This is a genomic window from Cyclobacteriaceae bacterium (assembly GCA_013141055.1).
Lineage (GTDB): Bacteria > Bacteroidota > Bacteroidia > Cytophagales > Cyclobacteriaceae > ELB16-189.
In genome coordinates this window covers 230686-346028 of record JABFRS010000001.1, presented here as the reverse complement: position 1 = coordinate 346028, position 115343 = coordinate 230686, and the positions used below count along the sequence as shown (strand labels likewise).

The following is a 115343-nucleotide window of genomic DNA, read 5'->3' as shown; positions in this document are numbered from 1 at the left end:
CTTTATGCATGTAGATTACTTTCAGCACCAAAGGCGTGATCTACAACAATTTTCCAGCTGCCGTCTGACTGCTTTTTCATGAGCTCTATTCCTTTGGCGCTTATTTTTACGTCTTCACCATCGGTGATGTTCCATTCCGATCTGCCGACTGCCACATCTCCGGCTTCAAGACAATACACTGTTTTGATCGTCATCTTTCCCTTGATGGAAAGAATCCCTTTGATGGCTTCTTCCCACTTTTCTTTTCCGGTCACGGGTTTTCCTGGTTCCGGAACCATGATGCCAGTCGTGTCATACATGCTCATGACCGTTGCCACGTCGCCTGAGTTGAATGCTGCCGCTAATGTTGCGTGTGCTTCATCTGCTTTCTTTGGTAGTTTCATTTTCGATTGGATTTAGTTTCTGTTGTTTGATGATGGAACAAAACTATCCTGATCATACGGTGGTTAATTGTATGAATCGGAACTGAAAAAACTTTTTTTGACTACTCTGAAGAGGTGTTCAGGTGCGGTTTTTGGCGCGGCCGAACTCTTCGTCGATCATGGCCGCTTCAAATAGGAGAGCTTTAACGACGTCTTCCCTGATCTCACTCAGATTCTGAAAATACATCACGTAATTCTGCTTTCGTCCCTCACTTTGCAGCAGCCCTTTGTCGTTGGACATTTTATTGCCATGACAAAATCCTAATGTCAGGCCTTTTTGCTTTTGATTCTTAAGACCAGGTTTCATTCCGTAGAAAACTGACGGTGGCCAGATATAGCAGATCATCCGGTGATGGGAATAAACAATGCCCATATCATAGTATGATTTCTCTGCCGCTGCGGGGATGCACTCTTCAATGAGTGAGCAAAGACGTCGCACCATAACTTGCTCATCGCGCGGGATGCCCAGGATAAACTCTTCGGTTTTGCTATTCAATGTTATGGCTTGCCGGTAAATTTATCACTGTAAATGATTCTTTTTGACTGATTTTGCCAAGATTTGCGCCGCTGGCACACTTTTTACTCCCTTAATATATATGCAGGTTCTATATGCCGAAGATGATCTGGAAGATCTGGAGACCTTTTGCGAGGTGCTTAGTAAAATAGATGCTTCTGCCAGATGTGTTCACGCACGCAACGGTCTGGACGTCCTTGAAATTCTGGAGACGACTTCGGAGTTGCCGGATTACATTTTCCTTGACATCAACATGCCCGTCATGGATGGCAGGGCGTGTTTGCGGGAGATAAAAAAGGATCAACGCTTTACATCTATTCCGGTTGTGATTTATACAACCAGCAATAATCCTCAGGATAAAGCATTATGTATGGAACTGGGTGCAACGGCTTATATCATTAAGCCTAACGGAATAAACGAGGCGATAAAGAACCTTTCAGTTTTCTTCAAGAAAGATCTCTCGGTTTAGCAAGCTTCATAACAGGCCCGCCCTTTTTTGTGATCCATTCGTCATCGTCCTTGAAATCAAAATCGTAGATACGGCCGCTCGTTTTACATTCTACTGAAATATTCTCCGGCAACCACCCTGATCCAAGTCCATCGGAAAGAGCTTCGACTGTAAGACTTTCAATCTCTCCGATATCAAGCCCTTCCAATGTTAAATAGGTAGTGCTTCCTCTTTCAAAGATGTCTTTCGCATTCGCATGAAAGGGGAGACGATGCAGTAATTTTCCCGAAGTTCCTTTCAAAGTAAAGGAGAGCCATGCATCCGTCCCTGCAAAGGGCTCGTCTTTGGTCTTTATGTTCAATAAGTAGATTGGAATAGTAGAAACCAGGAAAGGGTTGTGTCCTGACTGTGCAAGTTGAAAAGCATGGGTGTATGGAGATTGATATATAATGGACTTTAAGTGATCGACAGCTTCCAGATCCACGATGATTCCATCGACATAGCTGTTAAGATATTTCTGCATGGCAACGGGACGAGCGAGTACCCAGGGATAAACGATTTTGAAACCTCCTTCTTTATTGGCGTCGCGTTGATGAAGTGCCTCGCGGGCATTTTTAAAGATCTGAGGTTTGTTTAATAGCGTGATGATACCGTCTCCGTAGATAAAATTATTTTGCCGGTTGGAGATAAATATTTTTGCAAGCTCATCCGGTGTTATGTTCGATTCATCGACTCCGATACCCACATTGTCATAGCTTCCATTATAACGACATACAAACCCACAATCATTGGCATGTGTGAATACCATTGCGATATTCTCATGGCCTGAGAAAGTTGTCTTAACAGTATTGATGAGCAGATTGATATCGAAGTTTGTGACTTTAATGTCCCAGATCAACAGAGCAAGATTGTATTGTTGAGTCGCCAGCAATTCCCTGAGGGCCTGTAAATACACTTCAACCGTCGGTATATCTTTATAGGATGACTGTGTTGAATGCGTGACATAGAATTTGCCCTGATCGTAGACAATATCCGGTGCCAGTGCATTGGCGCCTTTCTCTAAAAAGTCTTTGGCTTGTTCGCCTGTGTTGGGATTATGCCCAATGATGTAAAACTGTCTTCTCTGACGCTCCATTCAATACGTTATAGGTGTTCCGGGTAGGTTGACAAAAAATACAAATTGTTTGTATGATTCTTTACTCTGATATCAATTTTTATGCCTTAGGAGGATGATCAACTCAGTTTGTGGCATTCCTGACCGTGGAAATAAGTCAACGGAGAAATTATGAATACAGATTTTGGATAGTATTTGTTATTGCAGTAACCGTAAAAACCCTGAGTTTATCCGGTTGATTCCACTGGCATAGAAATCGTTTCGTGTTGTGAAAACCAATCAACTAATATTATGGCAACAACAACAATGACTAAAAAGTCTGCAGCAAAGCCTGCGGCAAAAACTCAGGGCAAAGGTGAATCTGCACTTCTGGAGTTTTTAAAGGATGAGATCAAGGATATCTATTGGGCAGAGAATCATCTTACCAAAGCTATTCCCAAGATGCAGAAGGCTGCTACTTCTCCGGAGCTTAAAGACGCTTTCGGCGCTCATCTTGTGCAGACAAAAGAGCATGTAGCGCGACTTGAAAAAGTGTTCAAGCTTCTGGGTGAAAAAGTTCAGGCGAAGAAGTGTGATGCAATGGCGGGTATCCTGGAAGAAGGAAACGGAATCATTGAAGACACTGATGCCGGCACTGCGACCCGCGATGTAGGTCTCATCATTGCCGCACAAAAGGTAGAGCACTATGAGATCGCAACGTATGGTGGACTTGCCCAACTGGCAGAGACACTGGGCCTGACAGATGTCAAGAACTTACTGGGTCAGACATTGGATGAAGAAAAAGAGACGGATCAGCTTTTGTCGGACATCGCGAAGGAGAGTGTTAATTATGAGGCGGAGAAGGAAGAGGCGTGATCATGTAACCTTATGCTACATGGCACGGATTCACGGATGAGAAATAAATACTTTGTTTCCGTTGTTGCGTACGGCACGCTGGTGGAACTAAACATAATCTTTCTACAAAGATTGGGTCCCGCTGGGACAGGATCTACCTACATGTCACATTGGGTTATTAATGGTCGTGTATCAAAATCACCTATGGCATCTCTTGCCTTTAGTTGACGGTCCAGGAGGGACCAAATATTTGTAGTTAATGCAATCCGATTACACCGGCGTGCCGTAGGTACGCAACATTTTTTTTATGAAGACATTGCAACTGATGATTTGGATAGCCCACGGTTTTAACCGTGGGTTATAAATTGATATCAACGCTGGTAACCATTTCAATGGTTTCTAAACGCAGACTAATTTTGAAACCATTAAAATGGTTGGGGTGAAAATATCTTATCATCATCCCACGGTTAAAACCGTGGGCTTATAGAACCCATCAGCGAAGCTAATAATCTATGGATCTGTAGCACTTTAAGGTACAGGGGACGCCATATAGCCTTTTAGTGCTAAATGGTTTCATTTTTAGCCTTTTTTGCTTGTTTTTAAACCTGGAATAAATCTGGATTATACCAAACTCCAATCAAAAACCTCCAAATCACCCCAAAATCGCCACTTTTAACACTCACCTCCAGATTTACACTCCATTTTCTTCGTTTTTAGCCCAATTTGAGGGTTTTTAGGGGTATTTCAGCTACGTTCCTCGTACTTTCCTCGTATTTTCAGCTACCATTGCATGGTTTCTCTGATGTTTCTCGGATCGAACACGGATAATTCTCGGATAAAAACGCTCCTTTCTCTGATGTTTCTCTGATTCGTCTCTGATGTTTCCCCTATAAAAACGCTGCTTTCTCTGATAAACCTCTGATTCGCCTCTGATCAATCCCCTATAAAACACTGTTTTTCCCAATCTCTTCCCCGATTCTTCTCTGATTCGCCTCTGATCACTCTCTGATGTTTCTCTGATTCATCCCTGATTCATCTCTGATTCCTCTCTGATTCAGCCCCTTTGGCTCTCTGATCCTTTCCGGACTCTACCCAGAGTCTACCCAGAGTCTACCCAGAGTCTACCCAGAGTCTACCCAGAGTCTACCCGGACTCTACCCGGACTCTACCCAGTCTCAACCCGGACTCTACTCAGACCTTACCCGGTCTCTGCCCAATGCCATGGCATGATAATGGTCATCGTGAATTCAAACAAACATGAAATCATATGGCAACTAAAAATGCTTCCAAAACGATAAAGAGAACTGCTAAAAAGAGAGTTGCTCCCAAAAAGAGAATGGCTCCAAAGAAGGTGGCACGTGCGCCGCGCAAGCTGACGGCTAAGAAAAAACTAACGCCTCAGGAGAAGAAGCCATCATGGGCTCCGTCGATCCGTCCTGAGATGCAGTCGGTGATGGAGAAGCTTGCAAGTTATAATGCACCACCTCTTGAGACGTTAAGTCCTGAGAGAGCGCGTCAGAATCCAACACCTGCTGATGCGGTAAGGGATCTGATCGCAGAGAACAATATTAAAGTACCGGTTCCCAAAGTGGTTGTTACCAACCAGCACATTGCTGTATCGGAAGGGGAGATCGAAGTGAGAATTTATACACCTGCCAAAAAGAAGAAAGAGTATCCTGGCATCTTATACATTCATGGTGGTGGCTGGGTGATTGCAACCATTGATACCTATGATGCTTCTGCTTCTGCGATGGCGGAGCAAAATGAAGCGGTGGTAGTTTCTGTGGAGTATCGCAAAGGACCGGAGCATAAATTTCCTGCAGCGCATACGGATTCATTTGATGCCTACCGCTGGATGCTGAAGCACAGTGAATCTCTGAAGATCAATCCAAAGAGAGTTGCACTGGTAGGAGAGAGTGCGGGAGGTAATCTTGCGATCAATGTTGCGATCATGGCGAGAGATCATAAGAAAGTTGAGTTGCCGGTTGCCCAGGTATTGGTGTATCCGATCTCTCAATCCAACATGAACACTGAATCATACAAGAAGAATGAAAATGCAAAGCCATTGAATAAGGCTATGATGTCGTGGTTTGTAAAGTATGCATTGCCATCAGAGAGTGCTGCGAGTGATCCGCGTGTGGATCTGACAAAGGCAGACCTCAATGGATTGCCGCCGACCACGATCATCACGGCGGAGTATGATCCTTTGCTGACTGATGGAGAAATTCTTCGTGATTTTCTTGCGGACGCAGGAGTGAACGTGAAGTATAAAATGTATAAGGGTGTTACGCATGAGTTCTTTGGAATGGCGGCCGTGGTTCCGGAAGCAAAAGAAGCCCAGGAGCTGGCGACGAAGAATCTGAGCAAGTATCTTAAAAAGTAGTTAACAGAGAAGTATTGAATACAACAACACCGGGCTTTGGTCTGGTGTTGTTTTTTTTGGGGGGGGAGATGTTGTGGCGTGTTATTTATGTTATAAATGATACCTATGAAAATATTTAAGCAGACTGTGCATATCCTCAACACTTTTAAAATGGATTGATATGCGATATATTCAGGATCTTTTAGGCCATGACAATTCGAAGACGACTGGATAGTGCATTCATGTCACAAAAAAGCGATTTGGGAAGCTTTTTGAGCTCTTTGGATAGTATGATGAGCAAGATTAACTTACTTCCTAATACGGATGTATAAGCCACTGGTGGCTTATAGCCAGACGTTGGCTGCAATTTTCATGAACACACGACACAACAACATAATACTCATCCTGTCATGTTGGACAATGACTTTCCATCTGACCAGTTGTGATAATTTGCGGACGGGCCGACAACTTTATGAAAGCGGACTTGAGCACTACAGACATGCGGACCATGGTGACTATCATGATGGAGAAGGTCTCAGTGAAGCGATCGAAGACTTTGAAAAGTCAATTCGAAAAGGGTACAAGGACAGGGACCTCTTTGAGAAGTTAGCTTTGAGCTACAATTTTCTGAACCAAGATCTGGCAAATGAAGAAAGAGTTTATTCATTGGGTTTACTTGCCCATCCAAAAGATATCGAATTCTATTATAGACGAGGTGATTGTAGAAAAGAACTAAGAAAGCACAGGGACGCATTTGAGGACTACAATAAAGCGGTAGTACTAGACACAGCAAGAATGAGCGAATATTTCAGTAGTGCACTTTATCAGCGCGGGGCAATGCGGTATATATTGGGTGACACAGTAAATGCCGAAATGGACAAGCAAATTGCGCAAAGTATAACTGACCACGACCTAAGGGACTATTCGGATTACTGTAGACTGTGGAGATAGAAAACTGCAGCCAACACAAGCTATAAGTCATGGCGGCACGGTTGATATTTAATTTTTATATTTCGGTGTGCCGCCACGCCTTATAGCAAGACGTTGGCTGCAATAGCATTTGATGAAAGACTCGATTAAATTAATTGGAGCATTCGCAATACTTCTCGGCAGGAAACCCAAATTTTAGAAAACGAATCTTGGACACTGTTTCGACAGCAAGAGAACTTCGACAACAACGTCAGAATCAAAGAAACGAACTGACAAACAAAATTGACAACTTTGAGACACTTTATCCCAACCGGGACAAAGTGATAACTAAATACAGAATTTTAGACGGACTAAGTGATTTATTGGACGTTGTCTTTGTGTGCATGGCAATACCGATTATCTATTTATTTAAGAGACGGTAAAGGCTACTGTGCACAACAAAGTGTATAAAACATAGCGCTAGTTTGGTATTACATTGTAGTTTTAGTTTTTTAATTTCGTTCGGTGTCGGGGACAAAACGCAGCAGGTCGCTAAAGCCATTCCTTCGTCATTTGGCTTTAGCTCCTAAACCGCGCTACGTTTTATACACTGACGTTGTAGCGCATTATTTTTAATCAATATGGAGACAGAGAAAATATTTAAGACTAAGACAGGATATTGCCACGTTACACCTGACAAAATAATCTTGACGCGAGACGGAGTAATTGGAAATATTTCAAAAGTGGCGGTGGGTAACAACATATCAAGAATTCTGATTATCTACGGAGCTCTTTCTATTGGTCTACTTTACTTTGCTTATAACAGCTATCTTAACGGTGACACAACCACGACCATTTTCTTCGGACTCATTGGACTTTACTTAATATATGGAATAGTTAAAAGCAGAAACAACTCTGCGACACCGATAATTGAAAGAAAGGACATTGTAAATGTGACATACAATGCTGGTGCAGCAGGATTGACAAGACCAAGATTTGAAATTGAATTTAATGAGGGCGGACAAATCAAAAAGAGGTTGATCATGTTACCCGGGACAATAGCCGGTGGACAAAATGAAGGAGAAAAAGCCGTACAGATAATGAGAGACGAGAAATTAATGGGGTGAAAACAACGCGCTACAACAAAAGATATAAGTCATTTTGCTTCGTTGTTTATTTTTAAATTAAGGTAAGGCAAAACGCCTTATATCAAAACGTTGTAGGTAACCAGCCAGGACAACCATGAGACTTTTAGTATCAACAATAATTATTTTGCTCTGTTTTAGTTGTAGTCGAGACAGGACAACTGCTGACAATCAAGCTCACCACACTTATGACTCGACACTTGCGAATAATTTAATCATGGCCGACTTCCTTACGTATGCAGACAGCCTTAAAATTGATTCCCTAACAGACCAAGTGAAAAAGTCTTTTGACATTTATGACGATAGAAACAATAAGATACTTCATGTGGACGCAGAAGAATTGGCGGAATTTCAATTCGATTTTTTCTTGCCTCGACTAAATGTTATTTTAAACAAACGGAATTTTAATTTAGAAGTAAAAACGGCTGACAATTATGAAACTTCCAATGAAGTGTTTTTGAATGGAGAAAAAATACAGCTCTACACAAAACCCGAACTTGAAAATAGTGATTTCTGGGACAAGGCTTCAAGGACATTTTTCAAGAAGCTTAATGAGTTAATGAAGAAGAAAAGTATAAATGAATCTTTCTTTTTGCTGTACAATGGTAATGACTTACATGCACTTTTACTCACGGACATACAATTTAATATCATTGCGGACAAACTTAAAAATGAACCCAAAGAAATACCGTATAGACCCTAATGAAGGAGACCGACAGAAGAACTGTGCGTGGCTGGCTACCTATAACAAAAGCTATAAAACATATGCTGTATTGTAGGTTCTTAAAGTGTGTGCAGTTAAATTTTCGTTAGCAACGTGGGACAAAGATGCAGGTATTTACACGCATACGTCTTATAGCTAGGCGTTGGCAGTAATGCACAAATGAAGAGACGACTACTAATAATCGGGACACTTGCGACATTTTACGTGTTGAGTTACCTGGTTTTCAGAAATAAAAATGTCGAGACTTGGGACAAAGACGGTAAGCAATATGTAATCTTTCCAAAGGGACAGACTTGGATTTATTATTTATACAGACCATTGACTTACATCGATAGTAAAGTAACAACAATAAATTTTCACATTGGACTGCATGAGTAAATCGACAACTTGGCTGTATGTTATACTTCTGTGCCTCCTGACAGGTTGCTACTCCTTTGACAAAGGAGTAGCTCTTAAAGAGTTTAAAGAATTAAAACCAAATTGCGAGATAGTTAAAATGACAGACTACGAATGTGACGGGACACTTGGAGCATGTTGGTACATGGAATTTAATTACAAAGACAAAGACACGGGGACAACTTCAGACACGACTCTACAATATTGGAACGTTGACGACAAATGGATAACGAGAGCTGAGAACCAAAAGAAATACCCTTGACTGTGCACTACTGCCAACAAAGTGTTTATGCCATTGTATTATCGGTCTGACGTTTATTATTTTTTAGCAACACAACGTCATAAACACAAACGTTGTGTGCAATTTGCCTCGACAGACAATTGACTAAATGACAATGGAGATACCAAGAATTAAACTTGTAACACAACCAGAGACTCAGGAGGCTAAGGATATAGTTGGATACAAGTGGAATGACGTTGCCGGTACTAGACATTTTCTTGGAGGACAACCAGACGGACTTGAAAAAAGTGAATTCCCGACTTGTGACGACTGTAAAAAAGCAATGACGTTCTACGCTCAAGTGGACTCAATAGGTGAAAAATTTGACCTTGCGGACTGTATGGTCATTCACAACTTTGTATGCTTTGACTGTTTTACGGTAAAAGCTATTTTGACTCAAACAATAGCGTGACGGCAACTGCACACAACAAAAGCTATAAGGCGTGGCGGCAATCAATACATGGACAAAGAACTAATTGATACTTTGGAGGCTTCTGTTTCGCCATACCTGAATTAGGGATAATGCTATCTAAAAGCTTCCTACCCCGGGGCTGGCACAATATTTACACTCCTGATTACTTAACCTAACAACCCCTCAGGCTACGTAAATTCGGCGCCCCCAAATGAAAATCCCTAAAATCAGAAAAGGCCTTTTATATACCGCAGGAGCCATTGTGCTCTTATTTATAGTGATATTGATTATCCTTTCGCCCCTTGCAAAGTACTATGTCGAGAAGCACGACGTGGATCTCATCGGAAGGGAGGCAACCGTGGGATGGGCCTATGTCAATCCACTTACCGGTTATGTTCACCTGCATGATGTGAAGATCTATGAACTGCAGGGCGATAGCATTTTCGTGTCCGCAACAGGAGCCAGTGCCAACTTTGCCATTCACAAGCTTCTGTCAAAGCAGGTAGTGATCGAACAACTTACCGTGGATCATCCATGGGGAAAGATCGTTCAGAAGAAAGATACACTGAGCTTTGACGACGTCATAGATAAATTATCAGGAGATAAATCAGACACTACACACTCCGATGCCTGGCACGTCACGCTGCTCGATACCGAGATCATAGGAGGAGAATTTCACTACTATGAAAAGATCATTCCCATCAATTATTATATCAAAAATCTCAACGTCCTGGGTCCCGGTAAGACGAAGGATGTAGATACGCTCTCTGCAAAGTTCTCTTTTGAGGATGGAAAGGGAAAAGGCGGCATGCAGGGAGATTTTACCATCAATGTGAAGAACCTCGACTATAAGTTCGGTGTGGCTGTGAAAGCCTTCGATCTTGAAATCATCCGCCAGTACATCTGGGAGCTCATCAACTATGGAATGTTTCATTCCACACTTGATGCACAGATCGTGGCAACGGGAAATTTTAACTCTTCTGACAGTATCAGTGCCACCGGCCGATTATTCCTGACTGACTTTCATCTCGGTAAAACGAATGAGGATGCTTACATAGCTTTCAAGAAACTTGCACTCGTGATTGAAGAGCTTAGTCCCGCCCGTAACAAGTATCTCTTTGATTCTATCACTCTCAATGCCCCCTTTATCAAGTATGAGGTCTTCGATTCGCTCGACAATGTTCAGGCTTTGTTTGGTAAGGAGGGTATGAATATTTCTGACGTAACGAGCCAGTCAGGACGGTTCAACCTCGTTATTGAAATTGCACGCTACCTGAAAGAGATCTCACGTAACTTCTTTGTCAGCGACTTTCAGATCGGCACGCTGGGGATCTTTGACGGAAACTTTACCTTCAATGATTATTCGATCAGTGAAAAATTCTCCATGCAGGCGGGCCCGCTTACCGTTCGCGCAGACTCTGTAAACAAGAGAAACAAGCGTGTGGGGATTACTTTAAAGTCGGACATACAGCCCTATGGTCATGCAGACTTCTTTATAAGCATCAATCCGAAAGACAGCGGCGACTTTGATCTAAAGTATAAAGTAGAAAAGATACCAGCTGCAGCATTCAATCCCTATCTTATCTCCGTCACTTCTTTTCCATTGGACAGAGGCACGCTGGAAGTGAATGGACTTTGGAATGTAAGGAACGGTATGATCAATGGAAGCAATCACGTACTTGTGATGGATCCCCGGGTCACCAAGCGTGTGAGGAACAAAGACACGAAATGGATACCGATGCCATTGATCATGTCCCTGGTGCGCGATCATGGAAATGTGATCGACTATGAAATCCCGATCACGGGCAATCTGAAGCATCCGAAGTTTCACCTGAGTGATGTGATCACCGATGCCATCAAGAATATATTCGTCAAGCCTGCCACGACTCCATACAGAATGGAGGTAAAGGAAGTGGAAGCAGAGATCGAAAAATCGCTGACGGTGAAATGGGAGATGAAGCAACGTTCACTATCGGATCATCAGCTTAAGTTTGTAAAAGATATTGCTGAATTTCTGAAGAGTAACCCGAATGCCTCACTTGTCGTGCATCCTGTTGAGTATGAGATCAAGGAGAAAGAGCACATTCTGTTCTATGAGACCAAGAAGAAGTATTTTCTGATCACACATAATAAAAAGGCGAAGGACTTTACCGAAGATGATTCATTGGAGGTTAATAAGATGTCTGCCAAGGATAAAGCGCTTGTGAAGTACATCAGCAGGAACCTGAGTGATACAGTGATGTTTACGTTGCAGGAGAAGTGTTTCAATTTTGTCGGTCATGAGGCAGTGAACAGGTCATTTGTCAATCTCGTCAAAGATCGGAAAGCATCGTTTCTCAATTCGTTTAAAGAGAATGGCACCGTCAGTCAGGTGAAGATGAAGGCCGATGAGAGTGCTATTCCTTATAATGGCTTCTCCTTTTTCAAGTTTGATTATCCGAATGGTATGGATGATGACTTACGGGAAGCCTATGAAAAAATGAGAGAGCTGAATAATGAAGCACCAAGGAAGAAATATCTGAAAGAGAGAAAGAAAATTGCAGCAAAATAATTTGCTATAAGATTAGTCGTCGTAAATTTAACTTACACCATAATCCCATTTGTATGCCTCAGTTCAAAGCGATCGCTATCTTCGTTATTGCCGGTCTCTTGGAAATAGGAGGCGGCTATCTGATCTGGATGTGGCTGCGTAAAGGTTATGGCATCGGATATGGTCTGATGGGTGCAGTGATCCTGACGGCCTGCGCCATTGCTACCACGTTTCAGTCTTCGTCTTTTGGAAGAGTGAGTGCCACCTACGGTGCATTCTTTATCGTGATGTCCCTGGTCTGGGCGTACTTCTTTGACGACTTCACACCTGATAAGTATGATGTGATTGGATCTGTCGTTTGCGTGACGGGAGCGATGATTATTTACTACGCGCCACGAGCATAACCTAAAGCACCCCTGAAGTAAAAAAGCCTGAAGGCTTTATACTTCAGGGAAGTAGTTTCTCTTTCCTGATATAACTCAATGATGAATCAACGGCAGCGTACACATCACCGTCATACTTATCCATTTCGAGGATATACCATTTGACACCGATCTCTTTTCCCTTCTGGAAAACAGATTTGTAATCGATCTGTCCTTTTCCAAGCGGAACCCAGTTTTGGGCAGGCATGTCGGGAGGCATGAAGTCAGAGCCATCAAACGTTCCGGTGGATACATTGCTTGCCATGTTCTTCACATGTAGCAGTTCAACGCCACCCTTGTATTGTTCCATGAATTGCACCGGGTCTTTCCCCGCATACGTTACCCAGAACACATCCATCTCCAGTCGTACACAGCTATAGTCGATACGACTGACAAAGCTGTCGAAGAATGTCTTCCCGGTTTCCAGGGGTTGCAATTCATATCCGTGAATATGGTAGTACAATTGAAGTCCGGCTTCTTTCGCCAGCGGGCAGGCTTTGGTCAGCATGTCAGCAGCTTCGTTGACGATGGCGAGTGTTACGGTATCGGCTTTTGATTCTTTCAGCCAGGCAATACCAGTGTATTGTGCGCCAAGTTTTTTGGCCGTGTTGATGATGATGGATGGATCTTTTCTCCAGTCGGCAAGAGTGTTCCAGTGAAGAGCAAACATTTTCAATCCTGCTGAGTCGAGCTTTGCTTTGAAGTCGTCCGGATTGCCTACGATGTAAGGAGCGTCAAATCCTTCGACATAGGTGAAGCCGAGCGCTTTGATCTTTTTCAAAGTCCCGGGTACATCCTTTTCAAGGTCGTAACGGAAGGTCCAGAGCTGAGCGGCGATGCGATTGTCCAAGGGAGGATTTTCAGCAGTGCTTTTTTCGCGAGTGCCACAGGAAGCTATAACAGTCACGATGAGGATCAGAAGAATGTTTTTCATGTACCAAATGCATTTGGGTGGATGACATTTTGTTTTACTAAATCTAATTCATTTCTTTCTAACAACAAACAACGATAGAGTTGCACGGATCATACGCATGACTACCAAAGTTACAGTTACCACCATTTTTCATTGCTCGCTGGAGAGGGCATTTAAGACGCCCATCCTCTGTGATGTTTCCAAAGTGCATACGGGATATGGTCCCATGCCTAAGGTCACACATTGTACCGATGATGAGAACTGGGGTAAGCCAGGTTATTCCAAAAAGGTCTTTGTTGCCAAATCACTTTCGCAAAAAGGAGGGTGGGCATCCAATGATAAGGTGCTGGAGCGAATTGAGAATCAGTACTGGAAAATTGAAGTCAGTAACTTTCAATGGGATTCTCCAAATTCATTGGTGAATGGAAAACCACAGAACAGGCACGGGAAAGAATTTTAATTGAATACACCTACACGCTTCATTCTGATATTACATTACTGTATCCGCTGAACTGGTTATTTACCAAGCTATTCTGGAAAAGGTATATGAAGAGGGCACTGGAAAATATCCGTCGGTTGACCACCGCCAAAGAACCTTACCAGTACCCTTGATCTAAGATAAAGCAGCGTATGCTAAGGCTTAGCCTCTGATACTTTGTTGATCGACGCAATGAGGCTCTTATCAATTTCTTCCGTCGCACCGATGTGAACCGAGCGGATGATTCCACTTTTGTCAACAATAAGGTGAGTAGGATAGATTCCCAGCTTCAGCTGATCATTCAGTTCTTTTGATTCTGCAAGGATCTGATAATTGAATGCATGTTTTTCTAGAAACCTTGTGAGGGCATCGGGCTTGTCGAGGGCGGGAGCAAGGAATACAACGTCGTTGCGGTCCTTGTAATGTTCAACAACCTTGTTGAGCGATGGCATTTCTATCCTGCATGGGACACAGCCTGTGAACCAGAAATTGAGCACTACTATTTTCCCGGCAAGGGAAGAAGACTTGAACTCTTTTCCTGCTGCGGTGACCAGCTTGAATTCCGGAAGCCTGACATTTAACAGGTTGTCTTTAGCCTCTTGATGGCTGGTCGCCTGATTACGCTCGGCTTCTTCTTTTGGTACCAAATAATAAGTGACATCGGATCCTTCGGGTGACATATTGTCGATGGAATAGCGTGATGCGTATTTCCCGGACTTCACTTTCTCTTTGAATTCTGCCGGAGGCATGTCTTTGCCTGCTTCATCTTTATAACTCTTTTGTCTTATCAGGGGTTTTGTCATCGCTGTACCGGTGCTATCACCGGTCCTGGGAGCTGATGAGGTTCTTGTGAATGTCTGATTACCTGCAGCGGCAGCATCATTGCCTTTCATAAGCTCTACTTCTACAACCTGAACACCATCTTCTTTTGTGAAATTGTAAGTGACCTTGTTATCGTTGGCTTTCGCAATGCTGTCCACCTGGGCTTTGGTGATATATTTTTTACTGTTCTTCATTCTGAACAGGGGAGATGTCTGTGCAAACATCTCGATGGTAAAAATCAAAAGGAAAATGAGGAAGTAAATAGACTTGCTTTTCATAACTGGGTTTAGTTTGCCGGCAAGTAAGGCAGAAGCATAAGCGACATGAAGCAATTCATGTTAATTATGGTTAACGAATGTTAAACGGAATGAAAAATACTGCCAGAGGAGGGAGGCCGGGCAATAGAGATTTAATGCCTGTTGATTTTAAATGCAAAATGCGCAAAGATCGATGAGATCCTTTGCGCACTTCGCGTGATGATGTGAGATATTCTTAGCTTCTTGAATTTTCTGTGCGGTTTGTGTGCTCCAGAGCAACATAACGAAACAGTAATCCAGCGACAGCGAATAAACCGGCAAAGAAACTATTGACGGCAATGACTTCTGTAACAGAGCTGTCGGTACGCTGATAAATATTGGTGACCAGCAGGATAGCAGCAATTACGATGAGTGAGCCTGCCATTAAATACATGGCACGTTCCATTCCACCAGCAGTAAAGCGGGAGAGGATCGTTCCGACAATTCCAACAGCGATCACTCCGATATACATGAGATTGGCAGCATTAGGACCTGAACCAATAAGACCTACTGCGAGGTTTGCCCAGATCAGTAAGAATGTGGATCCGAGTGCCATGGCAACGGCAATACGGTATACCAGATTAGTTACATAGCGGGTGATCAGTACATAAGAGAATCCGATTCCAAATATGAGTGCACCCATAACAATAAAGTCGGCAGCACTCCAGTCAACTTCATTGGAGAATTGCATTGCAATTAAGGGAATGGATAACAGGACGCCTGTTACAATGGCAACGATGAGTACGGATTGTGAGAATGTTGTTTTCATTTTTACTGGATATTTTCTGTTAGTTGAATACTTATTTAATGCGTGCTTTTTTGACACCCTGAATACGAGCGACCAGATACCATCCTGCGCCAGCAATGATCAGTAGCAATGGAATCGCGCCCGGTTCGCTATCAGCATATATTTTGAATGCCATTAACAAAACTCCAATGATCATGATCAGTAAGGGGAGAAGAGTCTTCATTTTAATGTTTTTAGAACTGTTTACCTGCAACTCTCAATTGCTGCAGGGCATGGCAAAGATAGATAAAAGTACTTTTAATTTGAAAGTGAAATGATAAAAATATTATCAGATCACGATCTGGAGCCTGATTTAGGCCATAAAGGAAGCGTTGATGGTCCAGGGATGGACACTTTTATAATAGTCTTATAATATGTGCCCTGCAAAATGTCAGGATGAAAGAGCCTACCTTTCGCGGCGCTATGAAACACTTTCTGTTTATCGTTCTGGCACTAGTCTTGTCGCCTTTCGTAGGAAAGGCAGGGGATAGGTATTCAAAGGGCGCAGATGTTTCATCTGTCGGATCACTACAGGCACCTTCTGAAAAGGTATTACACCTTACATTTATAAGTCAATCATCTTCCGACTCACAAAAAGCAAAGGGAGATGATGCAATATTAATTTGCGCCTCAGACGACCTGATTCAGGCATCGGTTTTTGGGTTTCACAACAGATGTCAGGCGTTGAACAATGCGTTTGACTTTGATGATAGATTTCGCTATTCCTACACAATCAGTTTTCCACCAAAACAGTATTCACTCCTTAGAATATTGTTCCGGGCAATAATTGCCGCTAACGCACCTTAGTAACGGGCAGGATTCTATTCTTTCTTTTTGATTCCATTCAGAGAGAACTTCTTGTCACTTGTTCAATTGAAAAATCACTGACCATTGGAAATTTATATCATCATCATTTTTGTATTTGGCTATCTTGCCATTGCACTGGAACATTCTCTGAAAATAAATAAGACAGCCACCGCACTCGTGACCGGCGTTCTTTGCTGGACATTGTTCGCGTTGAAAGTTCCCAATAGTTCTTTTTTGGAAAGTCATCATTTCATCGAGTTCTCGCGCAACATAAAATTTGAAGGTCTTCCGATATCAGACATCTATCATTCATTCATCAATAGTGAGCTGTCCCACAACCTGAGCCAGATTGCGTCAATCATTTTCTTTCTCATTGGAGCAATGACGATTGTCGAGCTCATTGATGCACATCAGGGATTTCGCTTTATCACTGAAAGGATCAGGACCAAAGACATCAGGCAAATGCTCTGGATCATCTGCTGGGTAACTTTTTTTCTCTCTGCTATCCTCGATAATCTTACAACAGCCATTGTAATGGTGTCGCTGGTGCGAAAACTAATCCAGGATCGGGAGCGGCGATTGCTCTTTGCGGGGATGATCATTATCGCTGCAAATGCCGGCGGTGCGTGGTCACCCATCGGTGATATTACAACTACAATGTTATGGATTGGCGGACAAATCTCACCCGTGGCAATTATTAAGTCCCTGCTGATTCCCAGCATTGTAAGCCTTCTTGTTCCTGTCATCTTCCTAAGCTTTACACTGAAAGGCACAATCAGTAATAGCGAGGTCACGGAGAAGAACGATTCAGATTCCAGGGGAGGAAAGATCATGTTGCTGGTGGGTGTTGGTGCTTTGGTATTTGTTCCTGTGTTTAAAACATTAACTCACCTGCCACCTTACGTAGGCATTCTTCTTGGGTTAGGAGTTCTCTGGATTGTTTCTGAAATGATCAACCCTCATCTCGATGAAGACGAAAGAAAAAAATACTCGGCCGGGAATGCTCTATCCAGAATAGATACATGCAGCGTCTTGTTTTTCTTTGGTATTCTCCTGGCAGTAGGAGCACTCGAATCAATGCAGACACTCCATCATTTTGCGGAGTACTTGGAGCACATGATAGGCGACAAAAAAGTGATCATTACTCTCATCGGCGTGTTCTCTTCCATCATCGACAATGTACCGCTGGTGGCAGCATGTATGGGCATGTATTCCGTTGAAGCATATCCGATGGATCATATGATATGGGAATACCTTGCTTATTGCGCGGGTACTGGGGGAAGCTTGTTAGTAATAGGCTCCGCGGCGGGTGTTGCGGTAATGGGAATGGAGAAGATGGACTTCATCTGGTACTTCCGGAAGATCACCTTTCTCGCATTGCTAGGGTATGCTGCAGGTGCCGCAATGTTTTTGATTATGAATTAATGCCTGAAATCAATGGATCATTTAGACAGTTGAATTGATAACTTTGTCTAAATTTTAAAAATTGACCTCTGTTTTAATCATTGATGACGAACAATCCTTGCGCGGACTGTTAGCACGGATCATCCAGCTGGAAGGGTACTCTGTCTTTCAGGCAGGATCAATCAAAGAGGGGATGTCATTCCTGCATAAGGAAATCGTCCAGGTGGTTATCACGGATGTGAAACTTCCCGATGGAAATGGAGTTGATCTCACGGCCAGAATCAAGCAGGAGTTTCCGGCGGTGGAGATCATTGTTCTGACTGCCTATGGTACCATTGAAGATGGAGTTAAAGCAATCAAGAATGGTGCCTTCGATTATCTTACGAAAGGAGATCACCAGGAAAAAATTCTTCCGATCCTAAGCAGGGCTTCAGAAAAATCTTTGCTACAGCAAAAAGTTATCAATCTTGAAACCAGGCTTCATGAGAAGTTTGGCTTTGACAATATCCTTGGAAATAATAAGGCGATCAAGAGTAGTATTGAACTTGCAAGACGCGTAACGGTTACCGACACTACTGTCCTTTTACTGGGTGAGACAGGTACAGGCAAAGAGATATTTGCTCAGGCAATTCACTATGAGAGTCCAAGAAGTGGAAAGGCATTTATCGCGCTGAACTGCAGTGCTTTTCCAAAAGATTTATTGGAGAATGAGTTGTTTGGTCACAGCGAAGGTGCCTTCACGGGCGCTCTGAAATCAAAGCGAGGTTATCTTGAGGAAGCTCACGAAGGAACATTATTCCTTGATGAGATTGGAGAGTTGAATATTGATCTGCAAGCCAAGTTGCTTAGGGTGCTGGAGACAGGAGAATTTTACCGAGTTGGAGAAAGCAAGCCGCGTAAAGTAAACGTACGGTTTATTGCGGCCACCAACAGAAATCTGGAGGAAGAATCGGGGAATGGAAATTTCAGAAAGGACCTGTATTACCGGCTCTCCGTTTTTATAATCTCATTGCCTTCTTTGCGTGATAGAAGAGATGATGTGCCACTGTTTGCCAATCATTTCATTACCCAGTTTTCATTGAAGACAAACAAACGGGAGCCATCCGTCGCTGCTGATTTTTTAAAGGCCCTTCAGCAACACAACTGGAAGGGGAATATTCGGGAACTTAAGAATGTCATCGAACGATGTGTCATTCTCTCAGATGGAATGCTTACATCTTCCTTGCTTCCCGCTGACTTTTCAGGTGAAGAATCAGTGAATTCTTTTGAGCTATCACAGGTCGAGAAGAACCATATAATTAAAGTATTAAGACATACCGGAGGAAATAAGACAGAAGCTGCCAGGCTTTTGAATATTGGTCTTACTACCCTCTATCGTAAGATCGAAGAATACAAGATTTAAATTCTATCCGTAAGAGATAAAACTCTTCTCTGTAGTGGCTTAGTTTAGGCCTCATCCCACACCATTCCATTTTGAAAATGTACCCTTTCATTTCGGTAGGGTGTATTACCCCGCATTTCTGGTTCTGGTTTGTAACTGCCTGTTATCCTTATTGATACATCATACCTCTGTTATCGGTACAAGGTTTGACTATTGACGCCTGACCAAGTAATCGATAGTACTTAATATGATAACCTCACTGATGATCCTGTTGGCGTTTGTTGCATTTGCAATCCTTTATAAGTCCATAGATTTTTTCGATAAAATTTAACGCTATGATCTTCCTGTTAATGATATGTATTGCTGTGTTTGGATACTTAGTGTATGCACTCATCAAACCTGAAAAATTTTAATGCATCGCAATTATGAATACTGAGATTGCTGGCGTTATCGCCGTTTTTATATTGACCGTTGTAATTGCCATCCCGTTAGGTAATTATTGTTCAAAGGTGTTTAAAGGTGAAAAGACCTGGACGGATTTTCTGTCTCCTCTTGAGAATTTGATACTTCGGATGAGCGGAGTAAATGGATCACAACCCATGGACTGGAAGCAAAGTATGAGGGCGATGCTTGTGCTTAACCTGGTATTCTTCCTCTGGGCCATGCTCATATTGATGACACAGTCCATTCACCCATTCTGGAATCCTGATGGTATATCTTCTATGGAAGCTACTACCGCTTTCAATACAGCGATTAGTTTTATGACCAACACCAATCTTCAACATTACTCCGGAGAAACCGGTGCGACCTATCTGTCACAGATGGTGGTGTTTTGCTTTTTGCAGTTTGTCAGTGCCGGAACGGGCATAGCGGCAATGGTGATTTTATTCAAAGGTATCGTTTCAAGACAGACACGTGATCTTGGAAATTTTTACAGACTGTTTCTTCAAAGTTGTACCCGTATCCTTCTGCCGCTCTCTTTGATAATTGCATTGATACTATCATTTAAAGGAGTACCGGCGACATTCAAGGGAGCCGAAAAGGTTATTACTCTTCAGTCGGATACAGTATCCGTCGCGCGCGGTCCGGTAGCGCCAATGGTAGCGATCAAGCAGATTGGTACCAATGGGGGAGGATACTTCGGTACTAACTCAGCTCATCCATTTGAAAATCCGGATTACATCACAAATACTGTGGAAAACATTTCGATTCTGTTAATTCCTATTGCTTTGATTTTCGCTTTTGGATTTTATATCGGAAAACCAAAAGTAGGCTATGCTTTTTTTGGAGCCATGACAATCATTTTTCTAGCATTCGTATCGGTGTCGGTGTATTTCGAAATGAATGGAAATCCGCAGCTGACAGAAATCGGTGTTAATAATTCTCCTGGAAATATGGAGGGAAAGGAGGTGCGCTTCGGCGTTGCTGCAAGTTCGCTTTGGGGTGTATCGACTACATCAACTTCCAACGGTTCTGTTAACTCCATGCACGACAGTCATACTGCATTATCAGGTGGTGTATTTCTGCTCGATATGATGATCAATGCTATTTACGGGGGAGTAGGCGTGGGATTCATTAATTTCTTTGTGTTCGTTGTGATTGCCGTATTTATATCAGGGCTTATGGTAGGGCGTACTCCGGAATTATTTGGAAAGAAGATTGAGTCGAAGGAAGTGAAGATTGCTGCTATTGTGGCCTTGGCACATCCTTTCCTGATCCTTGTCAGCACAGCTATTGCCACGCACCTCGCATCAAACAATTCAAACATAGGCTGGTTGAACAATCCATCCTATCATGGATTCAGTGAGATGTTGTATGAATTCACATCATCATCCGCTAATAACGGATCAGGGTTTGAAGGACTTGCTGACGCAACTCCCTTTTGGAACATTGGCTGTGGCGTGATCATGTTGTTGGGACGATTCATTCCTATAATAGGACCTTTGGCAATTGCCGGATCACTGGCAGCAAAGAAATATAATCCTGAAAGCGCAGGTACATTGAAAGTAGAAAGTTTCGCTTTCATCGCTGTCCTGCTTTCCGTCATTTTAATTATTGCTGCCCTTTCATTTTTTCCCGCACTGACGATTGGACCAATCGCAGAATTTTTCTCAAAGTAGTTTAAATGTAATCTGTATGAAGAACTCAGTATCCGCCAGACTTTTTGAGCCCAGCCTTGTGCTTGATGCAGCAAAGCAATCTTTTGTAAAGCTTAATCCGGCACAAATGATCAGAAATCCTGTGATGTTCTGTGTTGAGATAGGCACTTTAATTATGGCGGGTGTTACCGTGTACTCGTTTTACAATAGCGATCAGGGAAGACCTGGTTATAACCTGGTACTTTTTATTGTCTTATTGAAGACATTGCTCTTTGCCAATTTTGCCGAAGCAATTGCAGAGGCAAGGGGCAAGGCACAAGCTGATAGTCTTCGAAAGACAAGAGAAGAAACTCCTGCGAATGTTTTGGTGGATGGAAAGATCATGGTAAAGAGCTCATCTGCACTCAGGAAAGGAGATGTCTTTGTATGCGAAGCCGGCCAATTGATCCCAACCGATGGAGAGATCATTGACGGTATTGCCACTATCGATGAAAGTGCTATTACAGGTGAGAGTGCTCCGGTTATCAGAGAATCTGGCGGTGATAAGTCCAGTGTTACGGGCGGTACAAAAGTTCTTTCAGATAGAATCAGGGTTCTTGTTACAACGCAACCAGGAGAAAGCTTTCTCGATAAGATGATTGCCCTCGTTGAAGGTGCCAGTCGTCAGAAGACTCCCAATGAAATTGCATTGACGATCCTTCTATCAGGTTTCACCATTGTGTTTTTATTAGTCACTGTAACACTTAAACCCTTTGGTGATTATGCTCAAACACCGATTACGATAGGAGCCCTTATCTCACTTTTTGTTTGCCTGATCCCTACGACTATTGGTGGATTACTGTCTGCTATTGGCATTGCAGGAATGGATCGGGCATTACGTGCCAATGTCATTGCAAAGTCGGGCAAAGCTGTTGAGACAGCAGGTGATATTGATGTCTTATTGCTGGATAAAACCGGAACGATTACGATCGGAAACAGGAAGGCAACAAATTTTTATCCGGTACATGGATATGATCAGGAGATGTTCCTGGAGTTGGCAACACTTTCCTCACTTGCGGATGAAACGCCGGAGGGAAAATCCATTGTCGAGTTCGCGGCCAGCAAAGGCTACAGGCACCCGTCTGCAATAGGTCAGAAGTTCGATCTTCAGATAAGTTTACCCGGAGCGACCATCATCAAATTTTCTGCGGAGACAAGAAGTTCCGGCATTACAACAGCAGATGGAAAACGTATCCGAAAGGGAGCATTTGATGCAATCAAAGCGATCACGGAAAAGGCAAATCACTTTGTACCACACTATGCTGAGGAAATGGTCAGGCAAATTTCTTCCAATGGAGGAACTCCGCTGGTTGTTTCTGAAAATGAAAAGGTCATTGGAGTGATTGAGCTGCAAGACATTATTAAACCTGGTATCACTGAACGGTTTGAACGTCTGAGAAAGATGGGTGTGAAAACCGTAATGGTTACCGGTGATAATCCTTTGACAGCAAAATACATCGCTGGTAAAGCTGGAGTGGACGACTATATCGCGGAAGCAAAGCCTGAGGATAAGCTGGAATATATCCGTAAGGAGCAGGCTGAAGGGAAGCTGGTAGCCATGATGGGTGATGGTACGAACGATGCACCCGCTCTCGCACAGGCAGATGTTGGCGTTTCCATGAACAGTGGAACGCAAGCAGCCAAAGAAGCCGGTAATATGGTCGATCTCGACAATGATCCAACAAAACTTATTGAGATTGTTGAAATTGGTAAGCAACTATTGATTACAAGAGGCACACTCACAACATTTTCAATTGCAAACGATGTAGCTAAATATTTCGCTATTGTCCCGGCTCTGTTCATTGCCTCCATCCCAGGATTGCAAGCCATGAACATCATGAGACTTACAAGCCCGGAAAGTGCGATCCTTTCTGCTGTGATCTTTAATGCAATTATTATCCCGCTGCTGATTCCACTGGCATTGCGTGGAGTAGAGTATAAGCCTATTGGAGCTTCTGCGTTGCTTACCCGTAACCTCTTGATTTATGGAGTAGGGGGTATTATCGTCCCATTCATCGGGATCAAATTAATAGATATGTTGATCACACCATTATTATAATAGTAAAAATGAAAACTTACTTGTTTCCTGCTATCAGACTTACGTTTCTGACCATGATCCTGTTCGGCATTTTCTATCCTTTCTTCATCGTTGGCGTCAGTAAGTTGATAGCGCCTGAAAACGGAAACGGTGAAATCATTGTAGTGAATAGTAAGACGGTGGGATTCGATCTGATCGGTCAGTTATTCACAGATGATAAATATTTTAATTCAAGACCATCAGCCGTTAATTATAATGCCGCCTCCTCGGGAGGATCCAATAAGGGTCCATCCAATCGCGAATATTTAAACCTTGTTCAGGAACGCCTTGATGATTTTCTAGAAAAGAATCCAGGTCTTACAAAGGATGAAGTTCCGATGGATCTGATCACAGCTTCGGCAAGTGGTCTGGACCCACACATTTCAAGGAACGCCGCCCTTGTGCAGGTTTCGCGAATTGCGAATGCAAGAGGACTCTCAAAGGAGGTTGTCCACAGTCTTGTGGATCAATACACTCAACCACCATTATTTGGCTTGTTCGGACCATCCACTGTTCATGTCCTTAGAATTAACATCGCACTTGACAATATTAAATAGTATGAAAAAAATAATTCTTGTCGCTCTTTTAATTTCTGTAGCCTTTGGTGCTCAATCACAGGATTCAACAGTTGTTCATGCGCCCTTTGAAGGAATGGACTTCACCTGGCTGAACGGTAATAACCGTCAGAGCGTAAATCTTCTTACTTATAAATATTTTACGGGTACGATGATTATGGATACGTATTGGAATTATTCATTCAATAATCCAATGGATAATACGATCAATAGTTCTTCCATCATCGGACGGCACAATGAGGTAACCTTGAACATGGCCAGCATCGGTGGGGAGGTTATGTACAATAATGTGATTGCCCGTATCCATCTTCAGGCCGGATCAATGCTAAGTGTGATCCAGGAAACTGATCCAACGGTTACGCACGGAAGAAACCTGAGAACGACTGACTTGAAATTTATCAGGGAAGCGGTAGTGGGATACCAATGGAATAAGTGGAACACCATTCGGTTTGAAACGGGAATTTTTATGTCATTTATTGGCCTTGAAAGTTATATCGCGCAGGAGAACTGGAGCTATCAGCGTTCAATGGTTTGTGACTTTACACCCTTTTATTTCACAGGAGCCCGCTTTCAGATTCATCCTGACAAGCGATGGAAGATTGAGCCCTGGATCATGAATGGCTGGTATTCGTATGGTAAATTTAATAAGGCTGCCTCTGTGGGTTTGGCAACATACTTCAGGCCTAATGAAAACACAGCGTTTGTTGCGAATTTCTATTACGGTACGGACACTAAGAATATTGATGGGAGGGTTAGATTTCATCATGATAATTCTGTGATGATACGTTATAAAAACAGACCGGCGTCCCATGGTATAAGTCGAATGGCTTTCAGTCTGAACTCTCACTATGGATTTGAAAATGGAGGATCATTAAATGGCATTGTTTATCCGTCATTGAATGAAACCTACTTTGTAGGAACGTCTCTTGCCAACAGGATATGGTTTAAAGAGAATAAATTTGCCATCACGATCAGGGGTGGATACCTGACCAACCCCGGAAGGTACCTTCCTGTAAATCCTGCTCCTCTGTATAATGATCCTGTTTCAGGAGCTGCGGGATACACGGATATTAAACCTGGTGATCTGGCGCCGAAGTTCGAAGCATGGGAACTAACGGGTACTTTTGATTACATGCCTAATGAATTTATAACCCTTAGAATGGAAATGTTAAACAGGCATTCTTCCGTACCTTATTTTGCTGGTCCGGGAGGTACTACTTCGGTTGATGGATGGCAAGGCACAACAGACCCAAACCTTGGTACCCCACAAGCCTGGAAACCAGATCTTCGTACGCTTGAAAACAGAATGATCATCGCCATAGTTGCACGATTCTAATATAATGATGTCTGACAAAGAGCAATCGGTACAGCATTTCCTTGATCTGATAAAAAAGTCAAGACGGGGAAAATTTAAAGTCTACATCGGGATGAGTGCTGGTGTGGGTAAATCTTACCGTATGTTGCAGGAAGCCAATAGTCTCCTCAAAAGTGGTGTGAATGTCAAAGTAGGTTATATTGAAACTCACGGGCGAAAGGAAACAGAGGAGCTATTAGTTGGAATCCCAGTGATTGAACGAAAGAGAATTTTTTACAAAGGAAAGGAACTTGAAGAGATGGATGTTCAGGCCATCATTAACAATCGCCCGGAGATTGTGCTGGTGGATGAACTGGCGCATACAAATGTCATGGGCAGTAAGAATGAAAAGCGATGGCAGGATGTAATGGAGTTACTGGAGGCGGGAATTAACGTTATCAGCGCACTGAATATTCAGCATATTGAAAGTCTTAACAAGGAAGTTCAGCAAATCACAGGCATTGAGATTAAAGAACGTGTTCCTGACCGGGTTTTGCAGCTTGCCGATGAGGTAGTCAATATTGATCTGACGGCAGATGAACTTATTGGCCGATTGAAAGACGGTAAGATCTACCAGGCAGACAAGATTGAGGTTGCCTTGCGTAATTTCTTTCAGGCTGAGAAGATTCTGCAATTACGTGAACTGGCATTAAAAGAGGTGGCATCGCAAGTCGAGCGAAAGGTTGATGCAGAAGTGACACTTGATCATCGGCTACGACATGAACGATTTCTGGCTTGTATTGGTAGTAATCACGAAACCTCTAAAATGATCATAAGAAAGACTGCCAGGCTCGCAGGGTATTATAATTCGAAATGGTATGTGCTTTATGTTCAGGCGGACAAAGAGGGGCCTGATCGTATTAAGCTCTCGCTACAGCGGCATCTTATTAACAATTTCAAAAATGCAACTGAGTTAGGAGCGGAAGTGATTCAGGTGAAGCACAATAATATACCTGCGTCTATTGCAAGAGTGGCGGAAGAAAAACACATTACAACAGTTTGTATTGGAAAGCCCCATTTGAACCTGCTTCAAGTAATAATGAGAACGAATGTTTTTAACCAGCTTTTAAAGCGGCTTGCTAAATCTGACACTGACCTGATTATTCTCTCCTGATATGAAAATAAAAACCAAAATAGCACTGGCGCTGGTGGTCCTGTTTGTGGCCATATTGAGTGTTATCGCTCTTAGTATTTTCTATCTGAAAGAACTGTCAGTTGATGCCGAAAACATTTTAAAGGATAATTATGAATCCCTGGAGTACACCAAGCGTATTATTGAAAGTTCTGACAGTATCGCTATCGATTCCTCAAGGAGCTTTGCAATAATTGAGAAGAACCTTCTGCTTCAGGAAATGAATATCACAGAAGTGAGTGAGCAGGAACTGACACTTCAGCTAAGAAGGACGTATGAAAAAATCAGAAATAAAGGAATTACTGAACATGAGATTGCTGAAATGCGAAGGCTATGCCTTTCGCTTCAGGATATTAATATGCGTGCTATTATTTATAAGAACGAAATAACCACCGAAACGGCAGATCATGCATCAACATACCTGATCATTTTAGGATCTGTAATTTCTCTTGTTGCTTTTACTTTCATTATAAATTTCCCGGGGTATGTGGCTGGTCCTATTGTATTATTAACCAATAGCATTAAATCAATTGCCAACAAGGATTATGAAGAGCGACTGCGCCTGAACAGAACAGATGAGTTTGGGGAGTTGGCAGAAGCTTTTAACCTGATGGCTGAGAAGCTGGATGAGTATGATCATAGTAATCTGGCACAGATCTTATTTGAGAAGAAGAGAATTGAGACGATTATCAATCGGATGTCAGACCCTGTCATTGGTCTGGATGAAAACAGAAAGGTAGTATTCGTCAATGATACAGCACTCACGCTATTGAATCTTGACTCAATCCAAACAATTGGCAGATACGCTCCTGATATCGCGGTAGAAAACGACTTGTTCAGAAATCTGGTGAGACTGAATGGAGAAGAGAGCAAAACAGATTCTCAATTGATCAAAGTGGTAATCAATGGCAAGGAGAATTACTTCTCAAAAGAAAATATCACTATCATACTTAAGTCTACAGGCGAGAAGGATGCTCTTCCCATTGGGCGTGTGATTATGCTTAAGAATGTAACCCCCTATAAAGAACTGGATCTTGCAAAGACAAATTTCATTGCTACCATTTCTCACGAATTGAAGACTCCTATTGCTTCACTAATGATGGGTATAAAATTGCTTCAGGATAACCGTATCGGTGAATTAAACAAAGAGCAGGTAGATATAGTGATTACACTCAATAACGAGACGTCACGATTATCCAAAATTTCAAATGAATTGCTTGATCTGGCACAGGTGGAGACCGGCAATATCAAGTTGAATATTCAGCCAGTAGTTCCGGATGACATCATTCGGTATGCCGTTGAGGCCGTGAAATTTCATGCGGAACGAAAGAAAGTTGTTATTTCCATGGAAGCGTCATCAGGATTACCAAGTATTAAAACTGATCTCGATAAAACAACCTGGGTGCTTGTCAATCTTCTCACCAACGCCATTCGATATAGTCCTGAGAATGGAGAAGTAAAACTTACCTGTCATCAATTGGTTGATACTGTGGTTTTTTCGGTAAAGGATTTCGGGCCGGGCATTGAAAAGAGATACGTCACCCGACTATTTGAGAAGTTCTTTCAGGTGCCTGGGTCTCCATCAGGATCTGGTCTCGGTCTCGCTATTTCAAAAGAGTTTATTGAAGCGCAGGGCGGAAGGATAGAAGTAGAGAGTGAGCCCGGAAAGGGTAGTATTTTCAGTTTCTCATTGCCGGTCGATAAGTAATGATACTTCAACTGACTTAATCTACCTGGCTGGCGACTTTACTCGGCTCAATATGTATCAGAATATTACCCAGCGAAGGAATTTGTTCATGCAAAGCATCTTGCAATCTGTGGGCCAGACTGTGTCCCTCTTTCACAGTCAGTGAGCCATTGACGATGGCATGAAGATCAACATGGTATTTCATCCCTGCTTTGCGGACAAAACACTTTTCAGTTTCAATGATTCCAGGAACTGTTACTGATACCTTCCGGATCTCTTTGATCAGATCGCCATAAACATTCTCGTCCATGATCTCTCCCAGTGCGGGACGCAATATCTTATAGCTATTGAATAGAATAATTCCTGAAGCAAACAGTGCAGCCCAGTCATCGGCAGATTCATATCCCTGTCCAAAGTATAGCGCAATTGATATTCCAATAAAAGCTGCTACCGACGTGATAGCATCACTTCGATGGTGCCAGGCATCTGCCTTTAAGGAAGAGCTGTTTGTTTCTTTACTTTTTCTGATAACAACCCGGAAAGAGATTTCTTTCCATACAATAATACCAGCGAGGATGTACAGAGTGAACGGTTTGGGAAGGTCGTGTGGCGTTCCAATGTTTTGAATGCTTTCATAAGCAATGATGGTAGCAGAGATGATCAGAAATCCAACCACCAGAAAAGTTATCAATGTTTCGGCGCGGCCGTGTCCATACGGATGATCCTCGTCTGCGGGTTTGCTGGAATATTTTATACCGATCAGAACGAGAATAGAGGAGAAGATATCGGAAGTTGATTCAATGGCATCTGCAAGAAGGGCATAGGAATTTCCAAAGAATCCAGCGAGTCCTTTTATTAAGGCAAGCAGCGCATTTCCAATGATGCTGAAGTAAGTTGTTTTAACGGCAGTTTGTTCGTTATTCATCAGCGAACTTTACCGTATAATCTTATACCCGAACCCAATCTGAAAGTTTTGATTATAGAACGACATGGTTTCAGCAGAACCGGGATTGGGTCCTGAATTGTAGCTTATTCGATCTACTGCCGTGAAGCCACGATAATATCGCGCAATGATCAGGAACTTGTCTGCGATGGTAACGTGTACACCTCCGTTAATACCCAAATCAAATTTCGCATCATATATGGATGAGACGTTGGATGCTATCTGATAGGATGCGCTGGGCCCAATGTCTATGCTGATGATTTTTGCCACCTTATAGGAAGCCAGCACCGGAATCTCCAGGTAACCAAATGTTATATCGTTCCCTACGTTGGTTCCTCTCTGTGTGTACAGTAGTTCTGATAGCAATGAAAATTTCTTGGCCAGAGGAAGCTCTCCGAAAACACCCACATGAAAACCAGTGGTGTTTTTATAGACATCTGAAATCAATGACTGATTGTTTGAATTGGCAAAGTTACTGACGTTCACGCCTGCCTTTATTCCCGCGCTGAATTGGGCAAGTGCCGGAATACAAAGGCTAATTAAAATCAAGACAAGTAGATTCCTTTTCATTCTAAGTTTAATGGCTGGAGGTTTTAATTTCCGACTTAAACTTACAATAATTCTTATCTATGTCATTCTTATTGCAGGCTTTTGCGCACTGACCAGAAGTAAAAGATTGGGAAAATCAGCAGCGTAAAGATCGTCGCTGAAACAAGTCCCCCGATAATAACAATAGCTAATGGCTTCTGGGATTCAGATCCGATTCCGGTAGACATCGCCGCAGGCATAAGACCAATGGCAGCCATTAATGCAGTCATCACCACGGGACGGGTCCTGACTTTTACTGCCTCCGTGATCGCTCTCGTTAATTCGAACTTCTGTTTCAGGTTGCTTTGAAATTCGGAAATTAAGATAACTCCATTCTGAATACAGATTCCAAACAAAGCAATAAATCCGACGCCGGCGGAAATGCCGAAGTTAATACCCGTCAGGTGCAAGGCGAAGATTCCTCCAATCAATGCAAAGGGAACATTCGCTAACACAAGTGATGCTTCCTTAACATTGCCAAACATGATCAGCAGCAGTACAAAAATCAGGATAAGGCTGATTGGAACAACCTGTCCCAACCGCTTGGTTGCCCGTACCTGGTTTTCGAATTCTCCGGTCCAACCAATGGAATAACCTTTTGGGAGTTCAATGTGTTTCATAACACTTTGCTGGGCTTCCCGGATCGTGCTTCCAAGATCTCTTTCCCTTACAGAAAACTTTACGCCGATGAATCGTTTGGTATTATCACGATAAATGAAAGCCGGGCCAGTGACAATATTTACAGTTGCAATTTCCTTTAATGGTATTTTTTCTCCACGGAGTGTTGGAACCATTAAAAGCATGATCTCACTTTCATCCTTTCTGTACTCATACAGGTAACGGATGCGGATATCGAACTTGCGGTCCTCTTCATATTTAATGGTAGCAGTTTTTCCACCGATGGCCATTTCAATAATGCTTTGTGCATCCGATTTGAGTACACCGTAGATCGCCATCTTCTCTTCATCAAGCAAGACGCTTATTTCCGGTTGACCAATATTCCGGAGAACACCGACATCTTTTATTCCTGGAACGTCTTTGATCTTGGTGACAACCTGCTCCGCCAGATCATTGAGTACAGTCAGATCATTGCCATAGATCTTTACAGCATTGGATGCGTTGATCCCGGCAACGGATTCTGCAACATTGTCAATGATAGGCTGTGAATAATTATATACAATACCCTGATACTTTTTCAGCTTGCGATCCATCTGCTCTACAAGCTGATCAGTTGTGAGCTTGCTTTTCCACTCTTCCCGGGGTTTAAGATTTACCTGCATCTGAACATAGTAGAATCCACTGGGGTCTGTGCCATCGTTGCTACGCCCGGTTTGTGAAAGAACACCATTTACTTCCGGGAATTCTGCAAGTTCCTTTCTAAGGGTTGCAACCATCTTGACAGTCTCTTTCAGTGATGAACTCATGGGTAATTTTGCTTCGACCCACAATGCTCCTTCATTGAGCTGCGGTAAGAATTCAGTCCCCAGCCATTGAGCAGAAAAAAGTGAAACCCCAAGGATCGCAAGGGATGCAATAAAACTAATCATGCGATGTCTGAATGTGATCGCAAATCCTTTTTCCACTATCCGGTTAAAGAAATTAACAAACGGATTATTTTTCTCCCGCACATTCTTATTCAACAGGAGAGAGGATAGTACAGGTACCAGGGTCAGCGTGAAAATCAAAGCTCCGATGAGTGCAAATCCAAGGGTGTACGCCAACGGTGAGAACATCTTGCCTTCCACCTTTTGAAAAGCAAAAATGGGAAGCAGGGCAGAAATGATAATAAGTTTAGAGAAGAAGATTGCTTTTCCCAATCCGACACCTGTTTTCCTGATCAGACCAAGCTTGGAGAGTTTATTGAATCGTTCAGGGCCAACACGATGGGCAAGGTGATCCAGTGTAACAAATAGTCCCTCTACCATGACTACCGCACCGTCGATGATGATTCCAAAATCCACGGCCCCCAATGAGAGTAAGTTGGCGCTCATTCCCTTTAGTGACAAACAGAAAAAAGCAAAGAGCAGTGACAGTGGAATAACAATAGAGACAATCAACGTTGTGCGCCAGTCGGCCATAAACAGGAAGACAATGGCGGTAACGAACAATATTCCTTCTGCCAGATTGTTTAAAACGGTCCGTGTGCAATACCTCATCAGATTATCGCGGTCGTAGAATACTTCCATCTTCACGTCCTGAGGAAGGACGACGGTATTCAGTTCGTCGATTTTTGATTTTAATCTCTCCAGTACTTCACTTGGATTTTCTCCTTTGCGCATCACAACGATTCCTTCCACCACATCATCGTTGGTTCCTAATCCCACCTGGCCTACACGCGGCGCACTTAATTCCAGTACCGAAGCAATGTTCTTTACCAGTACAGGGTTGTCATTGTAATCAGCGACAATAGTATTTTCAATATCTTTTACGGAAGTCAAAAGTCCCAGGCCTCTTACGACATACGCCTGTCCATTCTTTTCAATAACATCTCCACCGACATTCAGATTGGCTTTTGTGACAGCTTCAAACACCAGCAGTGGTGTCAGGTCATATTTCTGCAGCTTGACAGGATCAACGGATATTTCATAGATCTTCTCTTGTCCGCCGAACGCAACAACATCTGCGATACCAGGCACTGCCCGTAGTTGCCGGTCGATGACCCAGTTTTGAATGGTCAGTAATTCCCGGGTGTCTCGGGTGTCGCTCTTTAAAACATAGCGATAGATCTCACCAGTAGGACCATATGGAGGCTGAACATCGGGCTCCACTTCATCCGGAAGTTTTACATTCCGGAGTTGGTTGTTCACCTGCTGTCGCGCAAAGAAATCTTCAATATTATCTTCAAAGATGATTTTGATCACTGAAAGACCGAACATTGTAATGCTTCTGACATTGGTTTTGCGCTGAACAGAGTTCATTGCAATTTCAATGGGAGTGGTGACAAAGCGTTCTACCTCTTCAGCACTTCGTCCATTCCATTCAGTAACGATGATGATCTGTGTGTTCGTTACATCCGGAAAAGCTTCGATGGGAATATTGATATAGCTGATCGTTCCAGCCATCGTTAACAAGCCAACCCAGAAAAAAGTAAAGATCCTGTTCTTTAATGAAAATGAAATAATGCTTCTGATGAATCTGTTCATGGAGAGTTGTCGTCCGTTAATCGTTAAGGGCGTCGTAAATCATCAGGCCGTTTTTTGAGATGACGGTTTCTCCATCTTTCAAACCTGAAGTGAGATAGGTGATCTCTCCGAGGTTATTATAAACTTCTACCTGCCGTGTTTCGATATGACTGCGATCAGTGTATACCATCACCCAGTTCTTACTCTTGTCAAAGATCACAGCGGAAGAAGGGATGGCAATGAGCTTTTTGTTTTCTGAATAGCTTACAATAATCGTAGCGTTCATCTCAGGCTTCAGTTCAAGGTTCTGATTCGGGATTCTTACCAGCACTTTCATCGCCTTTGTACCCGGGTCGATTGCGTTGAAGATCCTGTCGATCTTGCCTTTGAATAACTTGTTAGGATAGCTGATGGTCTTTACAGAGGCATCGTATCCGACAGCAACTTTTGATATGTCAGACTCATTAACATTTGCCAGAGCCCATACTTCGTCTATCTGGGCAATGGAGAAAATGACATCTGATTTGTCGCTCCGCAGTTGCTCATTCCTGTTGATGTCCTTCGATACAATAAATCCACTGATGGGAGCAGTGATATTGAAGATTGAGCCTTCCTTGAGATTATAAATTGAGTATACCTGTGTGATGCGTTCAAGTTCTGCTTTTGCTTTCTCAAGCTCTTTGGTTGCGGCAGTTACATCGCGCTCGGAGTTAAGTTTTCCTGAATACAACTCTTTGGCGACCTGCAGATTCTTCTCTGCTACCGCAGCATCGGAGCGAGCGTCCAGCAGTTGGCGCTGAAAGTCTGCGACCTCACTGCTCCGGACGGAAGCAAGCACCTGTCCCTGCTTTACAAGATCACCAAGCTCCACGCTGATCTGTAGAACGTTTCCGCTCACAACAGGATATACCTGTGCCTGACGTGCGTTATCTGCCGCTATTTTTCCGAAAAGCCTGAGTTCATTCTTTGCCTCTTCGACATGAGCAACGGTGAACTCGCTTCTTTGCATCATAGCCTCGCTCAAAATGAATGGCGGTTCTTTCGCTTCATCATTCTTTTGTGTACAGCCCATGAGAATAATACCTGTAGCCAGGACTGGGAAGATTTTCATTTTCATCATTAATAGATTTTGGTGCCGGTCACATAATTGATCTCTCCTGTGGCAATGGCCAGCTGCGTCTTTACCCTTGCATACTCGGTTAGGGATTCGTTGTAAGCTTCAAAGAAGTCTACAAATTCAAGTATGGTAATGTTTCGGCGTTTGAAATTGATATTGATTCCCTGGAATACCTGATCGAAATCATCCGTGTAAATTGCTTTTATCTTTTCGTATTCATTCATACTGCGCAGGAGATTTTGCCACGCACCTCTCACATCTGTCTCAACAATCATTCTTGCCTGCTGCTGATACGCAACCGATGATTTGAGATAAAAATCTGCCGCCCGTCTGTTTCCACGGTTACGGTTCCAGAGGGGCAGGGGTATCGTGAGTCCGGCATTGATCTGATTCTGAAAAGCTCCTCCTCGCTGATCATAAGAAGTTGTGGCGATAATATCGGGAATGGCAAGCTTGTGCTGCAACCTGCTGTTGAGCCCTGAAAGGGTAACCTGTTCTTCAGCGATCTTCAGGTCGGGCCGGTTTTTTATTGCTGTTTCCAGCAGCTCATCAAAAGAGCTTGTCACCTTTAGCTTATCGAAGAAGAGATTGTCAATGCCGGGAAGGATATAGTAAGGAGATTGAAGCAACAATTGCATTTTTTTTGTCTCCTCAACATGCAGTGATGCAAGCGCGGCTTTCTCGTTGTTGATCTTGAGATAAACAGATTTGAGACGTATGGCATCCTTCATGGGAACGTTTCCACGTCGTGCCTGAATATCGTAGGATCCAATAAGGGTGTCGAGCAGTTGAAGCTGGCGATGATATTTCTCCAGAACAGAACGTTGTTGGTAGAGATTGAAAAAGCTGTTTCGTAATTCCTTTTGAAGATTCCGGAGAAGATCGGAGAACTCAGATTCGGCAACAGATTTATTCTGCTTCGCGATTTCAATTTCCGTTTTTCTTTTCCCTCCAAGGATAATCAGCTGTTCAAGTCCAAATGCCTTCTGACCTGTATTATCTACATGAAAGATCTTGTTGTTCTCGTTATCGATGGCATTTACGTCGGCCGTGAAAATAGGATTAGGATATGAACGAGCCTGGAGTATCAATGCTTCACTTGCGGCAATATTAAATTGCTGAGAAAGCAGTGAAAGGTTTTTTATAAGAAAGATACTGTCCGCCTGTAGAAGGTTGAGACGCAAAGTATCCTGACACATTCCATCCATGCTGACAAAACAAGTCAGCATGATAACCAGCTTTAATTTTCGTAGCGTTTTGATAGGGGGCATTGCGAGGGTTAACTAATGAGTAGGGCACAAGAAGATCCTTATGATTAAGCTCATTATCTAATGGTGTGAAAGTACACTATGTTAGTTCACGAACCATCTCATTAATATATTTCTAACCTTGTTTTAATCTTTCTTTATGCATGGCAGGCTATCGGTATGTGTAATGCGTAATAAAATAGGTGAAACGCCTATCATATGATTGAGTAGTTATTGAAGAGATATCCAATCGAAGTTGCTCTTTCTAATTCCTTACTAAAAGACTGGATTGATCTTTCCCTCTGTGCGCTACTAAAATTCCTTATCTTGAACAGCAGTGAATTTTTGTAGGAATTGCTATCATAGAGACTTCCAGAAGCGACGGATTCTTGAAGCTCCCAAACCAATAGAGGGGCAGCAAAGGGCGTCCGATAGTGTCTTTACCTGCCGCGCCGGTATCATACTTTGCTATGAGTGAATGAGCATTCCGGCATTCAAGACCGCGATTTCAAATCCTGTTGATCCATTAAGACAAGAGTAGGGCAATTTTAAGGATCAGTGGATATTATTTGATTAATACTTAAATGAAGAACGTCTTGCAGATAGAATCAATTTTTTGTCGGGTCAGTGGTTTGGTAGTGTAGGATTTGACAAAAGGGAACTCGCTGGCTCTGGTGCGGTCGTCAATATTGTCGGAGGTAGTGAGCATGATAATAACTGCATACTCCCGTAATTTGATATCAAGCTCGCCATATTTTTTCAGGAATTCCCAACCATTCATTCCTGGCATATTGATGTCAAGCAAGATCAGGTTTGACAGTGGGAGAGTGCCCGCGCTGATATATTCCAATGCCAGTTCGCCGGAGTCTTTAACAACGACAAGCTGATTTGAATCTGATTTATTGATTTCCCGTTCATGAAAAAAATTATCATTGGCATTATCATCAATCAACATGATGCAACTTAGTTTCTTTGTCATTGTTTTATTTTTAAATTTCCTATAGTAAAATGAAAGGTCGTTCCCTCATTGATAACTGATTCTACGCTCAACTCACCTTCATGCAGCTGAACGATCTTTTTGCAATTCGCCAGGCCAATACCATTTCCGTCATATGTTTCCTGGGTGGGAAGACGCTGGAAGATATCGAAGATCCTTTCAAAGTGAGTGGAATCAATTCCTATCCCATTATCACTTATTGAAAAACTGTACAGCTCATCCATCTTTCTTGATGAGATCTTTATTTTAGGACGGGTTTTCTTCTTCTGAAATTTTATCGCATTGATGATAATGTTCTGGAATAGCTGCCTGGCCTCAATTTCAAATAAGTTTAATACCGGCATCTCTGAAACACTGATATCAGCACCGGATTCTGTGATCATCGTTTGAAGGTCTGCAATGACCTCGCTGATGAGTACATTGCAATCCACTGATTTTAATACAGAGTTTTTACCGAGCCTGGAGAATGCGAGTAAGGATTTGACGAGGTTGCTCATTCTCTCTGTTGAACTATTGACAGCTGCCAGATAGCCCAATGCCTTTTTATCCAGCAGAGGCATGTAATCTTCTTCAAACACCTGCATGTAATTTGATACTGTCCTCAATGGCTCCTGTAGATCATGGGACGCCACATAGGCGAATTGTTCAAGTTCCTTGTTATGCTTTTTAAGTTTTATCTCTTGTAAAGCCAGTTCGCTGTTGATAATGATTAGTTCGGCAGCGCGTTTCTCTTTTTCTTCATTTTGAAAAGCAAGTTCACGGTTTGCAAGGATCAACTCGGCGGCCCGTTTCTCTTTTTCATTATTTTGAAATGCCAGCTCTTCATTGGCGATCGCTAACTCAGCAGCTCTTTTCTTTCTCTCTTCATTCTGGTAGAGGAGCTCTTTATTTGCGATCACTAATTCAGCTGCCCGTTTCTCCTTTTCTTCATTCTGAAATGCAAGCTCCCGGTTTGCCAGGATCAATTCTGCAGCACGGGTTTCTTTTTCCTTATTCTGAAAGATCAACTCTTTGTTTGCAATGAGAAGTTCTGCTGCTCTCTTTTCTTTTTCCTGGTTCTGGAAAACCAGCTCTTCATTTGCCTTCACAAGCTCTGCCGCGCGCAATTCTTTTTCTACATTCTGAAATAACTCTGTCTTGATGCTTACTCTCTCTGCTAATTTTCTCTCGGTTATATCTCTGACGATTTTTGAGAGGCCGATGATCTTTCCCTCTTCGTTTTTCAGCGGTGAGATGGTGAGGGAGACAAAGATCTTTTCTCCGTTCTTCCTTAAGCGTACGGTCTCAAAGTGATCAACCGTTTCGTTGTTATTTATTCTGGAGAGAAGTTTAACTTCCTCATCCAGATATTCCGGCGGAATTAGAACAGAGACATGTTTGCCAATGGCTTCGAGCGCTGTGAAACCAAACATCTTTTCACCGCCCTTGTTCCAGCTGCTCATAATGCCTTCCAGGGTTTGCGAAATGATGGCATCATCAGAGGATTCCACAATCGATAACATGTGGTTAATGTATTCCGGTGAGATCTGCTGATCGCCGGTCTTTTTTGGAACACTCATTTCATTCGGCCCTGTATTATGATGATTACCCAATTGTCAGTCCTGGTTGAATAGCAGAAAATGTCAAACAGCTTATATTTTAAGCCTTATATAAATTAACAAAAGCAACATTTGACGGGATTAGCCGAGATCGTTCGCTAGTGAATGTCCAGTAGGGTTGTGATGGACGGGTGAAAAACGGTAAGCGATTCTATAGATGTCGAGGGCCCTGAATCGATACTGGTAAGATACACATAATCCATGTATCTGGCCTTAATTATAAATTGAACTACCCTTTACCTCGGTAGCGGTACGAACTCTCTGACTATAAGAAATCAAAAATATTGTGTTTGCCTCAAGTTGTCGTATTACCAACCTCACCATTATCGGCTCATGAAGTATAGGCGAAACTGAACCAAGTAGGGGCGACATGTTTATAAAAAGAGGCAGTTAGTAATTGTCATAGCTCCTTAGGAGCGGCCTGTTTGTATTACTCTTATAAAATATATTTGCTCATAGAATAGGGGTGCAAGCGTAATTGGTTGTCTTTAGGGCTGAATCAAACACAATTAGATTGAAAGCATCTGTTTATTTATGTATGGGATTGACAATACTATCCCTTTCTCTTCATGCAACCCCACCTGGAAAAATCTGGAAAATCCGTAAATATTTGGATGATGCCACTGCACAGGGCCTGACAGGTGTCTCCGTCTATGTGCGTACAAAGGACGGGAGGGAGTGGACCGCTACTTCCGGATACTCCAACATCCGGACAAAAACGCCTATGAAAAAGGATGATATTTTTTCACTGGCCAGCATCGGTAAGATGTATAATGCTGTAGCAGTTCTAAAGCTGATGGAAGAAGGAAGGATCAAACTGGATGATAAGATGTCTCAATATCTTTCTGACGAGATTGTCACGAATCTTCCCAATGGAAACGATATTACAATAAAGCATCTGCTGGCACAAACAACGGGATATGTAAACTATGAACACGATCCCCAACTCTTGAAATTATACTTTTCAGATGCGCTCAATCTTGACACCTTAAGCAGGACAAATGCACTCAGGCGTTATGTCTTTGGAAAGCCTGCCTTGTTTACTCCCGGAGAACGTTATGACTACAGCAGCACCAATTATCTTCTGCTTGCTTTGATCGTCGATAAGATTGTTCCGGAAGGACATTCCGAATACCTGAGAAAACTTCTCAAGCAACATGGATATCTGAATACCTCATACCGACAGGAACCTGAATCCAATGCGATATCCTACTATGGCGATATGGATCAGAATGGTGTGGTGGATGACCTCACGCGTGAGACCATCGAAACTACCAACTGGCTGGAGGGAGATGATGGTGTTTATGCACCGGTTGAAGAAGTCGCTCACTTTCTGGAGGACCTTATGCATGGGAAAATACTTAATGAAGCTTCATTAAAACTGATGCAGACCTGGAACAATGATAAGTCGCCTGACTACGGACTGGGGTTGATGGCAGATAAAAGTTTCCCGTATAGTTTTTTAATGGGACATTCCGGCAGGGGAGTTGCTGTTACCACCGATGCATATTATTTTCCGAAGCAGGACATGACGGTTGTGATTCTTTGTAATACCGGATTGCGTGAAGCCGCACCGAAATTCAAAAAGGCCTATCTTAAAATGAGAACACGCATTGTTAAGAAGTTGTTTTTGTTTTAGTTCAATCTCTATGGTTGGTGTTTTCACCAATCATGTTATAGAGGCTTAGGTCGGTGAAAATACCGGCCTAAGGCAAACCCATCATTTGGTAAGCAAAAATTAAATGAAGGATAAGCTTCACTACGGAATCTTTCTAAGCTCCATAGGAGCGACCTGTTTGTAGAAAAAATATATTAGTAATTGACCAAGCTCCATAGGAGCGGCCTGTTTATTTTATTGCTTGCTAACCCATCATTTGGTAAGCAAAAATTAAATGAAGGATAAGCTTCACTACGGAATCTTTGTCTCGGGTTGGTGTTTTCACCGACCCATGTCTTGTCTATGATTGACGTTTTTCACCAACCCTGTGATAAAACTAAAGCTCATGCTTTTTTAAACTCCATACCATAATCGAAATTCCGAATATGACCAATGGTATGCTTAATATCTGTCCCATATTTAGCACCATGCTCTCTTCAAAAGCTACCTGATTCTCTTTTACAAATTCAACCAGAAATCTCTGCACGAAGATCAATGAAAAACCAAGTCCAAATAAAAAACCTTTATAACGCTCCACCTTCCCTGATTTCCATAAGAGAAACAAGATTGAAGCCAGCGCCAGGTAGAACAAGGCTTCATAGAGTTGTGCGGGGTGTCTCGGAACCTCATCGATCCTGGTAAATACAAATGCCCAGGGTCCCTGCGTGGGTATTCCAATGATCTCTGAATTCATCAGATTGCCGAATCTTATAAAACTTCCTAATAATGTTCCTGCAATGGTTAGCTTGTCCAGCGTCCATAAGAAATCTTTCGTATGCCTCTTGCAATAGAGATACAAAGCAAACAAAGCACCCAAGATTCCTCCGTGACTAGCCAATCCTGCAAATCCTGTAAACTGAAATGTCGGATCCATCCGGATGGGAAGAATCTCAATCGGATGATTCAGATAATAGATCGGATCATAAAAAAGAATGTGACCGAAGCGGGCTCCAAGAATAGCGCCAACGGCTACATATGCGGTAAGCTTATCCAGATCGGCTTGCGAAAGACCTTCATGCTTATAAATTCTTAGCATGACCTGATATCCTGCCAGCATTCCAACGGCCCAACAGAATCCATACCATCGTAAAAATTCTAAACCAGCGAAAACCCGTGGATCTATATCCCAGATGATGTAAGCAATCATCCTCCCTGACAACAAACCGTTAGGATGATAAACATCAATGTGTTGATCAGTAATCCTGGCAATCTTCTTGCTGACCGGATATCGGCCTGTTCAATAATAGACAGGATATCTTTTTGATCCATGGATTGCATGGAATTAAAAAGTACGAGCTGTCTCCACGCGGGTTTGAGATTATTTAAATTCATGGAGATGATTTTTGAATCTTGCTTTTAGTTCTGCCTTCACTCTATTGATTCTGGTACTCACGTTAGTGGGTGTCAGGTTTAGTATCTGTGAGATTTCTTTGTTTTTGTATCCTTCCAGATACAAAATGACAATTGCCTTGTCGAAGTCTTTTAAGGACTGGAGTATCATGGTCAGAAGTTCTTTATCATCATCCGCCATGGGAGTCGACCTGATGATAAGATCCGACGCCACTAATGATTCCGTGATAATCTTGTTTCTGTCTTTCCTCACCTTGGCGAGCAGGGTGTTAAGACTTACCCTGTAGATCCAGGTACTGATTTCCGACTCTCCGCGGAATGTATCAAAGGATTTCCAGAGTTGTAGGATTATATCCTGATAGGCGTCTTTTTGATCCTGATAGCTGATGTAGTAAGCCTTACAAAGACTCCTGACAATCCCCTGATTGTCATTGATGATCTTAATAAAGTTCTGCTTTTGCAATTCCACTTGAGCTATGTTCTTTATTCTATTAGTAGCACAATTTTAAGAATTGTCACAGGCAGGAGATAATATTTCTGACCAATTTACGATTTTGATGAGAATGGAATGTCTAAGGTGGGTGTTTTCACCAACCTTATCTAAAAAAAGTCTGAGGTGGCGTTGAGGTTGGTGAAAACACCAACCAAAGGCAATTCAAGTAATAAGTTCGTCGTTGAGGTTCTGTCTAAGGTTGGTGTTTTCACCAACCTAATTTTGTCTACATGTTTTCACCAACAAAAGGTAGTAAGCTATTTCACTGCCTCTTCATCGCAGTACTCAACTCCGTCACGTAAGCCTCACTCACAGGGATCGTGACTTTCCCAACAGTAACCTGATGCTTTTCAATCTTGTCGATTTTGTCTATGCTTACAATATAAGAGCGATGCACCCTGATAAATCTTCCTGCAGGCAATAGATTGACCGCTTCTGCGAATGTGGAACGGGAAAGAATTTTCCTCTCTTTCAGTACAAAGGTTACATAATTACCGGTGGCCTCAAGGTAATAGATGTCGTCATACATAACTTTTACCTGCTCATAGCCTGTTTTAAGAAAAAGATGATCACTGCTTTCCACCTTCTGCCTGAAGTTGTGAAGCTCATTCGCTTTGTTGCAGGCTTTGATGAAGCGCGAAAGAGAGAATGGTTTAAGGAGATAGTCGACTGCATCCAATTCGAAGCTGGTAACCGCGTGTTCCGGGTAAGCCGTAGTGAAGATCAATAATGGTTTCTTACTAAGACTATTAAAAAACTCGATGCCGGAAATGTCGGGCATCTTGATGTCGAGGAAGAGAAGATCAATGCTTTCCCTTTGCAAATACTCCAGAGCTTTGAAGGCGTCAGTAAAACATCCCTTCAATTCCAGAAAGGGAACTTTAGAAGCATGTGAACTAACGATCTCAAGAGCAATGGGCTCGTCATCAACGGCAATGGCCTTCATAGTGAGCGTAAAGATAGAGACAATGACAGGTAGACCAAAAACGATGTAGGTGTTTCCATGATCTCAAGCTTGTGCATACCCGGATAAAAAAGTTCCAATCGCTGTCTTACATTATTAAGACCTACACCGCTTTTCCTGGCTTCCGGGTCGTTAGCTATTTGCGGGTGCCGGCTATTCTGGATCTCAAAATCCAGATTTTCTCCACGGACAGCAAGTCGGATCCTGATGAAGGAAACTTCTCTGAAACTGATTCCATACTTAAAGGCATTCTCAACAAAAGGAATCAGAAGCATCGGTGGTAAGAAACCAGCAGCCTGCTCTCCATCAATACTGGTTTCGATAACAATGTCAGGATTCACATCCGTCCTGAGACGCTGCATCGCGATATAATTTTTCAGATATTCCACTTCCCGCGCAAGCGGAATCTTCTCCTGCATATTTTCATGCAACATAAATCTCATCATGTCACCAAGCCGTTGGATCGCCTCGCCTGTGCGGGATGCATTTTCCTGTATGGACATTCCATATAAGGTGTTCAGCGAATTAAAAAGAAAATGTGGGTTGATCTGCGCACGCAGAAAATCAAAGTTCGCTACCCACTGTCCAAGCTCCTGTTTAAGGGTGGTTATTTCTTGTTTGTTACGGTTGTATCGTTTAAATACGATCCATGAAAAGGGAACCGTTACTCCAATCTGAAAAAAGAAATTGATCAAGCTGATGGATGACGGCAATTCTCCGTCGCGTGTTATAACAAACGCGAACACACCGGCAGGAATAGTAAGTATCAGCAATGCCAAAATCGCTGTCCAGCAATAGCGAAGAAATGGCCTGCGATGTTTCAGTGATTTCGGAATGAGGGTATAGAATGAATAGGAGTAGAGAGCGATTCCAACTGGAATCAGCGTGACCCATGTGGCGATGATATCAGCCTCCGTGTCGTCAATAAAAAAGAAGAATAAGCTAACCAGCCAAAGCACGACAGCCAAAATCACCCCTGGTGAAATGTACAGGTACTTATCTTGAATAGAGTCCCCGTGTCGCCAGATATAAAGTCCAGTATACTTAATGCAGGTATAGATCAGAAAAATAAATGGAGGTATTATAAGAATATCTTCTTCACCAATTGCGATGGCGGGAGTGATGATAGCAATGACTACGATAGCAATATTTCGAAGTACAAACTTTCTTGCAATCAATTCCGGAATACAAATGAAATTAAGTATGAGGAACCCGATGAGGAACAGAACCAGGCCTGCCATATGGCGGAAGAAAAGAAAGTTGTATCCGTCAACGGCTTCTTCTGCTACAGTAATCATACCGATCAGGAATAAGCATGTGGGGAACAGGACTTCAAACCTGCTGAGGATGGTTGGCTCGCGATGCCAGATTCTTTGCAATAGATTTTTCACACTGTAATGCTAATACAAAGTATGATGCACGTGATTCAAATGTGATGAAACACATTAAAAGTGTGATGGAATTCTGATCAGATAGCTGCATTTCACACTGTACCCTTCTGACCATCACCTCTGATCAGACCAGCACATCTTCCTGTGATTTGGTCACAATTCGCGCACGCGCACTCAACATCAGACTAATCTTGCATCATGAAAACGCAAACAAATTCATGACACACGCATCTTTAGCTATCAAAACTGTTGGTCTTAGCTATCAATTCTCGACCGGTGTCACCACGCTAAACAACCTTGACATGGAGGTGAAGCGCGGTGAGATCTATGGTTTCCTTGGACCCAATGGATCGGGTAAGACAACAACGTTGAGTCTTCTTCTTGGGCTCATCCGTCAACAGCAAGGAAGCATTGAACTGTTCGGACAATTACTTTCAAACGACCGGATGAAAATCCTGAAACGCGTTGGCTCCCTCATCGAAGCCCCTTCGTTGTATGGACACCTTACCGCCCGTGAAAACATTGAGGTCTATCGCGGTATTTATGGAATGCCTCCAACGAGAACCAGTGAGATTCTCAATATTGTTGGTCTTGCCGATACAGGAAGTAAGAGGGTGAAGAAGTTTTCGTTAGGAATGAAGCAGCGACTGTCCATTGCACTCGCCCTATTACCTAACCCCGAATTACTGATCCTCGATGAGCCCACAAATGGTCTTGATCCCAATGGAATGATTGAACTCCGTGAGCTGATTAAAACTTTGAATAAGGAACATGGGGTGACGGTTCTGATTTCAAGCCATATTCTTGCTGAGGTTGAGAAAATTGTAAGCCATGTAGGAATCATAGCGAATGGTCGCCTGGTATTCCAGGGATCGCTTGACGAACTTCAGCAGCAGGCCAAATGCAAATTGTTGATCCGCACATCTGATAATGAAAAAGCGGCTGCAGTCCTTGAACATTATAAACCGGAAAAGGTTGATAGCATGCTTTCGATTGATCTGATGGACGACTTTCGTACCGGACACATCAACAGGATGCTCATCGACAACCAACTGCAGGTATTCTCCATGTACCCACAGAACAACAACCTTGAACAATTATTTCTGGATTTAACCACAAAGTCATGAATCTCCTGATAACCCTTCGCGCTGAATTTCTTAAAATAAAAAGAACGTCGCTGATCTACTTTACGATACTGGCATCTGCATTTGTTCCGGTTGTCATGCTCCTTGAAAATCTGGATGGAACGCCCAATGGAAACCTTGAACGAATAGATCCGTTTCGGACCTATTACGCAGAAGGGTGGATGTTCATTGCCTTCCTGATTCTTCCGATGTTTATTGTACTCATGAGCACACTGCTTCTGCAGATTGAACATAGGAATAACACCTGGAAGCAGGTGATGGCATCTCCGCAACAAGTGCACACGCTTCTTGCTTCAAAGTTCCTCGTGTTGCAAGCTTTCATTATTATGATGCTGATCATGCACAACGTCCTGATGTTGATCGCTGCCGTGCCGATCAACATAATGTATCCGGACTTTAAGATTTTCGACTACCTCAATAGCTGGGATATGATACTATCGGTCAACGCGCGAACGTATTTTGCAGCATTAGGCATCAGTGGCCTTCAGTTCTGGCTGGCATTAAGATATCGGAATTTTATCATATCCCTTGGCATCGGCATCATACTTTGTACGGTTGGCCCGCTTCTGGTGTTCGAGTTTAACACTGAATCTATCCTTACCAGGTTTCCTTTCGCTCTCTCAATCCTTGTGAATATTAAAAAGTTCAAAACTATTAGCGTAGGGATTCAGTGGCTGTCGGTTGGTTACATGATTGCTTTTCTTACGATAGCTTTTATGGAATTCAAAGGAAAGAGGGTAAGGTCTTAGGTCAAATACTTAAATATGAACAAGGAGCAATCGCCAGATCTCATGATAAGAATTTTTAAGTATCAGCTAAGTCCGCTGAGCGAGCTGCTTGTAGAAAAAAATATTGTCTTAGGTTGGTGTTTTCACCAACCTATTAGATAGAAGTGACCTATTTGATATTATTTACCCGTGGTCGGTGAAAAACACCGACCTAAGGCATTCGAGTAATAGGAAAGGGCTTGTCTTGAGTTGGTATTTTTACTTTGTCTTAGGTTTGTGAAAACACCAACCTATATATAATCTTTAAACAATAACCTCTCTCTTCCCGACATTCCACGGCCGGTCGTATGCTACTGCTATGATCCTCGTACTTTTCAACGTTGGGTTTACTGCAACAGTTTTATATTTCCATCGGTTGACACGCATCTTGCTGTCATTCACAGCTTCACCTTCTTCAACAACCACTCCGTCAGCATCAATGATCGTAATGGTAACTTTTATTACCTGGAAGTCGTCGGAAGCATGTACATAGATAATGTTACCAATGGCTCCACGATATTTAGCAGCTTCAATAGCACTTACAGCAGGAGGGTTGAGGAAGTCTCCGATCGCTACCGATTGAGCTGACTCATGTTTTCCTTTGACACGAGCGGCGTATAATGCCCGCAACTCGTCATCTTGTGCAACGCTCTTTGCGTACTGCGCTGCTTCACTCAGTCTTTCACGATGAGCGATCTCTTTTGGCGTTGGTGCCCCTCTCTTTTTCTTAGGGCGATTGGTAAAGACAAGTCTGCCATTCACTTTCCGGACGCTTATGCTTTCTCCGAAAACGCCGCTAAGCTCTGTTTGATCCTTCAATTTTCTCATAACAATGGGATTTTAAGCTATGAAATGGATTTGGAGCGGGCCTTTTAAGCCGCTCACTCTGATATGAATTTAATCGTTCTCTGAAAAAGATCCATCACGGAGCTAAGAAAAAATTAGATGGAATATCATTAAGATATATTAAGTACTTATGTCTAACCTAAGTAGAACCTAATTGGAACCTAATTAGAACCTAGTTAGAACCTAATTAGAACCTAATTAAACTTCGATAAATCTCAGATAACTCATTGATAATCTTCGAATTAGTATTCCTACAGAGAACAGGGACCTTGAAAAACTGCAAATTCAGGCGATTTGGAGGGTTTTTGAAACGGATATGATCTGTTCAGGGAGGCCTTTTTTGAGAGGATGTGATATGAAAAGTCCTTAATAATTGAGAGGAAGATGATTGGAAGGCGTTACGATCATCGGCACATTTCACCTTTCTTTTGTCGTGTTTGCACCCCACAGATGTTGCTTTCTACTTTGATCTTTGAGTCATGATTTCAGACAAAGACAAGCAACAACTTCGGACAGCATTGGTAGCTGCGTTTGATAAATTCATTTCACAGTTTTCGTCATTTCAGAACGACGAAGTAAATAAGCACTTTCCGTCTTCCGAATGGACGCCTGCTCAGGTGGCCACTCATATTATACTCGCAACGGATGGAGTGCCGGATCAAAGTACGCGTGAATCAGATCGTGCGTATGATGAGATGTTTCCCAGAATCCGTCCATGGTGGGAGGATCTCAATCAGAAGTTTCAGTCCCCGGAGCAGCTGCGTCCGGATAACAAGCCTCGCGTAAAAAATGATTTGCTGAGTGAGTTGAAGCGTGTCAGGGAAAAAGATCTTACCATCATTGATAACAGTGATCTCTCGGTTATCTGTGCAGACATAGAACTGCCAACGATAGGGTACCTAACCCGGTATGAATGGTTGTGGTTTATTGAAATGCACCTGAAACGACATGAGTTTCAGTTAAGTAAAATGAAGAAGTGAGTATTTGATATTGCCAATTAGCTTTCGTCCGGCAGCGCATCGAACGCCTTACGCTTCTCATCCATCCATCCTTTCATTGCATCCGGTGAGGTCATGTTCTTGCGCATTTCATTCATGGCATTGATATGATCCATGTCACCCTTCTCTACCATTCCCCGAGCGTGCATGCTTACCATTTTTGCAATCTCGTCAAAGGTGTTGGCACTGAAGGTTTGATCGCAAGCTCCTCCTAATTCCTCGCAGGTCATTGTTTTCATAGAATGTGTTTGGTTACAATGTGAATTTAGTAAGGTTGATGAAAACACCAATCTAAGACAAATAAATGAAGGTTGGTGAAAAACCCTGGTGAGGTGGGTGAAACACCAACCTTAGACAAGGTGAAGTTTGAAGAAAAACACCAACCTTAGACAAATTACTCCGTTCTCAGACTGTTCACCGGATTTGCCAGTGCTGCTTTGACAGCCTGGAAGCTCACCGTCACCAGCGTGATCACTAATGCTCCACCGGAAGCAGCAGCAAAGATCCACCATGCGATCTCTGTGCGATAATCATATCCGCTGATTCCATTGTAAAGAAAATAATAGGAGGAAGGCACTGCAATGAGACAGGACACAATGATCAACACTACAAATTCACCTGATAGCATTCTCCATAAATTCGGAACAGATGCCCCCAACACTTTACGTATTCCAATTTCCTTTGTGCGCTGTTCCGCCACAAACGACGCCAGTCCGAATAATCCAAGGCAACTGATGATGATCGCAAGTGTGGTGAATACCACAGCAAGCCGGCCTACATTATCTTCCGTTGCAAACTTGGCTGCATACTCCTGAGATGCAAACTTATAATCAAACGGTGCGCCTGGAATTACTTTATTAAAGGTTGCTTCTATTTTAGGTAATGCTTCGGCAGTGCTCATTTCCGGATTGATCCGAAGATACATCCAGCCAGCGCCACCCATATTAAGATAAATGGCTGGATGAACCGGTTCGAAAGGTGAGTTCATTACCATGTCCTGAATGACGCCAACGATGTGAAAGTCTTTATCCATGTTCCACGCGAGGTTTGTCCAATGCACAGTTTCGCCAACAGGATTTTCAAGCTTCATTTGTTTGGCGGCAGACTCGTTGATGATGATCGCTGATGAGTCGCTCGCGATATCACGTGAGAAAGTCCTGCCATCTTTCACCTGCCATCCGACGGTCGTTCCGAAATCTGCAGAGACATTGAGGGTGCTGAAATTATTATCTGCCAAAGCATCAAAACCTTTCCAGGAAAAGCCGTTGTTGCCAGACCACGTTGTGGTGATCGCTCCACCGGCATCAGCAATCTCCAAAACCGAACCCGAACTCTTGAGTTCAGTGCGAAGTGTTTCGAATTTCTCATAGAACTCTTTGCCCTTCTTCTGCATCATCAGCAGTCCTTCGCGTGAATATCCTACGGGTCGATCTTTTACAAACATCAACTGATGGTAGATGACACCGGTAGAGGCGATGAGCATGATGGATACGGTGAACTGCACAACGACCAGTGCTTTACGTGGTATCGAAGCCATTCTACCCGCACGGTATGAGCCTTTCAGGATATTAAGAGGATTGAATGATGACAGGTAAAGTGCAGGATAGCTTCCGGCAAGAACTCCGGTTAAAACCAAAAACAGAATGCTGGCAATCCAGAATGTTGTTGTGTTCCATGGAAGTTGCATTGCTTTTTGTGAGATCGTGTTAAACCATGGGAGGGATGCAATTACTAGCAGCAAGGCAAAGCCGAACGCGATGAAGACCACAAGAAATGATTCTGCAAAAAACTGAGCGATGAGTTGCTTGCGACCGGATCCAAGGGTTTTGCGCACACCGACTTCCTTAGCTCTTTTTTCCGAACGTGCAGTGCTGAGGTTCATGAAATTGATACACGCAAGCAATAGCACGAATGCGCCAATCGATCCAATGAACCAAACAAGCTGTATCGGACCGTTCTGCAAAGTGCCTTCTTTATAATCAGAATACAGGTGCCACCTGCTCATGGGGTTAACATGGACTTCAGCATTATATTTCAACCAATCCTTCATGTAATCGAGATTGCGTGTAGCATTGATTTCAAGTTCTCTGATATTTGCCTCTACACTTTCGAAGTTGGTCGTGGGTTGTAACTGGACATAGATCTGAAAGAAGTGATTCTGCCATCCCTGATCCTTGACCCATGGATTGCTTAAAAGATAAGCTTCCCAGGGACGGGCAAACTGGATACCATACTGTTCTGAGTTCTTTGGAAAATCTTCAAAGACCCCGGAGATCGTAACCTCTTTCTCGTTGTTAATTTTTACGATCTTTCCAACAGGATCACCTGTACCAAACAATGCATGAGAGGTCGACTCTGAGATCATGATTGACTGAGTATCTTTTAAGCCTCCACGACCACCATATAACATTTTCCATGTGAACATCTCAGGTCCGTCTTCTCCGATGTTGGTTCCAGTCTTGGAGATTTTCTTCTCATCAATGGAAAGGATGGCATCGTATTTTCCTTGTCGCGGGACGACATACTTGAAGTTCGCGCCGTAAGTAGTCCGTAGTTCATTGAGCATCGGGTACTGAAGATAGTTTTGACCTGAATAATGTTTTCCCTGAAAAGTGCCGGCTTTCATAATCTGTCCAATCTGATCATAGTTGTCGTGATACTTGTTGAATGAAAGTTCATCGTTTACCCAGAGACCGATAATGAGTGCGACTGACATGCCCAGAGCAAGTCCGCCGATATTGATAAAGGAATAGCCTTTTGTTTTGGCGAGGTTTCTCCAGGCGATCGTGAAGTAGGCTCTGAGCATGAGAGGAGTGGTTTGGTGTTATGGTTGAAAGCGACGATTCTCTGACCAATATTTTAATGATACCATTCCGTCAGGGAAAGGTTACATATTAGACGCAGGAAAACAGGGATGGTTACAGGGGGGGAGCCCCGATAAGGTAAGATTGGTGAAAACACCAACCGATGGCAAGCGCAGCCTGTTTTCTCAAACACGCAAGATCCGTCTATTCCAACCTTTTAATTCGCTTTGACTCCAGGAAATAGCTTACTGCAATCAGGGGTAGGACAAGGAAGATGTCCATGGTCAATTGATTGAATTCAATTCCCAGGATCAAAGGAGGCTGCAAATGGTTTCCTGTTGGATCGGTAAGCATGGTGCCTGGAAAAAGAATTGCGGGGAGTTGGGAAAGCCAGTATAGAGAAACGATGCACACCGATTCATTCAGACTTTGCCTGAGTGACACCGCATTTCTGAACCATGTGCAATACAACGTGACCAGTCCGAGCATAGCGCCCAACACCATCGTTTGTGCATTATGAAATTTTGCATGAGGCGGCCATGCAGGATTATAGATATGAGTTTCATTCCAATCTGCCAGGTACGGTGAAATTGCTGTAAAGAGTCCCAGGATGGTGAGAAGTATTCTTCCGGCGGAGAGTTTTGAAGGGTAGGGTGTATTCATTTTTTATTGTTAATTAAATATAACAATAAAAGAATTGGTCGCCGTGGGACCATGGAGCTTCTGTACGAAGCTAGGTATTCTTAAAGTTTAATCCTGCCGAAGAAGAGCATCCCGCTAGGGATGAAATCTTTGTAGAAAAGAATATGTTAAGTAATCCCGTCGCCCTGTAGGGGCGAAACATTTCTGTGTTTTCTGTAAAATTGAAATGTTATAATGGATCCTTAAAAATATATCGTTCATCATAATCAATTTCAAAAGCTTTGAGAAGCTCTTTGTATTCTGTAATGAAATTTTTCTTTTCGTGATGCTTTTTTTGATTTAAAATGTAATTGTAAACTCGATCAATTTGACTTCTTCCGTAAGAGAAAGCACCGTATCCTTCCTGCCATGCAAATTTTCCTTTTGTAAATCTGGACTCATTAATCCAATCCGTTGAACTCACTTTCGTAATTTTCATAATGGAAGAAATAGATTGCGTAGGATGGAGGCCAACAAATATGTGTAAATGATCGGGCATGCCGTTTATAGAAATCATTTTATGACCATGGTTTTGAATAATTCCGGTAATGTATTTGTGTAATTCAATTTCCCATTGTGATTCAATGAGACTTGCTCTATACTTTACAGCAAAGACAAATTGAATGTATAATTGGGTATAAGTGTTGGCCATTACGATGTAAAATTATTGAATGAATGGTTTTGAAGTTGATTATTACTGTACGGAAAACAGAACTTTTTACAAAAGATGTTGATGCCTACGAACATCACGTTAGGGATGGAATCTTTGTATATAATGTATGTCAAACTGTTCCGTCCACCCTATCGGGGTGGTATATTCGATTTTAAAAATTTCGATTATAAATGATGTTGCGTACCTACGGCACGCTGAACAAATACTATGTCAGATTTCTACAAAGATTAGGTCCCGCTGGGACCAGTTCGAATCTTTATGAAGGAGAATCAGGTTACGGTTTTTCCATCCCTTTAGGGATGGAATCTTTGTAAACAGTTTATGTCAAAACTAGTCCGTCGCCCTGTCGAGTAAAAGTATTCGGTTTTTTAAAACTCTAATTGTAAATGATGTTGCGTACCTACGGCACGCTGAACAAATATTATGTCAGATTTCTACAAAGATTAGGTCCCGCTGGGACCAGTTCGAATCTTTATAAAGGAGAATCAGGTTACGGTTTTTGCATCCCTTTAGGGATGGAATCTTTGTAAACAGTTTATGTCAAAACTAGTCCGTCGCCCAGTCGAGTAAAAGTATTCGGTTTTTTAAAACTCTAAATGTAAATGATGTTGCGTACCTACGGCACGCTGAACAAATATTATGTCAGATTTCTACAAAGATTAGGTCCCGCTGGGACCAGTTCAAATCTTTATGAAGGAGAATCAGGTTACCGTTTTTGCATCCCGCTAGGGATGAAATCTTTGTAGGGGCGATACATTCCATCCTTTAAAGTTCCATTATTAATGATTTGTTGATATTCCACCCTTACTTTGCATTTAGGAAACAAATCCCCGACATTCGCGTATACTCTACATTTAGGAATGAAATTATGAAAGGAACGTATCTCGGCGAGTTTGAAGAGCTTGTACTGCTCACCATTGGGGCTTTGAAAGACGACGCCTATGGCGTATCCATTAAAATGGAAATAGAAACCCGCGCCGGAAGAATACCCAGCATCGGCGCACTGCATTCCGCCCTCAACCGCCTCGAAGAAAAAGGCTTCATCAAATCCAACGAATCAGGTGCAACCCAGGAAAGGGGAGGAAGACGTAAACGCTTTTACACCATAACAGCTTATGGACGCCAGGCTCTCACTCGCTCTCATAGTCTTCGCAATGAACTGTTTCGCCTCATCCCAAGACTTAAGCTCAACACCAAGTGAAGAACGCTGAAAAAAAAACAACTCCTCCGCGCTGGGCCGATCGGTTTCTTGAATCCTTTTGCTCTGAAGATCAACTTGAAATCCTGCAGGGAGACATTCATGAACTGTATGCACACCGGCTTACAAAAATGAGTCGCTTCAAAGCCAATATTCATTACATCAAAGACGTGCTGGACATGCTCCGGCCTTTCGCCATTAAAGGACGCTCCAATTATAATCCTGCCCCTATGTTCAATAACTACTTTCGCATTGCCTTGCGCACGTTCGCACGTAATAAATCGCCATTCTTAATCAATCTCATAGGAATGAGTATTGCCCTGGGCTGTAGCATCACCGCGTTTGTCAACTACCAATACAATGTGGACTTCGACCGTCAGGAGAAGAACGCAGCCAGTATTTACCGGATAGGATTTTGGGAGACTACTCAAAAAGGAATGGTTCCCTATGGAGTTGCCCCAATTCCTGTGGCTGGATTAATCCGTGAAAGTCTTCGCGAAGGAGAAGAGGTGATCCAGTTCATGAGCAAAGACGGACAGTTTCGCATCGGAGACGAAATGTTCCAGAAACAACTGGCATATGCCGAGCCTGCCTTTACGCGCTTGTTTACATTCGAGCGATTGTCCGGTTCACTTTCACTCGAGGATAAAACTACTATTCTGATCAGCGACCAGTTAGCGATCAACTGGTTTGGTACCACCAATGCTGTTGACAAGATGGTAACGCAGGTGATCAACGGAGAACCGCGCGAACTTACAGTCGGAGGTGTGTTCAAAAAATTTCCAATGAACTCAAGCTTCCGCTTTGATCTTATTACCGGGTATGACAACTATTTTGTTGACCCCAGTCAGCGATCTACTATAGAAAACAATTGGGCGAGATGGGCTACGACTTTTCTCTTCCTAAAGGATAAGACTGTAGCAGACCGATTACCAAAACAGCTGGAAGCATATATCAAAACACAAAATGAAGCAAAGCCCGATCTGAAGATCAGTACATTCTATGTTGAATCATTCGTGGGCATGTCGCATCGTGCAATAAAGGAGCGCAATCAGGGTCATTGGTTTGGAGGACCGATGCCACCCGCCGCGGTAATAGCGCCGTTCGCGATGGCTGGATTTTTATTGCTGGTAGCGTGTTTCAACTTCATGAACAACTCTATTGCAATAGCAGGCAAACGTCTTAAAGAAATTGGCATACGCAAAGTGATTGGAGGCCGACGCAAGGAATTGATTGTGCAGTTTCTTTCCGAGACGATGATCTTTTGTTTCGCTGCGATGATCATTGCATTGGGTCTGGCAGAGTTCTTTACAGCAGGATGGAATGGCATGTGGAGCGGAGTGGAGATGGCCATTACATACCAGAATAATATTCGGCTGATTGTTGCTATTGCGGCACTGGTTATATTCACTGCAGTGCTTGCAGGCGGATACCCGGCATTCTACATTTCAGCGTTCAAGCCAATTCAGATTCTCAAGGGAACTACACGCTTTGGAGGAGCAAGTATGCTGACCAAATCGTTGCTGGTTTTTCAGTTCAGTATCTCTTTAGCAGCAGTCATATTTGCTCTGGCATTTTATTACAATTCAAAATTTCAGAAAGAGTATGACCTGGGATATGCATGGCGCTCTGTTATACAGGTACCTGTAGCCAATGAACAGCAGTTTGAGCAGTTAAGAAACAGTCTCCAGAACAACCCGGATATTCTTTCAATGGCAGGCACGGAGCATCACATCTATTCCAGCTCATATAAAGTTGCGGCAAGCTTTGAGAACAAGGAAAAGAGGGAAGTGGCAGTATTGAATGTGAGTGATGAGTATTTCGATGCTGTCAATGTCCGTCTTCTTGCTGGCCGTAATTTCAAAAAGGATCAGGCGTCTGATCTTAACGAGGCGCTTATCGTCAATGAAGAATTTGTCCGGAAGTTTAATCTGGGTGAGGATGCGATTGGCAAGCGTATTACATTCAACGATACTACGCATTTTTTTATAACCGGAGTTGTCAAGGATGTGTACCTGGGAGCTCTCTTTGAGCCGCTCTCTCCGGTAGCTTTTCGCTACACGGCAACAAATTATAAATATCTCATCGCGTTAACGCATCCTGATCAATTGATGTATGTAAATGATCAGATCAAAACTTCGTGGAGTAAGATATTTCCTACTCAACTCTATCCTGGCAGGCCTATGGAAGAGAGGATGATGATGGCATTGGAGCATTTCGACAGCGTAGTGATATTGTACACATTCCTTGGACTTGTTGCCATCATTATGTCTATATCGGGACTTTATTCATTGGTTTCTCTCAACCTGCAGAAGCGCACAAGAGAATTGGGTATCCGGAAGATCATGGGAGCACCCTTACGACATATTATCTATCAATCCGGAAAATTATTCCTTGTGGTAATGCTGATCTCGTTTGTTGTGGGTACTGCTCTGGGCACTGTGATGGTGAATGCCATGATGGACAGTGTGTGGGAATATTATGTGGCAGTGAATGTTGAAATTATTTCGCTGGCTGTTTTGATACTTGCTTGTATTGCATTCGCTACGATTGCATATAAGATCAAGGATGTTGTAGTCGCCAATCCGGTGGATTCATTGCGACATGAATGAGAATAACATGCTTGCCTGGGGTTGGTGTTTTTGCCAACCCTTAATTAATATAACGGTTTAGAAAAATCTGTCTTGTATCGATGTTATCACCAATACATCACCAGACATGTATTAAAAGAATTTAACAGGCCGCTCCTATGGAGCTTGGGCAATTCCCTATTAATACGACTTCTACAAACAGGGCGCTCCTATGGAGCTTTATGCTTTGGGCGAGCTTACATTCAATTTACAATTCACCAGCCCTGAGATTCGTAGCCCCGTTAGGGGCGGCCTGTTTGTAGAAAAAATGTTCAAATAGTTATGCAAGCTCCGTAGGAGCGGCCTGTTTTTATGAGGCTTTGTCTGGAGTTGGTGTTATCACCAACCACGCAATGATTTATGACCGATATTGATCATTATTGACCGCAGTCGAACGTATAATGATACAGAAATGCCTGTTTATGACTCAAATTGATTCATTCTGATCTGGCACATCAATTGGAATGTGCAGATCATTAACCCTTTCCTATGCTTGCCAGTTATTTTACAATTGCCTTCCGGAATCTCCTCAAGAACAAGGTCTATTCTTTCATCAACATTTTTGGACTTGCACTCGGCCTTGCCTGCGTTTTTCTGATTCTGCAATACCTCAAGACAGAACTTAGTTATGACAGGTTCCATGACCAGGCGGAAAACGTTTACCGTATTGTCTGGGATGGAGATAATCCCCAGACACGCGTACCGCATCCTATCGCTCAGGCAATGGTGCGCGATTTTCCTGAAGTGGAAAGTGCAGTGAGCTTAAGTCCGATCTGGGGACCGGGACTGACGCAGCAGACATTCTCCATCCGCAATCTTCAAAAGGATATTAAATATGATGAGCTCAATGTGCTCTCGGTCGATAGTACATTCTTTGATGTCTTTTCGTTTCCATTGATCAGCGGAAACCCACGAACGGCACTCTCAAAACCTATGGGCATGCTTCTCTCCGAATCCATGGCAAAGAAGTACTTCGGTGATGAAAATGCTTTGGGTAAGCAACTGGCGGTTAATGATGATCAACAACTTGTCGAAATCACAGGAGTATTCAAAGATGTTCCAGTAACGTCTCATTTTCATTTTGATTTCCTGTTGTCGTATGTCACACTGAAGAGAGGAAACACCGGCGATTATTATACATGGAAAGACTTCGGGCATTTTAATTATATCAGACTGAAGCCGGAGGCGGACAGCAAACTTCTCGAAAGCAAGATGCTTGACTGGTCCAACAAGTATATTGAATGGTCAGCAGAGGATCTTCGACATCTGAAAGAAAATGGTTATGGATTCCAGCTGCAGCCTATCACTGATATTCATCTTCGGTCATCATTGCGGTGGGAACTTGAGTCGAATGGAAATATCGATTACATCTACATGATGACTGCAGCGGCACTTCTCATCTTGATTATTGCAGGTGTTAATTTTGTAAATCTTACTACAGCTCTTTCGTCGGAGCGTGCTAAAGAGATCGGTATCAGAAAAACACTGGGTGCTTTCCGGAAACAGCTGGCATTTCAGTTTGTGGGAGAAGCAATGCTGGTTGCACTGTTTGCGATGGTCATTGCGGGAATAATGATTGAAGCATCGCTGTCATTCATAAATGTATTTACGGGAAGTCCTATCGTAATTAATTATGAGGATTTAATTCCCATGCTGGCCGGACTCAGTCTGCTGGTTGGACTTGTTGCCGGAATCTATCCCTCTTTATACTTGTCATCTATCAAGCCTGGTCAGATGCTGAAAGGTAAATTTTTACAAAACCCAGGAGGTGTACGGATCCGCCAGACCTTCATGGTATTTCAATTCATTGCTTCGATGGTGTTGATCTCTTCGAGTGTTATCATTTATAATCAGCTTGGTTTTATACAACATAAGAGTCTTGGGTTCAATCAGGAGGAATTGATTGTTATCCCTGTAAAGAACCGGAAGGAAATGAATCCGAAGATCAGCGAGTTGAGAACAGAGCTGCTTTCAATACCGGGCGTGGCGTCAGTATCCGCAACATCGAATATACCAGGCCGTTCATTTAATCAGAATGGAATCTTTACTCCTGATCATCCTGATGAAGACATTGATGCGTCAGAGGTTTATGTCGACTATGATTTTTTTAAAACACTTTCCATTGAGTTTACAGATGGCAAAACATTCTCTCTTGAAAATCCAGCCGACCGTGATGCGTTCATCATCAATGAAACAGCAATGAATAGTCTTCATATGAAGACCGGAGTAGGTGAGGAGATCGTCTGGAATGGTGATGGAGAAAAGACAAGGGGAAAGGTGATCGGAGTAGTAAAAGATTTTAATTTCCAGTCATTACACCGACCTATCGGTCCGCTTATTTTCAGATTATCCACCCACTTCAATTATGTAGTAGTCAGGGTCAGGACGGATGAATTTCCGGCCACGATAGCCTCCATCGGACAAGCATGGAAGAAATTTGACGACGACTTCACTTTTGAATTTACCTTTCTGAAAGAGCAATTGGATCAGCAGTATAGATCTGAACAGAATATGGGAAATGTGCTTGCTTCCTTTTCATTGATTGCGGTTGTCATTGCCTGTTTCGGACTATTGGGAATAGCGGCGCTCAGCTTCCGTCAGAAGACAAAGGAGATATCCGTGCGTAAAGTATTGGGTGCATCGCTGATGGGTCTGATCGTATTGCTGATGAGAGATTTTACACGGTTGATCGGCTTGTCCATTGTGCTTGCGGCACCTCTTACGTGGTGGATGATGAGCCGATGGCTTGAGAAATTTTCTTTCAGGACAGAGATCAATCCCCTGGTATTTGTGGGGGCAGGTGGCGTGCTGATCCTGATTGCATGGGGGACTCTTGCATACCTGACATTGAAGATTGCTAAACTGAATCCGGCGGAGACGTTGAAGAGTGAATAGTAAAGCATGTAGTGAATAGAGAATTTAATAACAGGCCGCTCCTATGGAGCTATGGCGATACACATGCAATTTCACTACAAACAGGACGCCCCCTATGGGGCTTTGTCTTGTAGTGTTGATATCGCCAAGATCCCAATAATTTATTGAACAAGGAATTTAACATGCCGACATGAAACCTCAATAGTTACTTTCGCATTACTGATAGCGGGCGGCCTGTTGCGTTGCCTCGTATTGTTTGTCTGGGATTGTGTTATCACCAACATATCAAACAGATTTGGTTACGTTGCTTTTTGCTTTTGTTTATCAGGCAACACGATGCTAAAGATGGTTCCCGTTCCAGGCTCAGATGCTACGGCCAGGTTGCCCAGGTGATTACTTACAATGCGTTTGCATAGCGCAAGTCCTATTCCCGCGCCTTCATAATCTTCACGGTTATTGAGCCGCTGAAAGATTTCGAAAATACGATCACTGTACTGGGTCTCAAATCCAATTCCGTTATCAGAAAATGATATCTTATAATATTGTGCATAAGGCAAGATCGGCGACACATAGGTTTTGGCTTCATCTTTTTCAAGAACCTGACACTGAATTGATACTTTAGGAACAACATCAGGCCTTGAGAACTTGAGTGCATTGCCAACCAAGTTTTGAAACAGCTGATGCATTTGTATGGGGATCGCTTCAACGAAGGGGAGCGGATCGATTTCAATCACTGCATGTTTTTCTGCGATCATTAATTCAAAATCATCTATCACAGTTGCAACAATCAAATTAAGGTCAGTATTGGTTCGCTCACGATGAAGCTCCAGTAATTTTGAGAATTCCAGAACGTTCTGGATCAGCATCGTCATTCTCTCCGCTGATGTATGGATCTTTTTTAATAAGGATTGCGATTCCTCAGGATCAATTTTAGTCAGAAGCCTGCTGGAAAATATCCGGATCTTCCGAAGAGGCTCCTGAAGGTCATGACTTGCAATGTATGCGTACTGCTCCAACTCCTGATTCGATTGAACCAAATCAGCATTCGTGCTGGCAACCTCCAGTACTTTCTCTGCAAGCTTTTCGTTGGAGGTCGCTAATGCCATGGTACGTTCCTGTACCTCTTGCTCCAGTGCGATCTGAAGTTCTCGTTGTATCGTAACGTCTTGAGCAGTGCCGCTTATTTTGATAGCAATGCCGGCATCATCGAAGAATACTTTTCCCTGAGAGTGGACAATTCTCTCTTGAGAAGTACCGTATGCTTTTATTTTATATTCAAGATCATAACGAAAGGTGCTTCCCTTTTTAATTGCATTGCTTAACGAATAATCAAGCAGTGGCCAGTTTCTCTTATCAATCGCACCTTGCATTTTATAGGTGGTGATGATCTCATCCTTCTTAAAACCAAACCATTCTCTTAGTCTCTCTGAATATTGATAAATGCCGGTGGTCAGGTCTAATGTCCAGGTGCCAAGCTCCGCCAGTTCTATAGCTCCAAGCAAAGCAGTTTCTGTCTCCTGTTGGATGAGACGAAGCGATTCATTGTTCTTTAACTCTGTAATGTTCCTTGCGATTCCTGAGAAGAGCGTGTGCTTGCCATATTCATCCGTATAGGTCTTGCCAATAAGATTTATCCACCGGATACCATCCTCCAATGAGAATATCCTGAAAACCATATTATAGTTCCCGGAATTATTTCCCTTCAATGCAAGGATAACGGCTTGAGTTACGCTCTCAAGATCTTCCTTATAAACGATCTTTAATGCTTCAGAATATGAAATGCTATTGCCTTGTTTAACTCCGAACAATAACCTGCACTCATCATCCCAAAAGATTAGATTATTATTAAGTCTAAACTCCCATGTGCCGATGCCTGCCATCTGCAGACAACTATGGAGCGAACCTGTGTCGCGCAGGAATTCAGGACTAAAGCCGGTGAGAATACTGGTTTCTTCTGTCAATTATTGAGGGTTCGTTGGAATATACGAAATATATACGAGAGGACTGATGCTGCTCTCGTGTCCAAATACGCAAATCTGCGTATAGACCTGGAGCAATTTGATTTCGAATTTTATAGAATAATGCACAAGATCATCACCAATTAGAAACACCATCTATAAAAATGAAAAAGATAACAACCCTTATTATCTGTCTGATATTTTTTGGAATGACAGCGCAGGCGCAAAAAGTGATATTTACCAAGACCCCAGAGGGAAAGCGCGGGCTTCAATTTGAAGGCGGCGCGGTACTCATACCCGCCAAGTACGATGACTTTCGCTTGCCTCAGGAAAATATTTCTGCAGTAGTACTCGATAAAAAATGGGGATTTGTGAATGTGATGAATGCCACCGAGACTGTGGCGCCCAAGTATGAAAATTCAGGCGATTATGTTGAGGGTATGGCTGCCGTTGCCTTAAATGGTAAATGGGGTTTTGTAGATAAAGCCGGAAAAGAGATTGTGCCGCCCAGGTATGATAACGCTATGGACTTTTATGATGGTGCAGCAAGAGTTATGCTTGGTGGTAAGTGGGGCTTTGTCGATAGAACAGGCAAGGAAATAGTATTATTAAAATACCAGGCTGTTGATAATTTTTCTGAGGGTATGTCCAGCGTGCAGCTCAATGGCAAATGGGGTTCAGTAGATATGACGGGTAAAGAGATTGTAGCACCCAGGTATGACGATGGTGCTAAGTTCAGCGATGGGATGATGCGTGTTTTGCTTGACGGCAAACAGATATTTGTAGACAAAACAGGAAAAGAGATTTTTGTGTCGAAGTATTTTGGCACCGGTGACTTCTCAGAAGGATTTGCGATCGTAAGTGCCAATAAGAAATTCGGCTTCATTGATAAGACGGGAAAAGAGATTGTGGTGATGAACTATGATTTTGCTGATGATTTTTCCGAAGGACTGGCGGCTGTCGGGATGGGAGGGAAGTATGGCTTCATCGATGCAACGGGTAAGGAAGTTATTCCGCTAAAGTTTGGAAGCATCTATCCCATTGATGAAAAAGCAGACGATAAAAAATATGGCTTCTATGACGGCGAAGCAAAAGTCTGGCTTGATGGCAGGGCCTTTTACATCAACAAGGCCGGGGAGGAGATAAAATAAAATTCGTCAGTGGTTGACGCAACGTTTTTGAAAGGTTGATTATATCGTTAGCAATTAAACGTGGGAGAGTAAAAATTCGGCATCGATTTTGAGCTTTCTGTACAACGCCTTTAAAAAAATAACATCGGGTTCCCGTTTGCCTGTCATGATTTGTGATAATTTCGGAGCGCCAATTCCTAGCTTTTTTGCAAGCAGAGCTTGAGTCAGTTTTTGTTCAGCCATTTTATATTCAACGGCCTCTTGCAGGGTCTTTGGTTTTATAGGCATTAACTGCAATGTATTGTCTTCATAGTTTTCAACAAGCCTGGAAAGTTTTGCCAGCATTCCAGACTCCTCTTCCGAAAGCATGTGGAAACCACCTGAATCAGTAGCTTTCTTCAGAAGCGTTTCAATAGTTTTCATGGCTGCCTTGTATTCTCTTTCTGATCTGATCTTGGTAAGCATCGTTATATAGTTTTACAGTCAATTTTATCGTAAGCCGTGTGAGTATCAATGTACCGGATGTATAGTGTTCTTATATCAAAGAATATCATAGTGACAAGCCTATACCTATTTCCCTTAATATTGAATACATACCGGTCATTGCCTACATAATCTACCGAATTAAATGTTCTTTTAATATCTGCCAGAGAAGCCCAGTCAGCTTTCTTTGTCTTTTCCCACCAATCATTGACTGCTTCTATGGCATCAGCGTGTTGTTGGCCGAATTCAGTTAATCTGGTTTTTGATATAACTACCATTCAGGATATTAGGTTTCAAAATTAAGAATATAATTTCATTTTTTGAAATATCTACAAAACTGAAAAACGGAAGCTTTTTAGGTCGAACCTCGCTTTTTTAAAACAGGAAATACCCACAGACTACCGCATCGATGTGACAGGAGTATCAAATATCAATACTCTTGTTGCAAATGCTGCCGATCTCACCAGAAAAGTCTGTACCCATTTGCCAGAAGCGTGCAATGATTTTACATTCGTGAGCATGGAAAAAGACATTCAACAAAAGGAACGCATATATTATTTAGACTGGCTGCGGGTTTCGGCTTTTGGCATTTTGATACTGTTTCACTGCTGGCAACCGTTCACCAATTTCCATTGGCTTTTATCAAGTGAAAACAAATCGATTGTCGCTGATATTTTCAGTGTGTTTTTTCATACCTGGCGATTGTACCTGATCTTTTTCATTTCAGGCATCGGCACCTGGATCGCTATTAATTCAAGAGGAAGTAATTTTTTAAAGGATCGTTTCTCAAGACTCATCATTCCTTTTGTATTTGGAGTAATAGTAATTGTGCCTTGCCAGTACTATTACCAAATGCTTCAGAAAAGTTCTGAGGTTACTTTCCTTGATTTTATGAGCAATTATCCTAAAACTATAATTGGTCAGGTTTCAGCCTTCGATCCTTTTTCATGGATTCTTGAATTCGGAATTCACTTGTGGTATCTACCTTCTCTGTTTATAATGACTTTGATAACGCTTCCGCTGTTAAAACGAATCAATATCAATGGACTTTCAGAAGCATTTATGATTAGGATTAAGGAATCTCCAAAACTGGTGTTGCTCTTCTCATTGCCGATTATTATCATCATCATTGTATTGAAACCCATTTTTCCAGACTACACGAGTGTCACAGACTTTTTAACATATGCGTGTTCTTTTGTCTATGGATTTATTTTCATTAAAGAGCATAGTCGTCTGCTGCCGGTTGTAAATAAAAACAAAAGTATCCTGCTGGCGTTGGGCATTCTAAGCTCTTTGACAATAATTGCTTTTCTGTTAGATGAGACATTCAGAAATGCTGCCTTTGATCCGAAATACAATATTTATCATGTGATCGTATCAGTGCCGCTAGGCTTGTCTGCTTTTGCATGGACCCTTTATTTTGTGTCCTTGTTTTCGCGAAAGTTCAATTTTAATGTTCCTATTCTGGCTGAACTGAATAAAAGTATTTTGCCTGTGTATATCCTTCACCAGAGCATTATTGTAGTCGCAGGCTATTACATTATAAAATACGTTGAGAATGGCTTGCTGGAATTTGCATTGATTGTTTTAATCACCATCATCTCATTGATAGTGATTTATAATTTCATAAAATTATTCAAGGCAACAAGGTTCCTGTTTGGGATGAAGAATTAAAGATATTGGCTTAGTTAACTCCAACTCTCTTCCGTTCCTCGTCCTGCCCATTCCGTTTGCGCATGGACTCTCCGGTCTTACCTATGTTGTAACTAAAGTTGATCCTGACAACGCGTGTTTCATTGTGGTATTTATAATGCATATCGAAACCGGGGTACACCACACTGCTCTGAATCTGGTTGGTAAAAAATATATCCGTAATGCTTAAACGCAGAGAGCCTTTTTGGTCCAGTATCTTTTTTTGCAGCCCTGCGTTCACTGAACCTAATGGCCAGTTGTTAATAAGCCCTGCCACATTAGGAGCATTGTATACTGTTGTGATTTCGCCGGTCAGATTCCACGGAAGTGTTATGGTTTGTGTAATTGTAGCGATGCCGCTGAATTTTCCGGCGTCATAATCTTCATTCAAAACCTGAGTTTTAAATTGATTGTAAAATAAGTTGATGTTGCCATTGATCATCCATTTCTTGTTGATCTCTAAGGGAGCACTAATATTGAGGTAATAGTTCCGGAACGTTTCAAAATTCTTCTTCATAGCATATTCAGAAATCCTGTCTTCATTCAGTATTATAACAAACGCCATGTATTGTGAGCTATTACTATAGCCGAGATTGATAGCAAGATCTTTTCCAATCGTCTGCGAGAATTGAAAGTTGTGTGTAAACTGAGGAAGCAATGCCGGGTTTCCCTTCTGGGTACTGAAAGGATCAAAATAATTGATATAGGGATATAGATCGTTGTAGGCAGGGCGGTCAATACGATGACTGTATGCAAAGCCAAACTGATAGTTCTCGTTCAGGCTATTATGAAGGCTGACATTCGGAAACAATCTGAAGTAATCCCGTTCAATGGACAACTGAGCTTTTTTCGAAAAGCCATCATAGTGAGTCTGCTCTGCGCGCAATCCCAACTGGGTATCGAATCCTAACAATTTTGTTTTCAAAGTAACATAACCAGCGCCCACCTTTTCTTTATAGTCAAAATCGGTTGATCTTATCAGATCTGCTTCAAATGTCCCGATCAGATTATTGGTAAATGTTATCTCGTTTATGGTATTTACGTAACTGAATTTGACGCCCGTCTCCAGCGAGGTTAGCTTATTGAAGCGATGCGTATAGTCCATGCGCGCGGTATAGATATAAAATGATGAAGGCTGATCGCTCAATATATTGTACTGGTTTTTGAGAATGTTCGGCTGCTCAAATTGTTTGATCGAAAAATTATCATTGAAGTTAAATTCATAGTTTGAGTAATCCAGATCAATGGAGAATTCACTACCGGCGCGGGCAAAGAGATGCTTGTACCCAATCGAGCTTGAAATGTTGTGCCAGCGATATTCCTGGTGGTTGGTCAGAATGAAAGTTGAGTCCGCTTCATTACCGGGTGCTGACTTTAACTGTGTGAACGAGTCATTATCGGTGGTTCGTTCATTGTAACTACCTGAAGTAGTAACGGAAATTGAGTTTTTGGAATTCCATTGCCATTCTGATCCGCCCTGCCAGGAGTGAGAGGGTAACTTTTGAATCCGATCGAGCTGCTGAGAATAGTAAACAGGGTCAACGTTCCCATTGCTATCGGGATTTAAAAGGGTAATACGTTGGGTGAATACATTGGTATACCGTTTATTAAAAGTATATCCATAGTTGAGAAAGTGATTCCATTTGCCGGTGCGGTAGTTGAGATTGATGCTTCCGTTGGCTTTGCCATAAAGACCATAACCAGCGCCTGCGGTGATAGAACCATTGAACCCTTCAAGAGTGTTCTTTTTTAACTTGATGTTGACCACTCCGGCATTACCGCTGGCATCGTAGCGTGCAGACGGATGAGAGGTAACTTCTATGGTTGCAATGTTATTTGCATTCATACTGCGAAGGAGGGTGGCGAGTTCTGCTGGAGGCAGATAGGTGGGCTTGCCATCAATCATGATGTTGACACCGCTTTTCCCATTGACAGATATCTGATTGTTTTGATCAATGCTTACCCCAGGCGCACGCTCTAAAAGATCTGCAGCACTACCTCCTGAAGCGATGATAGTATTCTGCACGTTAAGGATGAGTTTATCACCTTCTTGTTCAACCAATGGTTTCTGTGCACGAATGACTACTTCGCCAAGAACCGTTGCGTCCACTTTTAAGATAATTGCCGGGACTGTGTATATGCTGAAGCCCTCTTTTAGTTCGAGGAGTAATGATTGTTTTTGATATCCCACGAAAGTCAGGGTAAGGATATAATTTCCAGTGGACGGAGATTCGAATGAATAACTCCCCGCCGCATTGGTGATCGTTCCGGAGATCATGGAAGAGTCTTGCGGGTTTTGCAACAATACTGTAACATATTGTATTGGTTCGCCCTTCTCATCTTTGACGCTTCCTTCTATTTTAGATAATGCTGATTGAGCAACGGAGCAAACCACGGCGGTAATCACCAATACTGAAGCTGAAAGATATCGATACATCGTTCTCATGAATTTCCCTGAATTGATTTCCAGGTAAATTTCAGAGAAGAAGGGTAGTCACTTGTATTCCCCGATCAAGTTTAACCTAATCGTGCGTCTTTACCGCTTGATTTTGTTTCCGGTACTCCGTTGGAGTTATACCTGTAAAGCGTTTAAAGACTGTATTGAATGTTACTTTGTTGTTGTAGCCAACAGTATAGGCTATTTCTATAATGTTGAGTTCGTGATCACCGCTAACCAACAGTCTCTTGGCCTCATCAATTCTGTTTGCGTTGATGAAATCAAAAAAGCTGGTCTTGTAATATTGATTGATGACCTGCGATACAAAGTGACGGTTGCTTTTTAACTTTTCGGCAAGAGTCTCAAGCTTTAGATTATTTTCTTTATAGAGTTGCTCCCTGGACATAAGAAGTCCAAGATCCTCTGCGAGTTTTTTGGCAAGGGAATCCGGCAGACCCGAGTTTTTATATTTTACATCAACTTCTTCAGTGGAAAGGATTTGATCTGGAAGTGGGCTGGGTGATAGAGATGCATCGTTCCATTGAGGCTGATGTTTTAAATGAGGCCATAGAGAGTCGATGATTGGCTCACCCTCTTTCATTTTTTCATAGCTGTCCCCAAACCATGCAAGAAGAATAATTGAACCGCAGATAGCGATAGAAATAAAATAGTCGGCGAGTAGAGTATTTTGCTGAGCAATGACAATTAACCAGTATAGAACCGTGAGTGCGATGAATGAATTGTAGAACGCCAGTATCCAGTTAGCCCATGGACGCATGTAACCGATGTGTGGATGCGAACGGATTAATCGGAATAAAATGAAGCCATAGATTGAAAGATGAGCGATCTTAATGATTTCCGCATAGTCAATATGACTATTTATTATCCAGGAAAGCGGCACTTGCTCTGGGTGCAGAATTTTCATTTCCGGTGAGCTGAGATAGAAGGGCGCCTTCAGTCCCAGCATGATCAGGAAGGGTAAGAAATGTAGACTGTATTTAACGAGAGGTTTAGGATTTTCAAATACGGCATCGAAGTAGATGACAAGCAGCGGTCCATACAGCAAGGAGAAGAGAAGGGTAGAGGCATAGAGTTCTGGGACACGATAAAAGTAATTCGTCCAGAAAAGACAGGACTCTAACAGGCCAAGAGATTGTAAAATAAGATAGAGCCCAAGAGCTTTGGATGCCCGGTTATTCAGGCGAGGAACTATAATTAACTTGATAGAAAAAAATAGTCCGATGAACGAAAGTCCGATGAAAAGGAAATTCCAAAAATTCAGGACTAGCTCGGGCAATTCCTTCATGATGGGAGCCAAATTCCAAAAAAAGAAACACCCGAACTAATGGAGTCTTCGTTTTTTATGGCATTTGAAGGCAGAATGGTTTAACCCGATAATGTCTTACCTGATACAATAGCCTTGCTACATGGAATAGAAGAATTTTTCAGAAATGATCTTTCCGTTTTTCACTTCATAGAATCCGATCTCTTCCATGGTGGTTCTGGGGCCGCCTTTGGGTTTGAAATCCATGGTCATGTAGCACGTAAAATAGTTTCCGGCAACAACGGGAGTGGCGGTGGTGCCACCATACATTTCGTCGGTACCCTCAGCCCATTTCTTTCCCTTTTCGTAGATCTCTTTCATGCCGTTTGCTTTCTTCCAGTCGGAGCCGGGGCTTTCCTCACTAGTGGCATCGGGACTGAACAGTTCGGTATAGATCTTATCGAACGCCCCTTGCTGCATGTATTCATGAAATTTGGTAGCTACTTCCTTTGTTGTCATGATTTCCTGGATTATGATGAATGAAGGCTAAGGTAATAAAAGAACCTGACTATAAATTGATGATCGCCAATCGTCGGGAGCAATAATCATTCAACTTTCAACGGCGGGCCCACCACGGACATTTCATTGTCTTCGAAGATCTTCGCCATCTCTTCTTTGGTCGGTTCATGATCCAGTGCTGCGGTGGTGACGAAAAAGCTTTCCATTTTTCCAGCAGGTTGAAAGGTTACTGTCATCTTTCCTTTTGTTGATACCTGTGTCCATGCGTGAGGGACTTTCATGGGCAGAAAGATGGTATCTCCGGCAAAGGCCCTGAATTTCTCATCACCGATCTGAAAATAGTATTCGCCCTCAACTACATAAAACACTTCATCTTGCTTGTGATGAACATGTAATGGTGTTCCGCGTCCTTGTGACAGTGAGGTCTGTTCGAATATGGCAAAGCCTCCATCGGTGTCATCACCGGAAATTTTAACATCAAGTATATTGGAGTTGACGCCTTTCAGTTTTATGTGGCCATGGGTTTTGCCCTCACCGGCTTTGGTAACAAAACCTTTATCAGTTCTTGTCAGATATTTCTGATGTTTGGAAAAGGCTGATAATGGAGCGATGGATGCTGCCGCGAGTGTCGCGAGGAATCGATTTCTTTTCATAATTACTTCAGATTTGAATATCCATTAAGGAAGAGAAAAAAAGTGTATAAAGAAAGCGTTCCGTGCCGGGAGGACAATATTGGCGGTGAGTTATTGACTATTGCCGGTATTTATTAACGTCTATTTTAATGAAACAAGTCGTAGGAGTGAAGTATGGGTCGTTTAAGATTAAGAGGAATTGTATCAGAATTCTACACTTTCGTATAAACTTGCAGGCATGCTCCCATTCTAGTTTTGTGTCATCAACAAATAATAAAAACACAAACAAATGGGAAAGACAATTTTTATTACCGGAGCCTCCAGGGGGTTTGGTAAAATCTGGGCTAAAGCATTTTTAAAACGCGGCGACAAGGTTGCGGCTACCGCGAGAAATCTTAATGATCTTAATGACCTTGTAAAAGAATTTGGAAGCTTAATTCTTCCGATTCAACTCGATGTAAATAATCGTAAGGATGTATTCACAGCGGTAAAAAAAGCAAATGATCACTTCGGTAGCATTGATGTGTTGATCAACAACGCCGGTTACGGGCTATTTGGTACTGTAGAAGAAACAACTGAAAAAGAAGCGCGCAATCAGATTGAGACGAATGTTTTTGGATTGCTGTGGGCTTCGCAGGCGGTATTGCCGATTATGAGAGCACAAGGTCGCGGGCATATAATCCAGGTGTCAAGCGTTCTGGGCATCGTCACATTGCCAGTCCTTGGAATCTATAATGCATCAAAGTTTGCTGTTGAAGGACTCAGTGAAACACTTGCATCAGAAGTAGCAGGTTTCGGTATCAAGGTCTCGCTTATTGAACCAAATGGTTTCTCTACTGATTGGGCTGGCGCATCCGCCGCCGCTACTACGCCAATGAAAGAGTATGAAAAAGTACGGGCAGATTTCCAGGCGGGATTGACAGAGGATATTTTCGGAATTCCGGACGCAACCACCGAGGCAGTGGTGAAGCTGGTCGACTCACCAAATCCACCATTGCGCCTTTTCCTTGGCAAGATGGCGCTTCCATGGGTGAAACAGGTAACTGCAGCGCGCATGGAAACATGGGAGCAATGGGCAGATGTTGCAGACAAAGCACACGGAAAGTAGATCGTAATAAACTTATTTTAACCGGAATCGGTTAGCATATACAGCCTTGACTGGATAACGTCAAGGCTGTAATCATTGGCAATCTATGAATCATTACAAAACAATATCCGAACTTCATCAATCCAACGGGTTTCCTGCACCTGAAAATCCTCTGATCAGCATCGTCAGCTGCAATCCATCACGCGCTTGCTCTATTGGCACCAGTGAGTTCACGACTGATTTTTATATGCTCGGATTTAAGAAAATGAGATCCGGAAGTATTCTTTACGGTCGAACAAAATACGATCACAATTGTGGTAGCTTATCGTTTGTCAAGCCGAGACAGGTGATAGAAATAAAAGATGTTCAGCTTGAAGAAGATGGGTTTCTGATGTTTGTTCATGAAGATTTTTTCAATGGACATTCCCTCCATTTTGACGTCAGGAAGTACGGTTATTTTGAATACGAGATAGCCGAGGCTCTTTTCCTTTCACCGAAAGAAGAGAGGATCATTCGTGCGATTATAAAAAACATTGAATTGGAAATACAGAATAATCAGGATGAATACAGCCGCGAAATAATACTTGGTCATATTGATTCATTTCTAAAGTATTCTCAAAGATTTTACAAACGACAGTTCATCAACCGAAATGATCTCTCGGGTAAGACTGTCTCCAGGTTCAATGAGCTGTTAAACAATTATTTTGAGAAGAAAGCTCTTAGGGATAATGGATTGCCGTCAGTAGCGGAGATGGCATCTCAATTAAATCTATCCCCTCGTTATCTCAGCGATACGCTGAAGCAGGAAACAGGAAAGACAGCAATGGATCTGATTCACATCTTTTTGATATCAGAAGCAAAGAACTTGTTGAAAGTAAGGGAACAGAATGTTTCTGAAATCGCATATTCACTGGGATTTGAAAATCTACCCTATTTTTCACGATTGTTTAAAAAAGAAGTGGGGGTTAGTCCAAATCAATTTAAGAAAGTGCATTTGAATTAATAGTACTGGATTCCTTAGGTTAATTTTGAATTTTTGATCGTAGTAGTATTGTCTATCAAATTGCGATCTTGGGAGAGTATATTTATCAATGAAGATTATGGCGACCAGTAAAACCCATTTTGCTCCTGAACTACACATCCCGAATGGAACCGTGAATATTGATTTCTATATAAGGTTTGGGACGGTTGAGCATTTTTGTTTGAGGAACGATGACGGCAGCATTCATGTGGCTGAGCTCGAGATCAGCGGTGCAATTTTTCATTTACATGAAATCACACGAGGTGTCAATGCTCTTGAACCCAACACTGCTAAGGGAGTGACATCGGTGATTGGCTTGTTTGTCCCCGATGTGGATGAAGTGATGCGTAAAGGTATTGAAGCAGGGGCGACGCTGATCAATCCTGCTACCGATCACGATTACGGGTATCGCCAGGGTATGTTTAAAGATCCTTTCGGTCACTATTGGCAAATCCAGAAGAAAATCTGATGATAGGTACAAGCAAACCCGTATCAGTTACCAATGATCTAAGCTAATTTTTTTCGTCCTGATCGAATACAAAAACGGAGTCAGCTTGTATTTTGAAGATCCTGTTTTCAAGCGGCCCTGCAAAAGCTTTCATAAAATGTATGATTACGGTTCTACCGGTCAGAGAATCAAACTTCTGGGCGTCTAATGTCGTGTACGATTTGAGCCAGTAATTTTCCCGGGAGGACTTATCATAAATAAAAACAACGGGTCCGGTAACCGTGATGCTGTCAATCTTAATCTGCTTTGTCTGCATTTTATCCGCCTGAGGTTTCGATCGGTTTATGATCAGAAAGATGGCGAGCAGACAAATTGATAAGATGCCGATTGCAAGTACTTTTTTGAGCATATGTAGTCAATTTGAAAAGTTCTTCAGTAAATATTCTGTTCGTAGCTGTTTTCGGTCTGGCAAAGGTATTGTTAGTAGTTAGTAATGTGAAGCTGTTTGAGCCTATCAGATTTCCGATTACTAGTTCATTACATTATTTAATTTTCTATTTGCCGATGCAGAATCTTCTCTTAATTGAATGTCAATACGTTACGCCGGATGCGTTGCAGGATTTTAGAAGTGTTTACCTTACTACCGATTACCAAGCATTAAAAATACACAATATCTTCTTTGATAAATTTGCGGCTGAAATCTAACTATTCCTTCGTCTCTAACTCATTTTCAATGGCAGTGATCGTTTGCTGAACATCTCGAATAAGCTTTTTATAGTAGGTAAGCATGTACTTGCGAAGATGGATATTCATTGTCACCGCATTCTTTAGAGGATAATTGTTAAGTATTTCGTCCTGGTTAATGGGTCTTCCTACTTCCACACGGCAATGACATTGATCGATTTTATGACTTCCGGCAAAAGTATTCCGAACTGAAACTGATGGTCATCTTTGGACTCAAAATCAATGACGTTTTTGTAGCCGAAATCGTAAAGTGTGGTGATACGTTGCCTCAGTGAATCGTTTGAAATAATATCCAAACCCTTTGACTTTACAGTTTCGTACGTACTGTTATTAGGAAGAGTACGTGCGGAATATGGCAAATTGCTCAGGTGGAAACCGATAGAATCAGAATAGGGGATTTCTTTGTTCAAGTACTGAAGTACGACCAGGTTCGATCTCAACCTCTTTACATTGAAATCAATATTGAACTGGATATCGTTTAGATCAAATTTCAAATTATTTTTGATCTCTGTGAGATACTTGACCTCGGTCTTCTCCAATTGATAATTGGTGTATGTCGTGTCGATCTGTAAGGCGATCAGGATCCCAAGGACTACAAGAATAATTTCACCTAAGGCATACCTGATATACTTTTTAACGTTCCCATTTTCCGCCAAACTTTGCCGGGCTGATCTGAATATTTTTGCCATTGATTATGTCCTTGTTTATTTGCTGATACAGAATCGTAGCATGATATTAGCAAAGAACACCTCACTACAAATGAGTAAGCATAAAAATACACAAAAATCTTTTTTGGAAAGTGGCGATCGAAATTTATCCTATGAAGTTTTCTCTTTCTTCAATTTTGTTGATTGAAATGACATCATGGTCTTATTTACATCCGGGCCTTATCATTTTTATCCTTTAAATCATTTATAAAAGGTTGGTTGTAGAATCGTTTTCCAGTAATTCTATATAACGCATTAGCCACGGCTCCAAAGACCGGAGGAAACGGTGGTTCACCCAGACCAGTAGGATCAACTTCACTTTTAACAAAACTTACCTCAATCTTCTTCGGCGCCTCTTTGTGTCGGATCATCCTGTAGCGATTGAAGTTACTTTGTCCTGACACACCATCCTGATGAGTCAAGCCTCCGTAAAACGCATTTCCAATTCCATCCACCACGGCTCCCTGTACCATATTAGCGGCTGCATCGGGATTAATGACGACACCACAATCAACTGCACTGAACACCCGCTCAACGTATGGCATACCATCCTTGGTGACAACGTCAACAACATGAGCAGCATAAGAGTTGTGACAGAAATAAGCTGCCACTCCACGACTGTATTTTTTATTTTCAGAATTATTCCATCCCGATTTTTCTTTAAGCAAGGTTAACACACCTGCATATCGCTCAGCATCATACTCATTATTTTTTCCAACCGGGTTTTCTTTGGCCCGTTTTAAAAGCTCAATCCTGAAATCGATAGGATCTTTACCAGCCATTTCCGCCAGCTCATCCAGAAAAGACTGTTCTGCTGCTGCATTGAAGTTTGATCGTGGCGCACGGAAGGCTCCGATCGTTATATTGGAAGGTATTGCCCAGCCTTCGGCGAGGTAGTTGTCAATTGCTCCAGCGGGAAATCTATTTGGATGAACAGGATGCTCCGGTATTCCACCTCCTTTAACATGAAACGCGATCACATTTTTATTTGCATCCAATGCTGCGCGATAGGTGGCAGTATACATTGGGCGATAGATTCCGTATGTCATGTCATCTTCACGAGTATAAACCAGTTTTACAGGAGCCTTTACCTTTCTTGAAATAAGAGCAGCTTCTGTCATATAGTGGCCGTATGCTCTCAGTCCAAAGCCTCCGCCCATCCGGGTCATTTGAATTTCTATTTTATCAGCTGGAAGCTTCAGGATTTTTGATAGGGTAGGCTCTATCCATCCTGGCGCCTGATGCGGTCCTATTAACAATGCCTTTTCATCGGTTACATGCGCATAGAAATTCATGGGCTCCATGCAATTGTGTGCAAGGAACGGTGCCGTGTAAGTGCGTTCTAAAACTTGTGCAGCTTTTGCGAAGGCAGCCTCCGGGTCTCCATCTTTTCTTAACTCCTGACCCGCCTTCTTAGCACGCTCTGCCATTTTTTCTAACTGTGTGGTTGTAGATTCAAGCTCGGATGGAATTACCACTTCCGTTTTACCACGAAAACCTGCAATGGTTTCTTTTGTTTCGCTTATCTGTTCCCATGTTGCTTTTAGTTTTTTACGTGCGTTCATGACTTCCCACGTAGTTTTGCCTACAACAACCAGAAGATCATTAAATGTTCGTGTATCAAAAGCAGCTTGTTCGAAGCCATCCTCATATAATTTCAGTGTAAAGACGTCTTTAATTCCAGGCATCTTCAAGGTTTCCGTAGCATCAAATGACTTAAGTTTTTTGCCGAAACCAGGAGGATGTTCAATCATCGCGATCAGCATTCCTTCCTCCATGCGATCCATTCCAAAAAGCGGTTTACCTGTTACGATTTTTAGTCCTTCAACATTCTTGCTTGAGTTTCCAACAATGTTGAAACTTTTTACATCCTTTAGCTTTAATTCCTTGGGAATAGGGTTAAGCGCAGCTGTAGAAGCAAAGTCACCATAACTTCCAGACTTGCCAGTTTTTTCATGATAGAGCATTCCAGCCTTTGTTGTCACTTCATCAACAGGTACGTTCCAGGATTTCGCTGCGGCTTCTCTTAACATCTGACGAGCTGCTGCACCGGCTTCACGAAGAGGTTTCCAGTACATCCTTACGGAATTGCTTCCGCCAGTAAATTGCGGCCCGAGTTTCACATTGTCGTGTGGACCCATTTCAACAATCACTTTTTTCCAATCAACGTCCAATTCTTCTGCGACAATCATCGGAAGTGAGGTCATTACATTTTGCCCGAATTCCGGATTCGGATTAAGTATCTTAATAATATTGTCTGAGGTTATTTTAATATAACCTGTTAGCTCTTTCCATTCTTCTGAGGAGTCGAATAGATTTATCTTATCGTCTGATACATATTTGGCCAACCCGGTAAAGCTAATCATGAGCCCACCGCTTGCAAGAATTGACGACTTTAAGAATGATCGTCTGCTTTGTGAAGTCTTTATAATATTTTCCATTTTAGTTCTTTTAGAAACTGGCTCAATTTATTTTTGTGCTGACGCAGACCTGATAGCATCGTTAATGCGCAGATAGGTTCCGCACCGGCAAATATTACCGGTCATCGCCGTTTCAATTTGTGCATCGGTTGGATTAGGGTTCGTCTTGAGTAATGCTGCTGCGGACATAATCTGTCCTGTCTGGCAATAGCCGCATTGTGCTACATCAAGCTCGAGCCAAGCTTTTTGAACCGGGTGATCACCATTCTCTGAAAGGCCTTCGATCGTAGTAATCTTTTTATTGGCAACTGCCGACACCGGTAGTGAACAAGATCGCACCGCAGTACCCTCCAGATGAACTGTACAGGCACCACATTGTGCTATACCACATCCGTATTTAGTTCCGACAAGATTGAGATGTTCCCGAAGTACCCATAAGAGTGGGGTCTTTGGATCCACATCCACCGCTAGTTTTTTGCCGTTGATGTCCAGGTTGAGAGTTGCCATGCACTAAGAATTTAAATGTGTTTATAAGTTACAAAAATCTTACTGTTGATTTCTAGATTCCCTTCGATTGAATCTTTTCGCGATTTTTCTTAAATGCTTTTTCAATCACATTCAATCTGGCTTTACGTGGATCGGGTTTCACCACAACGTTTCCGTCCAGATCAATGTCAAGAATTTCTTCTTTCATATTGTCGTAAAGCGGCCATACTGGTAAGTCTTTTCCGTTTGGATTACCTGTCCTGGCGAAATTTGCCCAATACGTGTTCATCACTCTTGCAAGTTCTTTTTCCTGAGTTGTTGGTTCACCAGGAGCGCCCCATCGCGAATTGAGGGTATTGAATGCAAAGGATATGTCTGCTCCATGACCAGCCCCATACCGTGAGCGTTCCCGGCCAGTTGGAGAAACATAACCGAATTGAAATATATAAGCTGGCTGACGTTTGGCTACATACGTTCGCGCAGTCATACGTGCCGGCTCACCCCATACCCAGTCCGTATTAAACTTTGTTTGCACTTCTGCGAAGTCTTTATTTCCTTCTGGATCAAATGCAGCTTTTGCCTCTGCTTCATTTTCACCGAACTGAGCAAACAACGCTTCCTTTGAAGTAGCATTACTTACAAATGATCCACCAACTTCGCCGCTGCAATTGCCGATCATAATGGGCACGTGTGTCTCTCTTCCGGCTTTGTATGCACTTTCTGCAGTTTCTACTACCAATTTTCCGTCGAGGATGGGTCCTGAATAAATTCGAAGACCAGAGCTATCGTTTTCCTGACCACCGTCCAGTATTTCTTCAACGCTTAAAGAACGAAGCTTTGCAAGGGCTTCCGCATCGGTGCTTTTGATCTTATGCTTTCGTGCGAAGTTTATCCCAGTTGTTTCTGCTGAAACAGGATAGAGCGGATCGGCATTTTCTTTATTAATCGGTCTGCCAGTAAGGACACCATCACGACCACCACTTGAATGACCTATCGCTTTATGAAAAAGTCCTTTCGCGGCTGGAATTGTTAAAAGTGTGTGGATTGATACGCCTCCAGCTGAAAATCCGAAGATCGTCACGTTATTAGGATCTCCACCGAAGGCTGCAATATTTTCTTTTACCCACTTCAGTGCTGCAATCTGATCCATGTAAGCATAGCTGCCTTTGTACTCTTCGGGATGCTCTTTGTTCAATGCAGGAAATGCAAAATGACCGAGACGGCCAAGCCTGTAGTTAAAGTTTACAAGGATCACACCTTGTTTGGCAAATGAAGTTCCGTCGGATCCACGATCAGAACTACTCCCTGCAACAAAAGCACCACCATGAATCCAAACCATTACGGGTAGTTTTGATTTCTGTGTAGCCGAAGCCGGCGTCCATAGATTTAGAAATAGACAATCTTCAGAAGTCTTTGCGGTCGATCCTGGCCAAAGCCGCTGAGGACAATCAGCACAATACTTACTGGCGTCACGAACATCTTTCCAGGGTTTTACCTGCTGCGGCTGGCGCCAACGAAATTCGCCGACCGGAGGTGCTGCATACGGAATACCTTTATAATATGAAACGTCTCCCTCTGTTGCTCCACGCACAATGCCCGCGGCAGTTTTAGTTTCCGGTCCATTGCTTTGCTGGGCCTGAAGAGCCGTAACAAAAAGAAACAGCGCAATTCCGATTGAAAATTTTTTCATTGAAGGGTTCAGTTTAAGGTTTCTATTGTTTCTGTGATAGATGGATTATAAATCGAGTTTTCTGCTTGTCAACCATTTGACCATACCAGGGTCACGATGATCGAAGAATGCACTGCTGTTCTGATCAAGTGTCTGAATAGTTTGGATGTCTTCTGTACTGAGCTGGAAGTCGAAGATGTTGAAGTTCTCTTCCATTCTTTCCTTTCTAACCGATTTTGGTATTGCTACTATGCCTCGTTGTGTTAACCACCTCAATACAACCTGTGCAATGGTTTTATTATACTTTTTTCCAATGGAGGCCAGTAATTCATTCTTAAATAGATCATTTTTTCCCTCTGCAAAAGGCCCCCAGGATTCTATCTGTATATTATTGTCTTGTAGAAATTTCTGCGTTTCTAATTGCTGATGAAATGGATGGGTTTCTATCTGGTTAACGGCAGGGACGATTTCATGAAACGCAATTAGATCCGCAACTCTGTCTGGATGGAAATTACTGATGCCGATGGCGCGTACCAGGCGTTCCTTATATAATTCCTCCATCACTCTCCAGGCGCCGTGAACATCATTGAATGGTTGATGGATCAGGTACAAATCGAGATAGTCAAGCTGAAGCTTCTTAAGAGACTTTTCAAACGCCTTTTTTGCTTTATCATAGCTTACATCCTGAATCCAGATCTTTGTAGTGATAAACAACTCTTTACGTTGCACACCGCTTTTTCTGATCGCATTTCCAACAGCTTCTTCGTTCATATAGGAGGCAGCGGTATCGATCAGGCGATAACCTGTTTGAATTGCATCGTTAACACTTCGTTCGCATTCACTCAGATCAGGAACCTGAAATACTCCAAAACCCAGGACGGGCATCTCTACTCCATTATTTAGTCTAACAGTTGGCGTGGATATATTCTCAGATAATGAGTTAGCGCTTTCACTTTTCGTTTTCATATTTATTGATATTAACTAGTTCTGCCTTTTTCGCTCATTCATTTTTGCGACAGGGCACCAGCAAAAACCTTTCGAGCCGCGTCAGCGTCTGTTTTACTCACCGATTTTTCAATCGTCACAAATACTTCTTCAATTTGATTTTTGGTAATGCCTTGCTTCATCGTCAATGCCAGGTGGGAGGCAAGCATTGGCTCAACACCTGTGCCGAGAGCGATCAGTACCGAAATAGTTGTAAGCTCACGTTCAGCAAAAGTCAAGACATCCCGTGAAAAAAGATCAGCAAACAAATGCTCTTTCAGAAAAATATCAATCTCCGGACTAAAGGCACCATAGCCGCTGGTTGGTTTTTCTATCGGACCATCGGTTGAACGACCACCAAGTCTTGCCAGATTCTTCCAACCGGTTTCATACTTATGCAAGTCGTTGACAGGAGTGGCTTCGCTTCCGATGTTGTCGTTGATCCCCCTTGTCTTTCTTTCATCGAGCGTTGCCATTAACGTTTGAAGGCCACTGATACTTCTTGGGAAACCGCAATAGGCATACAAATGAACTAGCACTTCCTTACATTCATTAATAGTGAGACCAGCGTCAAGTCCTGAGTTGAGTACTGATTTTAGTTTGATCAAATCACCTTTCGCGGCGAATGCTGAAATTAAAATGATCGATTTTTGTTTTTCGGTCAGCGGTTTGACCTCTGATCGAGTTTGTGCCTGTGTAATGTCATGCGTTTGCGATGAGCACATGAATGAAGGCAAGATGAAGAGTATCGTCAGTAGTTTCATTTTCTGTCTGGATTTTGTTGGCCTGATGGTTATTTATCCAGTTTCTTCTCTTTTAACCATTTTGACATAAGATCGGCGACTTCAACGTTGTTCAGGTCAGAGAATGGAAAATGGGTGTTTCCTTTTATTCCAACTTCCGGGAGATGAACAACAGTGACATCACCACCATGCTTATTTACAATATCACGCCAGCGTCTTGCCATTTCCAATCGTGCCCTCCATCCATCTGTACCAGGGTTTGGATCTGGCTTGGAGGGAATATTGTCGCCATAATAAATAATGATTGGAATCTTCGTCAACTTCATAAAATCATCCATTGGTCTTCCAACTGCCGTAACCGGACCTGCCGAACTTTCGATGGATGATGGAATTTCACCGTCTGGGAAAATGAAAGCACTTCCCGGTTCGTATGAAACTATTGCTTTGATTTTACTATTCTTGACTGCGGTGAGCCAACCGAAACCACCAGCGTGCGAGTGAGTGACAAGTATGCCTTCTCCAATTTGTTCAAACAACTTTGAAACAGCATCGGAGTTGACATCATAATCAAATCCCCCAATGTTCGGAGCCATTTGTCTGAAGTACTGGTTAAGTGTTTCGGGGTCTTTCGCAAACTGCACCCCCGGAAAGTAATTTGGCCAAACCCCAATACGAAATGTGCCGAACCATGTTTGTTCGTCGGGAATAGGAATAATTTTAACGGAATCCATACTGCGGCTCGCTCTTCCTCTTCTCGGTTGATCAATTATGTAAACACCAAAGCCTCTCCTTAAAAATATGTTTTGATAGCCCTCTCGTCCATCAGGTGTTGTTTCCCATGTTTTTGAAAACTGACCGACCCCATGCCACAATACAAGAGGAAGTTTTCTTGGGGTGACGGGAATCTGATAGAACACATAAGCGTGATCACCGTGAAATGTTTGTCCAGCGGATGTCCGCTTGATTGGATCAAAAGTGCCTGGATTAGTTTTTACGGTACCCCCGATGGCAAAGCTTCCCTGGTCCTGAATGAGGAGTGGTTTTTTTTGTGCGTAGCCGAAGCTAGAGGACAAAGTAAATGCTGTGAGAAGAATGAACTTAATTTGTCTGTGATTCACCATGTTGTTCACTTAATTTCTTTGGAATTAATTTTTGTATTCAACTTCCGTTACTTCCTGTTGCCAAACTGTTTCACCCAGGTGACGATTTGTTATAGCAATTTGTACAAAGGCAGTATCAACACTTGCTCCATGCCAATGAAGTACGTTTGCAGGACATTTTACGACGTTACCCTTTCGAATTATTTTCTTTGCTTGTCCTTTCTCCTGGTAGTATCCAACTCCGTCCATCACCAACAGAATCTGGCCACCGGGGTGCAGGTGCCATTTTGATCGTGCACCGGGTTCGAACGTTACGTTACCAACAGAAGTCGGATTAAGACTATCCGCGTCCATCAGATTTTGCAGATAGGCTGTGCCAGTGAAATTGTTATTGGTGATCTTGTTTCCCTTTGGAAATACACTGTTCGTCAAGGATTGATGAAAGTCGTGCTTATCCTGCGTGCAGGCAGTTATCAAGAAAAGGAAGATAGCGAATCCTGAAATTTTCTTCATATGATCTAGTTCGACTGTTGAGTATTTAAATTCTTGTTAAAGAAGTCAGTCAATTTGATTACTGCTTTATTTACATACTCGGGCTTCCAATAACTTTGAATGTGTGTCGCTCCCTCAAGTACAAACATCTCCTTGCTCTTTGCGTTGGTTGCTTTAGGAAATGCTTCATCTGACATGTACTTGGTATCCGCCTTGCTTCCAACAATCATCAATAGCGGTTGATTGATTAGATCCATACTTGTTGCAGCGTCCCATGTCATGAGGTCTAGCAAACTACTCATGGTATACAGAAAGGTTGAATTGGGATGTGCATGAGTTCTATAATAATACTGATATCCTTCCCGGTACAAATCAGTTGAAGTTTTAGCGATCTCCTCGTCGGTAATGCTGGCTACACCAGCATATATTATTTTACCACCTGTGGCTTCCTGAGAGCGTGCGTCTGAAGCTTTTTGCAAACGCTCCTGAATGGTTGATAGCTGAGAGTTTTGAAAACCGTTGCGCCTTACCTCTCCAGAGTTAAACATGCTCAATGTGGAAACGGCTTTAAACCTCTTATCAGATTGGGCCGCTTTCAACGTGTATCCACCGCCGCCGCAGATACCCAATACCCCCATACGACTTGCGTCAACTCCTGCATAGCCAGAAATAAAATCTGCCATTCCGCGAATGTCGTCAATGCGGTAAGCTGGTTTGTCAGTGTGACGTGGCTCTCCACCACTTGCACCCTGGTAAGCAGCGTCAGCAGCAATAGTAATATAACCAGATTCCGCAAGACGCTGTGCATAAAGTCCGGCCGCCTGCTCTTTAACTCCACCGTTAGGATGAGCTACAACAATAGCAGGGTATTTCTTTGATTCATCATAATTAGCTGGCGTGTAAACATTAGCGGCGATGTCAATTCCGTTGAGCCTATAGATCACCGGATGGATGTTCACCTTACCCTTAATGTTTTCTACTATCGCTCCCTGATATACTAGTGTGAATGGATTAGTTGTAGAAGCCTTTTGCGTCGTTTGTGCATTAACAATAGTTATCACCGTCATCGCTATTAGTATGGTTGATTGTATTCTTTTCATTTTATGGACTCTATTTTCCGCTTTAATAACGATACAAAGGTGTGGCCATTTTGGGGTCACGGAAGTATATGGATTACGGGTTCACCTACCAATTTCACTGATTTGAACATAGAATCGCCGGAATCCGGTCGGGAAACCATAATTTTGAACAATTATCGATAAGGATATGGACGAAATATTGAAGTTTGAAACGATCAGTCAGTACAACACATTTAACAGAAATGAGACCCTGCATCCGCTCGTTAGTGTCGTTGATCTTTCAAAAGCAGCTCCACGCCAACTCAGGCGAATGAGCTACGGTTTTTATGTTGTATTTCTGAAGGAAATAAAATGCGGAGATCTTAAATACGGCATCAGTAACTACGACTATGAGGAAGGCACCCTTGTGTTCCTGGCTCCGGGACAGGTGATCGGATCTCACGGTGATGAATTCTACCAGCCTCAAGGGCTTGCACTTGTATTCCACGCCGATTTCATTCATGGTACATCTCTTGGACGTCACATGAATGACTACTCGTTTTTTTCCTACACAACCAATGAAGCACTTCACCTTTCCGAACGCGAAAGACAAATTATTCTGGACTGCTTTTCGAAAATCAGATATGAACTTGAGCATGCTGTTGATAAGCATAGTAAGACGTTGATTGCATCAAACATCGAATTGTTCCTGAATTATTGTGTGCGGTTTTACGACCGGCAATTCATCACCAGGGACAATACAAACAAAGGGATACTCGAACGTTTTGAAACATTACTCAATGACTTCTTTTCATCTGACAAACCTCAGGAAATAGGATTGCCATCCGTTGCCTGGTGCGCGAGTGAATTGAATCTGTCAGCAAATTATTTTGGTGATCTCATTAAGAAGGAAACTGGTAAATCGGCCAATGAATACATTCACCTGAAACTGATTGATGAAGCAAAAGCAAAGATATTCGATAAAAAGAAATCAGTGAGTGAAATTGCTTATGAATTGGGTTTCAAATACCCGCAGCATTTTACCCGGTTGTTTAAGCAGCATACAGGAGTTACTCCGCTTGAGTACAGAACTTCGATGAATTGAGTAGAATATGTTATCAAGATCTAACTGACCTGAAAAAACATAGGTTACCCGTATATATTTGGGTTTCTAACTGTAGGCTATTTCCCGATGCAGAATCTTCTCTTGATTAAATGTCAATACGTTACGCCCGATGCGTAGCGGGATTTAGCAAAGAACACCTCACTACAAATTGACAAGCATAAAAATACATAAAAATACTTTTTGGAAAATCATCAAGATAAATCTCGCCCATGATCTGTCCATCTCGTTAACATTAATGATTAAATTATTTCACGGTGAAACGATCCACCAGTTTCTTCAGCAATGGTACAACGGTGAAGCCTGTCGGAATTGATAACCAAAGATCCACCACAAAATAATCCCAGAACCATATCGTCATAAAGTCCGGCTTCCAGCCCATTCTGACCAATAGTAGCCCGAAGCTCATAATGGCAGACATCGCTAGAGAAACTAAAATTGTAAACACAATAATTCCTTGCACTTTAGATAGCTTCATTTGTTTGGTTGTTAAAATAATTCTGTCCTGATAAAAAAGCCGTAGTTGTTAACGTTGATGTTAGTCGGTCCATAGAAGTCATGGTTTGAACCTAAGCCGAACTGAATATTTTTATATGAAACTCCGAGTCTTACATAGACACTACTTACCTCATGGAAATCGAGTTTTGAATTGTAATTATAAAGACCTTGCAACCTGGTATACAGACCCCAGTTTTTTGAAAACATCGGCTTATACTCTATGACTGAGAAAGTTTCGAAGTTGTAGGTTTGAGTCAGGTCCATTCGCGGTAACACAACAATTAGAAAGTTTCGACTAGTAAAAAGATATTGCAATCCAGCTGTGGGCCTCACACTTGTTCCACCAGCGTCTGAGGAGCCAATTGCTGAAACTCCACCGGTCAACGAAAATCCTTTCCATATGTTTGCACTTAACAATGATTGAGAAAAGAACTCAGACGTTTGGTGGTCCTCTTTATAATCACCAGTAAAGTTGGTCACATTGAAGAATCCGAATCTTGACTTTGGAGAAAGTTGTTTGCTAACGATCAGCTGAAAGGCGAGTGCCTGATGTCCCGCAAAGAGTTCGATAGGGATGGGCGCACTTTCTTCTGCGACACTTTGTACTTGTAACCTGTCTTGCGTTTGTCCATGACCTCGTATGATCACAAGAAGTAAAAAGCATACTAATGGAAACTGGAACTTCATTATTAGGTTTTTAAATAATGGAATTAAGAAGAAGCTAATTGATAGCGTTTGTCAGCTTACTATTTTAAAGCTCTTCACTTTTGTAAAGTATATGTATGAGACACATAAAAATAAAAGTGACACTGCGGGGCTAATTGCTTCCGGCATTCCTTCTACTACGAGATGTGCTGTAATAGCAGACGCAAATACGATAGCAAACCCTGCGTAGGTCCATTCTTTAATTCGATGAGAGACAGTAGGGATAATGAGGGCAAGCGCCCCGATTATTTTGGCAGTGCCCAATTCAATTCTGAAGTAATCCGGAAATCCCAGGTGAGTGAACTCCCTGGCTATGTCAGGACTTACGAAATAGATAACGCCTGCAGTCAATCCCATAATTGCAACAAGACTGGTCGCAACCCAATACATTATTGTATCTCTCCTCACTCTGTCTGTTATTTGATCTAAGCAAAGATATTTGCGATAGATCTTGAAAGTCAGGACTGATGAGGCAACTACTCGGACAATTCAATCATCTTCCGGTATTCATTGGGAACGAAACCGGTATGCTTTTTAAAAAAGCGACCAAAGTACGAAGGGTCGTGAAATCCCAATTCGAAAGCAACTTCACTTATACTGGCCCGGCTTTCTTGCATTACTATTTTGGCTTCTACAACTAAGGTTTCATCGATCAACGAAGATGCGGATCTACGTAAAGTAGCTTTAACCGATTTGTTTAAATGATTGGTTGTAATGTGAAGCTTTTCTGCGTAAAAACCGGCTGACTGATGGTTCCTGATATTATAGTTCAACAGCTTTTTAAAATCAATAGTTATTCTTTCGTGGGCAGGCAAATTCATTCTCATCTGAAAGTCAATTGACTGCTTCATTTCGGCAAGAAAAGTCTTCAGATACAATTTCAGGATTGCTGTATTAACTCCACGTTCATTCAGTCTTTGCATGCGATGAAGCAGTGTTGTCAGATGTTTCACTTCATCTTTTTTGAATCGGATTACAGGCCGTGTCAGCCAGTCGGAAAAATCAAGATTTGTCTGGGACAGATAGTTTGTACCAAAGTGGAGATAATATCCTTCAATATTGGAGGACATCGATAAGAGACTTGTTATTTGACCGGCTGGCACAACGATCATGCTGTTCTGATCAATTTTAAAATTATCAAAACCAGAACTTGAGACAAGCGACCCCTTGGTTACCAGGATAATTGAATTGTTGGTCTGACGGTGAGGTGGTAATGGGATTTTTATCTCATAAGTCTTATCCGAAAGCCCATGGATATAAAAATCATTAAAGTTTTTTTTACTGTATTCGATAGGATCGTAGTAGGACATGATGATCTTAAAGCCATCATTCGAAAGAGTCGGAATATCTTTTATCTTATTCAAGTTGTTCTGAAACAAATGATTTACCATTGTCTTTTAGTTCACAGGTTACTTGCCGATACAAAATCTTCTCTTTGTTGAATGTCAATGCGTTACGATGAATGCGTAGCAGAATTTTAGCAAAGAACACCTTACTACAAATGAACAAGCATAAAAATACATAAAAATACTTTTTGGCAAATCATGTTTGGTGATCACGCCGGTAATGCCCGTCATGTAATCTCGAATGACCGATTTGATACATTATACTGGACGCAGTTGTCCAGTTGGAATTCGTAGCGAACGCAAATAATTCTGGTTCAAGATTGCAGAGACGAGGCCCTGCTGTACAAACTTCCTTTAAATATCAGAGTAACTAGTTGGTCTAAAGAAACGTGTAACATTCTTTGAAACATTATGCTGATACTCGGGCATCGAAGATAATTTTTTCCACTGCGGATCTTGCCCGAATGCCTTCCAATGCTCATCGCGCGATGCCTGATTCTCAAAAGAGGTCATGTACATCAGATTGGGCATCGTACTGCCAGCAAGTACTTCTCCGTAGAAAACCGCATTGAATCCAAGACGCTTGAAAAGCCCTACTTCGTCACCGGCATTGAACATCTGAACTTTGTTGCGGTAAATCTTTTCTGTGTGACCTTCATAACTTCTCAATTCATATATACGCTCGTTCACTGGCAATTTCAAATCCGGAACCGCTGATATCGGCATTTCGGAAAATGCTTTTAGGATTATGGTTTCAATTCGGGCATAAGGCGGGTTGTCAAAGACTGCATCGATATAATCCTTACCATCTTCAAGATATTGCTTGTCCTTGGCAAGTTTTTCTGCCATCGACTCAAAGTCATCAAATGAACGGAAGGGAATCAGGGCAATTAATTTTTTCCCATAGGTACTATCGGTCTCAACAGGCTTGAATACTCCTACTCTTTTTATGCCCAAACGATGCAAGCTTGGCAGTAGCGCTTTTTGTAAATATGTCTCAACTCGTTCCTGCTGCGCGATGCTGGTAAAACGGTAAGTCCGGAGTTCGTAATATTCGCGCGAGGGAGCCGCCAACGTTGCACACGTAATCAGCGAGAAAAGAAAGATGAGAATAGATGACTTTTTCATATTTAGATTTTCTCAAAATTATAATATGTAAGCCAAATGGAAGGATTTATTTCAAAACCGTCGTCCACAGTAAAGCACGACCATGGTTGGCAATATTTTCCGTTTTACTTCCAAAAACCAGGTGCGAAAGTCCCTTTCTTCCGTGTGTACCCATCGCAATCATATCGGCATCGATCGATTCAGCAAATTTCAGGATACCGGTTTCTTCATTGATCTGATTAAAGATATTAACAGTATAGTCCTTGAGTTTGAACTTTCGTGCAACTAACCTGATCCGTTCATGATTCACTTCATCAAGGGTAAAATTTGTTGGGGTATTTACGGATAGAATATGAAGATGTGCTTTGAAAAATGTCTGAAGTGCCTTGATCTTCAGAAAAAAGTCAGGATAATTCTCCTGGTCGGTCATAAAGGGAACGACGATATTTTTGACCGGGCCTTTGTAAAGGCTTTTTACAATAATGACGGGCACAGGTGATGTTCGGACGATCTTCTCGGCGTTGGAGCCAACGAAATATCCTTTCAGCGCGCTTACACCATGCGACCCCATTAGAATGAGGTCGATTTTATTTTTCTTAGCAACCTTCAGTATAACCTTCGAAAGAATTCCAAACTCTACAAAGAACTCAATGCGTATGTTTTCTTTATTAAATCCTTTGCTCACTTTATCGAAATGAGCTTTTGCTTTGTCACTCATTTCGTTTCTTAGTGCTGTTCCAAATGTGACCGCCGGTGTGAATACCGAATTAGATACGGCCGGAAGCTCAACCACATTCAGTACCTGAACTTTCCCCCTGGACAAAGCGGCAATATCCAGCGCAAGCCTGTAGGCGTTCAACGCAGTCTTTGAAAAGTCAAATGGCACCAGGATATTTTTCATAGAGTTATTTAATGTTATTTTTCAATACTGATCCAGATCGGGAAGTCAATATGATTGACAAGATCCTCGGCAATACTGCCGGTCATCAAGTGTGATAAGCCTCTCCTTCCATGCGTTGACATAGCTACCAGATCAGCGCCAATTTCATTGGCAAAATTGACAATCCCGCTATGGGGGTCTATGTCATTGAATACGTTGAGTGTAAAGTCTTTCAGCATGAATCGTTTTGCAAAAGCTTTCAGATCCTTTCGTGTTTGTGGGTCTCGACGGAAATTTGCTGGAGTATTGATGTAGACGATGTGCAACCGAGCTTTAAAAAAGTTCTGTAGTTGCTTAACCTTTGTCACGAAAGCTTCGTGTTCTTGTCCCAGCGTATTTGGAAACACAATGTTACGAATGGATGAAGCTTTGACATATTTCTTAATGGCGATGACAGGTACACTTGAACTGCGAACGATTTTCTCGGTATTGGAGCCAATAAAAAACTCTTTGGTTCCTGAAGCACCGGCAGTACCCATTACAATCAAGTCCGCTTTTTTCTTTTTTACATACTGTTCAACAGTAACGCTCACTCCGCCATATTCAATGAAGCTGGTTACTTTCACCTTTGGATCCTTTACCCAATTGCTTTTAAGGGCATTGAAGTTTTTCTGTGCCGCCACCTTCATGTCTTCGAACATTTGTTCTTCGAAATAAAGCGTAGGCATCAATATAGTGTCCTGCATAAAAGGTGTTTCAATAATATTTAACAGCATGACCTCCCCCTTGGAGATGGTTGCAATATCAAGAGCAACCCGGAACGCATGGATTGCCGGTTCGGAGAAGTCGCAGGGCACTAATATTTTTTTCATCGGATTTTTTATGAAGGTATCCACTGTTCTTTCTGAGAATGATGACGGAAATCAGGGCAACGGATGATATACATCACAGAATGTTGCCCTTCGTGAAAGTAACGTCATAATATCGAACGTTGCTAGGAATCAGTGACTTGTGTAAACCTTTCCAGAACTTATGCAAGGTGAGGGGCCAATGAAGCAGGACATTTATGATTAATGTTTTTACTTATCTCTTCGTATTCAGATTGCATTCAGATTCGTAATGTTCATTTGTAGCAGATCCATGAAAAACGCCGTAGCAATCGCTCTAATGCTCCTTTACTTTTCGGCCAATACCGAATTAAAGGAAATCGCGCGAATTCAGATCTTATTTGAGCACTTCGGTGAACACAGGGCTGACAATTCTGAACTTTCGTTTTTTGATTTTATTGCCCTGCACTATTTCAGTGAAGAAATCAATGATGGTGATTTTCAGCGTGATCAGGAGCTTCCATTCAAGGGAGACCACTGCGAGAGTCCTGTACTGTTTGTTGCTATACTAACAGAACGGTGTACAAATCCAATACCCCTGCGAGGTTTCACTGAAAAGGTAATAATGCCATACGCTTCTTTATTTAACTCCTCACTGTTTCAATTTACGATCTGGCAACCGCCCAGGGCTTAGTCAATTTATTTTTTTATCGATTGTCTTCGGCCACGTGTATTGGCTGAAATACTTTCATCTACCATTAACAAAATAAAAATTAAGCGCATGCTCAATTCCATTATTCAATTTTCGATACGTAATAAATTAATTGTCGGGCTGTTTATAGTTGCGCTCATAGGATGGGGCAGCTACTCTGTTACTCAACTCCCGATTGATGCTGTCCCTGACATCACCAATAATCAAGTCCAGGTATTAACGATTGCACCTTCACAATCTGCACTGGATATTGAGAGACTTGTCACCTTTCCAGTCGAACAAACGATGGCCACTATTCCGGGCATTCAGGAAATTCGATCATTCTCACGGTTCGGGTTGTCGGTCGTAACTATTGTTTTTACAGACGCAACAGACGTCTACTGGGCACGTCAACAAGTGAGCGAACGGCTCACGGACGCCAAGAAGCAAATACCCCCAGGTGTTGGAACACCCGAACTGGCACCAATGACTACTGGATTAGGTGAGATCTATCAATATATCGTTAAAGCAAAACCCGGTTATGAAGACACCTATTCAGTGATGGAACTCAGAACGATTCAGGACTGGATCGTACGAAGGCAATTACTGGGTACTAAAGGTGTGGCTGAGGTCAGCAGCTTTGGGGGTTATCTTAAGCAGTTTGAAATTGCCCTTTCGCCTGAAAAGCTTCGAAGTCTGAACCTTTCCATCACCGAAGTGATGGCAGCTCTTGAAAATAATAATCAGAACACCGGTGGTGCTTATATCGAGAAGAATACCAGTGCCTACTTTATCCGAAGCGAAGGTCTTATAACATCCATTGATGACATCGGCAATATTATCGTTCGTTCATCCACATCAGGTATGCCGTTGCTCATGCGTGACGTGTCCACAATCAAACTCGGAAATGCAATTCGTTTCGGAGCGATGACTCAGAATGGAAAAGGCGAGACCGTGGGTGCAGTGGTAATGATGCTGAAAGGAGCTAATTCGTCACAAGTGATTGCGAATGTTAAGGAACGTGTTGCAGTGATTGAGAAGACACTACCGGAGGGAGTGACCATCGAGCCTTTTTTGGATCGTACGAAATTAGTTAACAATGCCATTGAAACAGTCACCCGAAATTTAGCCGAAGGCGCCCTGATCGTAATCTTCGTCCTGGTCCTCCTCTTGGGTAACCTGCGCGCCGGGCTAGTTGTCGCTTCAGTGATTCCTCTGGCTATGCTTTTTGCCATCATCATGATGAACTTGTTTGGTGTATCGGGAAACCTGATGAGTTTGGGTGCCATCGACTTTGGACTCATCGTTGATGGAGCCGTAATTATTGTAGAAGCAACGCTTCATTACATTGCAATTTCAGGAGTAACTGGAAGACTTTCACAGGATCAAATGGATGAGCAGGTTGGTTCATCAGCAAAAAAAATGATGAACGCCGCTGCGTTTGGCCAGATCATTATCCTGATTGTTTATCTCCCGATCCTTTCTCTCGTAGGCATTGAAGGTAAAATGTTCAAGCCTATGGCCCAGACCGTCATCTTTGCCATCATCGGGGCCTTCATACTATCCCTCACCTATGTTCCCCTCGCGTCTGCATTATTTTTAAGTAAAGCGACGTCTCATAAGAAAACTATATCGGACAAAATCATTGCAGGAATTCAAAAGGTATACACACCTGCATTACTCCTTGCTCTCAGAAAAAGAACAGTCGTGATGGTAACCGCAGCCGTAATGCTTGCAGCAAGTCTGTTTATTTTTTCAAGGATGGGAGGAGAATTTTTACCTGAACTAGATGAGGGAGACTTTGCGGTAGATACCCGACTTCTTACCGGTACCAATCTTACTTCAACGGTGCAGGCAACTTTAAAAGGTGAGGAAGTTCTTTTAAAGAATTTTCCAGAAATCGAAAAAGTGATAGCCAAGATAGGTTCAGCTGAAATACCGACCGATCCAATGCCGATCGAAGCTGCCGACATGATGGTGGTGATGAAAGATAAATCGCAATGGGTCAGTGCTAAGACGAAAGATGAGATGATTGCAAAGATGCAGAAGGCCCTGAGTGAAAATGTGCCCGGGGTTTGGTTTGGATTTCAGCATCCGATTCAAATGCGATTTAATGAACTCATGACAGGTGCCCGGCAGGATGTGGTTGTAAAAGTATACGGTGAGAATCTCGATGAATTAACCGCCTATGCCTCCCATATTGGTAAACTGGCAAATGCCATACAAGGGACCGAAAGCCTTTTTATTGAGAATATGACTGGATTGCCACAGATCATCATCCGTTTAAAACGTGAGCAGCTTGCCAGATTCAATCTTACCGTGAAGCAGGTAAATCAAGTGATTAATGCATCCATGGCAGGACAAAGTGCAGGACTTGTGTTTGAGGGTGAGAAAAGATTTGATGTAGTTGTCCGGCTCGATAATCAAAGCAGAAAGTCAATTGATGACATCCGAAATCTATACATACCCTCCGTCAATGGTACTCAAATACCATTATCGCAGGTAGCCGATGTTACGCTGGAGGTTGGTCCCAATCAGATTCAGCGCGATGATGCCAAAAGAAGAATCGTGGTAGGGTTTAATACACGGGGGCGGGATGTTGAAAGTATTGTAACCGAACTTCAGGGCAAGGTAAAGTCTGACGTAAAATTCGCACCTGGTTACTATGTTACCTATGGAGGTACATTCAAGAATTTGCAAGAGGCAAAAGCGCGATTGCTAATTGCCGTACCTGTATCACTGGTGTTAATTTTTGTTTTGCTCTACTTCACCTTTCATTCTGTCAAACAGGGACTGCTGATTTATACAGCCATACCATTGTCAGCGATCGGTGGTGTGTTTGCATTATGGCTTCGTGGAATGCCATTCAGCATATCAGCAGGGATCGGATTCATTGCACTTTTTGGCGTGGCGGTTCTGAATGGCATCGTGCTTATCGCTGAATTCAACCGGTTAAAGGAGGAAGGTCTTACCAATTTGATGGACATCATCATGAAAGGAACGGCAACAAGATTGCGTCCTGTGATCATGACCGCGACGGTTGCTTCGCTTGGTTTTTTACCCATGGCCCTATCGCATGGTAGCGGGGCAGAAGTACAAAAACCGCTTGCTACCGTAGTGATCGGCGGTCTGTTGACAGCCACTTTACTTACCCTCATCGTCCTGCCTGTGTTATATATGGTCACAGAAAATTTTTCCATTCGTTCTTTGAAACCGAAGTCAATCGTGGTGATGTTGATTTTCATGCTGGTTGGATGGGGAAGCCAATCACAAGCCCAGATCGTCACAATGGATGAGGCGGTAAAACTAGCGCTGGAGAAAAATCCATCGATCCAGTCGGCTATGTTGGAAACATCCCGGCAAACTGTGCTGAAATCTACCGCCTTTGAAATAGCCAAGACGGACGTTTCCTTGATGTATGGCCAATATAATAGTATTGAAAAGGGCGACAACAATCTTACCATAAGTCAAACCATTCCGTTTCCAACTTTATTTGTAAAGCAAAATGGCTTGAACAAGGCGATGATCACCGCTGCAGCACTGAAAGAAAATGTAAGTAAGAATGACCTTACGTTTCAAGTCAGGCAGGTATTCAATCAGCTATTGTACCTCAAACTTCGGAATCGCTCTCTTCTCCAGCAAGACAGCCTGCTAACGGATTTACTTCATATCGCAACTGTTCAGTTTAAAACAGGAGCGGGGACGTTGCTTACAACCACGTCTGCGGAAACGCAACTCTTTGAGATCCAGAATATGAGAACACGCAATGAAGCAGATATTCAAATTGCATTGAATCATTTGCAACTGCTGTGTCAGACCTCCACGGTATCCGATGTGCAGGGCGATTTGGAGACACTGATGGTTACCCCTGAAATGCCTTCCGAAGGGTTTAATCAAAATCCCTCATTTGCCTTTTCAAAGCAACAGATTGAGCTTGCCAACTGGCAAAAAAAGGTTGAGGTATCCCGGATGTTACCTGATCTGCGTTTTGGATATTTTAATCAGACGTTGATCGGTATACAAAATGTCGGTGGTCAGGATCAATATTTCGGATCCAGTAAGCGCTTCCAGGGATTTCAGGTTGGGCTCTTGGTTCCTCTTTGGTTCGGCCCTCATCGAGCCAGGATTAAATCAACGGCCATCGCTGTTAACATTGCCAGGAAGCAAAACGAAACTGTTCAGCTCAGTCTTACCCAACAATACAATCAGGCCGTTCAGGAATTACGGAAGAACCAGAATAGTCTTGACTACTATAAAAATTCGGCATTAAAAACAGCAGACCTGCTTATCAGTCAAAGCCGTCTGGCCTTCAGGAGTGGAGAAATTGACCATACCATCCTGTTACTTAATCTCCGGCAGGCACTCGCAATTCGCGAAGGATACTTCATTGCCATGCAACAATACAATCAAAGCATCATCATCATTGACTTCTTAAACGGAAAAATTTAACATGAAAAATATATCACTCCTTCTGATTGCTACATTATTGGTATCAGCGTGCGGAAAGAAATCACCAGAACAAAACTCGGCTACAGTCGATGCCAATGTAATTATTCTTTCCCCTGCCCAGTATAAGGCCTCTCACATCACGTTGGGTAAAATTGTAAACAGACCTGTGTCGCGGAAAATTGTTGTGAACGGAAAACTTGACGTACCGCCTCAAAGTGTGGCCATCATTGCTGCTCCTATGGGAGGATTTGTCCGATCAACAGACCTGTTAGTTGGAATGAAAATTAGAAGGGGGGATGTATTGGCGACCCTTGAGAATCAAGAATATATTCAATTGCAGCAGGATTACATCGATAATCGAAGTAAGCTGGAATTCCTTTCCGTGGAATATACACGACAACAGGAATTGGCAAAGGAGAATATTAATGCTCAAAAATCATTACAACAGTCGAAGTCCCAGTTTGAAAGCATGAGCGCGATGGTGAACGGCCTGGAAGCAAAACTTGCCATGATCAACGTGAACGCCTCCCTGGTAAAGAGTGGAAAAATAAAATCTACGATTAATCTCTATTCCCCGATTGATGGATTTGTTACCGCCGTGAACGTTAACATCGGTCAGTTTGTAATGGCCACTGATATTTTGTTCAGAGTAGTTAATCTTGATCACATGCATGCGGAACTTCAGGTATATGAGAAAGATATTAACCGGGTTGCGATTGGTCAAGGTGTAATCTTCCGATTGGCCAACGATACGACTTCTTACAGCGCATCGGTTACCCTGGTGGGGAAAGAGATTAGTCCCGAACGAACCGTTCGGGTTCACTGCCACCTGAACAAGGAAAGTAAGGCGCTCCTTCCGGGCATGTTTGTAACCGCCAATATTGAAGCATTATCGGTAAATTCCGACGTACTACCGGTTTCGGCTATTGCCACTTACGAAGGGAAGGACTATATCTTCTTATCTTCGGGAAGCAACGAGTTTAGATCCATCCATGTCACAACGGGAAATACCGTTGGAGCATTTACAGAAATTTTAATTGATGGAAAGGTGCCCCTGGATGCTTCCATCGTGACAAGCGGAGCGTTTGAACTCATGGGATTACTGAAGAACAAGCAGGAATAATGTCTCCGAATCAATAAATTATTAAGATCATGTCGGCATATTCTAATCAGACAATAAAAGGTTTGACCTCTTCACAAGTGCTCGAAGCCCGCGCGCAACACGGTCGTAACGAGGTTGTCAAAAAAGGCAATAGTTTTCTCTCTACGTTGAAGGGTGTGTTCAAAGATCCAATGTTGCTTTTATTATTGACGGCATCACTCTTGTACTTCATCAGTGGAGAGATCAGCAATGGCATTTTCATGACCTGCGCTATTTTCCTCGTCACCGGGATTTCGCTCTATCAGGAATCAAGAAGCCAGAATGCGTTAGCCGCTTTGAAATCGTTAACACAACCTACCAGTAAAGTAATTCGTGATGGCGCGACCATCGAAGTCCCGCGAGAAGAAATTGTAATGGGTGATTTCATGATTGTGGAAGAAGGCTCGTCGATTCCAGCGGACGGAATGATCGTGCAATGCAACGATTTTTCTGTTAACGAATCCATTCTTACCGGTGAATCAATGCCAGTACTTAAAAATACTGACAAGGATAGCAATGAAGTTTTTCAGGGAACTGCCGTAACCGGTGGACTGGCGATCTGTGAAGTGAATGCCATTGGCGCGTCTACGTCGCTTGGTAAAATCGGGAAAAGTCTTGAGTCCATTGAAGCGGAAGACACCCCGCTCCAAAAGCAGATTGGCAATTTTGTAAAGAAGATGGCTCTGGTGGGAGCGATTGTTTTCTTTATCGTCTGGGGAATAAATTTTTTCAGGTCACACGAGGTGTTGAGCAGTTTGCTCAAGGCCCTTACGTTAGCGATGAGTATTCTTCCCGAAGAAATACCGGTTGCTTTTACAACGTTTATGGCTTTGGGCGCCTGGCGATTAATGAAGCTTGGAATCATCGTGAAGAATACCAAAACGGTAGAAACCCTGGGAAGCGCCACAGTGATTTGTACCGATAAAACGGGAACAATCACAGAGAACCGCATGAGTCTTGCCAAGCTGTTCATCCTGACGAGTAATAAACTCGTTACCCCTGAGAATGCCAATACCGACGAGAGAGAATTAATTACCACAGCCATGTGGGCAAGTGAGCCAATCCCGTTTGATCCGATGGAGATCGCACTGCATGAATCGTATGGTAAATCAACGTCTGTTGACCATCGAAAGGAATATCATATGGTGCACGAATACCCATTGGGAGGCCGACCACCGATGATGACACATGTTTTCGCCAACACGGCTGGCAATAGAATCATAGCAGCAAAGGGTGCACCCGAAGCAATGATGCAGGTAGCGGACTTAACAGAGGAAGAAAAGAAGAATATCTCAGTAGCCATACAATCATTGGCTGAAGAAGGATTTCGTGTATTAGGAGTTGGGATATCAGATTTTAAAGGAGATGATTTCCCTACTGACCAGCAACAACTCAAGTTCCGGTTCATTGGTCTTGTTGCTTTTTATGATCCACCGAAGAAAAATATTGCCAGCGTGTTTGATGCCTTCTATAAAGCGGGAATATCTGTAAAAATCATTACTGGGGATAATGCAGCAACGACTTCTACCATTGCGCGGCTGATCAATTTCAAAGGATATGACAAGACCATGAGTGGTGAAGAACTTCTTCAGTTAAGTGAGGAAGACCTGAAGAAGAAAGTAAGGGAGGTTAATATTTTCACCAGGATGTTTCCAGACGCAAAGCTGAGAATACTGAATGCATTAAAAGCCAATCAGCAGATTGTCGCCATGACGGGCGACGGAGTGAACGATGGACCGGCATTGAAAGCAGCACATATCGGGATCGCGATGGGGAAACGAGGAACTGAAATAGCAAAGGAGGTTTCGTCCCTGATCCTTAGCGACGATGATTTCTCAAAAATGGTTGACGCTATTGCCATGGGTCGAAAAATCTATTCCAACCTGAAAAAAGCAATTCAATACATCATCTCGATCCATGTGCCCATCGTATTGACCGTCTTTATTCCTCTGGCGCTTGGCTGGATTTATCCAAATATCTTTTCGCCGATCCATATCATTTTTCTTGAATTAATAATGGGACCAACCTGTTCTATCATTTATGAAAATGAACCGATGGAGAAAAATGCTATGAATCAGCCACCGAGGCCCTTTACGACAACTTTTTTTAGTGTCAAAGAACTAGGGATAAGTATCGTTCAGGGACTAGTCATTACGATAGGAACTTTGTTTATCTATCAATTGGCCGTACATAACTTATACAGCGAAGAGGTCACCCGTACAATGGTGTTTGTTGCATTGATTTCTGCTAATGTATTTCTGACACTCGTTAACCGATCTTTTTTCTATTCGGTGCTAACGACGCTGGCCTATAAAAACAATCTGGTATTGCTGGTGATCGGTATTACAATCACACTGATGGCATCGATTTTACTGATTGATCCCTTGACGAGATTTTTCCAGTTCGATCACATCAGTGCTTCCCAGATATTGATCAGTATTGCGGTGGGCTTGATTTCTGTCGTTTGGTTCGAAGGGTTTAAATATGTAAAAAGAAGAAGTGGCACAGTAAACTGAATTGATCGTTGAAATGTCTGGAACGATATTAGAAGTAAAATTCATATTCAAATAGAACAAGATGCTTAAAATTTCCCTCGCAGCCTTCGCAATTTATGTTTCTACCGTTGTAGCTTTTTCACAATCGGTCGCAGACTCGTCTGTTTATAAAAATAGAAAACTGAAAGCAGAGGAAGTAAATTTTGTTTCAAGCTATTATCAACAGGATGGAAATAATTCCGCCGTGACGGGCGGTATTGGAACGGAGCACCTCACTGATTTTGCAACGGCTATTGATGTAAAGTTTTCAAAGTACGATTTTCTTAAACGCAAGCACACGCTGACGGCGGAAATCGGCATCGACGCTTATACGTCTGCCTCGTCCGATAAAATTGATCCGAATACAATCTCGTCTGCCTCCGCCAGTGATCAACGGATCTATCCCTCTGTAACCTATGCAATCACAAATGAGCAGAAAGGATCAACGATCAGCATCAACGGATCGCTGTCTACTGAATATGATTATTTCTCTAAAGGGCTGAGCCTTGGATGGTCGAAGCTTTCGAAAGACAGAAACCGCGAGTTCAGTGTAAAAGGTTTGGTCTTCCTTGACACCTGGACCGTAATACTTCCCATTGAACTCCGAACGAACGGAAGAAAGGAAAATGGAACCAAGCCTCGAAACTCCTACAGCACAACCTTCACACTTAGTCAGGTTTTGACAAAACGATTACAGATGCTCTTACTTGCCGATGTGGCCTATCAGGATGGTCAGCTTGCAACCCTATTTCATCGGACCTATTTTACCGATGGCACTCATAAAGTAGAAAACCTACCCAGTACGCGGTTTAAACTTCCGCTGGGAATAAGGCTGAATTACTTTCTCGGTGACCGGGTTATTTTTCGGTCCTATTACCGGTATTATCAGGATAACTGGGGACTTGTCGCCCATACTGCTGAACTGGAAGTTCCTATCAAAATCACCCCCTTCTTTTCAATAAGTCCTTTTTACCGCTACTATAAGCAGGAGGGCGTGAAGTATTTCGCTGGCTACCAGCAACATTCGTTGAACGAGGAATTTTATACGAGTGACTACGACTTATCTACACTCACCAGTAATATGATTGGCATGGGGATTCGGTATGCGCCACCCGGAGGGTTGATGGGCGTGTCGAAATTTAATGCCCTGGAATTGCGCTATGGAAGTTACCAGCGTTCAACCGGATTGAACTCAAACATCGTTACGCTTTTGTTAAAATTTAAATAATACAAAATGAAACTCATCATTGTCAGTATCCTATTGTTATTCTTTACACCTCCAGAGTGGCTGGTTAATTTTGAACTGGCAAAAGCTAGTGCCGTCAGGGAGGACAAATACATTTTGTTGAATTTTTCAGGTTCCGATTGGTGTGGGCCCTGTATCAAGATGAAGAAAGAAGTATTTGAAAGCGAACATTTTGCAACGGTTGCTTCAAAAAATCTGATTCTGGTTCGTGCCGATTTTCCAAGATCCAGGAAAAATCAACTCTCCAAGGACCAGACAAAACATAATGAGGATTTGGCTGAACGATATAATCCGATGGGCAAATTTCCGCTGACTTTATTATTGAATGCAGACGGAACGGTCCTGAAAGAATGGGATGGATACGTATTTGCAAGCCAGGATAAATTCCTGGCAGATCTGAATCAAACACTTTCAGGAAAGTAAAGATGGTCACGGACATGACTCAAGTCTTCAGCAAGGGATTAAAACTCATGGGAAATCATTTTGAGTTTTCAGCCGTGGCAGACAATGAGGCACTTGCTCTTGCTGCGATTGATGAAGGTGTGAAAGAGGTAAGGCGTATTGAAGCATTGTTCACAACCTACAAGGAGAACAGTCAGACTAACAGTGTTAATGCCAGTGCAGGGATAAGCCCGGTGATCGTCGATCCGGAATTTTTTGGTCTCGTAGAGAGGTCCCTGCGAATCTCTGCTTTGACACAGGGTGCTTTTGATATTACCTATGGCTCTATGGATAAAAGTCTTTGGAATTTTGATCGCAATATGACATCGCTTCCGGACAAAGGAACCGCCAGGAAAATGGTTCACCTGATAAATTTCCGAAACGTAGTCCTGGACCGGGGAAGGCATACTATCTTTTTGAAAGAAAAAGGAATGCGTATTGGCTTTGGAGGAATTGGAAAAGGATATGCCGCTGACCAAGCAAAAATAGTGATGAAAAAGGCCGGCATTACCAGTGGTATTGTCAACGCGGCAGGTGACCTGACGGTGTGGGGTGCTCAACCCGGGGGACATCCATGGACCGTTGGTATCGCTGATCCGGAGAAAAAGGATTATCCCTTTGCCTCCTTGCAACTGAAAGATACATCGGTAGCTACGTCCGGAAATTATGAGAAGTATGTGGTGATCGACGGGGTTCGGTATTCTCATACGATTGATCCAAAAACCGGGTATCCTGTACACGGCATCAGGAGCGTTACGGTGATCTGTGCCAGCGCTGAAATAGCCGATGCAATGGCAACGCCGATTATGGTAATGGGGATCAAAGCCGGATTAAGCCTTATTAATCAAGTAAAAAATATTGCCTGCATCGTGATCGATGAAAACAACCAACTGTATACTTCTAAAAATATTAACCTAACTGCGTGATTGTATGAAAATAAACAAGAAAACTATTGTTGCCGTTGCGCTTCTGTCTTCGGGTCTTACGAGTTGTGTATCCGTGAAAGAATACCAGAAGGCGCATCTCAATGATTCGGAAATGGAGCTCGCCACGCGAAAAATTCAAAAGTTCGAAACGAGCTTTCAACTCTACAGGGAAGGGGCCTCAGGCGCAAATGGCGGCAAGAACGGTGGTGGTTGCGGCTGCAACTAAATTCAGATTCGTTTCAGAATTGCGCTGTTCCTTTATAGTCATGGATCATTTTTGGTGTCCACTCGTGTGTAAATGCATCATGAGGAACACTTAAATGACGTTACTTACTGCGAATCATTATGAAAATACTTATCGTCGAAGACGAGCGTGAAATGGCCAAAAGTATCGTCCAATACCTGCGGCAGGAAAGTTATGTGTGCGAAGTAGCGTACACCGCTGGCGACGCTAGAGAAAAAATTCTGGCGCATGACTACGATTGTATTCTATTGGATATTTCTCTTCCAGACGGAAATGGATTGCAGATTTTGGAAGAGCTGAAAGCAGAAAAGAAGATGGATGGTGTCATTATCATCTCAGCCAGAAACTCTTTGGATGATAAAATAAAGGGTCTTAACCTCGGCGCGGATGATTATATCCCCAAACCGTTTAATCTTTCAGAACTGGGGGCACGTGTGTCAGCGGTCATACGACGACGACGCTTTGATGGGAACAATACTATTTCAGTACACGAAATTACCATTGATCTCCTCAGCAAGACCGTCAAGGTAAATAAGACCGTGGTGGACGTTACCAGAAAGGAATATGACCTACTTTTATTTGTGATCTCAAACAAGAATAGAGTCGTTACCAAGAATGCCATTGCAGAACATCTATCGGGTGACGATGCAGAAGTATTCGATAATTTCGATTTTATCTATGCTCACATGAAGAACCTGAAGAAGAAACTTACCGAAGCACACTGCCCGGATTATATTAAAACCATCTACGGTCTGGGGTATAAGTTCGAAGCATGAAGTTGTTAAACCGCACTATTAAAAACTATCTTCAGTATTCAATACTCCTGGTATTATCGTGCACCCCGTTATTTTATTTTTCAATTAAATATTTAATTGAACATGACAGGGATGATGAACTCATTGCACATAAAAGAGATTTTAGCCAATCCCTGGCATATATAAATACGAAGGAAAGTATTGAGTTCTATCGCCTCATGAATAAGGAATTTACGCTAGTTCCTGTTGAGGTTCTTCCTGCTAATGATTCGCTCTTCACGCAAGGACGGTATGATAGTAGTGCCGCAGCGGTTGTCCCTCATCGGATATTCAGGACAGGCGTTACCGTGGATGGTCGTAACTACGAACTTCAAATAAAGGAGTCGCTACTCAATAGCACTCGCTTGATCGGAGCCATTATGAGTATACAACTCCTCATGCTTGGTTTACTGGTAGGTGGCCTTATTTTTATCAACCGTCGCCTTACTAAAACCGTTTGGGGTCCATTTTATCTGATTCTGGATCGTCTTAAAAAATATAAAATCGATCAGGGCAATGCATTGGAATTGCCCCCAAGTTCTACGGCAGAGTTTAGAGATCTTGGTCTTGTATTAATGCAACTTGTCCAGAAGAGCCAGGAGACTTTCTTTAGTCAAAAGGAATTTACCGAGAATGCGTCACATGAACTGCAAACACCTTTGGCTATCTGCAAGTCCAAATTGGAGTTGCTCGCCCAAACGAAAGAGCTTACTGAGGAACAGGCCGAACTGGTAGGTTCCTTGTTCGATGCCCTCGATCGCATCACGCGTCTTAACAAGAATCTTCTATTGTTGTCAAAAATTGAAAACAGGCAGTTCTTTGACCTGGAAAAAATTGAGCTTGCTAGCCTAATTGATAAGTCTATTGAAACCTATCGTCGGCAGGCTGAGGAAAAGCGACTCCGAATTAAGATAGACATTGTTCAACCCTTACTACTTACAGCGAATCCGATTCTCCTGGAAGTATTAGCCAGTAACCTTATTTCGAATGCTATTCGTCACACGCCCGAATCTGGCTCTGTAACAATCGAGGTCTCTGCTTCTCAACTCAAGGTCAATAACAGTGGACCCCCACTGGAGCAGCCAGATAAAATCTTTCAACGATTCCACCGCGAGTCAAAAACAACCCTGGGCAGCGGACTTGGAATGTCGATCATTAAGAAAATATGTGATGTCAGCGGCTTTCGGATTGAATATTCATACATCAATACCACACACTGTTTCACCATTCAGTTCCAAAACTAAACCCTTTCAAGTATGGCCAGTGAAAATACCCATGAAGTTAAAAACGAAATTTCATTCAACCAGCCTTACTCTGGAGTACTCCGGCTTTGGCACTGGTTAACAGCCATCACCATCACAGCTTCGATCGTTCTTGTGCTGTTCGGATCCACCATGTTCAGGACACGAAATAATATAGAAATGGTTCAGGAACAGCTTCAACGAAAAGGAATTGAAGTAACCAGCGATCAGGCAAGGGCCGTGGCGCATGAATACAGTGACAAGCTATGGATGGCTCACAAATGGGTCGGTTATGGATTGTGCTTTTTGCTGCTATCAAGGATCATAATTGAAATCGCCCGTGCAAAAGACGATCGGTTAGTTAGTAAAATTAAGAATGCTCTTGGGGTCATTCCGAAATCTTCCGAACATCAGGATCGGCGCCACTATCTTTCTGTGAAATCCGGCTATCTACTATTCTATATCATTTTCTTTTTAATGGGATTAACTGGTTTGGGACTGGCGTTTGAAGATGCCGGCTTTCTCAAGCCTTTTCACGAAGCGATCAAAGAGGTGCATGAATTTCTTCAATACGCAGTCTATGCTTACATCCTCATTCATCTCATTGGCGTCATCATGGCCGATATGGGAAAATATCAGGGTATTGTTTCCAGAATGATCCACGGGAGAAAGTAAAGTTGACATGATACAGGATATCAGTTGCTGAATCCATGTCCCGCGTTGACCCAATTGATAATCAATTGCTTTTCGGCAGTAGTCAGATTTGCCTGAGGAGATATCGGCATTTTGTTTAGTGTCCCCGTAATGGTTGATCCATTGATGCCACTCCAGGCATTTACAATCTTGCAGTCCGTATCAAAATTGAAGCCCTTTTGTGACTGCCCATTGGTATGACAACCACTGCCGCTACATCGTGTTTGAATCAGTACTTTGACGGCTGCAAAATTAACTCCTGGCGGAACGGTACCAACTGAAACACTCACCGAGGAGGTGCAGCCGTTGACATCTTTTGCCCCAACCGAGTAAGTGCCAGGGCTGAGCGAAGCAAACAAACCTGAACTTTGATAGGTCCCGTTATTAATGTTATACATGAATCCGGTAGATCCTGAAGCAGTGGCAGTGATAGTGCCCGTACCAGGCGTCACGCAATTGTTGGAAGCAACCACCGTGCTGGCGATTGTCAACGAAATCGCTGCACAGGGATTAACGCTGCTGATGGTGAAAGCTGCTGAGCCGAGGCAACCGCTTGAATTCTTTGCTCCAATAGTATAATTACCCGCCGGTAATCCAATGAAGGTTCCATTCGTTTGGTAAGATCCATTATTCAGATTAAAAGTGAACCCTGATCCCCCTGCGGCAGATGCCGTTATGCTTCCGTCAGACTGACCAACGGTGGCACCCGTTACAGTACCTGTTACCATAACCGTTACGCCAACACATGGATTGGTAGAGCCAATCGCAACTTGAGTTGTGCCGGTACATCCATTGGAATTTTTTGCGGTGATAGAATAATTTCCCGCAGCAAGGCCGTTGAATGTTCCGGTAGTTTGAAAGGCGCCCCCATTAATGCTAAATGTAAATCCGCTACCACCTGTAGCCGAGGCAACGACTTGACCATTACTCTGGTTCAAACCTGGACTGGTGGAGGTTGCTGTTACAGCAACAGTAAGACCTGCGCACACATTCACATCGGCGATAGTTGCCTGCGAGGTAAAAGAACATCCGTTACTTCCTTTCGCCGCGATGGTATAAATTCCTGCTGGAAGACCACTGAATTGTTTGCTTGTTTGAAAAGGACCATTGTTTAAGCTGAAGCTATAGCCTGTTCCACCCGTCAGTGTTGCGGTAATACTACCATCAGATTTGCCAAGCGAAGCGTCGATTGCAGATGTGCTGAATACGACACCCACGCACGGATCCTGATAGACTTTCTTGATGGCAATCGCAAGATGGCTTTTACATCCCCAGGAGTTCTTCGCGGTGACGGTATAGTTCCCTGAGTCGAGGCCTGTAAATTTATTGCTCGCTTGAAACTCCGAGTTGTTAATGCTATAGGTGAAGAATTTTGCGGGACCATCAACAATTACAATGATCGTTCCATTGGTTTGCCCGGGGTCTGCATCTGTTTTTATTAATTCAACTTTGAGTTCCACTCCTTCGCAGGTAGGAGCCGGCTCATGAAGGCAAGCGCCAAGAGTCAGTGAAATCATGAACATTGATACACGAAGATATGTTGGCTTCATAATCATAGGAGGTTAGTAGGGTGATCACATTGCCTTCGTCTGTCGATAGCAACGATGAAGCAAATCAGCAGACTTGCTTTTCAAATCCAATTCAGGATTCGGTTGAATGAATAATATTCAGGTTAAGATGAATGAATGGAATGATGAATGAATAGACCTGGGTCAATATGAATACTTTGATCGTTCAGGAAGTCTTCAGGATTGCAAACGTTATTGTATGAATAACACTCTCACGGATCAAAATAAGTGATTGATTAGAAATTCAGAAAGCATTCAGAATTGATCTGAATTATTTCTTGAAATGAATTCACTTCATCGCTTACTAATGTAGACTGGCGTCTATTTGCATTTTATTACGGGAGTAAAGTAATATTCAATTTTCATTTAGAGTTATTGCAAAACAATTCGGAGGATTATATGAAGATGACACTTTCAATTATTGCTGTTGCCACGATGGTAGTCGTCGTTATCGGTTACAATCTCTATAATAAAAAACATCGCTCTCTTTTTGAAAACACGGCATTGATAGTCACGGCCCAGGAGTTATTCACTCAATATGTGAAGGATGAACAAGGAAGTAATCAAAAATATCTGGATAAGATAGTAGAAGTGACCGGTACGGTTGGGATGCTGTTTGAAAACAAGGATAGTAAGCCCGTCATCGTGCTGAAAGGCAAGGATGATTTCTTTGGTGTTAGCTGTACGCTTGAACACTTTGAGAATGTTCAAATGGGTTCAACCATCACCATTCGCGGATTTTGCATGGGGTACCTCTCCGATGTTGTGATCAGCAGAGCGGAGATTATTAAAAAATAAATAATTCAAAATGACAATCGATTTTCATTCGAGAAGCGTACAGGGTGTATTGATTTTCACGCTGCTGTTTGTCGTAATCCTTAACTCGTGTATTCATCAACCCTTTATCGACCCCGCGGCGCTCAATGGAGGGCAGGCAACTACCCCGGGCTGTGAGACAACAGGGTCGATTTGTTTTCAAAGCAGTGTGCTACCCATTTTTCAATCTTCGTGTGCCAACACGGGATGCCATGACTCCAATTCAAAACGGGAAGGTTATGTCCTGGATAATTACGCAAACATTGTAAGGCGAGGAATTTCGCCAGGCAATGCCAATGGGAGTAAACTATATAAAGTACTTTTTGCTTCAGGCGAGGAACTGATGCCGCCAGGAGCGCCGCTTTCAAAAAGTCAAAAAGATTCAATTGCCGCATGGATCAATCAGGGAGCCAAGAATACAGTTAACTGCAATTGTTCATGCGATCCTGCGAAAAGCAATTTCGCAACCATCATTCAACCCATGCTGCTGACGAGCTGCGTCGGGTGTCATAATTCGAGATCACTCGGCGGTAACATAGATCTCGCAACCTATGCCAACATAAAGACCCAAGTATCAAATGGAAAACTGATAGGAAGTGTAACCCAGGCTACAGGCTTTTCAGCGATGCCAAAAGGCGGCAAACTTTCGGATTGTCAGATTACCCAACTTAAAAACTGGATTGCAGCAGGGGCCTTAAATAACTAGTATGAGATATCAATCGTCCATGTTCTGTTCACACTTATTAGCAGTATTTCTTTTTATGCTTGTCTCAGGATGCTATTACGACAAGGAAAAAATATTGTATCCCGGTGAGGCAACGTGTGTAGCAGTTACTAATCCAACCTTCAATGCAACAGTGCTACCCATGTTGACGACCAACTGCAACAACTGTCATGGAGGAACATCGCCGTCGGGTGGCATTAAGCTGGACACTTATCTGGAAGTATCCAAATATGTCAAGTCGGGAAGCTTGATCGGCAGCATCAATTATACAGGAGGCTTTTCGCCAATGCCGAAAGGAGGAAATAAAATGTCGGCCTGTCAGATTAAGCAAATACAGGACTGGATTACAGCAGGCGCGTTAAACAATTAAAAAAAGCCCAACATTAAAAGAAGAATAATATGAAAAAGGTAATATTTCTATCGGCTCTCCTGATTCAATGCGCTACCGCATTTGCTCAATTATATATGACCCGAAGTGCCAAAGTCTCTTTCTTTTCAAAGACCAACATGGAGAATATCGATGGCACCAACAACGAGGTAACAAGCATTTTAAATACGGGTACAGGAGAGGTGGGGTTTGCTGTTTTGGTAAAGAGCTTTCATTTTGACCGCGCGCTAATGGAGGAACATTTTAATGAAAATTATATGGAGTCCAACAAGTTTCCAAAATCTACTTTTCAGGGTAAGATCACAAACCTTGCAAAAGTTGACTTTAAAAAAGATGGACGTTATCCTGCCACAGTGGAAGGCGACCTCACCATGCATGGAGTGAAACAGCACGTGCAGACAGCGGGTGAACTCACGATTCTGAAAGGCTCAATTTCACTCAAAGGGTTATTTACCATAAAACTTGCCGACTACAAGATTGAGATCCCTGCGCTTGTAGCGGGAAAGATTGCAGAAACCATTGAAATTGACGTCAACGCTACCTATCAACCTAAACCATAATCATGAGATGTTTTATTCTTCTGCTGCTTGTTGGCGGCTTATCTATTTCTGTACCTGGCGTCTCACAGGACGACATGATGAAAATGTTGGAACAGGAGTCAGAGAAAGACAGAAAGCCGGACTATGCGACGGCAACATTTAAGACCACCCGTATTATCAACGGACATTCCATCGAGAACGTGGCAGCGGGAGTTCTTGACTTGCGGATCTCCCATCGATTTGGATTTATAAGCAGCGGACCCTATGAACTTTGGGGTTTGGATCAGGCTACTATGCGGATAGGCCTAGACTACGGCTTGACAAAACGATGGATGATTGGGGTTGGCAGAAGTACTTATCAAAAGCAATATGATGGATTCACAAAGTATAAATTAGTAAGACAATCTTCCGGCAGCAGGAATACTCCTGTTTCCATAAGTGCCACTGCATCGGTCATGTACAAGACACTGAATTTCTCGGACCCGACACGAATCAATTACCTGGAATCAAATTTGTTTTATTCCGGCCAACTACTAATCGCAAGAAAATTTAGTGAGAGCCTGTCTTTGCAGATTATGCCCACGATCATTCACTATAATCTCGTAGAGGGAGCAACGGATCCTAATGATATCTACGCCATTGGAGCGGGTGGCAGAATTAAGTTAAGCAAGAGAATTAGTCTTAATGCGGAATATTATTACCAATTGCCGGATTATAAATTACCGGGCACCTATAACTCCTTCGCGATCGGGTTTGATATAGAAACGGGTGGTCACGTCTTTCAATTGAATTTCACCAACTCTGCCGGCATGACGGAGCGAAGTTTCATTTCGGAAACCAATGGTGACTTCTTTAAAGGAGACATACGGTTTGGCTTTACAATTTCCAGGGTCTTCACGATTGTTAAGCCGAAAAATATCCCACCAGGTAAATCAGTGGGCAGATGATATCTGAGTGCGTTTCAAATTGTCAGATACGATTTTGTCACTAACACCTCGCCGGTAGTCAAGCCGTTCTGACTATCACTTGCCGATGCAGAATATTCTTGTGCTTGAATATCTTTTTGTTACAATCACAAAGTAACAAATTCGTACCAGTTATTACCGAATCATCTCGAACGATCCCTAAACAATCCGAAGCTGATTGTTTTTCATTACTTAACAAAGTTAGTTATTCAGTTCATTAATGCAAGTTGAAGAAGATATTGTATCGGTCGTTGATGTGAGTGGTCTCAATCTTCCGTCAAAAGGTGATAACCGTCATTTTCATGTCCTCAACTACTCTATACCTGACATGATTTATGTAATTAATAATATTCGTCCCACCAACCTATAATTGATCCAATGTAATTAAGGATCGGCAAACCTTAAGAGCGTTTCCTGATGAGGATATCTTTCCTTTTTAAAATTATTGCCTGCAATTTCTTTTCATTCTTATCAACCCATCGTCCAAGTGATGAAATTATTGGTATTAGGGTTTGACTAAATGGAGTAAGACTATATTCAACTGTAATTCCAGCGAACGAAATAATTACACGTTTTCGTTTTGTGACACATTATCTAACCAAGCTTTTCGTTCAGTTGAAAGTTTAATTCCAAGTTCAGACAGGATTGGATTGATGATTTGTTGACAAGCGTTAGGAAGGCTCGGATCGATATATTGAATAACTTTGATTTCTTTTTCAAGATCTTCTTTTTCGCCAATAAAGAATTCACGCCATGCAAATATCATTCGATTCTTGACAAATGGTATAATTAAGTATTTGTTAATGCTCTTTCGATTAGTTTGTAGTATTATCGGACAGACATTTATGAGTTGCTCAACGATAATTTTAGGATCTTTCGACAATGAAATTATACCTAAACACGCAAGCATCTGAAAATTTCTTTTATTGGATTGACCAAAGACTTTAATTTGTTCAATTAGTTCAGCAATGGAAATTTTATTATTGAGAATATTTTCAGTGATGTTGGCTAGTGATTTCCAACTTTCTTTGTCTGATGCTTTGGACTGGTATCCATGTACCATCTTAAGGAACCTTTTTATTTTGATCTTCTTGTCCGATGCGTTCTCAATTGATAGCAACAAAATGCGAATAAACATTGGAGTTACTGCGAAAGTAATTGTTGTGTCTTCGGCAGTGTCCCATTTTGGATCTGGTTTTTTGGAGAGAAAAGTTGTTAGATCAATTTTTTTAAGCGTTTCATAGCGCTTATCCGAGCTTTCCTGAAAATGTGATGAAATAGCGGTTGCTAACAATGTCGATTCGAGGGCCTCCTCGAATTTGTCATTTAAAATGAAATGGTGGGAACAGGTTGTTGACACCATCGTGAGCATTCGATCGCTTTTAATTTTTCTCGAAAGATCAAAAGCTTTAACTGACCAGAAATATGCTTTTGGCATATTTCCTAGACCTTCAGCAAAGAAGGCCATTTGAACTAATATGGCAGGATCATCAGCCTCGTTATATAGTTTAGCTATTTCATTATTTTTTGTCATGAACATCCCTTGATAGGGCTTGAAAAAAGGCTCACCATTAAGAAGAGGAGTTCGTTTGTCCAATATTAGCGCGGCGATGTAGCCTAAGGAATGTCCGATCAGCTGGTAAAATCTTTTCCAATCATAGGTTTCAATATTTTTTAGGTCGAATAATTTCTCTACTACTACCTCAAATACCTCAAATGACGCCAACAGGTTATCATTAAGCCAGTAGCTTATTCCTAATTCGCATTGTACTCCTAAAAAGTCTAATTCTGAATAATACTTAGATTTTGAAGAGATCTTTACGGCTCTTAGGCAATTGGCAACGGCCTCTCCCGGTTCAGAAGAAGAAATAACGGAAGCATTAAAAATGAGTAGTTCAGGAAAATCTGACGCTGTGATTGAATTTGTTTCAATTGCATTTCTGATCCAGGAGGCGCTCTTTACTTTCTCCTTAGAATAGAAGTAATACGTCCCCAAAGTTTTAAATATGGTGTATTTTGCTTCTGGATTTTTTAACTTTGAAAGGATCTTTTCGGATCGGGATATTGCGGCATTTTCGTTACCTAACTTTTCAACGTGAAAGAGAATAATACTTCGATTAATGATTGCGTTTAATGTCTCATCTTTTTCAATACTTACAAGAGACGATAATTTCTCCAGCGTTTTTAAAACTTTGATTTTTTTTGGTTCATCGTCGTCTTTATTTGCCCGATCACTAATTTTACTACAAATCATGACTATTCCTGATTTAGCAATTGAGTCCGTGGTCAGATTAAGTGCTAATAGCTTTTCAAACTTGAATATTAGCTTTAGCCATTTAATAATATCGGTTTCTAAAGTTATGAATTGAGCTTCGCTCCATAGAATTGGCATTAAGGTGTTAGTTGATAACAGGTTTCTGACTTCTGGAGAATCCGTGAAATTTATAGTTGCCAATTCCTGAAGTTTGTATAGAAAAATTTGGGGTGATGATTTAATATGATTAAGGCACATCAAAAGAACAATTGCCTTGGTCGAGGCTGTGTTGCCAGGGTCATTAGAAAGTTGAATTAATTTGTCTACTAGTTTTTTGGTATTATTTTTCAAAAGGGTTTGTGTCCTAATTTGTTCGTTAATAATGAAACATCGTAGGGCGACGTTCATATTGGATGGAAATGGTGTCGTCATCCAGTAGTTTGTAAATCCCCATTCTTTGAGTGTTTTTATTTCGTTAGCATTTTTTGCGGACCTGTATACGTTGATTAATATTTGTCCGGCCATATCAGTTTGATCAGCTTGAATAAAACAGTTGATGGCTCTACTGGCAGTTACCGTATCAAGTAGTGGTCCGGATATGATGGATTTGCCTAGCGCAAAATAGATGTTTTGAACTTGATCTTTGCTCAGGACTTTCTTTCCAAGATCATGAATAATTGGAGAGACATAATAGAAGTTTGTAGTTTGCTGTTGAATCCATGAATTGGTAAGATCGATTAATTTATCTCCTGGTAGATTGATTTTAATCTCGATTTCGCATACAGCATCGATATCCTCAATGCGGAAATCCCAGGTAATTAAACTTAATCTGTATAAAAGTTCTCTGGAGTACTCGTTAGTGATAAATTTCTTTATCGATCTTTGAGTATCTTCAATTATATCATGTTGAAATTCTTTTTTAATTAATACTTCGAATAGATCAGAAGAATCTTTTCCCCAATTTATACTTTTAAGGTGTTGTATAGCGGAATTAATTAACCTAGGGTTCTTGTGGCAAATTGAACATATGAGAGAAGAATAATTTAAGACTTTGTCGTCTGCGCCATTATTTATTAGGCATTCTCGCACCTCCTCTGTATCAAATGAAAAATCATCGTATTCAACAATTCTTTTGGGATTGATTTTCTCTTTTATTGCTACGGGTAATCGTGAATTCGAAGTGGTTAAAAGGTTTATACCTGACTCTTGAAAAGCGTTAGTGAGGTGGACTAGTAAATCACCCAACGAGTCATTTGATAAAGTGGGTAGATCATTAAATATAATTACCGATCCGGCGGGTATTTTTTCTTTTACTTTGTTAAGCCAGGAAGGTAAATGGGTTTCCAAAGGAACTTTGGAAACCCATTCCATGAAAAGTAAAATTTGTGAAGTAGACTTTTGATAGTCGTCTTTAAACCCTCGTAAATCGAGCCACCAATAGCTGCTGGATGATAAACAGATAAGTGCAGCGAGTTGAGATTTTCCCGTTCCATTAATGCCATGAAAGAAAATCCAAGTAGTTTGATTTTTTAGTATGTTGATTTCTTGAACTTTCTTCTCTCTACGTGACCCATTTTGAATTTCAAGAGGTAATTGAGAGGAAAAATTTACGCGCAGTAAATCAAACTTACCAATTTGCGTATTTGCATTGCTTAGTCCAGATTGAAGTGATTGAATGTCAACTGACTCTAAGGCCAGTTTTTCCTCTAATTTTAATACTCTGCGATTGAGGGTCTGAAAGGTTTCTGTGATAAAGCTAAAAATTGCTAGGTCGCCTTCGCTGAGCGTGGATTGAATGCAACTTGTTAGTTGATTTCTATTGAGAGACTTTAAACCCTTCTGGGATAATAATTTAAAAATGAATACGAATAAGTTCTTGTATACATTGTTGATGTCTGCTCCTTCAGGAACTAATCTTTTTTCTGCGAGGATCTTTTGAATTTCATCAAGAAGTGTTTTTTCCGCTTTGTTATTCAGACTCCATTCAAAGTCACGGATCAAGTCAATGAAATTAGATTTTTTTGAAATGAAATCTAAGGCTATCCTAAATTGGGATTTTTCTTCTTTTTTTTCGTTACTTCCAATTGTTTCCGTGAGAAGCGATTGAAAGTGATTATAAATGGTAATAAATCTTTCGTCATCTGGAGGAATGGCTGCCAGGGATCTAAGTTCAATCCAAGTTTCGATTCCGCCTTTGCCATCTAGAAAAAGTGCTGGCCTCTCTGTTGAATAGTTCGCGTTTGTGACATACCTGAATAGAATTTTTGTATCTGGATTATTGATGCGGTGATTGCAAAAATTCACCAGCAATTCAATTACAATTTCGGAATTAAGAGTAAGATTTGATTCTCTAAACTTTATCTGCTCTAACTGTCTTTCAGATTGGCCATTAATATTGGCACCTATGATATCGATATCCTCCCCAGCCTCAAGTTCAAGTATTTGATCTTCGTTAAGACAAATCCATCTCAGAATTGTTATATCAACCTGATATACGAACCCTCTGATGGAGGCCCAGGCGTCCCGGTTCTGAATTGGATCGAAATTAGAATCTGTCAAGGTGGTGGGCAGAAGGTTGATGATAGCGTTTGCGTCAATTCAACTAAAAAATGATTTTAGTGGTTGCCGATTGACAATCTAATATCTTGATTTTTAGCCATTTTATAATCTTTCTCTTAACAACTGTTCTCAGGTTCTTGGTTATTGAACTAATTCGATCACTGGTTTGATAAATGATCTAAGGAAATCCACAATAAACCTTTCAAGTTCATTGATTTCTCTTCTCAATAATATCTCCAGTTGTATTTCCTTCGGATGTCCCATCTGGGTTGTTCAGGATGTAATCAAAAATTTGTGCTTCATCGAAATTCACGATAGCTCCAACCTTTAGGTCCTTGATATTGAAAGGCTCATTTTGAAGAATTCCGGTATTCTCTTTATCAGACCACGATGTCACTTCTACCCACATCCATTCATTGCCCACTCCGTCATCAACCTTGAATGGAAGTTTGATCATTATCGCATAACCTGGTTTTAACCCATCGAGAAACATCTGCTTTAATTCAGGAAGACGCTTGCGTGCTTTTTGGCTTGCCGAAATTAATTCATCATCATGGTCGGTATATTCAATTGCATCTGTGGATCCAAACAGGCTGTCCACGACTGCATTTTGTGCTTCATATGAAGACGCGTAAGTCGGATTGTCAAACATGAAAACAAACTGAGGCGAATCATTATCTCCTTCCTCTGGATCAACTGCCTGTAATTTTATAGTTGCGGCTTTCTTCGAGTTAGCATAAAGATCAGTCATAAGATGCTCGCGGACATGTTGATTCTTGATTTTTGTCAAATCTATGTCTAAAGTCAAATCGTCATTTATAATTGGATTTTCAGCCATTGTTTGCGCCGCGGCATTGATAAGATTTCCAAATGTGTTCTGATCTGAACACGTAAAACCCTTTATGGACAGTTCCGGTAAACAGAATTTATTCATCCCTAACGTTACGGCTCTGCACAATTGATTTTCATCGCGATATAGATGTACTGTAATCTGATTTGTTATATCTTTTATCGAATCCATGAAGTTGGAAATTCGATGCTTATTCCACTCTTCATTAGAATAAAATTGAAATGTGTTTAGGTCGCCAATAATTACCTGTTTACCATTGGTCAATGATGCTACTGTTTTAGAAATCAAAAGCTGTTTTTCAATCACATCTTCAGGTGTTCCAAAGAAAGTGAGATCAATCGCACCCGACGATTTTTGAAGAGCTTTTAATTCGTCTTTTGATAAATATTCCTTAACGTAGATCATAGACGTGTCGGGTATAAAAAAGCCTTCATCACCACTTGCAAGGATTCGAACATTGTAGCCATCGTGGAGTATTGAATCCGGAAAGGCTTCAACATGCTTAAATCTCGGCAAGCTTAACGTCAGCGCATTAATAACCGTTTGTTCAGTTAGATTTTCATCATCAATAAAAATCATTACTGCACTGTAGAAATTAGTATTTAGAACACTGATCTTTTCTTTTTTAATTGTCGTTTTTGATTCATTGGAGGAGCATGAAATCGAAAAAAAACAGAGGGATGTTAGACAATAGGCGATGTAAAGTCTTAGCATGATTATGGTAATTAATTAAAGTTTATCGTCGTTAGATTTTTGTTTCTTGAGTGTATTTAGATATAGCAGTCTCAAACTTCTTATGAATCCTTTCCCTTAGTCGTTGAGGCTTCAATACCACAATCGAATCACCAAACCCCAATATCTCCCTTTCTAATTCAAAGTTTAAAATGACTTCAATTGTAATCTCAATGCCGTCAGCGGATTTGGCCACAACTTTTTGTGTGTGATGCAAGGGCTTGGTGATCACATACGGCGCGTTAGTTCGATCAATAGCAAGATGAACGAGTTGAGGACGGTTTCCTTCATTTACGGTAACTCCAATCACATCTTTATAATACTCATCTGCATCAAACGCAAGATTATCAATATATTTTACTTCTTCAGCAATCTTGATTTCTTTAATTCGGTCCAGGGCTAAATTCACTAGAGGTTCTTTACTGCTTTTTCTTCCCAATACGAACCAGCGATTTCGATATTCTTTAAGCAGATAGGCATGGAAGCTGAACACGTTTGGTGTTCTTGCTTTAAATGATTGGTAAGTTAATAAAAGTACCTGCTTATTCTTTATCGACTGATAGACCGAATCGATAAATTCAATTCCTCGCAGGTTCTCATTTGTCTCCAAATGTACAATGGACTTTCCCTTGCCTTTCGCGCTGTTGACTTTGTCCTCCAGACGATGGATCATCCCAACCATTTCCTGAAAGTGAGAGAATCGTTTAAAATGCCTGAGGATGTCAACCACTTCCGTGAGCTTGTCCAGGTCTCCGCCGGAAAGCGGATTATTGGTGATCGAGAATTTGGGATCACTGTAGGAGTAATGCTTCTTATTACTTACCACAATGGGTGCATTGTACCCGAGCTTATCACTTCTCATAAGCTGGATGTCCATCTGAACGGTCCTGGTACTCACGCCTTTGTCTATGCCCTCATATTCGTATAGTGCCTCCGAACATGCCTCAATCAAATCCTCTAAAGTCCACTTTCGGGCCGAATTTCGAAGACAATTGTCAATTGTCCTGAATCTGATGAGGGCGTTTCTGTTTACAGGCATGGAGAAGATTTTTATGAAATAAGTGAAAATATATTCAACTACGCAAAAAGGCTGCGTAGTTGCCTCCAATATTTGAATCGTCAATTGGCAAGCGAGGCAAAAAAGCTGCCCACCCCTTCAAAAAGAAGGGGTGGTTTTGACAAGAAAAAAAGAATATGGAACCACAACTAACCCTAAAAGAACGGATCTTCATGACTATTGAAGAGGAAATTCCCCTTAAAGAATTTGAGCAATGGCTTTATTCACAAGGGGACCTGCTGGATAACCTTAATGATGAACTTGCACTAGCTGTGTTTTCTTTTAATTACAACCAAAAAGGAGCCCATTACGAATTCAATAAGATATTTGTACCGCATTTTGATGAGAATGAATTTATGCTTTGGAAAATCAAGGCAAATCTTAGAGCCCTCATCATGGGAAAGGAAACTAGGGATCGGATTCTTCACGATTTTTATTACGATCTTGGCTATGATGACTATCCATTTCTCCAGGGGATCGGATAT

General features: G+C 42.2%; 105 protein-coding genes (1 of these 105 running past the window's edge). 51 read left to right on the top strand and 54 right to left on the bottom strand.

From position 1 onward, the window contains the following. Positions 1 to 2: 2 nt before the first annotated feature. Both HOP08_01585 and HOP08_01580 read right to left on the bottom strand, forming a co-directional pair. Positions 3 to 383: a DUF4440 domain-containing protein gene (locus tag HOP08_01585; GenBank protein NOT73589.1), complete on the bottom strand. Its 381-nt coding sequence runs from the start codon at positions 381 to 383 to the stop codon at positions 3 to 5. A 118-nt stretch (positions 384 to 501) separates the two neighbouring features. Continuing rightward, the gene (locus HOP08_01580) at positions 502 to 918 is read right to left on the bottom strand and encodes a hypothetical protein (protein ID NOT73588.1); all 417 of its coding nucleotides are present in this window, start codon (positions 916 to 918) and stop codon (positions 502 to 504) included. Positions 919 to 1018: 100 nt separating this feature from the next. Here HOP08_01580 and HOP08_01575 point away from each other — a divergent pair, with 100 nt between their 5' ends. Next, positions 1019 to 1405 (top strand): response regulator, encoded by a 387-nt coding sequence (locus HOP08_01575; protein ID NOT73587.1) that lies wholly within the window; start codon positions 1019 to 1021, stop codon positions 1403 to 1405. Here the strand turns inward: HOP08_01575 and HOP08_01570 are convergent. Further along, positions 1383 to 2519, bottom strand: coding sequence for a hypothetical protein (locus tag HOP08_01570; GenBank protein NOT73586.1), 1137 nt, complete (start codon positions 2517 to 2519; stop codon positions 1383 to 1385). The genes HOP08_01575 and HOP08_01570 overlap by 23 nt on opposite strands. A gap of 270 nt (positions 2520 to 2789) precedes the next feature. Between HOP08_01570 and HOP08_01565 the strand changes: the two genes are divergently transcribed. The 8 genes from HOP08_01565 (at position 2790) to HOP08_01530 (ending at position 12494) form a co-directional block, all read left to right on the top strand. Continuing rightward, positions 2790 to 3353 carry a ferritin-like domain-containing protein gene (locus HOP08_01565; GenBank protein NOT73585.1) on the top strand — a complete coding sequence of 188 codons (564 nt, stop codon included), beginning with the start codon at positions 2790 to 2792 and terminating at the stop codon, positions 3351 to 3353. A 1246-nt stretch (positions 3354 to 4599) separates the two neighbouring features. Further along, positions 4600 to 5715, top strand: coding sequence for an alpha/beta hydrolase (locus HOP08_01560; protein NOT73584.1), 1116 nt, complete (start codon positions 4600 to 4602; stop codon positions 5713 to 5715). Between the two features lie 429 nt (positions 5716 to 6144). Continuing rightward, positions 6145 to 6645 carry a hypothetical protein gene (locus HOP08_01555; GenBank protein NOT73583.1) on the top strand — a complete coding sequence of 167 codons (501 nt, stop codon included), beginning with the start codon at positions 6145 to 6147 and terminating at the stop codon, positions 6643 to 6645. A gap of 599 nt (positions 6646 to 7244) precedes the next feature. Beyond that, entirely contained in the window at positions 7245 to 7730 is a 486-nt protein-coding gene (locus HOP08_01550; GenBank protein NOT73582.1) for a phosphoribosylaminoimidazolesuccinocarboxamide synthase, read from the top strand. 235 nt (positions 7731 to 7965) lie between these two features. Then, positions 7966 to 8451, top strand: coding sequence for a hypothetical protein (locus HOP08_01545; GenBank protein NOT73581.1), 486 nt, complete (start codon positions 7966 to 7968; stop codon positions 8449 to 8451). A gap of 812 nt (positions 8452 to 9263) precedes the next feature. Beyond that, positions 9264 to 9560 (top strand): hypothetical protein, encoded by a 297-nt coding sequence (locus tag HOP08_01540; protein NOT73580.1) that lies wholly within the window; start codon positions 9264 to 9266, stop codon positions 9558 to 9560. A gap of 211 nt (positions 9561 to 9771) precedes the next feature. Beyond that, positions 9772 to 12111 carry a DUF748 domain-containing protein gene (locus HOP08_01535; GenBank protein NOT73579.1) on the top strand — a complete coding sequence of 780 codons (2340 nt, stop codon included), beginning with the start codon at positions 9772 to 9774 and terminating at the stop codon, positions 12109 to 12111. A 53-nt stretch (positions 12112 to 12164) separates the two neighbouring features. Then, positions 12165 to 12494: a YnfA family protein gene (locus HOP08_01530; protein ID NOT73578.1), complete on the top strand. Its 330-nt coding sequence runs from the start codon at positions 12165 to 12167 to the stop codon at positions 12492 to 12494. Between the two features lie 43 nt (positions 12495 to 12537). Here HOP08_01530 and HOP08_01525 read toward each other — a convergent pair whose 3' ends face one another. Continuing rightward, positions 12538 to 13446: a sugar phosphate isomerase/epimerase gene (locus HOP08_01525; protein NOT73577.1), complete on the bottom strand. Its 909-nt coding sequence runs from the start codon at positions 13444 to 13446 to the stop codon at positions 12538 to 12540. A 97-nt stretch (positions 13447 to 13543) separates the two neighbouring features. Here HOP08_01525 and HOP08_01520 point away from each other — a divergent pair, with 97 nt between their 5' ends. Beyond that, on the top strand, positions 13544 to 13885 hold the full coding sequence (locus HOP08_01520) for a hypothetical protein (protein ID NOT73576.1): 342 nt from the start codon (positions 13544 to 13546) through the stop codon (positions 13883 to 13885). A gap of 173 nt (positions 13886 to 14058) precedes the next feature. Here HOP08_01520 and HOP08_01515 read toward each other — a convergent pair whose 3' ends face one another. From HOP08_01515 to HOP08_01505, 3 genes are all read right to left on the bottom strand, one after another. Continuing rightward, on the bottom strand, positions 14059 to 15003 hold the full coding sequence (locus HOP08_01515) for a TlpA family protein disulfide reductase (GenBank protein NOT73575.1): 945 nt from the start codon (positions 15001 to 15003) through the stop codon (positions 14059 to 14061). Positions 15004 to 15217: 214 nt separating this feature from the next. After that, the gene (locus HOP08_01510) at positions 15218 to 15790 is read right to left on the bottom strand and encodes a hypothetical protein (protein ID NOT73574.1); all 573 of its coding nucleotides are present in this window, start codon (positions 15788 to 15790) and stop codon (positions 15218 to 15220) included. A gap of 31 nt (positions 15791 to 15821) precedes the next feature. Beyond that, a complete protein-coding gene (locus tag HOP08_01505; GenBank protein ID NOT73573.1) occupies positions 15822 to 15992 on the bottom strand; it encodes a hypothetical protein in 171 nt (56 codons plus the stop codon). A gap of 212 nt (positions 15993 to 16204) precedes the next feature. Between HOP08_01505 and HOP08_01500 the strand changes: the two genes are divergently transcribed. The 10 genes from HOP08_01500 (at position 16205) to HOP08_01455 (ending at position 28384) form a co-directional block, all read left to right on the top strand. Next, complete coding sequence (locus HOP08_01500; GenBank protein ID NOT73572.1) at positions 16205 to 16615, top strand: hypothetical protein; 411 nt, start codon at positions 16205 to 16207, stop codon at positions 16613 to 16615. An 84-nt stretch (positions 16616 to 16699) separates the two neighbouring features. Next, the gene (gene nhaD / locus HOP08_01495; GenBank protein NOT73571.1) at positions 16700 to 18040 is read left to right on the top strand and encodes a sodium:proton antiporter NhaD; all 1341 of its coding nucleotides are present in this window, start codon (positions 16700 to 16702) and stop codon (positions 18038 to 18040) included. A gap of 61 nt (positions 18041 to 18101) precedes the next feature. Continuing rightward, positions 18102 to 19421, top strand: a complete 1320-nt coding sequence (locus HOP08_01490; GenBank protein NOT73570.1) for a sigma-54-dependent Fis family transcriptional regulator — start codon at positions 18102 to 18104, stop codon at positions 19419 to 19421. A 314-nt stretch (positions 19422 to 19735) separates the two neighbouring features. After that, a complete protein-coding gene (gene kdpF / locus HOP08_01485) occupies positions 19736 to 19813 on the top strand; it encodes a K(+)-transporting ATPase subunit F (GenBank protein ID NOT73569.1) in 78 nt (25 codons plus the stop codon). A gap of 12 nt (positions 19814 to 19825) precedes the next feature. Then, entirely contained in the window at positions 19826 to 21520 is a 1695-nt protein-coding gene (kdpA, locus tag HOP08_01480) for a potassium-transporting ATPase subunit KdpA (protein ID NOT73568.1), read from the top strand. A gap of 16 nt (positions 21521 to 21536) precedes the next feature. Then, a complete protein-coding gene (kdpB, locus tag HOP08_01475) occupies positions 21537 to 23597 on the top strand; it encodes a potassium-transporting ATPase subunit KdpB (protein NOT73567.1) in 2061 nt (686 codons plus the stop codon). Between the two features lie 8 nt (positions 23598 to 23605). Beyond that, on the top strand, positions 23606 to 24172 hold the full coding sequence (kdpC, locus tag HOP08_01470) for a potassium-transporting ATPase subunit KdpC (GenBank protein NOT73566.1): 567 nt from the start codon (positions 23606 to 23608) through the stop codon (positions 24170 to 24172). A 1-nt stretch (position 24173) separates the two neighbouring features. Then, on the top strand, positions 24174 to 25526 hold the full coding sequence (locus HOP08_01465) for a porin (protein ID NOT73565.1): 1353 nt from the start codon (positions 24174 to 24176) through the stop codon (positions 25524 to 25526). Positions 25527 to 25533: 7 nt separating this feature from the next. Next, positions 25534 to 26658, top strand: coding sequence for a sensor protein KdpD (locus HOP08_01460; GenBank protein NOT73564.1), 1125 nt, complete (start codon positions 25534 to 25536; stop codon positions 26656 to 26658). A gap of 1 nt (position 26659) precedes the next feature. After that, complete coding sequence (locus tag HOP08_01455) at positions 26660 to 28384, top strand: HAMP domain-containing protein (protein ID NOT73563.1); 1725 nt, start codon at positions 26660 to 26662, stop codon at positions 28382 to 28384. A 16-nt stretch (positions 28385 to 28400) separates the two neighbouring features. Here HOP08_01455 and HOP08_01450 read toward each other — a convergent pair whose 3' ends face one another. The 7 genes from HOP08_01450 to HOP08_01420 all read right to left on the bottom strand — a co-directional run bounded on the left by HOP08_01450 (position 28401) and on the right by HOP08_01420 (position 37936). Then, positions 28401 to 29288, bottom strand: coding sequence for a cation transporter (locus tag HOP08_01450; protein NOT73562.1), 888 nt, complete (start codon positions 29286 to 29288; stop codon positions 28401 to 28403). Between the two features lie 9 nt (positions 29289 to 29297). Next, positions 29298 to 29876 (bottom strand): PorT family protein, encoded by a 579-nt coding sequence (locus HOP08_01445; protein NOT73561.1) that lies wholly within the window; start codon positions 29874 to 29876, stop codon positions 29298 to 29300. A 68-nt stretch (positions 29877 to 29944) separates the two neighbouring features. Beyond that, a complete protein-coding gene (locus tag HOP08_01440) occupies positions 29945 to 33037 on the bottom strand; it encodes an efflux RND transporter permease subunit (GenBank protein NOT73560.1) in 3093 nt (1030 codons plus the stop codon). A 16-nt stretch (positions 33038 to 33053) separates the two neighbouring features. Then, on the bottom strand, positions 33054 to 34133 hold the full coding sequence (locus HOP08_01435) for an efflux RND transporter periplasmic adaptor subunit (GenBank protein ID NOT73559.1): 1080 nt from the start codon (positions 34131 to 34133) through the stop codon (positions 33054 to 33056). Positions 34134 to 34135: 2 nt separating this feature from the next. Continuing rightward, a complete protein-coding gene (locus HOP08_01430; protein ID NOT73558.1) occupies positions 34136 to 35404 on the bottom strand; it encodes a TolC family protein in 1269 nt (422 codons plus the stop codon). 556 nt (positions 35405 to 35960) lie between these two features. Beyond that, on the bottom strand, positions 35961 to 36359 hold the full coding sequence (locus HOP08_01425) for a response regulator (protein ID NOT73557.1): 399 nt from the start codon (positions 36357 to 36359) through the stop codon (positions 35961 to 35963). Next, positions 36356 to 37936 carry a PAS domain S-box protein gene (locus HOP08_01420; GenBank protein ID NOT73556.1) on the bottom strand — a complete coding sequence of 527 codons (1581 nt, stop codon included), beginning with the start codon at positions 37934 to 37936 and terminating at the stop codon, positions 36356 to 36358. Before HOP08_01420 ends, HOP08_01425 begins: the two co-directional genes overlap by 4 nt. Positions 37937 to 38489: 553 nt before the next feature. Between HOP08_01420 and HOP08_01415 the strand changes: the two genes are divergently transcribed. After that, complete coding sequence (locus HOP08_01415) at positions 38490 to 39614, top strand: beta-lactamase family protein (GenBank protein ID NOT73555.1); 1125 nt, start codon at positions 38490 to 38492, stop codon at positions 39612 to 39614. Positions 39615 to 39969: 355 nt separating this feature from the next. Here HOP08_01415 and lgt read toward each other — a convergent pair whose 3' ends face one another. From lgt to HOP08_01390, 5 genes are all read right to left on the bottom strand, one after another. Next, positions 39970 to 40779 (bottom strand): prolipoprotein diacylglyceryl transferase, encoded by an 810-nt coding sequence (gene lgt / locus HOP08_01410; protein NOT73554.1) that lies wholly within the window; start codon positions 40777 to 40779, stop codon positions 39970 to 39972. Continuing rightward, positions 40776 to 40964 carry a hypothetical protein gene (locus HOP08_01405; GenBank protein NOT73553.1) on the bottom strand — a complete coding sequence of 63 codons (189 nt, stop codon included), beginning with the start codon at positions 40962 to 40964 and terminating at the stop codon, positions 40776 to 40778. Before HOP08_01405 ends, lgt begins: the two co-directional genes overlap by 4 nt. Next, positions 40951 to 41451 carry a sigma-70 family RNA polymerase sigma factor gene (locus HOP08_01400; GenBank protein NOT73552.1) on the bottom strand — a complete coding sequence of 167 codons (501 nt, stop codon included), beginning with the start codon at positions 41449 to 41451 and terminating at the stop codon, positions 40951 to 40953. Before HOP08_01400 ends, HOP08_01405 begins: the two co-directional genes overlap by 14 nt. Positions 41452 to 41737: 286 nt before the next feature. Further along, positions 41738 to 42421, bottom strand: coding sequence for a response regulator transcription factor (locus tag HOP08_01395; protein ID NOT73551.1), 684 nt, complete (start codon positions 42419 to 42421; stop codon positions 41738 to 41740). Beyond that, positions 42418 to 43830, bottom strand: a complete 1413-nt coding sequence (locus tag HOP08_01390; GenBank protein ID NOT73550.1) for a histidine kinase — start codon at positions 43828 to 43830, stop codon at positions 42418 to 42420. Before HOP08_01390 ends, HOP08_01395 begins: the two co-directional genes overlap by 4 nt. A 218-nt stretch (positions 43831 to 44048) precedes the next feature. On the opposite strand from HOP08_01390, the gene HOP08_01385 reads away from it, so the two are divergent. After that, positions 44049 to 44957: an ABC transporter ATP-binding protein gene (locus HOP08_01385; GenBank protein NOT73549.1), complete on the top strand. Its 909-nt coding sequence runs from the start codon at positions 44049 to 44051 to the stop codon at positions 44955 to 44957. Beyond that, the gene (locus HOP08_01380) at positions 44954 to 45724 is read left to right on the top strand and encodes an ABC transporter permease subunit (GenBank protein NOT73548.1); all 771 of its coding nucleotides are present in this window, start codon (positions 44954 to 44956) and stop codon (positions 45722 to 45724) included. Before HOP08_01385 ends, HOP08_01380 begins: the two co-directional genes overlap by 4 nt. Positions 45725 to 46006: 282 nt before the next feature. Here HOP08_01380 and HOP08_01375 read toward each other — a convergent pair whose 3' ends face one another. Continuing rightward, the gene (locus HOP08_01375; protein ID NOT73547.1) at positions 46007 to 46570 is read right to left on the bottom strand and encodes a hypothetical protein; all 564 of its coding nucleotides are present in this window, start codon (positions 46568 to 46570) and stop codon (positions 46007 to 46009) included. Between the two features lie 497 nt (positions 46571 to 47067). On the opposite strand from HOP08_01375, the gene HOP08_01370 reads away from it, so the two are divergent. After that, a complete protein-coding gene (locus HOP08_01370) occupies positions 47068 to 47568 on the top strand; it encodes a hypothetical protein (GenBank protein NOT73546.1) in 501 nt (166 codons plus the stop codon). 17 nt (positions 47569 to 47585) lie between these two features. Here HOP08_01370 and HOP08_01365 read toward each other — a convergent pair whose 3' ends face one another. The 4 genes from HOP08_01365 to tnpA form a co-directional block, all read right to left on the bottom strand. Next, positions 47586 to 47825, bottom strand: a complete 240-nt coding sequence (locus HOP08_01365) for a DUF1059 domain-containing protein (protein NOT73545.1) — start codon at positions 47823 to 47825, stop codon at positions 47586 to 47588. A 155-nt stretch (positions 47826 to 47980) separates the two neighbouring features. After that, on the bottom strand, positions 47981 to 50392 hold the full coding sequence (locus HOP08_01360) for an FtsX-like permease family protein (protein ID NOT73544.1): 2412 nt from the start codon (positions 50390 to 50392) through the stop codon (positions 47981 to 47983). 202 nt (positions 50393 to 50594) lie between these two features. Beyond that, the gene (locus tag HOP08_01355) at positions 50595 to 51053 is read right to left on the bottom strand and encodes an acetyltransferase (GenBank protein NOT73543.1); all 459 of its coding nucleotides are present in this window, start codon (positions 51051 to 51053) and stop codon (positions 50595 to 50597) included. A 208-nt stretch (positions 51054 to 51261) separates the two neighbouring features. Continuing rightward, positions 51262 to 51723 (bottom strand): IS200/IS605 family transposase, encoded by a 462-nt coding sequence (gene tnpA / locus HOP08_01350; protein ID NOT73542.1) that lies wholly within the window; start codon positions 51721 to 51723, stop codon positions 51262 to 51264. An 889-nt stretch (positions 51724 to 52612) separates the two neighbouring features. Between tnpA and HOP08_01345 the strand changes: the two genes are divergently transcribed. The 3 genes from HOP08_01345 (at position 52613) to HOP08_01335 (ending at position 58467) form a co-directional block, all read left to right on the top strand. After that, on the top strand, positions 52613 to 52945 hold the full coding sequence (locus HOP08_01345; GenBank protein NOT73541.1) for a PadR family transcriptional regulator: 333 nt from the start codon (positions 52613 to 52615) through the stop codon (positions 52943 to 52945). Continuing rightward, positions 52942 to 55554 (top strand): FtsX-like permease family protein, encoded by a 2613-nt coding sequence (locus HOP08_01340; GenBank protein ID NOT73540.1) that lies wholly within the window; start codon positions 52942 to 52944, stop codon positions 55552 to 55554. Before HOP08_01345 ends, HOP08_01340 begins: the two co-directional genes overlap by 4 nt. Positions 55555 to 56061: 507 nt before the next feature. Then, positions 56062 to 58467 (top strand): FtsX-like permease family protein, encoded by a 2406-nt coding sequence (locus HOP08_01335; protein ID NOT73539.1) that lies wholly within the window; start codon positions 56062 to 56064, stop codon positions 58465 to 58467. Between the two features lie 278 nt (positions 58468 to 58745). On the opposite strand, the gene HOP08_01330 is transcribed toward HOP08_01335, so the two are convergent. Continuing rightward, positions 58746 to 60407, bottom strand: coding sequence for a PAS domain-containing protein (locus tag HOP08_01330; GenBank protein ID NOT73538.1), 1662 nt, complete (start codon positions 60405 to 60407; stop codon positions 58746 to 58748). Positions 60408 to 60568: 161 nt separating this feature from the next. On the opposite strand from HOP08_01330, the gene HOP08_01325 reads away from it, so the two are divergent. Beyond that, positions 60569 to 61555, top strand: coding sequence for a WG repeat-containing protein (locus tag HOP08_01325; protein NOT73537.1), 987 nt, complete (start codon positions 60569 to 60571; stop codon positions 61553 to 61555). 54 nt (positions 61556 to 61609) lie between these two features. On the opposite strand, the gene HOP08_01320 is transcribed toward HOP08_01325, so the two are convergent. Together HOP08_01320 and HOP08_01315 are read right to left on the bottom strand one after the other, a co-directional pair. Then, entirely contained in the window at positions 61610 to 61999 is a 390-nt protein-coding gene (locus HOP08_01320; GenBank protein ID NOT73536.1) for a helix-turn-helix domain-containing protein, read from the bottom strand. A gap of 2 nt (positions 62000 to 62001) precedes the next feature. Beyond that, on the bottom strand, positions 62002 to 62295 hold the full coding sequence (locus HOP08_01315; GenBank protein NOT73535.1) for a type II toxin-antitoxin system HigB family toxin: 294 nt from the start codon (positions 62293 to 62295) through the stop codon (positions 62002 to 62004). A gap of 133 nt (positions 62296 to 62428) precedes the next feature. On the opposite strand from HOP08_01315, the gene HOP08_01310 reads away from it, so the two are divergent. Then, positions 62429 to 63691, top strand: a complete 1263-nt coding sequence (locus HOP08_01310) for an acyltransferase family protein (GenBank protein ID NOT73534.1) — start codon at positions 62429 to 62431, stop codon at positions 63689 to 63691. Between the two features lie 10 nt (positions 63692 to 63701). On the opposite strand, the gene HOP08_01305 is transcribed toward HOP08_01310, so the two are convergent. From HOP08_01305 to HOP08_01290, 4 genes are all read right to left on the bottom strand, one after another. Next, complete coding sequence (locus HOP08_01305; GenBank protein ID NOT73533.1) at positions 63702 to 66155, bottom strand: TonB-dependent receptor; 2454 nt, start codon at positions 66153 to 66155, stop codon at positions 63702 to 63704. 76 nt (positions 66156 to 66231) lie between these two features. Next, the gene (locus tag HOP08_01300) at positions 66232 to 67452 is read right to left on the bottom strand and encodes an AraC family transcriptional regulator (protein ID NOT73532.1); all 1221 of its coding nucleotides are present in this window, start codon (positions 67450 to 67452) and stop codon (positions 66232 to 66234) included. Between the two features lie 117 nt (positions 67453 to 67569). Continuing rightward, positions 67570 to 67929 carry a nuclear transport factor 2 family protein gene (locus HOP08_01295; GenBank protein NOT73531.1) on the bottom strand — a complete coding sequence of 120 codons (360 nt, stop codon included), beginning with the start codon at positions 67927 to 67929 and terminating at the stop codon, positions 67570 to 67572. Positions 67930 to 68015: 86 nt separating this feature from the next. Beyond that, entirely contained in the window at positions 68016 to 68582 is a 567-nt protein-coding gene (locus HOP08_01290; GenBank protein ID NOT73530.1) for a cupin domain-containing protein, read from the bottom strand. A gap of 268 nt (positions 68583 to 68850) precedes the next feature. On the opposite strand from HOP08_01290, the gene HOP08_01285 reads away from it, so the two are divergent. The 3 genes from HOP08_01285 (at position 68851) to HOP08_01275 (ending at position 71138) form a co-directional block, all read left to right on the top strand. Then, positions 68851 to 69669: an SDR family NAD(P)-dependent oxidoreductase gene (locus HOP08_01285; GenBank protein NOT73529.1), complete on the top strand. Its 819-nt coding sequence runs from the start codon at positions 68851 to 68853 to the stop codon at positions 69667 to 69669. An 85-nt stretch (positions 69670 to 69754) separates the two neighbouring features. Beyond that, positions 69755 to 70651 carry a helix-turn-helix transcriptional regulator gene (locus HOP08_01280; protein NOT73528.1) on the top strand — a complete coding sequence of 299 codons (897 nt, stop codon included), beginning with the start codon at positions 69755 to 69757 and terminating at the stop codon, positions 70649 to 70651. Positions 70652 to 70748: 97 nt separating this feature from the next. Next, entirely contained in the window at positions 70749 to 71138 is a 390-nt protein-coding gene (locus tag HOP08_01275) for a VOC family protein (protein ID NOT73527.1), read from the top strand. Between the two features lie 43 nt (positions 71139 to 71181). Here HOP08_01275 and HOP08_01270 read toward each other — a convergent pair whose 3' ends face one another. The 11 genes from HOP08_01270 to HOP08_01220 form a co-directional block, all read right to left on the bottom strand. Then, positions 71182 to 71526 (bottom strand): hypothetical protein, encoded by a 345-nt coding sequence (locus tag HOP08_01270; protein NOT73526.1) that lies wholly within the window; start codon positions 71524 to 71526, stop codon positions 71182 to 71184. Positions 71527 to 71822: 296 nt separating this feature from the next. Continuing rightward, positions 71823 to 71999 carry a hypothetical protein gene (locus HOP08_01265; GenBank protein NOT73525.1) on the bottom strand — a complete coding sequence of 59 codons (177 nt, stop codon included), beginning with the start codon at positions 71997 to 71999 and terminating at the stop codon, positions 71823 to 71825. Beyond that, entirely contained in the window at positions 71990 to 72550 is a 561-nt protein-coding gene (locus HOP08_01260) for a hypothetical protein (GenBank protein ID NOT73524.1), read from the bottom strand. The genes HOP08_01265 and HOP08_01260 overlap by 10 nt, the downstream gene beginning before the upstream one ends. A gap of 185 nt (positions 72551 to 72735) precedes the next feature. Then, complete coding sequence (locus tag HOP08_01255; protein ID NOT73523.1) at positions 72736 to 75009, bottom strand: xanthine dehydrogenase family protein molybdopterin-binding subunit; 2274 nt, start codon at positions 75007 to 75009, stop codon at positions 72736 to 72738. Between the two features lie 27 nt (positions 75010 to 75036). After that, positions 75037 to 75495, bottom strand: a complete 459-nt coding sequence (locus HOP08_01250) for a (2Fe-2S)-binding protein (protein NOT73522.1) — start codon at positions 75493 to 75495, stop codon at positions 75037 to 75039. 52 nt (positions 75496 to 75547) lie between these two features. Next, positions 75548 to 77164, bottom strand: a complete 1617-nt coding sequence (locus HOP08_01245; GenBank protein ID NOT73521.1) for a carboxylesterase family protein — start codon at positions 77162 to 77164, stop codon at positions 75548 to 75550. A gap of 45 nt (positions 77165 to 77209) precedes the next feature. After that, positions 77210 to 78109 (bottom strand): aldo/keto reductase, encoded by a 900-nt coding sequence (locus HOP08_01240; GenBank protein ID NOT73520.1) that lies wholly within the window; start codon positions 78107 to 78109, stop codon positions 77210 to 77212. 38 nt (positions 78110 to 78147) lie between these two features. Then, positions 78148 to 78852 (bottom strand): carboxymuconolactone decarboxylase, encoded by a 705-nt coding sequence (locus HOP08_01235; protein ID NOT73519.1) that lies wholly within the window; start codon positions 78850 to 78852, stop codon positions 78148 to 78150. Between the two features lie 68 nt (positions 78853 to 78920). After that, positions 78921 to 79991, bottom strand: a complete 1071-nt coding sequence (locus tag HOP08_01230; GenBank protein NOT73518.1) for an alpha/beta hydrolase — start codon at positions 79989 to 79991, stop codon at positions 78921 to 78923. 24 nt (positions 79992 to 80015) lie between these two features. After that, complete coding sequence (locus HOP08_01225) at positions 80016 to 80483, bottom strand: cupin domain-containing protein (protein NOT73517.1); 468 nt, start codon at positions 80481 to 80483, stop codon at positions 80016 to 80018. Positions 80484 to 80488: 5 nt separating this feature from the next. Next, positions 80489 to 81562 (bottom strand): alpha/beta hydrolase, encoded by a 1074-nt coding sequence (locus tag HOP08_01220; protein NOT73516.1) that lies wholly within the window; start codon positions 81560 to 81562, stop codon positions 80489 to 80491. A 166-nt stretch (positions 81563 to 81728) separates the two neighbouring features. Here HOP08_01220 and HOP08_01215 point away from each other — a divergent pair, with 166 nt between their 5' ends. Then, entirely contained in the window at positions 81729 to 82625 is an 897-nt protein-coding gene (locus HOP08_01215; GenBank protein ID NOT73515.1) for a helix-turn-helix transcriptional regulator, read from the top strand. 265 nt (positions 82626 to 82890) lie between these two features. On the opposite strand, the gene HOP08_01210 is transcribed toward HOP08_01215, so the two are convergent. The 7 genes from HOP08_01210 to HOP08_01180 all read right to left on the bottom strand — a co-directional run bounded on the left by HOP08_01210 (position 82891) and on the right by HOP08_01180 (position 88051). Then, positions 82891 to 83121 carry a DUF2798 domain-containing protein gene (locus HOP08_01210; GenBank protein NOT73514.1) on the bottom strand — a complete coding sequence of 77 codons (231 nt, stop codon included), beginning with the start codon at positions 83119 to 83121 and terminating at the stop codon, positions 82891 to 82893. A gap of 11 nt (positions 83122 to 83132) precedes the next feature. Further along, complete coding sequence (locus HOP08_01205; protein ID NOT73513.1) at positions 83133 to 83828, bottom strand: hypothetical protein; 696 nt, start codon at positions 83826 to 83828, stop codon at positions 83133 to 83135. A gap of 51 nt (positions 83829 to 83879) precedes the next feature. After that, on the bottom strand, positions 83880 to 84254 hold the full coding sequence (locus HOP08_01200; protein ID NOT73512.1) for a DoxX family protein: 375 nt from the start codon (positions 84252 to 84254) through the stop codon (positions 83880 to 83882). Between the two features lie 68 nt (positions 84255 to 84322). Continuing rightward, entirely contained in the window at positions 84323 to 85237 is a 915-nt protein-coding gene (locus tag HOP08_01195; protein ID NOT73511.1) for an AraC family transcriptional regulator, read from the bottom strand. 309 nt (positions 85238 to 85546) lie between these two features. Next, on the bottom strand, positions 85547 to 86320 hold the full coding sequence (locus HOP08_01190; GenBank protein NOT73510.1) for an NIPSNAP family containing protein: 774 nt from the start codon (positions 86318 to 86320) through the stop codon (positions 85547 to 85549). Positions 86321 to 86366: 46 nt separating this feature from the next. Then, positions 86367 to 87200, bottom strand: a complete 834-nt coding sequence (locus HOP08_01185) for a universal stress protein (protein NOT73509.1) — start codon at positions 87198 to 87200, stop codon at positions 86367 to 86369. A 14-nt stretch (positions 87201 to 87214) separates the two neighbouring features. After that, the gene (locus HOP08_01180) at positions 87215 to 88051 is read right to left on the bottom strand and encodes a universal stress protein (GenBank protein ID NOT73508.1); all 837 of its coding nucleotides are present in this window, start codon (positions 88049 to 88051) and stop codon (positions 87215 to 87217) included. A 268-nt stretch (positions 88052 to 88319) separates the two neighbouring features. On the opposite strand from HOP08_01180, the gene HOP08_01175 reads away from it, so the two are divergent. The 11 genes from HOP08_01175 to HOP08_01125 all read left to right on the top strand — a co-directional run bounded on the left by HOP08_01175 (position 88320) and on the right by HOP08_01125 (position 102388). Continuing rightward, positions 88320 to 88700 carry a hypothetical protein gene (locus HOP08_01175; protein ID NOT73507.1) on the top strand — a complete coding sequence of 127 codons (381 nt, stop codon included), beginning with the start codon at positions 88320 to 88322 and terminating at the stop codon, positions 88698 to 88700. Positions 88701 to 88787: 87 nt separating this feature from the next. Further along, positions 88788 to 93146, top strand: a complete 4359-nt coding sequence (locus HOP08_01170) for a CusA/CzcA family heavy metal efflux RND transporter (GenBank protein ID NOT73506.1) — start codon at positions 88788 to 88790, stop codon at positions 93144 to 93146. Between the two features lies 1 nt (position 93147). Beyond that, positions 93148 to 94269: an efflux RND transporter periplasmic adaptor subunit gene (locus tag HOP08_01165; GenBank protein NOT73505.1), complete on the top strand. Its 1122-nt coding sequence runs from the start codon at positions 93148 to 93150 to the stop codon at positions 94267 to 94269. Between the two features lie 29 nt (positions 94270 to 94298). Then, on the top strand, positions 94299 to 96803 hold the full coding sequence (locus HOP08_01160; protein ID NOT73504.1) for a cation-translocating P-type ATPase: 2505 nt from the start codon (positions 94299 to 94301) through the stop codon (positions 96801 to 96803). A gap of 61 nt (positions 96804 to 96864) precedes the next feature. Then, positions 96865 to 98049 carry a DUF3570 domain-containing protein gene (locus HOP08_01155; protein NOT73503.1) on the top strand — a complete coding sequence of 395 codons (1185 nt, stop codon included), beginning with the start codon at positions 96865 to 96867 and terminating at the stop codon, positions 98047 to 98049. Positions 98050 to 98055: 6 nt separating this feature from the next. After that, positions 98056 to 98490 (top strand): thioredoxin family protein, encoded by a 435-nt coding sequence (locus HOP08_01150; protein NOT73502.1) that lies wholly within the window; start codon positions 98056 to 98058, stop codon positions 98488 to 98490. Positions 98491 to 98504: 14 nt separating this feature from the next. Then, the gene (locus tag HOP08_01145; GenBank protein NOT73501.1) at positions 98505 to 99434 is read left to right on the top strand and encodes an FAD:protein FMN transferase; all 930 of its coding nucleotides are present in this window, start codon (positions 98505 to 98507) and stop codon (positions 99432 to 99434) included. Between the two features lie 4 nt (positions 99435 to 99438). Continuing rightward, the gene (locus HOP08_01140) at positions 99439 to 99660 is read left to right on the top strand and encodes a DUF4266 domain-containing protein (protein ID NOT73500.1); all 222 of its coding nucleotides are present in this window, start codon (positions 99439 to 99441) and stop codon (positions 99658 to 99660) included. A 119-nt stretch (positions 99661 to 99779) separates the two neighbouring features. After that, positions 99780 to 100454, top strand: coding sequence for a response regulator transcription factor (locus tag HOP08_01135; GenBank protein NOT73499.1), 675 nt, complete (start codon positions 99780 to 99782; stop codon positions 100452 to 100454). After that, positions 100451 to 101716 carry a HAMP domain-containing histidine kinase gene (locus HOP08_01130; GenBank protein ID NOT73498.1) on the top strand — a complete coding sequence of 422 codons (1266 nt, stop codon included), beginning with the start codon at positions 100451 to 100453 and terminating at the stop codon, positions 101714 to 101716. The genes HOP08_01135 and HOP08_01130 overlap by 4 nt, the downstream gene beginning before the upstream one ends. A gap of 12 nt (positions 101717 to 101728) precedes the next feature. Then, positions 101729 to 102388: a cytochrome b/b6 domain-containing protein gene (locus HOP08_01125; GenBank protein ID NOT73497.1), complete on the top strand. Its 660-nt coding sequence runs from the start codon at positions 101729 to 101731 to the stop codon at positions 102386 to 102388. 20 nt (positions 102389 to 102408) lie between these two features. Here HOP08_01125 and HOP08_01120 read toward each other — a convergent pair whose 3' ends face one another. After that, positions 102409 to 103956 carry a hypothetical protein gene (locus HOP08_01120; protein NOT73496.1) on the bottom strand — a complete coding sequence of 516 codons (1548 nt, stop codon included), beginning with the start codon at positions 103954 to 103956 and terminating at the stop codon, positions 102409 to 102411. A 417-nt stretch (positions 103957 to 104373) separates the two neighbouring features. Here HOP08_01120 and HOP08_01115 point away from each other — a divergent pair, with 417 nt between their 5' ends. The 6 genes from HOP08_01115 to HOP08_01090 all read left to right on the top strand — a co-directional run bounded on the left by HOP08_01115 (position 104374) and on the right by HOP08_01090 (position 107776). Further along, on the top strand, positions 104374 to 104772 hold the full coding sequence (locus HOP08_01115; protein ID NOT73495.1) for a hypothetical protein: 399 nt from the start codon (positions 104374 to 104376) through the stop codon (positions 104770 to 104772). A 10-nt stretch (positions 104773 to 104782) separates the two neighbouring features. Next, positions 104783 to 105496: a hypothetical protein gene (locus HOP08_01110; protein ID NOT73494.1), complete on the top strand. Its 714-nt coding sequence runs from the start codon at positions 104783 to 104785 to the stop codon at positions 105494 to 105496. Position 105497: 1 nt separating this feature from the next. Next, a complete protein-coding gene (locus HOP08_01105) occupies positions 105498 to 105884 on the top strand; it encodes a hypothetical protein (protein NOT73493.1) in 387 nt (128 codons plus the stop codon). A 29-nt stretch (positions 105885 to 105913) separates the two neighbouring features. Further along, positions 105914 to 106462, top strand: coding sequence for a YceI family protein (locus HOP08_01100; protein NOT73492.1), 549 nt, complete (start codon positions 105914 to 105916; stop codon positions 106460 to 106462). A gap of 2 nt (positions 106463 to 106464) precedes the next feature. Continuing rightward, the gene (locus HOP08_01095) at positions 106465 to 107388 is read left to right on the top strand and encodes a hypothetical protein (protein NOT73491.1); all 924 of its coding nucleotides are present in this window, start codon (positions 106465 to 106467) and stop codon (positions 107386 to 107388) included. Between the two features lie 238 nt (positions 107389 to 107626). After that, complete coding sequence (locus tag HOP08_01090) at positions 107627 to 107776, top strand: hypothetical protein (GenBank protein NOT73490.1); 150 nt, start codon at positions 107627 to 107629, stop codon at positions 107774 to 107776. A gap of 31 nt (positions 107777 to 107807) precedes the next feature. Here the strand turns inward: HOP08_01090 and HOP08_01085 are convergent, their stop codons facing one another. The 4 genes from HOP08_01085 to HOP08_01070 form a co-directional block, all read right to left on the bottom strand. Then, positions 107808 to 107972 carry a hypothetical protein gene (locus HOP08_01085; GenBank protein NOT73489.1) on the bottom strand — a complete coding sequence of 55 codons (165 nt, stop codon included), beginning with the start codon at positions 107970 to 107972 and terminating at the stop codon, positions 107808 to 107810. Then, entirely contained in the window at positions 107972 to 112219 is a 4248-nt protein-coding gene (locus HOP08_01080) for a hypothetical protein (GenBank protein ID NOT73488.1), read from the bottom strand. The genes HOP08_01085 and HOP08_01080 overlap by 1 nt, the downstream gene beginning before the upstream one ends. A 208-nt stretch (positions 112220 to 112427) precedes the next feature. Continuing rightward, positions 112428 to 113648 carry a DUF2314 domain-containing protein gene (locus tag HOP08_01075; GenBank protein ID NOT73487.1) on the bottom strand — a complete coding sequence of 407 codons (1221 nt, stop codon included), beginning with the start codon at positions 113646 to 113648 and terminating at the stop codon, positions 112428 to 112430. A gap of 166 nt (positions 113649 to 113814) precedes the next feature. After that, complete coding sequence (locus tag HOP08_01070) at positions 113815 to 114840, bottom strand: WYL domain-containing protein (GenBank protein ID NOT73486.1); 1026 nt, start codon at positions 114838 to 114840, stop codon at positions 113815 to 113817. Positions 114841 to 114995: 155 nt separating this feature from the next. Between HOP08_01070 and HOP08_01065 the strand changes: the two genes are divergently transcribed. Beyond that, positions 114996 to 115343, top strand: partial view of a hypothetical protein gene (locus HOP08_01065; protein NOT73485.1) — the 5' portion only. 231 nt of this gene lie beyond the right edge of the window; only the first 348 of its 579 coding nucleotides appear in the window; its start codon is at positions 114996 to 114998; the stop codon falls past the right edge of the window.

What these genes read in the sequence shown, in the direction of transcription:
- HOP08_01585 (NOT73589.1), bottom strand. Translation starts at nt 383, where the DNA reads ATGAAACTACCAAAGAAAGCAGATGAAGCACACGCAACATTAGCGGCA.
- HOP08_01575 (NOT73587.1), top strand. Translation starts at nt 1,019, where the DNA reads ATGCAGGTTCTATATGCCGAAGATGATCTGGAAGATCTGGAGACCTTT.
- HOP08_01570 (NOT73586.1), bottom strand. Translation starts at nt 2,519, where the DNA reads ATGGAGCGTCAGAGAAGACAGTTTTACATCATTGGGCATAATCCCAAC.
- HOP08_01565 (NOT73585.1), top strand. Translation starts at nt 2,790, where the DNA reads ATGGCAACAACAACAATGACTAAAAAGTCTGCAGCAAAGCCTGCGGCA.
- HOP08_01560 (NOT73584.1), top strand. Translation starts at nt 4,600, where the DNA reads ATGGCAACTAAAAATGCTTCCAAAACGATAAAGAGAACTGCTAAAAAG.
- HOP08_01550 (NOT73582.1), top strand. Translation starts at nt 7,245, where the DNA reads ATGGAGACAGAGAAAATATTTAAGACTAAGACAGGATATTGCCACGTT.
- HOP08_01545 (NOT73581.1), top strand. Translation starts at nt 7,966, where the DNA reads ATGGCCGACTTCCTTACGTATGCAGACAGCCTTAAAATTGATTCCCTA.
- HOP08_01540 (NOT73580.1), top strand. Translation starts at nt 9,264, where the DNA reads ATGGAGATACCAAGAATTAAACTTGTAACACAACCAGAGACTCAGGAG.
- HOP08_01535 (NOT73579.1), top strand. Translation starts at nt 9,772, where the DNA reads ATGAAAATCCCTAAAATCAGAAAAGGCCTTTTATATACCGCAGGAGCC.
- HOP08_01530 (NOT73578.1), top strand. Translation starts at nt 12,165, where the DNA reads ATGCCTCAGTTCAAAGCGATCGCTATCTTCGTTATTGCCGGTCTCTTG.
- HOP08_01525 (NOT73577.1), bottom strand. Translation starts at nt 13,446, where the DNA reads ATGAAAAACATTCTTCTGATCCTCATCGTGACTGTTATAGCTTCCTGT.
- HOP08_01520 (NOT73576.1), top strand. Translation starts at nt 13,544, where the DNA reads ATGACTACCAAAGTTACAGTTACCACCATTTTTCATTGCTCGCTGGAG.
- HOP08_01515 (NOT73575.1), bottom strand. Translation starts at nt 15,003, where the DNA reads ATGAAAAGCAAGTCTATTTACTTCCTCATTTTCCTTTTGATTTTTACC.
- HOP08_01510 (NOT73574.1), bottom strand. Translation starts at nt 15,790, where the DNA reads ATGAAAACAACATTCTCACAATCCGTACTCATCGTTGCCATTGTAACA.
- HOP08_01505 (NOT73573.1), bottom strand. Translation starts at nt 15,992, where the DNA reads ATGAAGACTCTTCTCCCCTTACTGATCATGATCATTGGAGTTTTGTTA.
- HOP08_01500 (NOT73572.1), top strand. Translation starts at nt 16,205, where the DNA reads ATGAAAGAGCCTACCTTTCGCGGCGCTATGAAACACTTTCTGTTTATC.
- kdpF (NOT73569.1), top strand. Translation starts at nt 19,736, where the DNA reads ATGATCTTCCTGTTAATGATATGTATTGCTGTGTTTGGATACTTAGTG.
- kdpA (NOT73568.1), top strand. Translation starts at nt 19,826, where the DNA reads ATGAATACTGAGATTGCTGGCGTTATCGCCGTTTTTATATTGACCGTT.
- kdpB (NOT73567.1), top strand. Translation starts at nt 21,537, where the DNA reads ATGAAGAACTCAGTATCCGCCAGACTTTTTGAGCCCAGCCTTGTGCTT.
- kdpC (NOT73566.1), top strand. Translation starts at nt 23,606, where the DNA reads ATGAAAACTTACTTGTTTCCTGCTATCAGACTTACGTTTCTGACCATG.
- HOP08_01465 (NOT73565.1), top strand. Translation starts at nt 24,174, where the DNA reads ATGAAAAAAATAATTCTTGTCGCTCTTTTAATTTCTGTAGCCTTTGGT.
- HOP08_01460 (NOT73564.1), top strand. Translation starts at nt 25,534, where the DNA reads ATGTCTGACAAAGAGCAATCGGTACAGCATTTCCTTGATCTGATAAAA.
- HOP08_01455 (NOT73563.1), top strand. Translation starts at nt 26,660, where the DNA reads ATGAAAATAAAAACCAAAATAGCACTGGCGCTGGTGGTCCTGTTTGTG.
- HOP08_01450 (NOT73562.1), bottom strand. Translation starts at nt 29,288, where the DNA reads ATGAATAACGAACAAACTGCCGTTAAAACAACTTACTTCAGCATCATT.
- HOP08_01445 (NOT73561.1), bottom strand. Translation starts at nt 29,876, where the DNA reads ATGAAAAGGAATCTACTTGTCTTGATTTTAATTAGCCTTTGTATTCCG.
- HOP08_01440 (NOT73560.1), bottom strand. Translation starts at nt 33,037, where the DNA reads ATGAACAGATTCATCAGAAGCATTATTTCATTTTCATTAAAGAACAGG.
- HOP08_01435 (NOT73559.1), bottom strand. Translation starts at nt 34,133, where the DNA reads ATGAAAATGAAAATCTTCCCAGTCCTGGCTACAGGTATTATTCTCATG.
- HOP08_01430 (NOT73558.1), bottom strand. Translation starts at nt 35,404, where the DNA reads ATGCCCCCTATCAAAACGCTACGAAAATTAAAGCTGGTTATCATGCTG.
- HOP08_01425 (NOT73557.1), bottom strand. Translation starts at nt 36,359, where the DNA reads ATGACAAAGAAACTAAGTTGCATCATGTTGATTGATGATAATGCCAAT.
- HOP08_01420 (NOT73556.1), bottom strand. Translation starts at nt 37,936, where the DNA reads ATGAGTGTTCCAAAAAAGACCGGCGATCAGCAGATCTCACCGGAATAC.
- lgt (NOT73554.1), bottom strand. Translation starts at nt 40,779, where the DNA reads ATGATTGCTTACATCATCTGGGATATAGATCCACGGGTTTTCGCTGGT.
- HOP08_01405 (NOT73553.1), bottom strand. Translation starts at nt 40,964, where the DNA reads ATGAATTTAAATAATCTCAAACCCGCGTGGAGACAGCTCGTACTTTTT.
- HOP08_01395 (NOT73551.1), bottom strand. Translation starts at nt 42,421, where the DNA reads ATGAAGGCCATTGCCGTTGATGACGAGCCCATTGCTCTTGAGATCGTT.
- HOP08_01385 (NOT73549.1), top strand. Translation starts at nt 44,049, where the DNA reads ATGACACACGCATCTTTAGCTATCAAAACTGTTGGTCTTAGCTATCAA.
- HOP08_01380 (NOT73548.1), top strand. Translation starts at nt 44,954, where the DNA reads ATGAATCTCCTGATAACCCTTCGCGCTGAATTTCTTAAAATAAAAAGA.
- HOP08_01375 (NOT73547.1), bottom strand. Translation starts at nt 46,570, where the DNA reads ATGAGAAAATTGAAGGATCAAACAGAGCTTAGCGGCGTTTTCGGAGAA.
- HOP08_01370 (NOT73546.1), top strand. Translation starts at nt 47,068, where the DNA reads ATGATTTCAGACAAAGACAAGCAACAACTTCGGACAGCATTGGTAGCT.
- HOP08_01365 (NOT73545.1), bottom strand. Translation starts at nt 47,825, where the DNA reads ATGAAAACAATGACCTGCGAGGAATTAGGAGGAGCTTGCGATCAAACC.
- HOP08_01360 (NOT73544.1), bottom strand. Translation starts at nt 50,392, where the DNA reads ATGCTCAGAGCCTACTTCACGATCGCCTGGAGAAACCTCGCCAAAACA.
- HOP08_01355 (NOT73543.1), bottom strand. Translation starts at nt 51,053, where the DNA reads ATGAATACACCCTACCCTTCAAAACTCTCCGCCGGAAGAATACTTCTC.
- tnpA (NOT73542.1), bottom strand. Translation starts at nt 51,723, where the DNA reads ATGGCCAACACTTATACCCAATTATACATTCAATTTGTCTTTGCTGTA.
- HOP08_01345 (NOT73541.1), top strand. Translation starts at nt 52,613, where the DNA reads ATGAAAGGAACGTATCTCGGCGAGTTTGAAGAGCTTGTACTGCTCACC.
- HOP08_01335 (NOT73539.1), top strand. Translation starts at nt 56,062, where the DNA reads ATGCTTGCCAGTTATTTTACAATTGCCTTCCGGAATCTCCTCAAGAAC.
- HOP08_01325 (NOT73537.1), top strand. Translation starts at nt 60,569, where the DNA reads ATGAAAAAGATAACAACCCTTATTATCTGTCTGATATTTTTTGGAATG.
- HOP08_01320 (NOT73536.1), bottom strand. Translation starts at nt 61,999, where the DNA reads ATGCTTACCAAGATCAGATCAGAAAGAGAATACAAGGCAGCCATGAAA.
- HOP08_01315 (NOT73535.1), bottom strand. Translation starts at nt 62,295, where the DNA reads ATGGTAGTTATATCAAAAACCAGATTAACTGAATTCGGCCAACAACAC.
- HOP08_01305 (NOT73533.1), bottom strand. Translation starts at nt 66,155, where the DNA reads ATGAGAACGATGTATCGATATCTTTCAGCTTCAGTATTGGTGATTACC.
- HOP08_01300 (NOT73532.1), bottom strand. Translation starts at nt 67,452, where the DNA reads ATGAAGGAATTGCCCGAGCTAGTCCTGAATTTTTGGAATTTCCTTTTC.
- HOP08_01295 (NOT73531.1), bottom strand. Translation starts at nt 67,929, where the DNA reads ATGACAACAAAGGAAGTAGCTACCAAATTTCATGAATACATGCAGCAA.
- HOP08_01290 (NOT73530.1), bottom strand. Translation starts at nt 68,582, where the DNA reads ATGAAAAGAAATCGATTCCTCGCGACACTCGCGGCAGCATCCATCGCT.
- HOP08_01285 (NOT73529.1), top strand. Translation starts at nt 68,851, where the DNA reads ATGGGAAAGACAATTTTTATTACCGGAGCCTCCAGGGGGTTTGGTAAA.
- HOP08_01280 (NOT73528.1), top strand. Translation starts at nt 69,755, where the DNA reads ATGAATCATTACAAAACAATATCCGAACTTCATCAATCCAACGGGTTT.
- HOP08_01275 (NOT73527.1), top strand. Translation starts at nt 70,749, where the DNA reads ATGGCGACCAGTAAAACCCATTTTGCTCCTGAACTACACATCCCGAAT.
- HOP08_01270 (NOT73526.1), bottom strand. Translation starts at nt 71,526, where the DNA reads ATGCTCAAAAAAGTACTTGCAATCGGCATCTTATCAATTTGTCTGCTC.
- HOP08_01260 (NOT73524.1), bottom strand. Translation starts at nt 72,550, where the DNA reads ATGGCAAAAATATTCAGATCAGCCCGGCAAAGTTTGGCGGAAAATGGG.
- HOP08_01255 (NOT73523.1), bottom strand. Translation starts at nt 75,009, where the DNA reads ATGGAAAATATTATAAAGACTTCACAAAGCAGACGATCATTCTTAAAG.
- HOP08_01250 (NOT73522.1), bottom strand. Translation starts at nt 75,495, where the DNA reads ATGGCAACTCTCAACCTGGACATCAACGGCAAAAAACTAGCGGTGGAT.
- HOP08_01245 (NOT73521.1), bottom strand. Translation starts at nt 77,164, where the DNA reads ATGAAAAAATTTTCAATCGGAATTGCGCTGTTTCTTTTTGTTACGGCT.
- HOP08_01240 (NOT73520.1), bottom strand. Translation starts at nt 78,109, where the DNA reads ATGAAAACGAAAAGTGAAAGCGCTAACTCATTATCTGAGAATATATCC.
- HOP08_01235 (NOT73519.1), bottom strand. Translation starts at nt 78,852, where the DNA reads ATGTGCTCATCGCAAACGCATGACATTACACAGGCACAAACTCGATCA.
- HOP08_01230 (NOT73518.1), bottom strand. Translation starts at nt 79,991, where the DNA reads ATGGTGAATCACAGACAAATTAAGTTCATTCTTCTCACAGCATTTACT.
- HOP08_01225 (NOT73517.1), bottom strand. Translation starts at nt 80,483, where the DNA reads ATGAAGAAAATTTCAGGATTCGCTATCTTCCTTTTCTTGATAACTGCC.
- HOP08_01220 (NOT73516.1), bottom strand. Translation starts at nt 81,562, where the DNA reads ATGAAAAGAATACAATCAACCATACTAATAGCGATGACGGTGATAACT.
- HOP08_01215 (NOT73515.1), top strand. Translation starts at nt 81,729, where the DNA reads ATGGACGAAATATTGAAGTTTGAAACGATCAGTCAGTACAACACATTT.
- HOP08_01210 (NOT73514.1), bottom strand. Translation starts at nt 83,121, where the DNA reads ATGAAGCTATCTAAAGTGCAAGGAATTATTGTGTTTACAATTTTAGTT.
- HOP08_01205 (NOT73513.1), bottom strand. Translation starts at nt 83,828, where the DNA reads ATGAAGTTCCAGTTTCCATTAGTATGCTTTTTACTTCTTGTGATCATA.
- HOP08_01195 (NOT73511.1), bottom strand. Translation starts at nt 85,237, where the DNA reads ATGGTAAATCATTTGTTTCAGAACAACTTGAATAAGATAAAAGATATT.
- HOP08_01190 (NOT73510.1), bottom strand. Translation starts at nt 86,320, where the DNA reads ATGAAAAAGTCATCTATTCTCATCTTTCTTTTCTCGCTGATTACGTGT.
- HOP08_01185 (NOT73509.1), bottom strand. Translation starts at nt 87,200, where the DNA reads ATGAAAAATATCCTGGTGCCATTTGACTTTTCAAAGACTGCGTTGAAC.
- HOP08_01180 (NOT73508.1), bottom strand. Translation starts at nt 88,051, where the DNA reads ATGAAAAAAATATTAGTGCCCTGCGACTTCTCCGAACCGGCAATCCAT.
- HOP08_01175 (NOT73507.1), top strand. Translation starts at nt 88,320, where the DNA reads ATGAAAAACGCCGTAGCAATCGCTCTAATGCTCCTTTACTTTTCGGCC.
- HOP08_01170 (NOT73506.1), top strand. Translation starts at nt 88,788, where the DNA reads ATGCTCAATTCCATTATTCAATTTTCGATACGTAATAAATTAATTGTC.
- HOP08_01165 (NOT73505.1), top strand. Translation starts at nt 93,148, where the DNA reads ATGAAAAATATATCACTCCTTCTGATTGCTACATTATTGGTATCAGCG.
- HOP08_01160 (NOT73504.1), top strand. Translation starts at nt 94,299, where the DNA reads ATGTCGGCATATTCTAATCAGACAATAAAAGGTTTGACCTCTTCACAA.
- HOP08_01155 (NOT73503.1), top strand. Translation starts at nt 96,865, where the DNA reads ATGCTTAAAATTTCCCTCGCAGCCTTCGCAATTTATGTTTCTACCGTT.
- HOP08_01150 (NOT73502.1), top strand. Translation starts at nt 98,056, where the DNA reads ATGAAACTCATCATTGTCAGTATCCTATTGTTATTCTTTACACCTCCA.
- HOP08_01145 (NOT73501.1), top strand. Translation starts at nt 98,505, where the DNA reads ATGACTCAAGTCTTCAGCAAGGGATTAAAACTCATGGGAAATCATTTT.
- HOP08_01140 (NOT73500.1), top strand. Translation starts at nt 99,439, where the DNA reads ATGAAAATAAACAAGAAAACTATTGTTGCCGTTGCGCTTCTGTCTTCG.
- HOP08_01135 (NOT73499.1), top strand. Translation starts at nt 99,780, where the DNA reads ATGAAAATACTTATCGTCGAAGACGAGCGTGAAATGGCCAAAAGTATC.
- HOP08_01130 (NOT73498.1), top strand. Translation starts at nt 100,451, where the DNA reads ATGAAGTTGTTAAACCGCACTATTAAAAACTATCTTCAGTATTCAATA.
- HOP08_01125 (NOT73497.1), top strand. Translation starts at nt 101,729, where the DNA reads ATGGCCAGTGAAAATACCCATGAAGTTAAAAACGAAATTTCATTCAAC.
- HOP08_01120 (NOT73496.1), bottom strand. Translation starts at nt 103,956, where the DNA reads ATGAAGCCAACATATCTTCGTGTATCAATGTTCATGATTTCACTGACT.
- HOP08_01115 (NOT73495.1), top strand. Translation starts at nt 104,374, where the DNA reads ATGAAGATGACACTTTCAATTATTGCTGTTGCCACGATGGTAGTCGTC.
- HOP08_01110 (NOT73494.1), top strand. Translation starts at nt 104,783, where the DNA reads ATGACAATCGATTTTCATTCGAGAAGCGTACAGGGTGTATTGATTTTC.
- HOP08_01105 (NOT73493.1), top strand. Translation starts at nt 105,498, where the DNA reads ATGAGATATCAATCGTCCATGTTCTGTTCACACTTATTAGCAGTATTT.
- HOP08_01100 (NOT73492.1), top strand. Translation starts at nt 105,914, where the DNA reads ATGAAAAAGGTAATATTTCTATCGGCTCTCCTGATTCAATGCGCTACC.
- HOP08_01095 (NOT73491.1), top strand. Translation starts at nt 106,465, where the DNA reads ATGAGATGTTTTATTCTTCTGCTGCTTGTTGGCGGCTTATCTATTTCT.
- HOP08_01090 (NOT73490.1), top strand. Translation starts at nt 107,627, where the DNA reads ATGCAAGTTGAAGAAGATATTGTATCGGTCGTTGATGTGAGTGGTCTC.
- HOP08_01075 (NOT73487.1), bottom strand. Translation starts at nt 113,648, where the DNA reads ATGATTTTTATTGATGATGAAAATCTAACTGAACAAACGGTTATTAAT.
- HOP08_01070 (NOT73486.1), bottom strand. Translation starts at nt 114,840, where the DNA reads ATGCCTGTAAACAGAAACGCCCTCATCAGATTCAGGACAATTGACAAT.